This window comes from Streptomyces sp. NPDC087440, from assembly GCF_044744005.1.
In the GTDB taxonomy this organism is placed as follows: Bacteria; Actinomycetota; Actinomycetes; order Streptomycetales; family Streptomycetaceae; genus Streptomyces.
The window spans coordinates 1-104,001 of the sequence record NZ_JBIUXN010000029.1 but is presented as its reverse complement, the minus strand read 5'-3'; the positions used below and the strand labels follow the sequence as shown (position 1 = coordinate 104,001).

At 71.9% G+C, this 104,001-nt stretch carries 86 protein-coding genes and 2 pseudogenes; 50 read left to right on the top strand and 38 right to left on the bottom strand.

Annotation, left to right across the window (positions count from 1 at the left end; translation table 11 throughout):
* Positions 1-390: 390 nt before the first annotated feature.
* On the top strand, positions 391-1,632 hold the full coding sequence (locus tag ACIO3O_RS38505) for an MFS transporter (protein ID WP_401754184.1): 1,242 nt from the start codon (positions 391-393) through the stop codon (positions 1,630-1,632).
* On the opposite strand, the gene ACIO3O_RS38500 is transcribed toward ACIO3O_RS38505, so the two are convergent.
* On the bottom strand, positions 1,575-2,141 hold the full coding sequence (locus tag ACIO3O_RS38500) for a PepSY domain-containing protein (protein ID WP_401754181.1): 567 nt from the start codon (positions 2,139-2,141) through the stop codon (positions 1,575-1,577). The two genes, ACIO3O_RS38505 and ACIO3O_RS38500, sit on opposite strands and share 58 nt — an antisense overlap.
* 126 nt (positions 2,142-2,267) lie before the next feature.
* Between ACIO3O_RS38500 and ACIO3O_RS38495 the strand changes: the two genes are divergently transcribed.
* Both ACIO3O_RS38495 and ACIO3O_RS38490 read left to right on the top strand, forming a co-directional pair.
* Complete coding sequence (locus ACIO3O_RS38495) at positions 2,268-2,948, top strand: response regulator transcription factor (protein ID WP_401754178.1); 681 nt, start codon at positions 2,268-2,270, stop codon at positions 2,946-2,948.
* Positions 2,948-4,366 carry a sensor histidine kinase gene (locus ACIO3O_RS38490; RefSeq protein ID WP_401754205.1) on the top strand — a complete coding sequence of 473 codons (1,419 nt, stop codon included), beginning with the start codon at positions 2,948-2,950 and terminating at the stop codon, positions 4,364-4,366. Before ACIO3O_RS38495 ends, ACIO3O_RS38490 begins: the two co-directional genes overlap by 1 nt.
* A 51-nt stretch (positions 4,367-4,417) precedes the next feature.
* Here the strand turns inward: ACIO3O_RS38490 and ACIO3O_RS38485 are convergent, their stop codons facing one another.
* From ACIO3O_RS38485 to ACIO3O_RS38470, 4 genes are all read right to left on the bottom strand, one after another.
* Positions 4,418-4,906: a MarR family winged helix-turn-helix transcriptional regulator gene (locus ACIO3O_RS38485; protein WP_401754175.1), complete on the bottom strand. Its 489-nt coding sequence runs from the start codon at positions 4,904-4,906 to the stop codon at positions 4,418-4,420.
* 147 nt (positions 4,907-5,053) lie between these two features.
* Positions 5,054-5,848 (bottom strand): AIM24 family protein, encoded by a 795-nt coding sequence (locus ACIO3O_RS38480; RefSeq protein ID WP_401754202.1) that lies wholly within the window; start codon positions 5,846-5,848, stop codon positions 5,054-5,056.
* An 8-nt stretch (positions 5,849-5,856) separates the two neighbouring features.
* A complete protein-coding gene (locus tag ACIO3O_RS38475) occupies positions 5,857-6,507 on the bottom strand; it encodes an AIM24 family protein (RefSeq protein WP_401754172.1) in 651 nt (216 codons plus the stop codon).
* A complete protein-coding gene (locus ACIO3O_RS38470) occupies positions 6,507-7,145 on the bottom strand; it encodes an AIM24 family protein (RefSeq protein ID WP_401754169.1) in 639 nt (212 codons plus the stop codon). The genes ACIO3O_RS38475 and ACIO3O_RS38470 overlap by 1 nt, the downstream gene beginning before the upstream one ends.
* A 218-nt stretch (positions 7,146-7,363) precedes the next feature.
* On the opposite strand from ACIO3O_RS38470, the gene ACIO3O_RS38465 reads away from it, so the two are divergent.
* From ACIO3O_RS38465 to ACIO3O_RS38445, 5 genes and pseudogenes are all read left to right on the top strand, one after another.
* Complete coding sequence (locus ACIO3O_RS38465; RefSeq protein WP_401754166.1) at positions 7,364-7,702, top strand: DUF3817 domain-containing protein; 339 nt, start codon at positions 7,364-7,366, stop codon at positions 7,700-7,702.
* Complete coding sequence (locus ACIO3O_RS38460) at positions 7,699-7,992, top strand: MTH1187 family thiamine-binding protein (RefSeq protein ID WP_401754163.1); 294 nt, start codon at positions 7,699-7,701, stop codon at positions 7,990-7,992. The genes ACIO3O_RS38465 and ACIO3O_RS38460 overlap by 4 nt, the downstream gene beginning before the upstream one ends.
* 94 nt (positions 7,993-8,086) lie before the next feature.
* Positions 8,087-8,674, top strand: a pseudogene (locus ACIO3O_RS38455) (TetR/AcrR family transcriptional regulator); the annotation flags it as partial.
* 247 nt (positions 8,675-8,921) lie between these two features.
* Entirely contained in the window at positions 8,922-10,730 is a 1,809-nt protein-coding gene (locus ACIO3O_RS38450) for a glycosyltransferase family 2 protein (RefSeq protein ID WP_401754160.1), read from the top strand.
* A gap of 1 nt (position 10,731) precedes the next feature.
* Positions 10,732-12,747: a galactose oxidase-like domain-containing protein gene (locus tag ACIO3O_RS38445; RefSeq protein ID WP_401754157.1), complete on the top strand. Its 2,016-nt coding sequence runs from the start codon at positions 10,732-10,734 to the stop codon at positions 12,745-12,747.
* 7 nt (positions 12,748-12,754) lie between these two features.
* Here the strand turns inward: ACIO3O_RS38445 and ACIO3O_RS38440 are convergent, their stop codons facing one another.
* The 5 genes from ACIO3O_RS38440 to ACIO3O_RS38420 form a co-directional block, all read right to left on the bottom strand.
* Entirely contained in the window at positions 12,755-13,783 is a 1,029-nt protein-coding gene (locus ACIO3O_RS38440; RefSeq protein WP_401754154.1) for a glycoside hydrolase family 6 protein, read from the bottom strand.
* Between the two features lie 99 nt (positions 13,784-13,882).
* Positions 13,883-14,884, bottom strand: coding sequence for a DUF5937 family protein (locus ACIO3O_RS38435; protein ID WP_401754199.1), 1,002 nt, complete (start codon positions 14,882-14,884; stop codon positions 13,883-13,885).
* Between the two features lie 518 nt (positions 14,885-15,402).
* Positions 15,403-16,086: a response regulator gene (locus tag ACIO3O_RS38430; RefSeq protein ID WP_401754151.1), complete on the bottom strand. Its 684-nt coding sequence runs from the start codon at positions 16,084-16,086 to the stop codon at positions 15,403-15,405.
* The gene (locus ACIO3O_RS38425) at positions 16,083-17,243 is read right to left on the bottom strand and encodes a sensor histidine kinase (protein WP_401754148.1); all 1,161 of its coding nucleotides are present in this window, start codon (positions 17,241-17,243) and stop codon (positions 16,083-16,085) included. Before ACIO3O_RS38425 ends, ACIO3O_RS38430 begins: the two co-directional genes overlap by 4 nt.
* Positions 17,240-18,076 carry a hypothetical protein gene (locus ACIO3O_RS38420; protein ID WP_401754145.1) on the bottom strand — a complete coding sequence of 279 codons (837 nt, stop codon included), beginning with the start codon at positions 18,074-18,076 and terminating at the stop codon, positions 17,240-17,242. Before ACIO3O_RS38420 ends, ACIO3O_RS38425 begins: the two co-directional genes overlap by 4 nt.
* A 201-nt stretch (positions 18,077-18,277) precedes the next feature.
* Here ACIO3O_RS38420 and ACIO3O_RS38415 point away from each other — a divergent pair, with 201 nt between their 5' ends.
* The 7 genes from ACIO3O_RS38415 (at position 18,278) to ACIO3O_RS38385 (ending at position 26,599) form a co-directional block, all read left to right on the top strand.
* Entirely contained in the window at positions 18,278-19,498 is a 1,221-nt protein-coding gene (locus tag ACIO3O_RS38415) for an MFS transporter (protein WP_401754142.1), read from the top strand.
* A 32-nt stretch (positions 19,499-19,530) separates the two neighbouring features.
* Entirely contained in the window at positions 19,531-20,040 is a 510-nt protein-coding gene (locus ACIO3O_RS38410) for a MarR family winged helix-turn-helix transcriptional regulator (protein WP_401754139.1), read from the top strand.
* A 762-nt stretch (positions 20,041-20,802) separates the two neighbouring features.
* A complete protein-coding gene (locus ACIO3O_RS38405) occupies positions 20,803-21,135 on the top strand; it encodes a DUF3817 domain-containing protein (RefSeq protein WP_401754136.1) in 333 nt (110 codons plus the stop codon).
* An 81-nt stretch (positions 21,136-21,216) separates the two neighbouring features.
* Positions 21,217-22,917, top strand: a complete 1,701-nt coding sequence (locus ACIO3O_RS38400; RefSeq protein ID WP_401754133.1) for a methylmalonyl-CoA mutase — start codon at positions 21,217-21,219, stop codon at positions 22,915-22,917.
* A 75-nt stretch (positions 22,918-22,992) separates the two neighbouring features.
* Positions 22,993-23,493 (top strand): MarR family winged helix-turn-helix transcriptional regulator, encoded by a 501-nt coding sequence (locus ACIO3O_RS38395; protein ID WP_401754130.1) that lies wholly within the window; start codon positions 22,993-22,995, stop codon positions 23,491-23,493.
* Between the two features lie 262 nt (positions 23,494-23,755).
* Complete coding sequence (locus ACIO3O_RS38390; protein ID WP_401754127.1) at positions 23,756-24,883, top strand: alpha/beta fold hydrolase; 1,128 nt, start codon at positions 23,756-23,758, stop codon at positions 24,881-24,883.
* A 117-nt stretch (positions 24,884-25,000) separates the two neighbouring features.
* Positions 25,001-26,599, top strand: a complete 1,599-nt coding sequence (locus ACIO3O_RS38385) for a serine/threonine-protein kinase (protein WP_401754124.1) — start codon at positions 25,001-25,003, stop codon at positions 26,597-26,599.
* 15 nt (positions 26,600-26,614) lie between these two features.
* Here ACIO3O_RS38385 and ACIO3O_RS38380 read toward each other — a convergent pair whose 3' ends face one another.
* Positions 26,615-27,448, bottom strand: coding sequence for an alpha/beta fold hydrolase (locus tag ACIO3O_RS38380; protein ID WP_401754121.1), 834 nt, complete (start codon positions 27,446-27,448; stop codon positions 26,615-26,617).
* Positions 27,449-27,505: 57 nt separating this feature from the next.
* On the opposite strand from ACIO3O_RS38380, the gene ACIO3O_RS38375 reads away from it, so the two are divergent.
* The gene (locus ACIO3O_RS38375; RefSeq protein ID WP_401754119.1) at positions 27,506-27,973 is read left to right on the top strand and encodes a MarR family winged helix-turn-helix transcriptional regulator; all 468 of its coding nucleotides are present in this window, start codon (positions 27,506-27,508) and stop codon (positions 27,971-27,973) included.
* On the opposite strand, the gene ACIO3O_RS38370 is transcribed toward ACIO3O_RS38375, so the two are convergent.
* Entirely contained in the window at positions 27,966-28,412 is a 447-nt protein-coding gene (locus ACIO3O_RS38370) for an ATP-binding protein (RefSeq protein ID WP_401754116.1), read from the bottom strand. The two genes, ACIO3O_RS38375 and ACIO3O_RS38370, sit on opposite strands and share 8 nt — an antisense overlap.
* A gap of 185 nt (positions 28,413-28,597) precedes the next feature.
* Here ACIO3O_RS38370 and ACIO3O_RS38365 point away from each other — a divergent pair, with 185 nt between their 5' ends.
* Positions 28,598-29,536 (top strand): helix-turn-helix domain-containing protein, encoded by a 939-nt coding sequence (locus ACIO3O_RS38365; RefSeq protein WP_401754114.1) that lies wholly within the window; start codon positions 28,598-28,600, stop codon positions 29,534-29,536.
* A gap of 11 nt (positions 29,537-29,547) precedes the next feature.
* Positions 29,548-29,754 (top strand): DUF397 domain-containing protein, encoded by a 207-nt coding sequence (locus ACIO3O_RS38360; protein ID WP_401754111.1) that lies wholly within the window; start codon positions 29,548-29,550, stop codon positions 29,752-29,754.
* Positions 29,755-29,769: 15 nt separating this feature from the next.
* On the opposite strand, the gene ACIO3O_RS38355 is transcribed toward ACIO3O_RS38360, so the two are convergent.
* From ACIO3O_RS38355 to ACIO3O_RS38335, 5 genes are all read right to left on the bottom strand, one after another.
* The gene (locus ACIO3O_RS38355; RefSeq protein ID WP_401754108.1) at positions 29,770-30,681 is read right to left on the bottom strand and encodes an aldo/keto reductase; all 912 of its coding nucleotides are present in this window, start codon (positions 30,679-30,681) and stop codon (positions 29,770-29,772) included.
* 221 nt (positions 30,682-30,902) lie between these two features.
* The gene (locus tag ACIO3O_RS38350; protein WP_401754105.1) at positions 30,903-31,211 is read right to left on the bottom strand and encodes a helix-turn-helix domain-containing protein; all 309 of its coding nucleotides are present in this window, start codon (positions 31,209-31,211) and stop codon (positions 30,903-30,905) included.
* Entirely contained in the window at positions 31,208-31,594 is a 387-nt protein-coding gene (locus ACIO3O_RS38345) for a type II toxin-antitoxin system RelE/ParE family toxin (RefSeq protein ID WP_401754102.1), read from the bottom strand. The genes ACIO3O_RS38350 and ACIO3O_RS38345 overlap by 4 nt, the downstream gene beginning before the upstream one ends.
* An 80-nt stretch (positions 31,595-31,674) precedes the next feature.
* Complete coding sequence (locus ACIO3O_RS38340; RefSeq protein ID WP_401754099.1) at positions 31,675-33,117, bottom strand: sensor histidine kinase; 1,443 nt, start codon at positions 33,115-33,117, stop codon at positions 31,675-31,677.
* Positions 33,118-34,099: 982 nt separating this feature from the next.
* Complete coding sequence (locus ACIO3O_RS38335; RefSeq protein ID WP_401754096.1) at positions 34,100-34,792, bottom strand: response regulator transcription factor; 693 nt, start codon at positions 34,790-34,792, stop codon at positions 34,100-34,102.
* 186 nt (positions 34,793-34,978) lie between these two features.
* Between ACIO3O_RS38335 and ACIO3O_RS38330 the strand changes: the two genes are divergently transcribed.
* Complete coding sequence (locus ACIO3O_RS38330; protein ID WP_401754093.1) at positions 34,979-36,109, top strand: UDP-N-acetylglucosamine--N-acetylmuramyl-(pentapeptide) pyrophosphoryl-undecaprenol N-acetylglucosamine transferase; 1,131 nt, start codon at positions 34,979-34,981, stop codon at positions 36,107-36,109.
* Positions 36,106-37,119, top strand: coding sequence for a GDP-mannose 4,6-dehydratase (locus ACIO3O_RS38325; protein WP_401754090.1), 1,014 nt, complete (start codon positions 36,106-36,108; stop codon positions 37,117-37,119). The genes ACIO3O_RS38330 and ACIO3O_RS38325 overlap by 4 nt, the downstream gene beginning before the upstream one ends.
* A gap of 28 nt (positions 37,120-37,147) precedes the next feature.
* Here ACIO3O_RS38325 and ACIO3O_RS38320 read toward each other — a convergent pair whose 3' ends face one another.
* A complete protein-coding gene (locus ACIO3O_RS38320) occupies positions 37,148-37,786 on the bottom strand; it encodes a TetR/AcrR family transcriptional regulator (RefSeq protein ID WP_401754087.1) in 639 nt (212 codons plus the stop codon).
* Positions 37,787-38,059: 273 nt separating this feature from the next.
* On the opposite strand from ACIO3O_RS38320, the gene ACIO3O_RS38315 reads away from it, so the two are divergent.
* From ACIO3O_RS38315 to ACIO3O_RS38300, 4 genes and pseudogenes are all read left to right on the top strand, one after another.
* Complete coding sequence (locus tag ACIO3O_RS38315; protein ID WP_401754084.1) at positions 38,060-39,022, top strand: co-chaperone YbbN; 963 nt, start codon at positions 38,060-38,062, stop codon at positions 39,020-39,022.
* 692 nt (positions 39,023-39,714) lie between these two features.
* Positions 39,715-40,350: a DUF6230 family protein gene (locus ACIO3O_RS38310; protein WP_401754081.1), complete on the top strand. Its 636-nt coding sequence runs from the start codon at positions 39,715-39,717 to the stop codon at positions 40,348-40,350.
* Between the two features lie 141 nt (positions 40,351-40,491).
* Positions 40,492-41,043 (top strand): annotated as a pseudogene (locus ACIO3O_RS38305) (DUF6114 domain-containing protein); the annotation flags it as partial.
* Between the two features lie 172 nt (positions 41,044-41,215).
* Positions 41,216-42,766 (top strand): hypothetical protein, encoded by a 1,551-nt coding sequence (locus tag ACIO3O_RS38300; protein WP_401754079.1) that lies wholly within the window; start codon positions 41,216-41,218, stop codon positions 42,764-42,766.
* A gap of 69 nt (positions 42,767-42,835) precedes the next feature.
* Here ACIO3O_RS38300 and pyk read toward each other — a convergent pair whose 3' ends face one another.
* From pyk to pta, 3 genes are all read right to left on the bottom strand, one after another.
* Positions 42,836-44,269, bottom strand: a complete 1,434-nt coding sequence (gene pyk / locus ACIO3O_RS38295) for a pyruvate kinase (RefSeq protein WP_401754077.1) — start codon at positions 44,267-44,269, stop codon at positions 42,836-42,838.
* Between the two features lie 101 nt (positions 44,270-44,370).
* Complete coding sequence (locus ACIO3O_RS38290) at positions 44,371-45,588, bottom strand: acetate kinase (protein ID WP_401754075.1); 1,218 nt, start codon at positions 45,586-45,588, stop codon at positions 44,371-44,373.
* Positions 45,589-45,883: 295 nt separating this feature from the next.
* Positions 45,884-47,959, bottom strand: coding sequence for a phosphate acetyltransferase (pta, locus tag ACIO3O_RS38285; RefSeq protein WP_401754072.1), 2,076 nt, complete (start codon positions 47,957-47,959; stop codon positions 45,884-45,886).
* A 261-nt stretch (positions 47,960-48,220) separates the two neighbouring features.
* Here pta and ACIO3O_RS38280 point away from each other — a divergent pair, with 261 nt between their 5' ends.
* Together ACIO3O_RS38280 and ACIO3O_RS38275 are read left to right on the top strand one after the other, a co-directional pair.
* Positions 48,221-49,246 (top strand): ATP-dependent 6-phosphofructokinase, encoded by a 1,026-nt coding sequence (locus tag ACIO3O_RS38280; RefSeq protein WP_401754069.1) that lies wholly within the window; start codon positions 48,221-48,223, stop codon positions 49,244-49,246.
* Positions 49,247-49,462: 216 nt separating this feature from the next.
* Positions 49,463-50,560: a helix-turn-helix domain-containing protein gene (locus tag ACIO3O_RS38275; RefSeq protein WP_401754066.1), complete on the top strand. Its 1,098-nt coding sequence runs from the start codon at positions 49,463-49,465 to the stop codon at positions 50,558-50,560.
* A gap of 3 nt (positions 50,561-50,563) precedes the next feature.
* Here ACIO3O_RS38275 and ACIO3O_RS38270 read toward each other — a convergent pair whose 3' ends face one another.
* Positions 50,564-51,280 carry a helix-turn-helix domain-containing protein gene (locus ACIO3O_RS38270; RefSeq protein ID WP_401754063.1) on the bottom strand — a complete coding sequence of 239 codons (717 nt, stop codon included), beginning with the start codon at positions 51,278-51,280 and terminating at the stop codon, positions 50,564-50,566.
* Between the two features lie 204 nt (positions 51,281-51,484).
* Here ACIO3O_RS38270 and ACIO3O_RS38265 point away from each other — a divergent pair, with 204 nt between their 5' ends.
* Positions 51,485-52,864, top strand: a complete 1,380-nt coding sequence (locus ACIO3O_RS38265) for a cation:dicarboxylate symporter family transporter (protein ID WP_401754061.1) — start codon at positions 51,485-51,487, stop codon at positions 52,862-52,864.
* Positions 52,865-53,434: 570 nt separating this feature from the next.
* Here ACIO3O_RS38265 and ACIO3O_RS38260 read toward each other — a convergent pair.
* Positions 53,435-54,094, bottom strand: a complete 660-nt coding sequence (locus tag ACIO3O_RS38260) for a TetR/AcrR family transcriptional regulator (RefSeq protein ID WP_401754058.1) — start codon at positions 54,092-54,094, stop codon at positions 53,435-53,437.
* Positions 54,095-54,229: 135 nt separating this feature from the next.
* Between ACIO3O_RS38260 and ACIO3O_RS38255 the strand changes: the two genes are divergently transcribed.
* The 5 genes from ACIO3O_RS38255 (at position 54,230) to ACIO3O_RS38235 (ending at position 60,695) form a co-directional block, all read left to right on the top strand.
* Complete coding sequence (locus ACIO3O_RS38255; protein WP_401754196.1) at positions 54,230-55,897, top strand: MFS transporter; 1,668 nt, start codon at positions 54,230-54,232, stop codon at positions 55,895-55,897.
* A 91-nt stretch (positions 55,898-55,988) separates the two neighbouring features.
* Entirely contained in the window at positions 55,989-56,711 is a 723-nt protein-coding gene (locus ACIO3O_RS38250; protein ID WP_401754056.1) for an ANTAR domain-containing protein, read from the top strand.
* A gap of 225 nt (positions 56,712-56,936) precedes the next feature.
* A complete protein-coding gene (locus tag ACIO3O_RS38245) occupies positions 56,937-57,290 on the top strand; it encodes an STAS domain-containing protein (protein WP_401754053.1) in 354 nt (117 codons plus the stop codon).
* A 176-nt stretch (positions 57,291-57,466) separates the two neighbouring features.
* A complete protein-coding gene (locus ACIO3O_RS38240; protein ID WP_401754193.1) occupies positions 57,467-59,764 on the top strand; it encodes a HelD family protein in 2,298 nt (765 codons plus the stop codon).
* Positions 59,745-60,695 carry a hypothetical protein gene (locus ACIO3O_RS38235; RefSeq protein ID WP_401754050.1) on the top strand — a complete coding sequence of 317 codons (951 nt, stop codon included), beginning with the start codon at positions 59,745-59,747 and terminating at the stop codon, positions 60,693-60,695. The genes ACIO3O_RS38240 and ACIO3O_RS38235 overlap by 20 nt, the downstream gene beginning before the upstream one ends.
* 37 nt (positions 60,696-60,732) lie before the next feature.
* Here the strand turns inward: ACIO3O_RS38235 and glgB are convergent, their stop codons facing one another.
* The 5 genes from glgB to ACIO3O_RS38210 form a co-directional block, all read right to left on the bottom strand.
* Positions 60,733-63,360 (bottom strand): 1,4-alpha-glucan branching enzyme, encoded by a 2,628-nt coding sequence (gene glgB, locus ACIO3O_RS38230; protein ID WP_401754047.1) that lies wholly within the window; start codon positions 63,358-63,360, stop codon positions 60,733-60,735.
* A gap of 48 nt (positions 63,361-63,408) precedes the next feature.
* Positions 63,409-64,788 (bottom strand): maltokinase, encoded by a 1,380-nt coding sequence (locus tag ACIO3O_RS38225; RefSeq protein ID WP_401754044.1) that lies wholly within the window; start codon positions 64,786-64,788, stop codon positions 63,409-63,411.
* Between the two features lie 402 nt (positions 64,789-65,190).
* Positions 65,191-66,921 carry a maltose alpha-D-glucosyltransferase gene (treS, locus tag ACIO3O_RS38220; protein WP_401754041.1) on the bottom strand — a complete coding sequence of 577 codons (1,731 nt, stop codon included), beginning with the start codon at positions 66,919-66,921 and terminating at the stop codon, positions 65,191-65,193.
* Positions 66,918-68,954, bottom strand: coding sequence for an alpha-1,4-glucan--maltose-1-phosphate maltosyltransferase (locus tag ACIO3O_RS38215; RefSeq protein ID WP_401754038.1), 2,037 nt, complete (start codon positions 68,952-68,954; stop codon positions 66,918-66,920). Before ACIO3O_RS38215 ends, treS begins: the two co-directional genes overlap by 4 nt.
* A gap of 376 nt (positions 68,955-69,330) precedes the next feature.
* Entirely contained in the window at positions 69,331-70,551 is a 1,221-nt protein-coding gene (locus tag ACIO3O_RS38210; protein ID WP_401754035.1) for a S8 family peptidase, read from the bottom strand.
* A gap of 528 nt (positions 70,552-71,079) precedes the next feature.
* On the opposite strand from ACIO3O_RS38210, the gene glgP reads away from it, so the two are divergent.
* The gene (glgP, locus tag ACIO3O_RS38205; protein WP_401754032.1) at positions 71,080-73,710 is read left to right on the top strand and encodes an alpha-glucan family phosphorylase; all 2,631 of its coding nucleotides are present in this window, start codon (positions 71,080-71,082) and stop codon (positions 73,708-73,710) included.
* On the opposite strand, the gene ACIO3O_RS38200 is transcribed toward glgP, so the two are convergent.
* Positions 73,711-75,288, bottom strand: a complete 1,578-nt coding sequence (locus ACIO3O_RS38200) for a sensor histidine kinase (RefSeq protein ID WP_401754029.1) — start codon at positions 75,286-75,288, stop codon at positions 73,711-73,713.
* Positions 75,289-75,395: 107 nt separating this feature from the next.
* A complete protein-coding gene (locus ACIO3O_RS38195) occupies positions 75,396-77,411 on the bottom strand; it encodes a M4 family metallopeptidase (RefSeq protein ID WP_401754026.1) in 2,016 nt (671 codons plus the stop codon).
* 631 nt (positions 77,412-78,042) lie between these two features.
* On the opposite strand from ACIO3O_RS38195, the gene ACIO3O_RS38190 reads away from it, so the two are divergent.
* Together ACIO3O_RS38190 and ACIO3O_RS38185 are read left to right on the top strand one after the other, a co-directional pair.
* Positions 78,043-78,456, top strand: a complete 414-nt coding sequence (locus ACIO3O_RS38190; protein WP_401754024.1) for a phage holin family protein — start codon at positions 78,043-78,045, stop codon at positions 78,454-78,456.
* Positions 78,453-78,824: a DUF3618 domain-containing protein gene (locus ACIO3O_RS38185; protein ID WP_401754021.1), complete on the top strand. Its 372-nt coding sequence runs from the start codon at positions 78,453-78,455 to the stop codon at positions 78,822-78,824. Before ACIO3O_RS38190 ends, ACIO3O_RS38185 begins: the two co-directional genes overlap by 4 nt.
* 563 nt (positions 78,825-79,387) lie before the next feature.
* Here the strand turns inward: ACIO3O_RS38185 and ACIO3O_RS38180 are convergent.
* The 3 genes from ACIO3O_RS38180 to ACIO3O_RS38170 form a co-directional block, all read right to left on the bottom strand.
* Positions 79,388-79,792 carry a PPOX class F420-dependent oxidoreductase gene (locus tag ACIO3O_RS38180; protein WP_401754019.1) on the bottom strand — a complete coding sequence of 135 codons (405 nt, stop codon included), beginning with the start codon at positions 79,790-79,792 and terminating at the stop codon, positions 79,388-79,390.
* A gap of 4 nt (positions 79,793-79,796) precedes the next feature.
* Complete coding sequence (locus tag ACIO3O_RS38175) at positions 79,797-80,357, bottom strand: NADPH-dependent FMN reductase (RefSeq protein WP_401754016.1); 561 nt, start codon at positions 80,355-80,357, stop codon at positions 79,797-79,799.
* A gap of 64 nt (positions 80,358-80,421) precedes the next feature.
* Positions 80,422-81,036: a YitT family protein gene (locus ACIO3O_RS38170; protein ID WP_401754013.1), complete on the bottom strand. Its 615-nt coding sequence runs from the start codon at positions 81,034-81,036 to the stop codon at positions 80,422-80,424.
* Between the two features lie 91 nt (positions 81,037-81,127).
* Between ACIO3O_RS38170 and ACIO3O_RS38165 the strand changes: the two genes are divergently transcribed.
* Positions 81,128-81,625, top strand: a complete 498-nt coding sequence (locus ACIO3O_RS38165; protein ID WP_401754011.1) for a MarR family winged helix-turn-helix transcriptional regulator — start codon at positions 81,128-81,130, stop codon at positions 81,623-81,625.
* Between the two features lie 48 nt (positions 81,626-81,673).
* On the opposite strand, the gene ACIO3O_RS38160 is transcribed toward ACIO3O_RS38165, so the two are convergent.
* Together ACIO3O_RS38160 and ACIO3O_RS38155 are read right to left on the bottom strand one after the other, a co-directional pair.
* Positions 81,674-81,889, bottom strand: a complete 216-nt coding sequence (locus ACIO3O_RS38160) for a DUF397 domain-containing protein (protein WP_401754009.1) — start codon at positions 81,887-81,889, stop codon at positions 81,674-81,676.
* On the bottom strand, positions 81,882-82,718 hold the full coding sequence (locus ACIO3O_RS38155; RefSeq protein ID WP_401754006.1) for a Scr1 family TA system antitoxin-like transcriptional regulator: 837 nt from the start codon (positions 82,716-82,718) through the stop codon (positions 81,882-81,884). Before ACIO3O_RS38155 ends, ACIO3O_RS38160 begins: the two co-directional genes overlap by 8 nt.
* Positions 82,719-82,921: 203 nt before the next feature.
* Between ACIO3O_RS38155 and ACIO3O_RS38150 the strand changes: the two genes are divergently transcribed.
* The 3 genes from ACIO3O_RS38150 (at position 82,922) to ACIO3O_RS38140 (ending at position 84,945) form a co-directional block, all read left to right on the top strand.
* Positions 82,922-83,362 carry a hypothetical protein gene (locus tag ACIO3O_RS38150; protein ID WP_401754003.1) on the top strand — a complete coding sequence of 147 codons (441 nt, stop codon included), beginning with the start codon at positions 82,922-82,924 and terminating at the stop codon, positions 83,360-83,362.
* Positions 83,359-83,571, top strand: a complete 213-nt coding sequence (locus ACIO3O_RS38145) for a hypothetical protein (protein ID WP_401754001.1) — start codon at positions 83,359-83,361, stop codon at positions 83,569-83,571. Before ACIO3O_RS38150 ends, ACIO3O_RS38145 begins: the two co-directional genes overlap by 4 nt.
* A gap of 213 nt (positions 83,572-83,784) precedes the next feature.
* Positions 83,785-84,945: an NYN domain-containing protein gene (locus tag ACIO3O_RS38140; RefSeq protein WP_401753999.1), complete on the top strand. Its 1,161-nt coding sequence runs from the start codon at positions 83,785-83,787 to the stop codon at positions 84,943-84,945.
* Positions 84,946-85,022: 77 nt separating this feature from the next.
* Here the strand turns inward: ACIO3O_RS38140 and ACIO3O_RS38135 are convergent, their stop codons facing one another.
* Together ACIO3O_RS38135 and ACIO3O_RS38130 are read right to left on the bottom strand one after the other, a co-directional pair.
* Positions 85,023-86,852 carry an ABC transporter ATP-binding protein gene (locus tag ACIO3O_RS38135; protein ID WP_401754190.1) on the bottom strand — a complete coding sequence of 610 codons (1,830 nt, stop codon included), beginning with the start codon at positions 86,850-86,852 and terminating at the stop codon, positions 85,023-85,025.
* 32 nt (positions 86,853-86,884) lie between these two features.
* Positions 86,885-88,678 carry an ABC transporter ATP-binding protein gene (locus ACIO3O_RS38130; RefSeq protein ID WP_401754187.1) on the bottom strand — a complete coding sequence of 598 codons (1,794 nt, stop codon included), beginning with the start codon at positions 88,676-88,678 and terminating at the stop codon, positions 86,885-86,887.
* A gap of 336 nt (positions 88,679-89,014) precedes the next feature.
* Between ACIO3O_RS38130 and ACIO3O_RS38125 the strand changes: the two genes are divergently transcribed.
* From ACIO3O_RS38125 to ACIO3O_RS38105, 5 genes are all read left to right on the top strand, one after another.
* Positions 89,015-90,031 carry an ATP-binding cassette domain-containing protein gene (locus ACIO3O_RS38125; RefSeq protein ID WP_401753996.1) on the top strand — a complete coding sequence of 339 codons (1,017 nt, stop codon included), beginning with the start codon at positions 89,015-89,017 and terminating at the stop codon, positions 90,029-90,031.
* 3 nt (positions 90,032-90,034) lie between these two features.
* On the top strand, positions 90,035-90,820 hold the full coding sequence (locus ACIO3O_RS38120) for an ABC transporter permease (protein ID WP_401753993.1): 786 nt from the start codon (positions 90,035-90,037) through the stop codon (positions 90,818-90,820).
* 25 nt (positions 90,821-90,845) lie between these two features.
* Positions 90,846-92,057 carry a sensor histidine kinase gene (locus tag ACIO3O_RS38115; protein WP_401753991.1) on the top strand — a complete coding sequence of 404 codons (1,212 nt, stop codon included), beginning with the start codon at positions 90,846-90,848 and terminating at the stop codon, positions 92,055-92,057.
* On the top strand, positions 92,050-92,712 hold the full coding sequence (locus ACIO3O_RS38110) for a response regulator (RefSeq protein WP_401753989.1): 663 nt from the start codon (positions 92,050-92,052) through the stop codon (positions 92,710-92,712). Before ACIO3O_RS38115 ends, ACIO3O_RS38110 begins: the two co-directional genes overlap by 8 nt.
* A gap of 201 nt (positions 92,713-92,913) precedes the next feature.
* Entirely contained in the window at positions 92,914-94,197 is a 1,284-nt protein-coding gene (locus ACIO3O_RS38105) for a hypothetical protein (RefSeq protein WP_401753986.1), read from the top strand.
* A gap of 24 nt (positions 94,198-94,221) precedes the next feature.
* Here the strand turns inward: ACIO3O_RS38105 and glgX are convergent, their stop codons facing one another.
* A complete protein-coding gene (glgX, locus tag ACIO3O_RS38100; RefSeq protein WP_401753985.1) occupies positions 94,222-96,510 on the bottom strand; it encodes a glycogen debranching protein GlgX in 2,289 nt (762 codons plus the stop codon).
* Between the two features lie 181 nt (positions 96,511-96,691).
* Here glgX and ACIO3O_RS38095 point away from each other — a divergent pair, with 181 nt between their 5' ends.
* From ACIO3O_RS38095 to ACIO3O_RS38070, 6 genes are all read left to right on the top strand, one after another.
* Positions 96,692-97,921 (top strand): Ig-like domain-containing protein, encoded by a 1,230-nt coding sequence (locus ACIO3O_RS38095; protein ID WP_401753982.1) that lies wholly within the window; start codon positions 96,692-96,694, stop codon positions 97,919-97,921.
* Positions 97,922-98,140: 219 nt separating this feature from the next.
* The gene (locus tag ACIO3O_RS38090; RefSeq protein ID WP_401753979.1) at positions 98,141-99,397 is read left to right on the top strand and encodes an Ig-like domain-containing protein; all 1,257 of its coding nucleotides are present in this window, start codon (positions 98,141-98,143) and stop codon (positions 99,395-99,397) included.
* A 97-nt stretch (positions 99,398-99,494) separates the two neighbouring features.
* The gene (locus ACIO3O_RS38085) at positions 99,495-100,262 is read left to right on the top strand and encodes an enoyl-CoA hydratase/isomerase family protein (protein ID WP_401753976.1); all 768 of its coding nucleotides are present in this window, start codon (positions 99,495-99,497) and stop codon (positions 100,260-100,262) included.
* A 249-nt stretch (positions 100,263-100,511) separates the two neighbouring features.
* Positions 100,512-101,021, top strand: coding sequence for an ATP-binding protein (locus tag ACIO3O_RS38080; RefSeq protein ID WP_401753974.1), 510 nt, complete (start codon positions 100,512-100,514; stop codon positions 101,019-101,021).
* Between the two features lie 530 nt (positions 101,022-101,551).
* Complete coding sequence (locus tag ACIO3O_RS38075) at positions 101,552-102,484, top strand: polysaccharide deacetylase family protein (RefSeq protein ID WP_401753971.1); 933 nt, start codon at positions 101,552-101,554, stop codon at positions 102,482-102,484.
* A complete protein-coding gene (locus ACIO3O_RS38070; RefSeq protein ID WP_401753968.1) occupies positions 102,481-103,665 on the top strand; it encodes a YncE family protein in 1,185 nt (394 codons plus the stop codon). The genes ACIO3O_RS38075 and ACIO3O_RS38070 overlap by 4 nt, the downstream gene beginning before the upstream one ends.
* Positions 103,666-104,001 lie beyond the last annotated feature (336 nt).

Here is a 104,001-nt window from a genome sequence, read left to right as displayed (position 1 = left end):
CGGGGAGCCCCATGTGTGCGCGGGCGATGTGGGGGGGGGGCCGCCCCCCCGCCCCCCCCCGCGCGCCCCCCCGGGGGGGGGGGAGGGGGGGGGCGGGGGGGGGGGGGGGGGGGGGTTGCTGTTCGTGCCGGGGGCGCTGCCCCCGGACCCCCGGTTTGCGCCGGGGCAGCGCCGCAGGCGACCGAGGTGCCGGGTGCGGCACGGAACGGAACGGGGCCTCGGCGCAGCCGGGAAATACCCCTGGGCAGCGCGCCCCGCCCTTGCTAGCGTGGGCGCATGATCTTCCTGCGTGGGTAGCCGGCACCCCTTCCACGACCCCCCTCCGGCAGGAGTCGCGTGCGGTCGTGGTTCGGCGTGTCCACATCCCCGCACACCTTCCGAGGAAGACTCATGTCCGCCAAGCCTTCATACGGTGCTGTCCTGCGCACCCCCCGGGCCACCCGCACCTTCGGCTCCGCCCTGCTCGGGCGGCTCGCCTACGGGGTCCTGCCGCTGCCCCTCGTCCTCACCGTCAAGAACGCCACCGGTTCGTACGCCGCCGCCGGTGTGCTGATGTCCGTGTACGGTGCCTGCTCCGTCCTGCTCAGCCCGTACCGGGCCGGGCTCGTCGACCGGTTCGGGCCGCGGCGGGCCCTGCTGCCGCTGGCCGCCGTGTTCGCCACGTTCCTGGTCACCCTCGCCCTCGTCTGCTGGACGCCCGGTGCTCCCGTACCGCTGATCGGTCTCCTCGTCGCCCTCGTCGGCGTGAGCTGCCCGCCGCTCGGGCCCACGATGCGGGTGCTCTGGGGGCGGCTGGTGCCCGACCGGGCCCTGCTCCAGCGGGCGTACAGCCTGGACGGGGTGGTCGAGGAGCTCCTGTTCGTGACGGGGCCGCTGATCGTCGGCATCCCGGCCGTGTACGCCCGTCCCGCCACCGGCATCCTCGCCGCCGCCGCTCTCGTGGTCGTCGGCACGACCGCCATGGTGACCTCCCCGGTCGCCGCGAAGGCAGAACACGCGGGCAAGGGCTCCCAGGGCCCGAAGGGCGGTCGTGTCCCCGGGCTCGCCCTGCCCGCCGCCGTGGCCGCCGCCACCGGGCTCTCCCTCGGCGGCGTCGGCCTCCTCGGCATCGCCTTCACCGAGGCGCACGGCCACCCCGAGGCCGTCAGCTGGGTGGAGGCCGCGCTCGCGGTCGGCAGCGCGGTCGGCGGACTGGCGTACGGGGCGGTCAACTGGCGTTCCGGCAACCGCCCACGCCTGCTGGCCATCGCCTCCCTGCTGGGCTGCGCCCTCGCGGCGGCCGGGCTGGCACCCGGGGTGTACGTCCTGGTGCCCGCGGTGGCGGTGGTCGGCCTCTTCATCGCACCGGCCATCACCACCGCGTACCTCATCGCCGACGAGGCGGCCGGTCCACACTCCCGCGCCCGGGCCGGAGCCTGGGTCAACACCGCGCTCAATGCCGGCTCCTCGGTCGGCGCCGCCGCCGTCGGGGTGCTGGTGGGACACCTTCCGCCGGCCCTGTCCTACCTCCTGGTCGCCGTGCCGGTGCTGGGTGCGGCGGCGGCCGGGTTCGTGCTGCGCGGCAGGGGGCGGGCTCAGTCGTCGTCGGAGTCCGCGCCCGCGTCCCCGCCGGTCGCCCTGTCGTCGTCCTGACCCTGCGGGAGGACGGCCGCCTTCCCGGTCTTCGCGTCGACGGTCACATCGGTGTGGCGGCCGTCCTTGCCGCGCACCTCGATCTCCCAGTGGCCGCGTTCGAGGTCGGCCTCGGTGACCTGGCCGGGGGCGGCCTTCAGCGCGGCCGCCACGGCCTTCTCGACGGTGACGGCCGCGCCCTTCGGGGCACGGTCGTCGCGGTCGTCGTTCCCGGTGTCGACGCGGTCGTTCCGTACCTTCGCGCCCGACGGGTCCAGCGTCACGTCGTGCCACTTCCCGTCCTGGCCGAACACGTCGACGTCCCACTCCCGGCCGTCGTCCTCCAGGTCCACGCCGGTCACGGTGCCGGGCACGGCGGACGCGGCCTTGGCGACGGCGCGGTCCACGTCGGCGGGGGCGGACCGGGCGGAGGCGGGCCCGCTGTCGGACGGCAGGCTCAGTGCCGTCGCCGTGCCCCCTCCGACCAGTACGACGACGACGGCCGCGGCGATGACGGACTTGCGCTTCATGGGGTCCTCCCGAGTTCCGGACGCATCCGCTGGGTTGGTACGTCGATCAATCTGCGCCCGGCACCCTTAACCCCACCTGAAAGCGCCTGAAGCCCGTTTCAGGTTCGCCCTGCGACCCTTGTCCCCATGCGCCTGTTGATCGTGGAGGACGAGAAGCGGCTCGCGGTGTCGCTCGCCAGGGGACTCACCGCCGAGGGCTTCGCCGTGGACGTCGTGCACGACGGGCGGGAGGGCCTGCACCGGGCCGGCGAGGCCCCGTACGACCTGGTGATCCTCGACATCATGCTGCCCGGCATGAACGGCTACCGGGTCTGCGCCGCCCTGCGCGCCGCCGGGAACGACGTGCCGATCCTGATGCTGACCGCCAAGGACGGCGAGTACGACGAGGCCGAGGGGCTCGACACTGGGGCCGACGACTACCTGACCAAGCCGTTCTCGTACGTCGTGCTCCTCGCCCGCATCCGGGCCCTCCTGCGCCGCCGGGGCAGCGCCGGATCGTCCTCGCCGGTGCTGGCCGTCGGCGGGCTCAGCCTCGACACCGCGAGCCGTCGGGTGCACCGGGACGGGGCGGAGGTCGTCCTCACCGCGAAGGAGTTCGCCGTGCTGGAACAGCTCGCGCTGCGGCCCGACGCGGTCGTCAGCAAGGCGGAGATGCTGGAGCACGTCTGGGACTTCGCGTACGACGGCGACCCGAACATCGTCGAGGTCTACATCTCGACGCTGCGGCGCAAGCTCGGCGCGGAGCGGATCGAGACCGTGCGGGGTGCGGGGTACCGGCTGGTGCCCGGGGGAGAGGGCCCGGCGTGATGCGCTCCGTACGGGCCAGGGCCGCGCTCGGGGCCACCGCCGTCGTCGCCGTCGCGCTGGTCGCGGCCGGGCTCGCGGTGCTGCTCGTGCTCGGCGCGAAGCTGACCGACCAGACCGATCTGCGGGCGGAGGTCGCGGCCCGGGAGGTGGCCTCGCAGGTCGCGCTCGGGGTCGCGTACGAGAAGCTGGAGCTGCCCGACAAGGAGGACAGCCCGGTCCAAGTGGTCACCGGGGAAGGGGAGTTGGTCGCCGCGAGCGAGAAGCTGGAGGCGATCGAGGGGGCGGGGAGCGCACAGGTGAAGCCCGTCGCGTCCGGTGCCGTGCCGCCGGAGGGCGACGATGACGACGACGGGGGCGGGCGCGGCGAGGTCTCGGGCGACGAGCCCCGGATGTCGACCGGCAGCGCCACCGTCGACGGGGATGCGGGGGAGTACCGGTTCGCCGCCGTCGAGGCGACCGGTCCGGCCGGGCCGGGCGTCACCGTGTACGCGGGGGCGCCCCTGTCCGGCGAGCGGGAGGCCGTGGGCACCGTGCGGGACGCCATGCTCGCCGGGCTGCCGGTGCTGCTGGTGGTCGTGGCCGGGGTGACCTGGCTGGTGACCCGGCGGGCGCTGCGGCCCGTGGAGGGCATCCGGCGCGAGATGGCCGCCATCACCGCCTCCGAGGACCTGTCGCGCCGGGTGCCCGCGCCCGGCACCGGCGACGAGGTGGACCGGCTCGCGGTCACCACCAACGAGACCCTCGCCGCCCTGGAGGCCTCCACCGAACGCCAGCGCCGCTTCGTCGCGGACGCCTCGCACGAGCTGCGCAGCCCGATCGCCTCGCTGCGCACCCAGCTCGAAGTGGGCGCCGCGCACCCGGAGTTGCTGGACCTGGAGGGGGCGGTGGAGGACACCGTACGACTCCAGGACCTGGCCGCCGACCTGCTGCTGCTGGCCCGGCTGGACGCGGGCGAGAAGCCGGGGTCCTCGCGGGTGGACCTGTCCGCCCTGGTGCGGGGGGACGTCGCCCAGCGGGTCGGCCGGGACCGGATCGCGGTGGACGTCGACGTCGCGGACGGCGTCGACGTGGCCGGATCGCGCGGCCAGTTGGGGCGGGTGCTGGGCAATCTGCTCGACAACGCGCAGCGTCACGCGACGAGTTCGGTCGCGGTGACGCTGCGCGCCCGGGCGGGGCGGGCCGTCCTGGAGGTGGCCGACGACGGGGCCGGGGTGCCGGAGGCCGAGCGGGAGCGGATCTTCGAGCGGTTCGTACGGCTCGACGACGCCCGCAGCCGGGACGACGGCGGCGCGGGCCTCGGCCTCGCCATCGCCCGGGACGTCGCCCACCGGCACGGCGGGACCCTGACGGTGCGTCAAGCAGTGGGCGGGGGTGCGCGGTTCAGGCTCGTACTGGAGCTGCTGGGCGAGGCGCGGTGAGCGCCGCCGGGGGCTCGTGGCCGGGGTCTGCCGCCGAGGTCTCGCGACCGGTCAGATCTTGCCGCGCTTGCCCCGGAGGTCCTGCGTCACCGGCTTCAGGACGGCGCTCAGCCGGATCAGCTCCTCCGGCTTGATCATGTCGATGAAGTGGCGGCGGACGGACGCGACGTGGTGCGGGGCGACCTTCTGCATCATCGCGCCGCCCTCGTCGGTGAGGACCGCGTAGAGGCCGCGCCGGTCGGACTCGCAGTTCTCGCGGCGGACCAGGCCCGCGTTCTCCATGCGGGTGATCTGGTGCGAGAGGCGGCTCTTGGACTGGAGGGTGGCCGTCGCCAGGTCGCTCATCCGCAGCCGCTTGTCGGCGGACTCGGAGAGGTTGACGAGGATCTCGTAGTCGTTGTTCGTCAGGCCGAACGGCTGGAGGTCCTTCTCCAGCTGGTGCATGAGGAGCTTGCTGGCGTCCAGGTAGGTGCGCCAGGCGCACTGCTCGGCGTCGCTGAGCCAGGGAGTGTCAGTCGATTCGCTGTCAGTGGGGGGCATGGAGGCATCATACCTAAGAAGTTGAATACTGGACGAAAATGGCGGGTCTGCGCGGTGTGACGCCCGGCACGTCCGGACCGGGCGACCTGGGTCACCCGGAACGGACCGCTCCCCTCGAACGGACGATCACACTGCGCAGACTACCGCTCACAGTCCGAAGCGCCGCTGGAGGTCCCCGAGTTGGCCGGGAAGGCGCGGTGCGGACCCCGGCTGGTTGGGCTGTCCACCGCCCGGAACACCGGCGTTCTGCCCCGCCGCACCGCCCACCGCACCCACGGCCTGGTCCGCCATCAGCAGCTCGGTCGACTGGAGCAGCACCGTGCCCGCCCCGACGAACTCGAACTGGTGCTCCTCGCCGGAGGCCCCGCCGATGCCGGTCATGGCGCGAAGTCCCCCCAGCACACCGGCCATGTACCCGTGGTCGTAGTGGTGGCAGGGCGACGGGCAGTCCGCCCAGCCCACCAGCGCCTGCGGGTCCACCCGGATCGGCGGCTCCATGAAGACGACCGGCCCGTTGGAGGCGGCGACGAACTTGCCCGTGCCGATCAGCGTCAGGAAGCCCGGCACGATCGACTGCTTCAGCGCCAGGGTCGGCTGGTACGCGAGGAGGTTCCCGGCCCGGATGGTCAGGTTGCCCTCCTCCAGGTCGAAGGAGTTCACGTCGAAGGCGCGGTCGGCGAGCAGCATCTTGCCGCTGCCCTCGGCCACCACCCAGTCACTGGCGTGCAGGGGCGAGTGGAAGCTCGTACGCAACAGGCGGTCGAAGCGGCCGTGGCCGATGCCGTTGAACTCGATCTGCCCGTAGTAGGCGATCATCTTGCCCTTCTGCAGGAACCACTGGCTCCCCTTGAGCTCCACGCAGAAGGTGTACGGATTGACGTTGTCGTCGCTCGGGAGGGTGTGCGGGTCGAGCACCACGGGGCCGCCCGGCGCTCCTGTCAGGGGGCTGTTCACAGCTTCTCCTCCGAGGCCTGGACGTACACCGCGCCGTTGCCGGACAGCTCCAGCTGGAACGCCTCGCCGGAGCCGCGTCCCACCATGTCGCGCCAGCCGAGCGCGGTCGACAGCTTGTTGCGTACGTCCCCGTGGTGGGCGACGTAGGCCTGCGGATCGACGTGCACCGGCCGCTGCGGGGTGATCGGCAGCTCGATCACGCCGCCGTGCGCCATGACGGCGACCGCGCCGTGGCCCTTGAGGGTCGTGGTGAACAGGCCCTGGCCCGTCACCTGGCCGCGCACCATGCCCATGACGCCGCCCTGCGAACCCATGAACATGGTGCCCTGTTGGAGCGTCCCGTCGAAGGCGAGGAGGCGGTCGGCCTCCACGTACAGGGTGTCGCCGGCCAGGTTGATCACCTGGATGTGGTGGCCGCCGTGGCCGAACATCACCGTGCCGCTGCCCTCGACCGTCATCAGCGGCGTCGCCTCGTTGGCCACCCGCCTGCCGATCATCGACATGACGCCGCCCTGGCCGCCCTGGATGTTCGGCGTGAAGGACACCTCGCCCTTGTACGCGAGCATCGCGCCGCGCTGGCTGTACATCTTCTGGCCGGGCAGCACCTGCGCCTCGACCATCCGGGAGTTGATCTCGCGGAACGGCATCAGACGTCGCCCCCGATGGTGTTGCGCTCGCTGGGCTGCACGTACACGAGCCCCTCGCCCTCGAAGCGGATCTGGAAGGCCTCGCCGGAGCCCTCGCCGATGAAGGTCCGGAAAGTGACCCCCGACTGGAAGGACTGCCGGAGGTTGCCGGTGTGCGCGATGTACGCCCCCGGGTCGACCTGGAGCGGGTACTGGGACGACACCCGCAGGGCGACCGCCTGGCCGTCCGACGTTATCGCCGCCTGGCCGTGCCCCTCCACGGTCGTGGTGAAGAGCCCGTTGCCGGTCGCGCCGCCGCGCAGCCCGGTGAAGGTCGTGCCGGTGCGCAGGCCCGCGTCGGTGCACAGCAGGTTGCTGGACTCCACGTAGAGCTTCTCGCCGGTCAGGTTCACCAGGTTGATCTCGGAGGCGCGGTCGGCGAAGTAACACGTGCCGTGTCCCTTGGCCTCCATCACCGTCATCTGTTCGCCGGTGAGGCGGCGGGTCACCATGCCGCGCACGCCCTCGCCGCCGCCGGTCATCTTCTTGAAGGTGATCTGGCCGTCGTACGCCACCATGGAGCCGTTCTTCGCCTTGACGGCGTCCCCGGTCATGTCGACGGCGAGCACCTTGCTGCCTTGCAGTCGGAACTGAGCCACGGGATCGAAGGTATCCGTCCACCGCGTCCACTACCAGGGTCTTCAGGGGGATATCGGCCCCGATCCGACCCTGAGCCAAGGCTTGGCAAAGCCGGATGCCACAATGGGGAGAGCGCTTGTGCATACGTTCACAAGATCGCTTCCTGCGTGGCTCCGTACAGCCTGTACGGCCCGTACGGCCCGTGTGCCCACACCTCGACGACGAAGGTTGCCCCTCCGTGGATCTCAAGACCGCCTCCGCACTCCGCCGCCTCCGCCTGGTCTCCGCCCCCGAGGCGGTGTCCTTCCTGTTGCTGCTCGTCTGCTCGGTGCTCAAGCGCACCACGGAATTCAACGCGGTCCCGGCGATGGGCATGATCCACGGCGTGCTCTTCGTGCTGTACGTCCTCTTCTGGGCGGACGCCTGGAACCGCACCAAGTGGCCGCTGAAGACCGCCGCCTTCTACTTCGTGATGTCGGTCCTCCCGCTGGGCGGCTTCTTCGCCGAGCGCAAGCTCAAGGCCGAGGCCGAGCGCGCGGTCATCGCCGCCCGCGCCCGCAAGGAGGCCGTCGCGTGATCGTCGCGTTCTCGGTCACGCCGCTGGGTGTCGGCGAGGACGTCGGGGAGTACGTCGCCGACGCGGTGAGGGTGGTCCGGGAGTCCGGGCTGCCGAACCGTACGGATGCCATGTTCACCTCGGTCGAAGGTGAGTGGGACGAGGTCATGGATGTGGTCAAGCGGGCCGTCGCCGCGGTCGAGGCGCGGGCGCCGCGGGTGTCCGTGGTGATGAAGGCGGACATTCGACCGTCGGTCGTGGACGGGCTGACGTCCAAGGTGGAGACGGTGGAGCGGTACCTCTCCGAGTGAGTGCGGGTCCGCTGACCCCTGTTCTTGTGTGAAACCCCTGGCCCTTCGGGTCGGGGGTTTCTTGCTGCCCCGGGGGTGGCTTTGAGCGTGTGCTCAAGAAATCGCCAAGACCTCGGCGCGGTCGGTCGCGGCGACGGCCGGAGTGAACCAGGCGCTGGTCTTCTACCACTTCGGCTCCGTCGACGAACTCCTCGCCGCCGCCTGCCGGTACGGCGCCGAGCAGCGTGTCGCCCACTACCGGCTGCGGCTCGCGGGCATCGAGTCGCTCGCCGAACTGCTGGAGTTCGGCCGGGTCATGCACGAGGAGGAGAAGCGGGGCGGGCACGTCGCCTTCCTCGGGCAGCTCCTCGCCGGGGCGCAGAACCAGCCGGGGCTGGCGCCGGCGACCGCGGCCGGGCTCGACCTGTGGATCGCGGAGATCGAGAAGGTGCTGGCCAGGGTGCTGGCGGGGAGTCCGCTCGGGGAGTTCACCGACCCGGGCGGGCTCGCCCGTGCCGTCGCCGCCTCCTTCGTCGGCCTGGAGCTGTACGAGGGCGTCGACGAGGTCGGTGCGGCGAGCGCCCTGGACGCGCTGGAGCAGCTCGCCGCGCTGGTCGGCGTACTGGAGGAGCTCGGCCCGGTCGCCCAGCGTGCCGTCAGGCACCGGCTGCGGAAGGTGCGGCGGGGGAGCAGCACGCCCTAGCGCGCCGTGCGGCGGGGTGCGGGGTGCGGGGTGCGGGGTGCGCGAGGTGCGTGTGCGGGCGGTGGCTCGGGCGTCCACCCGCCGTCCCTGCTCGGCGCTCACCCGCCGCCCCAGCCCGACGTGGTCCTCCGCTCGCGCTCGGCCTTCGTGGTAGCCCCTTCGGACCTTCCGAGTCGACACGAACTCATATCTGACGTTTCGTGGCTTTCGTGAGGTATGGGCCTCACGCGACCAGCTGGGAGGCAGTGTGTTGCCGGAGGGCTACGACTACGAGAAGCACAGCCGCCTGGCGGGGCCGTTGACGGACCCGGGCAGCGGCCCCTACACGGTCCAGTACACGAGCCTGCTCTCGAAGGAACCCCACCGAATACGAGCCGTCCTCCTCATGACGCTCGCCCCGGTGCTCTCGGCCGTGCTGCTGGCCTACCTGGTGTGGCCGACGCACTGGACCGAGCGGGAGAACGCCGACCCCTGGCTGGTCCGGGCCGACTACACGATGCTCGCGGCCATCGCTTTCATCATGTTCTTCATGCTCATGAACGTGGTGTCCATCGCGCACGCCACGATGGTCGCCCGCGACCCGATCCCGGTGACGCCGCAGCAGGGCACGCGGGTCGCGTTCCTGACGACGTACGTCCCGGGCAAGGAGCCGCTGTCGATGGTCCGCGCCACCCTGGAGGGCGCGGTCAAGGTCCGCCACGACGGGCCGCTGGACGTGTGGCTGCTCGACGAGGGCGACGACCCGGCGGCGAAGGCGCTCTGCGCCGAGCTCGGCGTCAAGCACTTCACCCGCAAGGGCGTCCCGGACTGGAACCGGAAGAAGGGCGCGCACCGGGCCAAGACCAAGCACGGCAACTACAACGCCTGGCTGGCCATGCACGGCAAGGAGTACGAGTACTTCGCCTCGGTGGACACGGATCACATTCCGCTGCCCAACTACCTGGAGCGGATGCTCGGTTACTTCCGCGACCCCGACATCGCCTTCGTCGTCGGACCGCAGGTCTACGGCAACTACACGGCCGTCGTCACCAAGGCCGCCGAGTCGCAGCAGTACCTCTTCCACGCCCTCATCCAGCGGGCGGGCAACCGCTACCGGGCGCCGATGTTCGTCGGTACCAACAACGTCGTACGCATCAGCGCGCTGACCCAGATCGGCGGCCTGTACGACTCCATCACCGAGGACATGGCCACCGGCTTCGAGCTGCACCGCCGCAAGAACCCGGTCACCGGTCACTTCTGGCGCTCCGTGTACACCCCCGACGTGCTCGCGGTGGGCGAGGGCCCGGCCTCCTGGACGGACTTCTTCACCCAGCAGATGCGCTGGTCCCGGGGCACGTACGAGACCGTCTTCAAGCAGTTCTGGAAGGCGCCCTTCCGGGTTCCGCCGGGGCGGCTCCTCAACTACGGCCTGATGCTCGTCTACTACCCCATGACGGCCGTCAACTGGCTCCTCGGCATCCTGAGCTGCGTGCTGTTTCTGTGGTTCGGCGCCTCGGGCACGCAGGTCTCCACATCGGTGTGGCTGATGCTCTACAGCGACGCGGTGGCCCTCCAGATCTGCCTGTACCTGTGGAACCGCCGCCACAACGTCTCCCCGCACGAGCCCGAGGGCTCGGGCGGCCTGGCGGGCATGGCGATGTCCGCGATCTGCGCGCCCATCTATCTGAAGTCGCTGGGTGCGGCCCTGGTCGGGCGGCGCGGGAAGTTCGTCGTCACCCCCAAGGGCGGCGAGGCCAGCCCCGACCGGCTGCTCACCTTCCGCATCCACCTGTTCTGGGCGGCGGTCATCATCGCCTCCCTGTGGGCGTCCGTGCACTACGGGCACACCCATGCGGCGATGCGCACCTGGGCCGTGCTCGCCCTGATCATCACGCTCGCCCCGGTGGCGCTGTGGATCTGGAGCCGGTACGCCGAGCGGGACGTTGCCCGGGCCAGGCCGCGCCGTACCCACGTCGACGTGGGCCCCGAGCTCGCGATCCCGGCGGGCGCGCCCGCCGCGGCCACCGCCAACGCCACCGCCGCAGCCACCGTCAACGCCGCATCCGGAAGGAAGTGACATGGCGCCCCGACCGCCCGAGGACCGGCCCCAGGCCCCCTCGAACACAACCGGTTCCCCGAACAAGGCCGCCAAGCCGCACCGGAAGCTGAAGAACTCCCTGCTCGGCGGCGGCGCGATCATCCTGCTCGTCGGCCTCAACGCCCCCGCGGCGCTGGACTTCGCGCAGGAGAAGTACCACGCGTACAAGATCGCCCAGCCCGATTACCTGGCCGAGAACGGCTCCTGGGACATGCTGGAGGTCCCCGGCGAGTACAAGCTCAACGCCATCCACGCCGCCCTGCTGCGCACCGGCAAGGTGCTGCTCATCGCGGGCTCCGGCAACGACCAGAAGAAGTTCGACTCGGGCACCTTCGAGACCGTGCTGTGGGACCCGAAGAAGAACACCTTCAAGAAGATCCCCACGCCCGAGGACTTCTTCTGCGCCGGGCACGCCCAGCTCCCCGACGGCAAGCTCCTGGTGGCGGGCGGCACCGCCCGCTACGAGGTGCTCGACGGCAAGGTGACCCGGGCCGGCGGCGGCATGCGGGTCAAGAACGAGTCGCCGGACAAGGAGATCACCCTCAAGAAGGGGACGCGGTTCCGCTCCCCGTCCGGGGTGGAGTACGTCTCCAAGTTCGACGTCACGGTCCCCAAGGCCAAGCGCGACTTCAAGATCGGCTACTTCGCGTCCGGCCAGATGAAGCCCTGGGAGACCAAGGTGACCGCCGCCGAGGCGCGCGTCTTCGTCGAGGCCGCCAAGGAGGGCGCCGCCGCGCTCACCACGCAGGCCGCCCAGTACGAGGTCGTCGGCCTGGAGGGAGAGGACGCCGACAACGTCTACGGCCTCGCCCAGAAGATCACCACCGAGAAGCAGGACTTCCAGGGGATCAAGGCGGCGTACGAATTCGACGCCAAGGCCGAGAAGTACGTGCCCGTGGCCCCGATGAAGGACGCCCGCTGGTACCCGACGCTCACCACGCTGGAGGACGGCCGGGTGCTCGCGGCCTCCGGGCTCAACGACGTCGGCGACGTCGTCCCCGGCGACAACGAGATCTACGACCCGGAGACCAAGAAGTGGGGGAAGGGCCCCTTCCGCTACTTCCCGACCTATCCGGCCCTCTTCCTCACCAAGGGCGGCAAGCTGTTCTACACCGGCTCCAACGCCGGGTACGGCCCCGCCGAGAAGGGCCGCGTGCCGGGCCTGTGGGACGTGGACTCCAACACCTTCAGCAAGGTCGGCGGCATGACCGACACCGACCAGCTGGAGACCTCGGCCTCCGTGCTGCTGCCGCCCGCGCAGGACCAGAAGGTGATGGTCCTCGGCGGCGGCGGGGTCGGCGAGTCGGAGAAGGCCACGGCCCGTACCGCGATCGCCGACCTGAAGGCCGACAACCCGGCGTTCAAGACGGGGCCCTCGCTGGCCCAGGGCACCCGCTACCTCTCCTCGGTGCTGATGCCCGACGACACCGTCTTCACCAGCGGCGGGTCCAAGGACTACCGGGGCCGGGGCGCCAGCGACATCCTCAAGGCGCAGTTCTACGACCCCAAGGCCAACGCCTTCCGCGACGCCGCCGAGCCGACGGTGGGCCGCAACTACCACTCCGAGGCCCTGCTGCTGCCCGACGGCCGCGTCGCCACCTTCGGCTCCGACCCGCTCTACGGCGACGAGGACAACACCAAGCTGGGCACCTTCGAGCAGCGTGTGGAGATCTTCACCCCGCCGTACCTGCACCAGGACAAGCCCCGCCCGGTCCTTCAGGGCGCCGCCGACTCCTTCGACACGGAGAACTCGGCGACGTACACGACGAAGGACGCGGACCGGATCGTGAAGGCGCGCCTGATGCGCCCGAGCGCCGTCACGCACACCACCGACGTCGAGCAGCGTTCGATCGAGCTGGGGCTGAAGAAGGGCAAGGGCGAGGTGACGGTCACCGTGCCCCAGGACCCGACGCTGGTGCCCGCGGGCTGGTACATGCTCTTCGTCACCGACAAGGACGGGGTGCCGTCCGAGGCGAAGTGGATTCAGGTCAAGTAGCGCTGTTTCAGCGGGACTTGCGGGCCAGGCCGAGTGCGTAGTCGGGCCACCAGGTGCCTGCGGCGGGGCCGCCCCGGCACTCGCCGTCCGAGTCGCCGGGGCGCTTGACCCACAGGTAGGCGTCGAGCAGCGGCTCGCCGGTCCGATCGGTCGGCGGCTTGCCGAGCGCCCGGCCGGTCGGGTTGCACCAGGCGTCGGCGCGGGCCCCCGGGAGGGGGCCTTCGCCGTTGCGGCTGGAGTCGACGACGAAGTGCGCGCCGCCCAGCAGGGCGGACAGCTGCTTCCCGTACGCCGTGACGGCCTCGTCGCGCTGGAAGTTCGAGACGTTCAGCGAGAAGCCGTCGGCCTTGGCGATTCCGGCGCGCTTCAGGGGGTCGACCAGCTTGCCGGGGTCGGTGATCCACGCCGGGTTCCCGGCGTCGACGTACACCTGGGTCTTCGGCTGCTTCTTCAGTCGTTCCACGGCCTGGGTGAGGAGTTCGCTGCGTTCGCCGTGGTGCACGCCGGGGGTGCAGCCGTCGACGATGTGCGGCACGGCGTCGGGCTCCAGGACGACGGTGGCGGGCGCGTTGCCGATGGCGGTGGCGAAGGCGTCGAGCCAGCCCCGGTAAGCGCCTCCGTCGGCGGCGCCGCCCGCGCTGTGCTGGCCGCAGTCGCGGTGCGGGATGTTGTACGCGACCAGGACGACCGTGCGGCCCTCCTTGGCGGCGCCCGAAGTGACCCGCTGGACGTCCGGGACCGGGTTGTCGCCCGCGGGCCAGTTGGCGATCGGCCGCTCGGAGATCTTCTTGAGCTGGTTCGCGTCGTCGGTACGCCCCTGGCTCGTCCACTCCTTGACCTGCCGGGCGGCGCTGGAGTCGGGGTCCACCCAGAAGGGGGAGGTGTTGGCGGCGGGGCCCTGGGACCGGTCCGGGGTGCCGGTTTCCGCATCGGGGGCGGAACAGGCGGCCGCCGTGCAGATCAGGGCGCCGGCGAGCGCGATCGACGCGGGGGTACGGATCGAGGTGTGCGTACGGAAGGACCTGCGGCCGGACATCCAGCCCCCTCGGGACGACTGCGGGCGGGTGGAACGGGACGCCCAATCGTGACATAACGGGCGGTTTGTACGGTGTTGCGACCCGAAGCGGCGGTGGGCCTAAGCGCCGGTGCCCGTGGCGAGCGCGATGCCGAGCGGGGTGCGTTCGTACAGCACCTGGTGTCCGTAGCGGCGCGACACCAGCAGACCGGCGTCGCGCAGCGCGGACAGGTGCTCCGACACGGACGAGGGGGCGAGGTCCAGGCGCAGGGCGAGGGCGGAGGTCGACGCGGGCTCGCCCAGCGCGTGCAGGACCGCGGCGCGGTTGCGGCCGAGCAGCCGCGCGAGCGGCGCCGGGGTCCCGCGCCCGGTGCCGGTGTCCGAGGCCCACAGGCTGCCGATGCCCCGGGCCGGGTACGCGAGCACGGGCTGCCAGGGGGCCTCCACGCCCGACACCAGGTCCGGCCAGCAGAACAGGCTGGGGATCAGCACCAGCCCCTGCCCGTCCAGCAGCCTGCGCTCCTCCCAGCCCGCCCGGGTGGTGAGGGTGAGGGTGGGCGGTGACCAGGTCAGCCGGGGGTGCAGCTCGCTGAAGAGCGCCTCCAGGCCGCCCTGGGCGAGGCGGCGGGTGTGGAAGAGGACGTCGGCCTCCAGGAGGGTGCGCAGGCGGGGCCAGTACGGCTCGATGAGCAGGTGCCAGGCGGCTTCGAGGAGGTCGCCCAACTGGCGTACGGCAGCGGCCGGTTGGGCGAGGAACCGGCGTCCGGTGGGGGAGTCCGCCGCGCCGGGGGTGCAGGCCAGGGCCTGGGCCAGTTCGGTACGGGCCGTACGCGGATCGGTGGCGCGCAGCGCGGCCAGCTCCTCGGCGAACGGGGCGTCGGGGCCCAGGGGCGGGCGGCCGAGGAAGGTGGGGGTGTAGCCGCGCTCCGGCATCAGGAGCTGGAGCGGGCGCAGGTCCAGCTGCTGCACATCGGCGTCGATGAGGCGGAGCCAGGGGAGGTGGCGGCCGTGCCGGGAGGGCCGGTGCAGGGTGCGGACGGCTTCCTGGGTCTCCCAGAGGGGGGAGAGGGCGAAGCGGCAGCGGGTGAGGTCGGTGTCGGCGAAGTCGAGGTGGTAGGCGATGGCGGGCTCCGGGGGAGGGGGGAGGGGGGGAGGGGACGGGGCTTGGGCGCGGGAGGGCGGCTGCGGCTCGCGCCGCGCTCCGGCGTGGGCGTGCGGCGCGTGGGCGTGGGCGTGGACGTGCGGCGCGTCGGCGTGGGCGTGCGGCGCGTGGGCGTGCGGCGCGTCGGCGTGGGCGTGCGGCGTCCGGTGCGAGGGTCCGGCCGTGCGGCGGGGGGAGTCCCGCCCGGCGTGGTGGGGAAGCCGGGCCCGGGGTGGCTGGGGCTGGTGCGCCGGGGAGGGTCCTGCCCGGTGTGGCTGGGGGAGTTCGGCCCGGTGTGGCGGAGTGGGCCCGGCCCGGGGTGGCTGGAGTTCGTACCCGTATGTGGCTGAGGGAGCCCGGCCCGGTGTGGCGGAGTGGGCCTGGCCCGGGGTGGCTGGAGTCCGGCCCCGTGCGTGGCTGGGGGCCTGCCCGGGGTGGCTGGGGGAGCCCGCCCGGTGGGACAGGGGGAGGGCCGTCCGGTGTGGGGGAGGTGTGGTCGTCACCAACGGGAATCGGTTTCCGGGCCGCCCGCGTCGCGGACCAGGAGGGCTATCTGCACCCGGTTGGACAGGCCGAGTTTGGTGAGGGAGCGGCTCACGTGCACCTTGACGGTGGTCTCCGCCATCCCCAGCTCGCGGGCGACCTCCGCGTTGGCCAGCCCGCGGGCGACTGCGCCGACGACCCTGCGCTCACGGTCCGTCAGGACCGACAGGCGCTGCCGGGCGGCGACGAAGTCGGCGGGGCGCTGCCCGGCGTAGGCGTCGATCAGGCGCCGCGTGACCGTCGGCGCGAGCATCGCGCTGCCCTCGGCGACCGCGCGGACGGCGGCGATGAGGTCGCGCGGCGCGGTGTCCTTCAGCAGGAACCCGGCGGCCCTGGCACGGAGCGCGCCGTGGACGTACTCGTCGCGGTCGAAGGTCGTCAGCATGATCACGGCCGGCGGGTCGGGCAGCCGGTTGATCTCCGTCAGCGCGCCCACGCCGTCCAGGCCGGGCATGCGGACGTCCAGCAGCACGACGTGCGGCCGGTGACGGGCGACCGCGTCGACGGCGGCGGTTCCGGAGTCGGCCTCGGCGACCACCTCGATGTCCCGGGCGGCTTCGAGGATCATGCGCAGGCCGGTCCGTACGAGGGCTTCGTCGTCGACGACCAGGGTGCGGATCGGGTGGGAGGTCCGGGTCATGTCGGCAGTCTCGCAGTGACGGCGAACCCTCCGGCGGGTTCGGGGGCGGCGGCGAACCGGCCGCCGAGGAGTTCGACGCGCTCGCGCAGGCCGACGAGCCCCAGGCCGCTGCCGGGCAGCGGGGGAGCGGGGACGCCCGCGGCGGTGTTCGTGACGGTGACCTCCAGCGCCGAGGGAAGGTGCCGCAGCGTCACGCGGACCGTGGGCCGGACGGCATGCTTGTGGACGTTGGTGAGCGCTTCCTGCACGACCCGGTAGGCCGTGTGCTCGACCATGGCGGGGACCTCGCGCGCGTCCCCCTCGTCCTGCCGCTCGACGGGGACGCCCGCCGACCGCGACTGCTCCAGCAGCCGTTCGAGATCGGCGAGCGTCGGCAGCGGCAGGAAGGAGTCGGGTGTCGCCGAATCGGTCAACACGCCCAGTACGGAACGCAGTTGAGTCAGCGCCTCCTTGCCCGTGGTGCGAATGAGCTCCGCCTCCTGCGCGGTCCGCTCGTCGGTGGCGTTGATCTCCAGGGCCCCGGCGCGCAGCACCATCAGGGAGACGCGGTGGGCCACGACGTCGTGCATGTCGCGGGCGATGCGGGCCCGTTCCTGCGCGCGGGCCTGCTCGGTCCGTACGGTCTGCTCCCGCTCCAGCCGCCGGGCCCGCTCGCGCAGCCCGGCCAGCACCTGGGCCCTGGCGCTCCGCCACAGTCCGCCCACGACGGGCAGCCAGACGAACAGCGCCACACCGCCGAGCGCCGACACCGCCTCGACTCCCGGCCGGGGCACCGCCACCAGCAGACTCGCGGCCGCGGTGAGGAGCGCCAGGTGCCGAGGCCGTCGGCAGGAGGTGGCGGCCACGTAGCAGGCCACCGACACCAGCAGTCCCGGCGATCTGACCACGGCGTCGACGCCCGCGACCAGGAACAGCGGCCACGGGCGGGCAGCCGCGGTCCGCGCCGCCACCGCCGCCAGCAACCCCACCACCGCGGCCGCGAGCGGGCCGGGCACTGGGGCGAGCACCGGCCACGCGGGACCGTACGGACCGGGCAGCGCGGCCGGAAGGAACGCGCCCGCGCACGCGGCGACGGGAAGCGTCCAGGACCGCAGCCGACGGCGGACCGGCCCGTCCGGTTGCGTCAACGGCTCTGCCGCGCTGGGTGGTTGTGTCACCAGCTCAGGATGCGCAACGGCCTGCGTCCGGTCGCGGGTGCCCCCTGACTGCGCGGCTCGGGCACGGTGTCGCGGAGCACGCGGATGCCGAGCGGGACGAACACCGCGCACAGGCCGACGGACAGGACGACGTCGAGCAGCCCGCTCTCCTTGAGCGCACCGGTCCACAGCGAACCCGCGAGGAGGAACAGCACCAGCCGCCCCGTGCCGAAGGTGCCCGACCGGAAGGCCCCGACGGCGAGCACCGCCCAGCCGACGTACAGGGCGAAGGCTGCCGTGATGGGGACCCGCAGCGGCCCGTAGGAGATGTCCGCGTGGTCCGCCATCACCACCTCGGTGGCCCGGTCGAGCCCCAGCTGTCCGATCAGCCGGAAGGCGGTGTGGTCGACCCCGGCCCAGTACAGACGGCAGAACAGGCCGATCACCACCAGCGTGCCGCCGACGCGGGCGAGCCTCGGGGCACGCACGGCGACCATCCCGGCGAAGGCGACGAAGGCGATGCACAGCAGGACGGCGCCCGCGGCCAAGCATCCGTAGCCCGCGGTGGCCAGGCCGGGTTGGGCGTGGAAGGCGGCGAGCTGGCCGTAGGCAGGAAACGGGCGGCTCTCGAACCACGCCAGCTGCTCCGGGCTGAAACCCGCCGTGCGCAGGGCGAGGTAACGCAGGAGCAGCCCGACGCACCAGACGACGGGGGCGAGGACGAGAGCCGCCCCGCCGATGGACCGCCCGGGGAACGAGGCGGTGCGGGGGAGCCGGACCTCTCCTTCTTGAGTCTTTTCCTGAGCTACTGCTTGAGCTTCCTGAGCTGCTTGAGTTTCGTGAGGGAGGGGCATGCCGGAAGCCTCGCCGCCCGCCCCCACCCGCACATCCGCCTATGGAGACACCCGGCCGTCTCTTTCGTACTCCCGGAAGATTCGGGTGAGGGCGAAAGACTTCTCGGGGCGGGTGGAGGGTGCCAGGCTCCCGCCATGTCCGATGTTCCGGCGTCAAGCTCCGTGACGGGCAAGCGACTTGGGTACCTGGATCTTTTCCGGGTGCGTGAGTTCCGGCCCGTGTTCCTCGCTCATCTGCTGTCGCTGCTCGGGGTCGTCGTCAGCGAGATCTCACTGACCGTTCTTGTCTACGAGCTGACCTCCTCGCCCTTCCTGTCCGCCCTCACCTTCGGCCTCGGCCTCCTCCCGTACCTCGTCGGCGGCACCCTGCTGTCCGGCATCGCCGACCGGTATCCGGCCCGGCGGGTCCTCGTCGTCTGCGACCTGGTGTGCGCCGCGTGCGTCGCCGTGATGGTGCTGCCCAGTACGCCCGTCGCCGCGCTGCTCGCCCTGCGGTGCCTGGTGGCCGCCGTCGCGCCCGTGTTCGCCGGGACCCGGATGGCCACCCTCGCCGACATCCTCGGGGGCGGTGACCTGTACGTCCTCGGGCGCTCCCTGCTGCGGATCGTCTCGCAGAGCTCGATCCTCGCCGGGTTCGGCGCGGGCGGGTTGCTGCTGGCCGTCCTCTCGCCGCGCGGGGCCATCACGATCACCGTGGGTACGTTCCTGTGCTCGGCGCTGCTGCTGCGTTTCGGCACGCGGCGCAGGCCCGCCCGGATCGACACCCAGGAGGGCGGCTCCTCGCTGCTGCGGGACTCCCTCGACGGGGCCCGGCTCGTCTTCGGCGACCGGCTGCTGCGCGCCCAGGTGCTGCTGTTCTGGATGCCCGCCTTCTTCGTGGTCGCCCCCGAAGCCCTGTCCGCCGCGTACGCGGACCGGATCGGGGCGGGGCCCGCCGCGCTCGGGCTGATCATGTGCGGGCTGCCGATCGGGCACATCGCCGCCGAACTGTACGTGGGGTCGGCGCTGTCGCCGGGGGCGCGGGCGCGGCTGGTGTTCCCGGCCGTCTCGCTCGGGCTGCTGCCGCTCGTCGCGTACCTCACCGTGCCGGGGCTGGTCTGGACGGTCGTCCTGCAGATCCTCGTCGGCATGAGCGGGGCGTACATCCTCGGCCTCGACCAGTGGTTCGTCGACGCCCTGCCCGAGGAACTGCGCGGGCGGGCCATGACCCTCCAGTCCGCCGGGCTGATGACCGTGCAGGGGGTGGGGATGACGCTGGCCGGGCTGGCCGCGGAGTTCGTCCCGGTGCAGGTGGTGGTGGCGGGGGCCGGGGTGGTGGGCACGCTGTGCACACTGCTGCTCGTCGCGGAACTCCGGCGGGCCACCGCCGAACGCGTACGACGTCGTACGACTTCACAGGACCGAACCGCGAGACAAAGCTGACCAGCATATGACTGACCGGTAGGGTCGGGGGCGTGCCGAAGCCGCTCAGCCTCCCCTTCGATCCCATCTCCCGCGCCGACGAACTCTGGCAGCAGCGCTGGGGTCCCGTGCCGTCGATGGCCGCGATCACCTCGATCATGCGGGCCCAGCAGATCCTCCTCGCGGAGGTGGACGCCGTCGTCAAGCCGTACGGGCTGACCTTCGCGCGGTACGAGGCGCTGGTGCTGCTCACCTTCTCCAAGGCCGGGGAACTGCCGATGTCGAAGATCGGCGAGCGGCTGATGGTGCACCCGACGTCGGTGACGAACACGGTGGACCGGCTGGTGAAGTCCGGCCTCGTCGACAAGCGGCCGAACCCGAACGACGGGCGCGGAACGCTGGCCTCCATCACGGAGAAGGGCCGCGAGGTCGTCGAGGCGGCGACCCGCGACCTGGTGGCGATGGAATTCGGGCTCGGCGCGTACGACGCGGAGGAGTGCGGCGAAATCTTCGCCCTGCTGCGCCCCCTGCGGGTCGCCGCCAACGACTTCACCGACTCCTGACCCTCCCCCTTTGCCACCCCGTCCCCTTGCACGGCGGTGCCGCCCTCACCCTCTTGCCTCTAGCCCCCTTGGGCGGCGGTGCCGCCCTCACCCTCCTCCCGGTAGTCCCCTTGGGCGGCGGTGCCGCCCTCACCCTCTTCCCGGTAGTCCCCTTGGGCGGCGGTGCCGCCCTCACCCTCTTCCCGGTAGTCCCCTTGGGCGGCGGGGCCGCCCTCACCCTCTTCCCGGTAGTCCCCTTGGGCGGCGGGGCCGCCCCCCGGGGGCGGGACGGGCGGGCAAGGGGGCGGCCCCTCCCGCTTCCGGCGGGCCCCGGTTCCCTCCGGCTCAGCCCTGCGCCGGGGGCGCGTCGCCGCAGGGGCCCCGGGCTCGCCTCCCGGTACCGGACAGGCGCAGTTCTGCCCCGCCGGGGCAAGGGGGTCCCCAGCCCCGCCCCTTCACCTAAACCCGCGGGGGCATGCACGGTTCCCGTGCAGGGGGTGGTGGGTCTCGGTCCCGTGCAGCTCAGTCGTGGCTGGTCGCGCAGTTCCCCGCGCCCCTGAAGGGGCACGGATGAGCTGCCCGGCACAGGCAGGTCGCGCCCGCGCGGCGGAGCCGCATATCGGTACAGTCCCGCGCCCCTGACGGGGCACGTCTGAGCAGCCCGGCACAGGCAGGTCGCGCCCGCGCCGCGGAGCCGCACATCGACACAGCCCCCCGCCCCCGGCGGGCCCCGCCCCCGGGCCCGGCGGAAGATCGTCCCGGTCGTCCCGTTACGCTCGATGCATGAAACAGAGCGTGCTGACCCGCTACCGCGTCATGGCCTACGTCACCGCCGTATGGCTCCTCGTCTTCACCGGGGCCATCGTCCTGAAGTACGCCTTCCAGATCGGCGACACCATGCTGATCTCCCAGATCCACGGCGTGCTCTTCATCATCTACGTGATCTTCGCCTTCGACCTCGGCTCCAAGGCGAAGTGGCCCTTCGGCAAGCTCCTGTGGGTGCTCGCCGCCGGCTGCATCCCCGTGGCCTCCTTCTTCGTCGAGCCGAAGATCACCCGCGAGGTCAAGCCCCTCGTCAAGGACCAGGGCCCGGTCAGCAGCACCAGCAAGGCGTAATCCCGCCGCCGTACGGATGTGAGCATCCGTACGGCGGTTGTCCATCGACATTTACTAGGACGTCCTAGTAAATTGGAAGGCATGGACGCCGAAGCGATCGAAGAGGGCCGCCAGCGCTGGCAGGCCCGGTACGACAAGGCCCGCAAGCGCGACGCCGACTTCACCACGCTCTCCGGGGACGAGGTCGAGCCCGTCTACGGCCCCCGCCCCGGCGACACGTACGAAGGCTTCGAACGCATCGGGTGGCCCGGGGAGTACCCCTTCACCCGCGGTCTGCACGCCACCGGCTACCGGGGCCGGACCTGGACCATCCGCCAGTTCGCGGGCTTCGGCAACGCCGAGCAGACCAACGAGCGGTACAAGATGATCCTCGCGGCGGGAGGCGGCGGGCTGAGCGTCGCCTTCGACATGCCGACCCTCATGGGGCGCGACTCCGACGACCCCCGCGCCCTCGGCGAGGTCGGTCACTGCGGTGTCGCCATCGACTCGGCCGCCGACATGGAGATCCTGTTCAAGGACATCCCGCTGGGCGACGTCACGACGTCGATGACGATCAGCGGACCGGCCGTGCCCGCCTTCTGCATGTACCTGGTCGCCGCCGAGCGGCAGGGCGTGGACCCCGCGATCCTCAACGGCACGCTCCAGACGGACATCTTCAAGGAGTACATCGCCCAGAAGGAGTGGCTCTTCCAGCCCGAGCCGCACCTGCGCCTCATCGGCGACCTGATGGAGCACTGCGCCGCGGGCATCCCCGCGTACAAGCCGCTCTCCGTCTCCGGCTACCACATCCGCGAGGCGGGTGCGACGGCCGCGCAGGAGCTGGCGTACACGCTCGCCGACGGATTCGGTTACGTCGAGCTGGGGTTGAGCCGCGGGCTGGACGTCGACGTCTTCGCGCCCGGCCTCTCCTTCTTCTTCGACGCACACCTGGACTTCTTCGAGGAGATCGCCAAGTTCCGTGCCGCGCGCAGGATTTGGGCCCGGTGGATGAAGGAGGTGTACGGCGCGAGGACCGACAAGGCGCAGTGGCTCCGCTTCCACACGCAGACGGCGGGTGTCTCGCTCACCGCCCAGCAGCCGTACAACAACGTGGTGCGGACGGCGGTCGAGGCGCTGTCGGCCGTGCTCGGCGGGACCAACTCCCTCCACACCAACGCCCTCGACGAGACCCTCGCCCTCCCCAGCGAGCAGGCGGCCGAGATCGCCCTGCGCACGCAGCAGGTGCTGATGGAGGAGACCGGCGTTGCCAACGTCGCCGACCCGCTGGGCGGTTCCTGGTACGTCGAGCAGCTCACCGACCGCATCGAGGCCGACGCCGAGAAGATCTTCGAGCAGATCAAGGAGCGCGGGCTGCGCGCCCACCCGGACGGGCAGCACCCGATCGGGCCCATCACCTCGGGCATCCTGCGCGGCATCGAGGACGGCTGGTTCACCGGGGAGATCGCCGAGTCGGCCTTCCAGTACCAGCGTTCGCTGGAGAAGGGTGACAAGAAGGTCGTCGGCGTGAACACCGCGCACGGCTCGGTCACCGGCGACCTGGAGATCCTGCGGGTCAGCCACGAGGTGGAGACCGAGCAGGTACGGGTCCTGGCCGACCGGAAGGCCCGGCGTGACGACGCGAAGGTGCGGGCCTCGCTGGACGCGATGCTGGCCGCCGCGCGCGACGGGTCGAACATGATCGGGCCGATGCTGGAGGCCGTACGGGCGGAGGCGACGCTCGGCGAGATCTGCGGCGTGCTGCGGGACGAGTGGGGCGTGTACGTCGAACCCCCGGGGTTCTGAGCCGAGTTGACGGTGCCGGTGGTGGTGCGGATCACGCTTGACCTCGACTTCGGTTGAGGTCCTAGCGTGATCCGCATGACGACAACGAGCAGTGCCACGACGAGCACCACCCCGCAGCACGCCGCCGACCCGCAGGCCGCCGACGCCGACCTCGCCTCGCAGCCCGTCGCGTACTGGACGGGGGTCGCCAGCAACGCCGTGAAGAACCTGCTGCGGGACTCGATGGCACGCCACGACGTGACGCAGCCGCAGTGGTGGGTCCTGAACCGGGTGGCCGGGGGACCGGCGACCCGGGACGAGGTGGTCTCGGGGCTCGCGGAGGTGGCGGACAATCCGTACGACATCTCGCGCGTCGTCGACCAGCTCCTGCACCGGGGATGGCTGGCCGCCGACGCGGAGGGGCGCCTCTCCCTGACGGACGCGGGTCAGGTCGGGCGGGCGGAGGTCAAGGAGCTGGTGACGTCGCTGCGGGCGCAGGTGCACGAGGGCGTCACGGACGAGGAGTACGTGGCGGCGCTGAAGGTGCTCCGGCGCATGACGGCCAACGCGAGGCAGAGCGCGCAGCCGTGGCAGTAGGGCGGCGCTGAGCGGCGGGCCGGGCGGTGGGTGGGGTGGCGGGCCGGTTCTCCGGCAGCCTTGCGGCGGTCTTCCGGCCGGTCTTCCGGCGGACTCCCGGCAGTCCTCCGGCGGGCTCCCGACAGCCTCCCGGCCGGTCTTCCGGTGATCATGCGGTGATCGTGTGGCGATCCTGGTTACAGGTGTCAATGATGGGCCCCCGGGTAGGGGCGGCGCGACAGCAAGACCCGCCGCCACCCTGCCAGTCGGAGGATCGAACACCGTGGGAATCACCCTCAGGACCGCCCGGAGAGGCACCCTCGCCGGAGCCGTCGCCCTCGCCGCCGCCGTCGGCACGCTCGCCCTGACGGACCGTGTGCCCGCCGACGCGCCGCACCCCGCCGCGTACCCGAAGAGCGACGGGCGGGCGCACAACGCCCCGAAGATCCAGGACTCCTTCGACTCCCTCGGGCCCGAGGTGAGGTCCGCCCGGCTGCCCACCGGCCGCACCGCCCACTACATCGACGACGGGCCCCGCGACGGCACCCCCGTCCTCTTCGTCGGCGGTACGGGCACGAGCGCGCGGGCCGCGCACATGACCGACTTCTTCCGCACCACCCGCGAGAACCTGAACCTCCGCCTGATCTCCGTCGAGCGCAACGGCTTCGGCGACACCGCCTTCGACCAGAAGCTGGGCAAGGCCGACTTCGCCAAGGACGTCCTCGGCGTGCTCGACAAGCTGGGCTTGCGCACGGTGCGCGTGATCGCGATCTCGGGCGGCGGTCCGTACGCGGCCGAGCTGGCCTCCCTCGCGCCCGAACGCATCGACCAGCTCCATCTGGCCGCCGCCCTCCCGCCGTTCGGGGCCGAACCCGCGTACTGCGCGCTCCCCGACGACGTACTCGCGACGTCGCTGAAGGAGTCGATCACCGATCCGCGGAAGTGGTGGGCGTTCGCGGACGACAGCCCGGTGAAGTCGATCCCGGGGTTCGCGGACACGGCGTACGAGGAGGGCGCGCGTACGTACAACCAGCGGGGCCAGCAGGCCGATCCGGCCCCGCAGGTGCACGAGCAGAAGCTGTACTGCCGGCGCCCCGGCCCCGATCTCTCCCGGCTCAAGGCCCCCGTCTACCTCTACGGCGGCACGAAGGACACCACGGTGCCGCCCGCCACGCTGAAGACCTGGCAGGAGCACCTTCCCGGCAAGCCGGTCGTACGGACCTACGCCGACACCGGGCACGACGTCCAGTACCGCCACTGGGACCAGATCCTCGCCGACCTCGCCGGGTACGGAAACCGCACCGTGGTCTGCCACAAGGGGCGCAGCGAGATGCCGCCCGCGCGGGACGCGGCGAAGCTGGTGTCCAACGGGCGGGCGACAGTGGGCAGTTGCGCCTGGCAGGGGAAGTGACGGGGGGCGGCGTGCCCCCGAGCTCTGCGGCGTGACGGCGGTCGGCCATACTGGCGCGCGGCATTCCGACGGGTCCGGCGGGGGCGCGGGCGCATGGGGCAGGACGGGGGTGGACGCGTGAACCTGCCGGATTACGTGGGCAGTTACGCGGTGGAGCGTGAGCTGGGTGCGGGGGGCATGGGCACGGTGTACCTGGCCCGCTCCCGGGGCGGACGCACGGTCGCGGTGAAGGTGGCCCGCCCCGAGCTGGCCGCTGATCCGCACTTCCGGGAGAGGTTCCGCGCGGAGGTCGAGGCGGCGCGCAGGGTGGGCGGGTTCCATACGGCGCAGGTGGTCGACGCGGACCCGGAGGCGGCCGCGCCCTGGCTGGCGACGGCCCATGTCGCCGGGCCGACGCTCTCGGAGCTGGTCGCGGGGCGGGGTCCGATGGGCGAGCCCCAACTGCGGCGGCTCGGGGCGGCGTTGGCGGAGGCGTTGCAGGCTATCCATGCGTGTGGGCTGGTGCACCGTGATCTGAAGCCGGGGAACATCATCATGGCGCAGGACGGGCCGAGGGTGCTCGACTTCGGGATCGCGCGCGCTCTGGAGTCCTCGCGGCTGACATCCACGGGAGTGGCGTTCGGTACGCCCGGGTTCCTGGCTCCGGAGCAGGCGCAGGGGCTGGAGGTCGGGGCGGCGGCGGATGTGTTCGCGCTGGGGGCGGTGCTGGTCGCGGCGGCGGGTGGCAGTGCGTTCGGGGCGGGGACGCCGATGGGTCTGATGTACCGGGCGGTGCACGAGGAGGCGGACCTCTCGGCCGTGCCGGTGTCCATGCGGCCGGTGGTGGGGGCTTGCATGGCCAAGGACCCGGTGCGGCGGCCGACTCCGGAGGGGCTGCTGGACCACTTCGCGCCCGCGACGGTCCCCGTTGCCCGGGAGTCGACGCAGGTGGTGCGCTCGCTGACGCTGCCGAGTGCGGCCGTACCGGCTCCCGGGGCGGCCTCGGCGGCGGGGAGCGGAGGCATCGCCGACGCGCTGACCGTCGGGGCGGCACCGGGAAGCGGACCCACCGGACCCACCGGCCCCTCCAGACCCACCGGCCCCTCCGAACCCACCGGCCCCTCCGGATCGGCCCCCTCGCCCAGCCCGTCCCCCGCCCGGCAGGCGCCCGCCGCACCGACCCCGGCGCAGCGCAAGCGCAAGCAGGCCCTCCTGGCCGCCGCAGCCCTGATCGTGCTCGGTGGCGTGGGCTACGTGGTCTACGAGCTCTCCGCCGCCTCCTTCCCCGAGGTCACCCACGAACTCACCGCGCCCGTCACCCTGTTGGACGGCACGTACCAGCACGACGGCACGTCCCCCCTCGAACCGAACCCCCAGCCGAACAGGATCACCGAGCGGGACGTGAAGCACTACTCGGTCAAGTACGTCGGCACGGCGAAGGCCTCGGTGTTCCAGGGCGTGCACCTCTACGGTTCGACCGGCCGGTTCAAGTCCGCGTCGCCGGACGGCCTGATCGACGCCATGACCGGCAGCGACACGTCCAGCACGATCCGGGTCCCGGGCTCGGACGTGGACTTCCACTGCGTGACGGCGAACTCGGGGACCGTGTGCGGATGGGCCGACGCCAATACGGAGGTCGCGATCGAGTTCACCCCCAGCGCCCCGCTCGACCGGGCGGCGGCGGAGACCAAGAGAATCCGCGACGACATCCGCAAGCCGGTCGCCCGACGCCCCTGACGTCCTCGCGGACCCTCACAGGCCCCGCAGGAACTCCGTGACGTACGCGTTGAAGAGGTCGGGCCGCTCCATGTTCGGGTAGTGCGCGGTGCCTTCGACGTACTCGATCCGCCCGTTGCGGACGGTCCGTACGAGCCGTTCCGCCATGGCGCGGTGGTCGGTCGAGTCGAGTTCGCCGTTGAGAGCGAGCACCGGCACGCCGATGCCGGCGGCACGGGCCCAGGTGTCGGTGACGGGCACCCGGTGGTCGGGCTCGGCCCCGGTGTGCTTGGCGATCGTGTACGACTGCATCTCCCGCAGCAGTTGTACGACGCCGGGGTCGACGGCGTCGAGGGGCCGGTGGGGTCCGGCGGCGAACAGGGTGAACACTTCGACCCACCGTGCGGCGTCCCCGGCCCCGAGCGCCCGCGCCTGCTCGGCCTGCTGCTCCAGCATCCACGGATCACGCCACTCGGGCTCGCTGGTCCCGACACCGCTGACGATCAACGCCCGTACGAGACCGGGGTGTTCCAGTGCCACGTCCACGGCGGTCGCCCCGCCCATGCTCAGCCCGACCAGGACGGCGGGCCCGGCGCCGAGGTGCTTCAGCAGTGCCGCGACGTCGTCGGCGGGCCGGAAGGGGGCCCTCGCCACGGAGGACGCGCCGTGTCCACGGGCGTCGGGGGCGATGACGCGGTGGGTGCGGGCGAGTTCGGGGATCTGGGGGTGCCACATGCGGTGGTCGAGGAAGCCGCCGTGCAGCAGGACGAGGGCGGGGCCGTCGCCGCCGGTGTCGAGGTAGGCGAGGGGGCCGCCTTCGGCATCGTACGAACGGAGTTCCTGCGTCTGAGTCCCGATGGCATCAGTCATGACAACCAAGGTGTCATGAGGGGGGATTGTTGGCAACCAAGGTGTCATCCTGTGGGCATGACCGACACTCCGCTGCCGCCCGACGAACTCGCCCACCGCCTCACCGAGGTCTTCGACCTGGTCGGCCCGCTCTACCGGCGCGTGCAGCGGAAGGTGGAGGAGGCGGCGCCCCTGGAGGGGGTGTCGGTCGGGGTGCGCGCGGTGCTGGACCTGCTGCGGGCGCAGGGTCCGATGACGGTGCCGCAGATGGGCCGGGCCCAGTCTTTGAGCAGGCAGTTCGTGCAGCGGATGGTGAATGACGCGGGGTCCCGTGGCTGGGTGGAGACGGTTCCCAACCCGGCCCACCGGCGCTCGTCCCTGATCCGCCTGACGGACGAGGGGTGCACGGTCATCGCCGCCGTCACCACCCGCGAGCACGCGCTGCTGCGCCAGGTGGGCGGCGACCTGACGGACGCGCAGGTCACGGCGTGCGTGCAGGTGCTGGGGCGGATGGTGGCCCTCTTCGACGACGTGGACGTCAACTGAGGCTTCGGGTGAGGGGGGTCGAGGTGGTGAGCTCGCACCAGACCCCCTTTCCCTCCCGACCGTTGAGGCCGGGAGAGGTGCCGGGCTCCGTCCCCCACCGCCCGTCCGTGAGGACTTCGAGGAGCCACAGCCCGCGCCCGTTCTCGCCGTCGTCGTCCCTGTCGGTCGGCGCGGGCTTGGCGGGGCTGCCGTCGTAGACGGTGAGGCGGATGCGGGTCGGCTCGACGGTGAGGTGGAGGAGGCTGTCGGTGCCGTGGGCGTGGAGGACGGCGTTGGTGACGAGCTCGGAGGTGCACAGGGTGGCGGCGTCGAGGAGTTCGTCCAGCCCGAGCGAGCGGAGCACGGCGGCGACGAACTCGCGGGCCATGCGGGGGGAGGTGGGGAGGGGTGGGCAGGTGAGGGTGTACGGGTGTGGCGGGGCGGGGGCTGCTTCGGGCACGGCTCATCAACTCCACGAGCTGCGAGGTTGGTTGAGGCCAGCGGTGGCGATGCCCGTATGTCGACGTACGAGTGCTCTTCCATCTGGCAAGTGGCGCAGGCGAGTTGGGCGACTGGATGAGGCCGCAACCCACGGTGCCGGGTGCACTTCAGAGCGTAGGGACAACCTTATGGTGGCGCAACCTTATGGTGACTATGGGTCGCCGCCTCCGTGGCCCGTGCGACGCTTACGCGGCACACTCAGTACGCGGATCAGGCGCGAGAGGACGAGGAATGCCGCCGAGGAGCAACCCCACTGTCCGGCAGGCGCGGTTAGGTGTTGAGCTGCGAAAGCTGCGCGAGCAGGCGCAGGTGACCGCCCGGAACGCGGCGGCCCTGCTGGGGTCGAATCCCGTACAGATGAGTCATGTCGAGTCGGGGCGCAGCGGCATCAGCGAGGAGCGCATCCGTCGGCTGGTTGCCCATTACGGGTGTAGCGACGAACGGTTGATCGACGCACTGGTCGACATGGCGGCGGAGCGCGGCAAGGGATGGTGGGAGAAGTTCCGCGGGGTCGTGGACCCGTCGGGACTCGACCTGGCGGAGACCGAAGGCTGTGCGGTGCGCATCCGCACGCTCCAAGTCGTGCACGTTCCGGGGCTGTTCCAGACGGAGGACCACATGCGCGCCGCATTCCGTTACGTGGCTCCCGGCTGGCCGAAGGCCGATTCGGACGCCCACGTGTCGTTCCGGCTGTGTCGGCAGGAGGTGATCACGGGGGAGCCTGCGACACCGTACGACGCGGTGATCCACGAGGCGGCGCTACGGATCAGGGTCGGCGGTCGGAAGGTCGCGGCCGCCCAACTGGAACGCATCCTGGAACTCTCCGAACTGCCGCACGTCACCGTACGGGTGATCCCCTTCGACACCGAGGACTTCGCCGGTGCGGGGCACTCGATGCTCTACTTCCACGGGCCCGTGCCGCAGCTGGACACGGTGCAACTGGACACCGCGCACGGCAGCGTGTTCCTCGATGCCGAACCCCGGTTGCAGCAGTACCAGGAGCGCCTCCGGCGGGTCGACGGCACGGCCCTTAAGGTGGCTGAGTCCCGGAACCTGATCAACCGGATCATGCGGGAACTGTGAAAGGGCTCAGCGTGCAGTCATCGCTTCAGTGGCAGAAGTCGTCGTTCTCCGGAGGCGGCTCGGGCGAAGACTGCGTGGAGCTGGCCGCGTCGGCCGGCACCCCCCGCATCCACCTCCGCGAGAGCGAGACCCCCGCCGCGGTCCTCACCGCCGGCCCCACCGCCCTGCGCGGCCTGCTGGACGCGGTGAAGGGCGGGGTGGGGCGGGCGCGGCGGTGAGCGAACCGGCGGGTCCTAGGCGGGGACGGCGGGAGTCGACAGCAGGGCGACTTCCTCGTCGGTGAGGCGCAGGGACGCCGACGCGACGTTGGCCTCCAGGTGGGCCGGGTCGCCGGTGCCCGGGATGGCCAGGACGTGCGGGCCCTGGTGGAGGGTCCAGGCCAGCCGGACCTCGGCGGGGGAGACGCCGTGCGCGCGGGCGACGGCGAGGACGCGCTCCTCCTCGGCGCCGGTCGTGCCCGCCTCGCGGCCCGCACCCGCGATGGCGTAGAAGGGCACGAACGCGATGCCCTGCTCGCCGCAGGTGCGCAGGAGCGCGGTGGTCTCGGGGGCTTCCCCCAGACCGTAGATGTTCTGGACGCAGACCACGGGCGCGATGGCCCGGGCCTCGGCGAGGTGGACGGCGGTGACGTTGGAGAGGCCGAGGTGGCGGATGAGTCCGGCCTCGCGGAGGTCGGCGAGGGCGCCGAAGTGCTCGGCGATGGAGCCGGTCGCCTTGCTGCGCGGGATACGGAGGTTGACGACGTCGAGCCGGTCGCGGCCGAGCGCGCGGAGGTTGTCCTCGACCTGCTCGCGGAGCTGGTGCGGCTCGGCGTACCACCAGGTGCCGTCCGGCTTGCGGGCCGGCCACACCTTCGTGGTGATGACGAGGTCGTCGGCGTACGGGGAGAAGGCGGCGCGGAGCAGGTCGTTGGAGGAGTGCGCCGAGGAGAAGTAGAAGGCGGCGGTGTCGAAGTGGTTCACGCCCAGGTCGACGGCCCGGCGCAGCAGGGCGACGGCCTCGGCGCGGTCGCGCGGGGCGGAGGCGGTGTTGAGCGCCGGGCCGATCTGGGGCAGGCGCATGGTGCCGTAGCCGAGACGGTTGACGGGGAGGTCACCGCCGAGCTTCCAGGTTCCGGCGGCGGCAGCGGTGGGGCGGAGGGGCATGCAGGTCCTCTGGGTCGGGTTCGCGGGAGGGGATGGGCGGATGCCGACTCGGAGTATGGGGGGAGGAGGGGGCGACGGAGAAGGGGCCGGGGACGGGCAAGAGTCACATCGGAAACGGGAATGCAGGGGTGGGGTGTACGAGTTGACACTGGCGTTGCCGGTTGCGGCGCCGACCCGGCGCGTGTGATGCGTCCGAAGTGTGCCGACCCCTTGCCCGACGTTCAGGCTGCGTGTCCCTCGAACCGGAATTCCGGCGTGGAGCCGGGGTCGATGCGGGCTCCCGCGTCGAGCGCGGAGGCGAGCTGCTCGATGAGTTCCAGGGTGGGATCCACCGAGCTCTCCTCGATGGCCTCGATGTCCGCCTCGGCCATCTGGGCCCGCCGGGCGAGTTCCGCGGTGTCCCAGCCCAGGGCGGAGCGCCGGTCGTACACCGCCTGCGCGAAGTCCATCCGGCGGCCTGCGGCACGGTAGGCGGGGTCTTCGCGGTGCTCGGGCGGGACTTTCCAGCTGGTGTGGTATCCGCTGCTCATGAGTCCTCCTCCGGCCTACTGTAAACGTCATGGGTGCCGGCCGGCGGGTGCTCGGCCTCGCAGTGCTTCCGGGCTCGCTGTGCGCGCAGAACCTGGTCGGACTCGCGCATTCTTGTCTTGCGGAAGACGGTGAGGAGTACGGCCCGACGGCCCGGAGCCAGCCAGTACGTCACCCGGATGGCCCCCACGCGCAGCTCCCGGAGCCCGTCGCCGAGGTGGCTCGCCAGTGGAAAGGGCAGTGCGGGACCGTCGGTGGCCAAGCGGTCGGCGAAGCGTTCGACGGCCCGGTACTCGGCGGGGCCCAGGGTCTCCAGCCAAGTGCGCACCTCGGGCTCGATCTCGATCGTGTACGGCAGGCCGGATGGTCCTGGCGGCTCGGGCATCACCACTCCGCTTCTCTCGGGTGTCGTTGCTGCTCACCGAACCGGCGGTGGGGTCGGGCGGGGGCGGTTTAGGCTGCCCGTCACCCGAAAGATGCTTTCCCGCTTGATCGTTCGTTCGTACGGTCCCCGAACCGCAGCCGGAACAACGCCCCGCCGCCCGGGGCCTGTTCGGCGGTCAGCTCCGCGCCGTGGGCGCGGGCGATCTGGCGGGCCATCGCCAGGCCCAGGCCCGAGCCGGGGAGGGCGCGGGCCGCTTCCGCGCGGTAGAAGCGGTCGAAGACGTACGGGAGGTCCTCGGCGGAGATCCCCGGGCCGTGGTCGCGCACCGTGACGTCCAACTCCTGCCCGCGCGAGGTGAGTTCGACCTCCACGGGTGCGCCGGGCGGGCTGAACTTCGCCGCGTTGTCGAGGAGGTTCGTCAGGAGGCGGGTCAGGCGGGCCGGGATGCCGGGGAGGGTGACGGCGTGGGCCTCGGGGGTGATGGAGAGGGGGAAGGGGGTGGCGGGCCAGTGGGTCTCCGCCGTCGCGACCGCGTGGGAGAGGAGGGAGGCGATGCGGACCTCTTCGAGGAGGGGTTGCGGTTCCTCGTCGCGGGCGAGCTCGATCAGGTCGTTGACCAGGCCGGTCACCTCGCGGAGCTGGCGGCCCAGCGCGCCGGACGCCCGGTCCCGCTGCTCCGGGCTCAACCGGTCGGCGCGGGCCAGGAGTTCGGCGTTGGTGCGCAGCGCGGTGAGGGGGGTGCGGAGTTCGTGGGAGGCGTCGGCGACCAGGCGGCGCTGGGCCGAGACGGACTGCTCCAGCTCGCCGAGCATGGTGTTGAAGCTGGCGGCGAGGCGCGTCACCTCGTCCTCGCGGCCCGGCGGTCCCGGCGGGAGTTCGATGCGGTGGCGGGGGTCGCGGGTGGCGGCGATCCGCTCGGCGGTGGCCGTGAGGCGGGCGACGGGGGCCAGGCCCGTACGGGACACCCAGTAGCCGAGGCCCGCCGCCAGCAGCACGCCCGCCCCGCCCACCGCCGACAGGAGCAGTGCCGCCTGCCGGATGCCGCGCTCCACCGAGTCGGCGCGCAGGGCGAGTTGGAGGGCGCGGCCGCCGCCGATCGGGGTGACGGCCATCCGGGCGGGGTGGCCTTCGAGGGTGAAGTTGGAGAAGTACGGGGCACGGTCGCCGGACGCCACCTCGCGGACCGGGGGCGAGACCGGCAGGACGTAGCGGGCGGCGGAGTCCTTCGCCGGGTCGGCGGGGACGACCTGCGCGCAGGCGGGGGCCGAGAGGTACCGGCACTCACCTGCGAGGACGGCGGTCTCGGGGTTCCGGTCGGCCTGGAGGATGCGGGTCGCCGACTGGGTCAGGTTGAGGTCGAGCTGGTGGTACATCTCGTACCGGATGACGAAGTACGCGGCCGTGCACACCCCGATCGCGACGAGCGCCACGGCTGCGGACGCGGCCACCGCGAGCCGGGTGCGGAGGGGCCGATGCCGCCGCCACCGCGCCCCGAGCGCCCGCCTGCGCCGCCCACCGCTCATGCGGGGTCCTGGGGGAGGTGGGCGTGGGCGGGGCCGGGTCGCGCGGGCCGCCCGGGGCATGGCGTGCCGGTGCGGGCCGTGTGGTGGCGGTGGGCGTGGCAGGGAGTGCCGGGGGCGGGGTGCGCGAGTCGCGCGGGGCGCGCGGGGCATGGCGTGTCGGTGCGGGCCGTGTGGGGGCGGCGGGCGTGGCGGGGAGTGCCGGGGGCGGGGTGCGCGAGTCGCCCAGAGAGCCCGGGAAGCGCGGGGTGCGCGAGTCGCCCAGAGAGCCCGGGAAGCGCGGGGTGCGCGGGGAGCCCAGGGAGCCCGGGGGGTGCGGTACCGGCGGAGGGTGCGGGTCCCTGGGGGAGGTGGGCGTGGGCCGGGCCGGGATGCGCGAGCCGTCCGGGATACGGCGTGCCGGTGCGGGCCGCGTGCGTGCGCTGGCTGTGGCGCGTGGTGCCGGGCGTGGGCGCGCCGCCGGTGGCGGCCCGGCGTGCGTGCCGTCCTCGGGGTGCCGAACCGGCGACGGTCATGGCCGCCGCACGGGCCGCGCGGATCGCGTGCGGGGCCTGCTCGGCGCACGGCACCGCCGTGGCCCACGGCATCACCCCGGCGCGCCGCACCGCTCTGCTGTGCCGGACTGCCCCGGGGCGCGGCTCTGCCCCGGGCCCGGCCGACGCCCGGGGCCGCAACCCTGTCCGGGGCGGCGCTCCTGTGCCGGGTCGCAGTCCCGCCCGGGGCTGTGTTGCTGTGCCGGGCCGCAGCCCTGTCCGGGGCGGCGCTCCTGTGCTGGGTCGCAGTCCCGCCCGGGGCTGTGTCGCTGTGCCGGGTCGCAGTCCCGCCCGGGGCTGTTCCGTCGCTCCGGGGTGCAGTTGTGTGCCGGAGCGTGGCCCTGTCCGGCGCGGCGCTCCTGTGTCCGGTCGCGTCTCCGCCCCGGGGCGCCGGGATGTGCGGCGGCGCAGCCCCGGGTGCGAGGGGGACGGGCTGCGCAGGCCCGGGCCGCTCATGTCGTGTCCAGGCGGTAGCCGACGCCGTGGACCGTGTGGACCAGGCGGGGTTCGCCCGCGGCTTCGAGTTTGCGGCGGAGGTAGCCCACGTACACCGCGAGGGAGTTGGAGTCGGGGCCGAAGTCCCTGCCCCAGACCAGTTCGAGGATCAGCTCGCGGGGGAGCACCTGCCCGGGGTGGCGGAGCAGCAGTTCCAGGAGGGCGAACTCGGTGCGGCTGAATTCCAGCGGGCGGCCGGCGCGGTGGCCGGTGCGGGTGACGGGGTCGACCGTCAGGTCGGCGTACGAGAGGGAGTCGTCCTCCGGGGGGAGCGGCGCGGCGCGGCGCAGCAGGGCGCGGACGCGGGCGACCAGCTCGTCCAGGGCGAAGGGCTTGACCAGGTAGTCGTCCGCCCCCGCGTCCAGCCCGTCGACCCGGTCGCTCACCGAGTCCAGGGCGGTGAGCACCAGGATCGGGGTGCGGTCGCCCGTCGCCCGCAGGCGGCGGCAGACGCCGAGCCCGTCCAGCACCGGCATCATCACGTCCAGGACGAGGGCGTCCGGCTGCCAGGTGGCGAGGGTGGACAGGGCCGCGAGGCCGTCCGGGGCGCCCCTGACCTCGTACCCCTCGATGGAGAGGCCGTCCTCGACGGCGGCCCGCACTTCCGGTTCGTCGTCGACCACCAGGATCTTCGTCATGCCGTGAGCCATGGGGTGAGTGTTCTGGCGTGAGTCGTGCCGTGAGTCGTGCCGTGAGTCATGGGGTGAATCCTGCCAAAGCGGGCTCTTAGAAGCCTCTTAAGGATCTTCGTGAGTGTGGCGGCCATGCGCACACCACTCTCAGCCGAAGTCGAAGCCGGAGCCAGTGCTGTATCCGGACCCGGACCGCTTTCTGTCGTGATCGGGGCGGGCGGCACCGGCGGGCACATCTACCCGGGGCTCGCCCTCGCCGAGGCCCTGCGGCGGGCCGTGCCCGACGCCGTCGTGTCGTTCGTCGGGACGACGCGGGGACTGGAGACGGACCTGATACCCGGGGCCGGGTACCGGCTGCACACCGTCGACATGATTCCGTTCGACTCGTCGCTCGGGGCCAAGCGGTATCTGCTGCCCGCCGCGCTGCTGAAGTCGGGCGCGCAGGCCCGGGCGATCCTCAAGGCGCAGGGGGCGCACGTCGCCGTCGGCATGGGCGGGTATCCCAGTGCTCCGGTGATCGTCGGCGCGAAGATGGCCGGGCTGCCCAGCATCATCCACGAGTCGAACGCCGTCCCCGGGCGGGCCAACCAGTTCGCGGCCCGCCTGACCGGCAACATCGCGATCGCCTTCGACCGCAGCCGGGCCCACCTGGCGGGCGGGCAGAACGCCATGACGGTCGGGATGCCGATCGCCGCCTCGCTGGCCCGGCTCGACCGGGACGCCCTGCGGGCCGAGGCCCGGCGGGCGCTCGGTGTCCCGGCGGGGGCACGGCTCGTGCTCTTCAACGGGGGCAGCCTCGGGGCCGTACGGCTGACGGAGGCCGCGATCGGGCTCGCCGAGCGGTGGCGTGGGCGTGGTGACGTACACCTGCTCATCAAGACCGGTCCGGCGAAGCTTGAGGAGACGCGGACGCGGGTCGGGGACAACCCCGTCGCCACCGTCGTGCCCTACCTCGACCGCATGGACCTCGCGTACGCCGCCGCCGACCTGGTCGTCTGCCGGGCCGGGTCGGCGACCGTCGCCGAGCTGGAGACGGTCGGCGTTCCCGCCGTGCTCGTGCCGTACCCGCACGCCCCCGGCGACCACCAGACGCACAACGCCCGGGTGCTCTCCGACGCCGGGGCCGCCCATCTCGTACCGGACGAGGAGACGACCGCCGAGCGCCTCGCCGCACTCGTGGAGCCGCTGCTCGCCGACCCGGCCCGCCTCGCCGCGATGGCGCGGGCCGCCGGGCCCAGCACGCACGCGCAGGCCGCCGACCTGCTGGCCGCGCAGGTGCTGCGGCTGTCCGGACTTCCCCAATTCACCTACGGAGCAATGGAGTTCACCCGATGATCTTTAACGAGCGCAGCAACCGTATCGACTGGAACGGCCGCAAGGTCCTCGTCACCGGAGCCGAAGGCTTCATCGGCTCCACGCTCGTCGACCTGCTGGTGGACCTCGGGGCCGACGTCCGCGCCTTCGTGCACTACAAGCCGTACGCCGAGAAGGGCTTCCTCAAGCATCACCTGACGAACCCCCAGGTCGAGATGTTCACCGGCGACGTGCGCGACGCGGGCCGGGTGTCCGACGCCGTCGCGGGCTGCGACACCGTCTTCCACCTCGCCGCGCTCATCGGCATCCCGTACAGCTACTCCTCGCCCGGCGCGTACGTCCAGACGAACGTCGTCGGCACGGAGAACATCGCCGAGGCGTGCCGTCGGCACAGCGTGCGCCGTCTCGTCCACACCTCCACCAGCGAGGTGTACGGGACGGCCCTGACCGCGCCCATCAGCGAGGCCCACCCGCTCCAGCCGCAGTCGCCGTACTCCGCGTCCAAGATCGGCGCCGACATGATGGCGCTCAGCTTCCACCACGCCTTCGAGCTGCCGGTGACGGTCGTGCGGCCCTTCAACACCTACGGCCCGAGGCAGTCGGCGCGCGCCGTGATTCCGACGATCCTGGCCCAACTCCACTCCGGGGCACGGGAGATCAAGCTCGGCTCGCTCACGCCGACGCGCGACTTCACGTACGTCACCGACACCGCGCGCGGCTTCCTAGCGATGGCCGACTGCGACCAGGCACTCGGGCAGACCGTCAACCTCGGCACCGGGCGCGAGATCGCCATCGGCGAGCTGGCGCAGGCCCTGATCGCCGCCTCCGGGCGGGACGCCGAGATCGTCGTCGACCCGGCGCGGCTGCGGCCCTCGGGCAGCGAGGTCGAGCGGCTGCTCTCCGACAACACCCGGGCGCGCGAGTGGGCGGGCTGGGAGCCGGAGATGAGCCTGGAGGAGGGGCTCAAGCGGACGAGCGCGTGGGTCGAGGAGAACGTGCACCTCTTCGCACCGGACCGCTACCAGGTCTGAACCACCCCGGACCGCTACCAGGGCCGCATCACCCCGGGGAGACCCCGCCCAGGCCCCCCACCAGCAGCGCCGTGAAATTGCGCGCCCAGGTCGCGTCCACCGGCTCCGCGCTCACCAGCGCCCGGTGGACGACCGCCCCGGCGATCACGTCGAAGATCAGGTCCGCGTTGCGGGCCGCCTGTGCGGGGGACTCCTCGTACGGCAGCTCGCCGCGGGCCTGCGCGCGTTCCCTCCCCAGGAGTACGAGGCGCTTCTGACGGTCCACGATCGCCGAGCGGATCCGCTCGCGCAGTGCCGCGTCCCGGGTGGACTCCGCGACCACCGCCATCAGCGCGGTCTTCGTCTCCGGGCGTTCCAGCAGCGCCGCGAACTGAAGCACCACGCCCTGCACGTCCTCCAGCAGGCTGCCCCGGTCGGGCAGCTCCAGTTCGTCGAAGAGCACCGCGACCGCGTCCACCACCAGCTCGTTCTTGTGCGCCCAGCGCCGGTAGAGCGTCGTCTTGGCGACCCCGGCGCGCTGCGCCACGTCACCCATCGTCAGCTTCGACCAGCCCAGCTCCACCAGCGCGTCCCGCGTCGCACGCAGGATCGCCTCGTCGGCGGCGGCGCTGCGGGGGCGTCCGGTGCGGGGCTGCGCGGGTGTGGCGGGGGTGGCGGGGGTGGACATGCCCGCGACCATACCGGTGAGTAGGTACGGTCCGTCCATGGCTCGTCGGCGGCCCGGTACATGATCGTGAGGGAGATCACGAGGCGCTCGGAGGGGGTGTCGAGTTACGCTACGACCTGTAGCGAAAGCTCTTCCGGCGCCGGGTACGGCACTCCGGGCGGGCCGAGCGACAACCACCGGCGCCAGGTGGGGACCCGGCGCCAGATGTACCACCCGTCGCGGCAGTGCCGCGACGCTTTTTCGAACCGGTCGCCGAGGGGGGAGGATGTACGCATGCAGCCTAGGAACATGTCCATGAGCGGCGTCGTCGACCTCGCCGCGGTGAAAGCGGCCAACGAGGCCAAGCAGAAGGCGGAGCAGGCGCGCGCCGAGGCCGCCCGGCAGGGCGGCGCACCGGCCGTACCCGCCTCGAACCTGGTCTTCGACGTCGACGAGGCCGGATTCGAGACCTCCGTCCTCCAGCTCGCCTCCGAGGTGCCGGTCGTCGTGGCCTTCTGGTCGCGCCGTTCCGAGCAGAGCGAGCAGCTGGTGCAGCAGCTCGCGGGCCTCGCGGCCGAGTACCGGGGGCGCTTCGTCCTCGCCAAGGTCGAGGGCGAGAGTGCCCCGATGCTCCTCCAGCAGTTCGCCGTCCAGGGCGTCCCGGCCGTCTTCGCGGTCGTCGCCGGACAGGCCCTGCCGCTCTTCCAGGGCGTCGCGCCCGAGGAGCAGATCCGGGCCACCCTCGACCAGTTGATCCAGGTCGGCGAGGAGCGCTTCGGGCTCACCGGCATCCAGGTCGCGGACGGTCCGGCCCCCGTCGACGCACCGGCTCCGGTCGGTCCGTACGACGCGCTGCTGGACGCGGCGATGGACGCGCTGAACGCCAACGACTTCGCGGGCGCTGTCCAGGCGTACCGGAACGTACTGGCCGACGACCCGGCGAACCCGGACGCCAAGGCCGGTCTCGCGCAGGCCGAACTGCTCGGCCGCGTCACGCAGTTGGACCCGCAGCAGACCCGCAAGGACGCCGCCGAGCGTCCGGTGGACGTGGCAGCGCAGATCGCCGCCGCCGAACTCGACCTGGCCGGCGGCCACATCGAGGACGCCTTCGGGCGGCTCGTCGACGCGGTGCGCGTGACGGCCGGGGACGACCGGGACGCCGCCCGGGTGCGGCTGCTCGAACTCTTCGAGGTCGTCGGCGCGGACGACCCCCGGGTCGGCAAGGCGCGGACGGCGCTGGCACGGGTGCTGTTCTAGATCCCTTCGCGCCCTCGCGGGCGTAACGAAGCCTTCTTGCGGAAGTGGTCCGTACGGAAGTGCTCAAAGCGACCTCACGGGGTGTCGGTGCTGTGCGCATCGGCACCCCGTTCAGCTCTCCTTGTCGATAAATCTCGGCTCCGCTTTACCAAAACTTGGTAATCGCGGGGGCTGTTACTCGCAGTAAGCCGAACTCGCCCTTCTGTCCGCCTTGTTGCGGCAATCACCCGATTTTCCGCGTCACGCGACGCAGCCGTCGACGACCCTGTGAGACCGGCAGGCCGCGCTTCGGTTATCCGCCCGTTACTAGCCAGTAACGAACCCCCTTGTGCCCGGCCCGTGAATGCACCACGATCGGCCACGCTCGGTCCATTGCCCCAGACCTGACAAGCCAGTCGGGTCCCGCGGGTTCTGGGTCCCCACCGAGTGGGCCGGCAGCAGTGGTGCCGGCTCTGGACAGGGGGGTCTCCGCTTGTGCGGCGGGGCCTGTCCAGCAGGTTGCGCGAACGCGTGGCCAGTGGTTGTCGCTCGGGGGTGATCGCCGGTGATTCGGACGGCACGGACGTGGCTTGCGCCGTGGTTCACGCCTGATGACGCGGGCGCCCGCACTCCGAGGACGTAGCACTTCTCCCATCCCAGGACGGGCCCCTCGCCCGCATCCGGAGATGTACGTCCGAGAAGGAGGAAAGTACATGAGCTCAGCAGTACGCGGTGGGACCAGATGGCGTCGCTTCGCCGTCGTCATGGTGCCGAGCGTCGCCGCGACCGCGGCGATAGGCGTGGCCATGGCCCAGGGCGCGCTGGCGGCTTCGTTCAGCGTCTCCGGTCAGGACTTCAAGGTCACGACCGACAAGCTCGACGGCACGGGCTTCGTGCAGTACGGCTCGATCGCCGAGGGCACCGACCTGAAGGGGAACCCGGCCCTTCACCCGGTCGCGGTCTCCGGCTTCAAGTCGGCCACCATCACGAACATGTGCCAGTCGGTCGTCACGCCCGACGTCCCGATCTTCGGCAGCATCAGCCTGATGCTGAAGGCCGGTACGGACGCGAACAAGCCGGTCGAGGCCAAGAACATCTACCTCGACGTCGCCGACCTCGACGCCGACGCGGAGTTCTCGAACATCGACATCGGCGTTGCCGCGGGCAAGGCCAACAAGGGTCCGGGCATTCAGCCGGGCACGAAGGCCAACCCCTTCGGCTTCGCGCAGCAGGCCGACAAGGCCGTGCTGACCAACGTGAAGCAGCGCGCCTGGGCGACCTCGGCGGGCACCTTCAAGCTCAGCGGTCTGAGCCTGCGCCTGCACAAGGGCGTCAAGGAGTGCTACTAAGCACTCCGTTGCGGGCGGGGTGCTAGCAACTGCCTCGCCCGGCAGCCGTGTTGAGCGGCCGCCGGGCGGGTGCGGGGCGCTCCGCCCGTTCCCCCTCCCTCATCTTCTGCACAGCAACACCGGTTCCAGGGAGCTGTTTTCATGAGCGCCGAGACCTCGGTTCCGAGCGAGAGCCGCGATGGCGAGAGCCGCGATTTCCACTACTGGCGGCTGCGCTTCCGCGCCTGGCGGAGTGTCCGGCCGTTCTGGGCGGGACTCCTCACCCTCCTCGGTGGCATCCCGATCATGTATTTCCCGTACAACGGGCTCAAGATGGGGGCGCTCACGCTCACCATCGCGACGACGGCGGGCGCAGGCTCGCTGATCATCGGCGTGCTGCTGGTCACGCTGGGCCTCACGATGTGGTTCCACTCCATCGTGAGGGTCTTCGCGGGTGTGGCCGCGATCCTGCTGGCCCTGGTCTCCATTCCGGTGTCGAACATCGGCGGCTTCCTCTTCGGCTTCCTGCTCGCCATGGTGGGCGGCGCGATGTCGATCGCGTGGGCCCCGGCGAAGGAAGCGGCGGCTCCGGCCCCGGTCGAGGCCTCCGGCAGGGGCTCGGCCGCTTCCGGCCCGGCCGCTTCGGGCGCGCCGTTCGCGGGCGGGCTCTTCGACGGTACGCAGCCGGGCCCGGCCGGTCCCGAGGCCCCCGCCGAGCAGACGATGGCCCTGACGCAGGTGCCGCCGCAGGCGGAGCCCGTACCGCATGCGCAGCGGCCCGCTCAGCCGTCCGCCCAGCCGTCCGTACAGCCCAAGGCGAACCTCACGAAGTCCCCGGGGGCCGGACCGGACACGACCACGACCGACGCCGATGGCAGGAGGAACAGTGCGGGGTGACGAGGCCCAGGTGACCGCGGGCGGGGGAGCGGGGGCCCGGGGTAGAAGCGGGCCGCGTCACGCGGCCCCCAAGAAGTCGCTGCTGACCAAGTTCCACATGCCGGCCGGAAAGGCGCTCGCCCTCGCGGCGATGCCCACGGCGGTGTTCGTCGGGATGAGCCTCACGCCGAAGCTGGCGATGGCCGCCGAGGAGCCGGGCAACCCGTTCGCGCCCGGGCCGTGCGTGACGCAGCCGGACGAGGCGGGCAAGGACGCCGAGAAGCCCGACAAGGACGGCGACGGCAAGCCGGACGCGGAGAAGGACGACCCCGCGAAGGACGGCTCCGGCAAGGACGACTCCGGCAAGGGCACGGACGGCAAGGACAAGGGCGACAAGGACAAGGACGAGACGGGCAAGCCCGACCCGGCCGGCCCCGACGCCACGAAGCCGGACAAGACCCCCGCCCCGGACGGGACGAAGCCCCCGGCGGAGACCCCTGCGCCGGAGAAGAAGGCCCCCGAGGTCCCCGCGACCACTCCCGCGCCCGCCGAGACGGAGACGAAGAACCCCCTCGACCCGCTCGGCGTGGGCCCCGCCATCAAGGACTTCTTCGAGGGCCTGGGCGGCAAGAAGAAGGAGGAGGCCGCTCCTCCGGCCGCGGACCCGGCGAAGCCGGACGCCCCCGACGCGAAGAACGACGCGAAGAAGCCCGACGCGGACGCGGACAAGGGCACGGCGGACGACACCAAGCCCGCCAAGAAGGCCGACCAGCCGGACCCGAAGGACGACTCCAAGGACTCCAAGGACTCCAAGGACCCCAAGGACTCCAAGGCGGAGAAGGACGCCGACGAGGCCAAGGAAGCCAAGGACGCCAAGGACAAGCTGGACAAGATCGCCAAGGAGGCCAAGGAGAAGGCGGACGCCACCGCGGCCAAGACCGAGAAGGCCATCAAGGCCGCCGCCGAGAAGCTGGGCATCAAGGTCGAGGACTTCGACAAGGACGGCGACGGCAAGCCCGACCTCGTCCCCAACGAAGACGGCCAGATCCCCTTCCCCTGCCCCGTCGCGGACCCGGACGCCCTGGCCAACGCCAAGCTGGAGCCGGGCATCCCGGACCTGCCGGACGACCCCTGGATCCTGGAAACCTCGATGCTCACCCTGCGCGGACTCAACTACGCGGGCGTCGTCGAGGTCCGCACGGCAGGCGGCAAGATCAAGAAGGTCCTGAAGTTCACCGCGAAGGAAACGGACATCAAGGACCTGCACCAGACGACGGTCGGCCCGGGTGGCACCACGGGCCACGTCCAGGCGCGCAAGGGCTCCACCTCCACCCTCCGCCAGGGCACCGTCACGATGTACACGGAGGAGCTGAAGGGCAACCTCTTCGGCCTCATCCCGGTCACCTTCAGCCCGCAGACCCCGCCCCCGCTGAACGTCCCCATCGCGATGTTCACCAAGGTCAAGGTCACCCAGGCCGGCCAGTTCGGCGGCACCCTGACCGTCCCGGGCCTGCACAACTACTTCACCGGCCCGGGCACGGGCAACGCGGCCGCCAACTAGCGGCTGCGACGAGGGCGGGCCCGGGGTTCTCAAGGAACCCCGGGCCCGCCCTCCTGCATGTCCTGCGGCTCAGGCAGTCGCCTCTTCGCCGCCCAGGTGGTGCACCCGGACCATGTTCGTGGTGCCGGGGATGCCGGGGGGCGAACCGGCGGTGATGATCATGGTGTCGCCGTTGTTGTAGCGCTGGAGCTTCAGCAGCTCGGCGTCGACCAGGTCGACCATCGCGTCCGTGTTGTGGACGTGGGGGACCACGAAGGACTCGACGCCCCAGCTGAGGGCCAGCTGGTTGCGGGTGCCCTCGTCGGTGGTGAAGGCGAGGATCGGCTGGGCCGCGCGGTAGCGGGACAGGCGGCGGGCCGTGTCGCCGGACTGGGTGAAGGCGACCAGGGCCTTGCCGTCCAGGAAGTCCGCGATCTCGCACGCGGCGCGGGCGACGGAACCGCCCTGGGTGCGCGGCTTCTTGCCGGGGACCAGGGGCTGGAGGCCCTTGGAGAGCAGCTCCTCCTCGGCCGCGACGACGATCTTCGACATCGTCTTGACGGTCTCGATCGGGTACGCACCGACCGAGGACTCGGCGGACAGCATGACCGCGTCCGCACCGTCGAGGATCGCGTTGGCGACGTCGGACGCCTCGGCGCGGGTCGGGCGGGAGTTGGTGATCATCGACTCCATCATCTGGGTCGCGACGATCACCGGCTTGGCGTTGCGGCGGCACAGCTCCACCAGGCGCTTCTGCACCATCGGGACCTTTTCGAGCGGGTACTCGACGGCCAGGTCACCGCGCGCGACCATCACACCGTCGAACGCCATGACGACGCCCTCCATGTGCTCCACGGCCTGCGGCTTCTCCACCTTGGCGATGACGGGGACCCGGCGGCCCTCCTCGTCCATCACCTTGTGGACGTCCTTGACGTCGTCGGCGTCGCGGACGAAGGAGAGGGCGACCAGGTCGCAGCCCATGCGCAGCGCGAAGCGGAGGTCCTCGACGTCCTTCTCGGAGAGGGCCGGGACGTTCACCGCCGCGCCGGGCAGGTTGATGCCCTTGTGGTCGGAGATGACACCGCCCTCGATGACGATCGTCTTCACGCGGGGGCCCTCGACCGAGACGACCTTCAGCTCGACGTTGCCGTCGTTGATGAGGATCGGGTCGCCCTTCTGGACGTCGCCCGGCAGGCCCTTGTACGTGGTGCCGCAGATGGACTTGTCGCCCGGGACGTCCTCGGCGGTGATGGTGAACTCGTCACCGCGCACCAGCTCGACGGGGCCCTCGGCGAACTTCGCCAGGCGGATCTTCGGACCCTGGAGGTCGGCGAGCACGCCCACCGCGCGGCCGGTCTCGGCGGCGGCCTTGCGGACGCGGTCGTACCGGCCCTGGTGCTCCTCGTGGGTGCCGTGGCTGAAGTTGAATCGGGCCACGCTCATGCCGGCTTCGATCAGAGCGACGAGCTGCTCGTGAGAGTCGACGGCGGGGCCAAGGGTGCAGACGATTTTGGAACGGCGCATAAGACGATCCTATCGGTTTGTTTCGCTGCGGAATATTCCGTCTGGCGGAATGTACAAATGGGCGCGGTCGCGCTCAGACGGGCTGTTCGGTCGGCTCGGGATTACTTGCTGACCAGGTCGTAGACCTGGGTCGCGATTTCCAGTTCTTCGTCGGTCGGTACAACGGCCACGGCGACCCGGGCGTATTCCGGCGAAATCAGCCGCGGTTCGTCGGAACGTACGGAATTGAGGTCCGCGTCCACCGCGAGGCCCAGCTCCTCCAGGCCCGCCACGGCCGCCTCGCGCACCGGGGCGGCGTTCTCGCCGACGCCCGCCGTGAAGGCCACCGCGTCCACCTTGCCGAGCACGGCACTGTAGGCGCCGATGTACTTCTTCAGCCGGTGGATGTAGATCTCGAAGGCGAGTTCGGCCTGCTTGTCGCCCTCGTCGATACGGCGGCGGATTTCCCGCATGTCGTTGTCGCCGCAGAGTCCGACGAGCCCGCTCTTCTTGTTGAGGAGCGTGTCGATTTCGTCCGTCGACATTCCCGCCACCCGCTCCAGGTGGAAGATCACCGCCGGGTCGAGGTCGCCGGAACGGGTGCCCATCACGAGGCCTTCGAGCGGGGTGAGCCCCATCGACGTGTCGACGCAGCGGCCGCCCGCGACGGCGGAGGCGGAGGCGCCGTTGCCGAGGTGCAGGACGATCACGTTGACCTCGGACGGGTCCTTGCCGAGCAGCGCGGCCGTCTTGCGGGAGACGTAGGCGTGCGAGGTGCCGTGGAAGCCGTAGCGGCGGATGCGGTGCGCGTCGGCGGTCTCGACGTCGATCGCGTACCGGGCCGCGTACTCCGGCATCGTCGTGTGGAACGCGGTGTCGAAGACCGCGACCTGGGGGAGGTCGGGGCGCAGCGCCTGGGCGGTCTTGATGCCGGTGATGTTGGCGGGGTTGTGCAGCGGCGCGACCGGGACCAGGCGCTCGATCTCCGCCATGACCTCGTCGGTGATGACGGTCGGCGCGGAGAACTTCAGACCGCCGTGCACGACCCGGTGGCCGATCGCGGCCAGCTCGGGGGAGTCCAGGCCGATGCCGTCGGCGGCCAGCTCCAGGGCGACGGCCTGGAGGGCCTCGGCGTGGTCGGCGAATCGGGTCTCCTGGACGCGCTTCTTACCGGCCCGCTCGCCGAGGAGGGGGGTGTGGGCGAGGGCGGAGGTGTCCTCGCCGATCTTCTCGACGAGGCCGACGGCGAGGCGGGACTGGTCGCGCATGTCGAGGAGCTGGTACTTGACGGAGGAGGAGCCGGAGTTGAGGACGAGGATGCGGGTGGGGGTGGGGGTCACGGGGTGCGCCTTCTTGTACGAGTACGAGTAGGGGGTTCGGCGGTACGGGGCGGCTTGGCGGGGTCGTCGGTGCGGGGCGAGCGGGCGGGGCGGGGGCCACCGGGCGGGGCCGGTGTCGGGCGGGCCGCCCCCTTGCCCGCCCGTCCCGCCCCCGGGGGGCGGCCCCGCCGCCCAAGGGGGCGGGGGAGAGGGAGGGGCGGAGCCCAAGGGGGCTGGGGGAGGGGGAAGGGTGCGGCCCCGTCACCCGGGAGGGCGGCTGCGGAAGGCCGGGCTGGGGGGTGGGACCCCATAAGGCCTAGGAGGGGTGGCCCTGGGCTTGGATGGCGGTGATGGCGACCGTGTTGACGATGTCCTGGACCAGTGCCCCGCGCGAGAGGTCGTTGACCGGCTTGCGGAGGCCCTGGAGGACCGGGCCGACCGCCACGGCGCCCGCCGAGCGCTGGACGGCCTTGTAGGTGTTGTTGCCGGTGTTGAGGTCCGGGAAGATCAGCACGCTGGCCTGGCCCGCGACCTCGGAGCCCGGCAGCTTCGTCGCGGCCACCGAGGGCTCGACGGCCGCGTCGTACTGGATCGGGCCCTCGACGAGCAGGTCCGGGCGCGAGGAGCGCACCAGCTCGGTCGCCTCGCGGACCTTGTCGACGTCCGCGCCCGCGCCCGAGGTGCCGGTCGAGTAGGACAGCATCGCCATCCGCGGCTCGACGCCGAACTGGGCGGCGGTCCCGGCCGACTGGATCGCGATGTCGGCGAGCTGCACGGCGTTCGGGTCCGGGTTCACGGCGCAGTCTCCGTACACCAGGACCTTGTCCGCCAGGCACATGAAGAAGACCGAGGAGACGATCTTCGCGTCCGGCTTGGTCTTGATGATCTCGAAGGCCGGGCGGATGGTGGCGGCCGTGGAGTGCACCGAGCCGGACACCATGCCGTCGGCCAGGCCCTCCTGGACCATCAGGGTGCCGAAGTAGTTCACGTCGGCGACCACGTCGTGGGCCAGCTCCACGGTGACGCCCTTGTGGGCGCGCATCTGGGCGTAGCGCTCGGCGAAGCGCTGGCGCAGCTCGGAGGTGGTGGGGTCGATGAGCTGGGTGGCGGCCAGGTCGATGCCCAGGTCGGCGGCCTTCTTGCGGATGGTGTCGACGTCGCCCAGCAGGGTCAGGTCGCACACGTCGCGGCGCAGGAGGACGTCTGCGGCGCGCAGCACGCGCTCCTCGGTGCCCTCGGGGAGGACCACGCGGCGGCGGTCGGCGCGGGCCTGCTCCAGCAGCTCGTGCTCGAACATCATCGGGGTGACCCGGCCGCTGCGGGCCACCGAGACCCGGGCCAGCAGATCGGCGGTGTCGACGTGCCGCTCGAACAGGCCGAGCGCGGTCTCCGCCTTGCGCGGGGTGGCCGCGTTCAGCTTGCCCTCCAGCGCGAAGAGCTCACCGGCGGTCGGGAAGGACCCGCCGTCCACCGAGATCACCGGGGTGCCGGGCGCCAGCCGCGAGGCCAGCGTGAGGACCTCAGGACCCGGCCGCTCGCCCAGCGTCAGCAGCACGCCCGCGATCGGCGGCGTACCGGCACTGTGCGCGGCCAGCGAGCCGACGACCAGGTCGGAGCGGTCGCCGGGGGCCACGACCAGGCAGCCGGGGGTGAGGGCGTTCAGGAAGTTCGGCAGCATCGCGCCGCCGAAGACGAAGTCCAGGGCGTCACGGGCGAGGCCCGCGTCGTCGCCCAGGAGAACCGTTCCGCCGAGCGCCTGGGTGATCTGCGCGACCGTCGGCGCGGCCAGCGCGGGCTCGTCGGGCAGGACGTACGCGGGCACCGGCAGGCGGCTGCCGAGGCGCTCGGCGATCTCGGCGCGGTCCGCCGGGACCACCCGGTTGACGACCATCGCCAGGACGTCGCAGCCCAGGCCGTCGTACGCCCGGTAGGCGTTGCGGGCCTCCGCGCGCACCGACTCGGCGGTCTGCTTGCGGCCGCCGACCACGGGTATGACCGAGGCCCCGAACTCGTTCGCCAGGCGCGCGTTCAGCGCCAGCTCGTCCGGGAGCTGGGTGTCGGCGAAGTCCGTACCGAGGACGAGCACGACCTCGTACCCGCGAGCGGCCTTGTGGAAGCGGTCCACCAGCTGGGAGACCAGTTCGTCGGTGCCCTTCTCGGCCTGCAGCGCGGACGCCTCGCGGTAGTCCATGCCGTACACCGTCGCCGGGTCCTGGGACAGCCGGTAACGGGCACGCAGCAGGTCGAAGAGTCGGTCGGGGCCGTCGTGCACCAGCGGGCGGAAAACGCCCACCCGGTCCACCTGGCGGGTCAGGAGTTCCATGACTCCCAGCTCGACGACCTGGCGGCCGTCCCCCCGGTCGATGCCGGTCACGTACACGCTGCGCGTCACGCGTGCTCTCCGTCTCGTCGTCGGTCAGGCGCTGTCGCCAGGCAACTTTGCCTATTTTGTGCGGTTAGGGTGGCCTTGCACCCTTGACAATACCTTTGGGGCTGGATAGGGCGCCCGCCGGAAGAAGTACCCGCCGGACAGGGGACGAAGGCCCCTCTGTCCCGCTTGTACCGGAGTATCCGAAAGCGCGCGGCCTGTTCCGGCCGTGGAACAATCGGAACCTGGCTCACAAGTACCACCAAGAGCAGGAGACACAGCACGATGCGTATCGGAGTTCTCACCGCAGGCGGCGACTGTCCCGGGCTGAACGCAGTGATCCGGTCGGTCGTGCACCGTGCCGTCGCCGGTCACAACGACGAGGTCATCGGGTTCGAGGACGGCTTCAAGGGCCTCCTCGACGGTCACTACCGCCCCCTCGACCTCAACGCGGTCAGCGGCATCCTCCCGCGCGGCGGCACCATCCTCGGCTCGGCCCGCCTGGAGCGCGACCGCCTGCGCGAGGCCGCCGAGAACTGCGCCGAGCTCACCGCCAAGTACGGCATCGACGCACTCATCCCGATCGGCGGCGAGGGCACCCTGACCGCCGCCCGGATGCTCTCCGACGCCGGAATGCCGGTCGTGGGCGTGCCCAAGACCATCGACAACGACATCAACGGCACCGACCGCACCTTCGGCTTCGACACCGCCGTGGGCGTGGCCACCGAGGCCATAGACCGCCTCAAGACCACCGCCGAGTCGCACCAGCGCGTCATGGTCGTCGAGGTCATGGGCCGCCACGCGGGCTGGATCGCCCTGGAGTCCGGCATGGCCGGCGGCGCGCACGGCATCTGCCTGCCCGAGCGCCCCTTCGAGGTCGACTCGCTGGTCAAGATGGTCGAGGAGCGCTTCGCGCGCGGCAAGAAGTTCGCCGTCATCTGCGTCGCGGAGGGCGCGCGTCCGGCCGAGGGCACCATGCCGTACGAGAAGGGCATCATCGACCAGTTCGGTCACGAGCGCTTCACCGGCATCGGCACCCGTCTGGCCGTCGAGCTGGAGGCCCGGCTCGGCAAGGAGGCGCGACCGGTCATTCTCGGCCACGTCCAGCGCGGCGGCACGCCCACCGCGTACGACCGCGTCCTCGCGACCCGCTTCGGCTGGCACGCGGTCGAGGCGGCGCACGCCGGGCACTTCGGCAAGATGACCGCGCTGCGTGGCACGAGCATCCAGATGGTTCCGCTGGCCGAGGGCGTGTCCGAGCTGAAGACGGTCCCCGAGGACCGCATGTTCGAGGCCGAGTCGGTCTTCTAGCCCCTGCCGGTACGCCTGGCGCCAACCGCGCGAAACGGCCCCCGTCGTCTCCCCTGTGGACGACCGGGGCCGTTCCGCGCTCCCCCGGAGTTGGCGCTACCCACTCTTGAGTTGTGCGGGCGGATCAACAAGGCTTCAGCCTGTCCGGGACATGTCCCAACTCCCTTTCCACGGCCCTCCGGACGCAGGTCAGGCGAGGGGACAGGAGTTTTCCGGATGCCGGAGCCCGATCCGCGCGGCGCGCTCACCCCCGCGGAGTTCGTCTCGCTGCTGCACGCGCTGAAGGAGTGGTCGGGTCTCACCTACCGCGAACTCACCGCCCGCGCCGAGGCCGAGGGCGACGTCCTGCCCCGCTCCACGGTCGCCAACATGCTGTCCCGCGCGACGGTCCCGCGCGAGGAACTGGTGGCGGCGTACGCCCGGGCGTGCGGGTGCCCTCCCGCGTCCGTCGCGGAATGGCTTTCGGTACGGAAGGAACTGGCGGTACGGGGGAGGCGCGCGCCGGAAGCCGGCCTGCCGGCGGAAGCGGGTCCTCCGGCGGAGTCGAGCCCCCGGGCAGACTCCCCGGCAGCATCGAGTCCGCCGACGGAAGCGGAAGCTCCGGAAGGCGCGCGGAATGTGACGGAATCAGAAGTTCCGGCGCCCTCGCCGGTGGCCGGTTCGGGCCCTGTGGCACTGCCGGACCCACCCCCGACGGCCCTGCCGCACCCGGCCGTTCAGCCTCCCGCCGACGGGCCGGAAGCCACCGGTTCGCGACGCATGTCGAGGGCCAAGGTCCTGGTGTTCGGCCTCGCCCTCGCGGTGGTCGCGGCGACGGTCGCCTGGGTGGTGCGGGGCCCGGCCGAGGCCCCCGGCGGTGTGCCCGCCGCCCCCTCGCCCGGCGAACGCACCCTGCGCGCCGCGCACTCCGGGCTGTGTCTGGGGGAGCGCCCGGAGACCAGGACCGGCAAGGTCTACCAACGCCCCTGCGAAGACAGGCTGCCGCAGTATTCCCTGGTCAGGATGGGTGAACGGGACTGGCGCGTGGCCTCCTGGCACCCGGAGTTCGAGGACGGGTGCATGGGCGTGCACTGGGCCTGGAAGAAGAAGGGCGCCTGGCTGGAGGACGACTCCTGCCAGAACCGCGATCCGGGCGCCGAGACGTTCCGCTTCGAGCCGGTGGGCACGCCGGTCGAGGGCTACCGGATGCGGGTGATGCACACCGAGATGTGCATCACGGTGCCGGGAGCCTCGCGGGCGGAGTGGACCGCCCTCCAGCAGCAGCCGTGCACGGAGGACGCGGCGGGCCAGCTCTTCCGCTTCGACGCCGTCTAGGGGTCAGGACCGCTGGACCCGCTCCCAGAAGTGCGCCACGATCCCCTCCAGGAACTCCCGCCCGGCGGCGCCGTCGCCCGCGTCGCCCACGCCGCCGCCCCAGCCCAGGGTCGCGACCATGCGGGACTGGTAGTCGGCGTGCAGGCGCGGCAGGGCGTCCTCGATCGTGGCGCGCTCCACCGGCAGCAGTTTGGCCAGTGGTTTGACGTACGCCTGCCAGCGCGTGGTGACCGCGCTGCGCAGCAGGTCCGCCAGCTCCCCGTCGCGCCCGGCGGCCGTGACGAACTGGGCGGGGGAGAGGCCGAGGGCGGCGACGAGCGCGGCGGACTGCCGCTCGGTGCCGCGCCACCGCCCGCTCTCCTCCATCTTCAGATACGCGTCCATGCCGAGCCCGACCCTGCGCGCCAGGTCGGCGGGGGCGACACCGCGCACGGTGCGGTGCTCGCGCAGGGTGCGGGCGGCGTAGAGGAGTTCGGCGGGATCGCACCACAACACCCCGGCCAGCGCGGCCACTTCACGGCTGTCGGGGGCCCGCAGCCCCCGCTCCCAGGCGGTGACCAAATCCGGCCCCACGTCCAGCCCGTACTGCGCGCGCAGCCCGTACGCGACATGCCCGGGCAGCATCCCGAGTGCCTCCCTCAGCCGCCGGGCGGCCGCGGTGTCGAACGGGGGGACGTCGGAGGGCGGGACGTCTGACGGCGGGGTGGGGTGCACGGGCACACGGTAAGGAGGGGAGGCGGGAGTTGGCTACGGTGCGTTCGGCCAACGTCACGGCTCGTAGGAACATCCAGGGTGGTCCCGGGGTGTACGAAATCGTCAATCTGTGAACTCTACGACCGTAAGGGTGTGTTGGCGCCTCCGGTGGTGCATAGTCGCGGGACCCACCCCCACGTGGGCGAAACCGGTGAGGACGAGGAGGGCCCTGTGGCCGCAGCGGAGACGGGAGCGGGGCAGCCGACGCCCGCGCCGAAGAGGCCGGACCGGTCGCACTACCTCTACCTGGCGGTGATCGTCGCGGTCGCCCTCGGCATCACGGTCGGATTCCTGGCCCCGGGCGTGGCCAAGGACCTGAAGCCGATCGGCACCGGGTTCGTGAACCTGATCAAGATGCTGATCTCGCCGATCATCTTCTGCACGATCGTGCTGGGCATCGGTTCGGTGCGCAAGGCCGCCAAGGTCGGTGCGGTGGGCGGGCTCGCGCTCGGCTACTTCATGGTGATGTCGACCGTCGCGCTCGCCATCGGCCTGCTCGTCGGCAACCTGATCCATCCGGGTACGGACCTGGACCTGGACGCGCACAAGGGCGAGGGCGCGAAGCAGGCGCAGGGGGCGAGCGAGGGGACGGCCGACTTCCTGCTGGGGATCATCCCGAAGACGCTGGTGTCCGCCTTCACCGAGGGCTCCGTGCTCCAGACCCTCTTCGTCGCGCTGCTGGTGGGCTTCGCGCTCCAGGCGATGGGGCGGGCGGGCGAGCCGGTGCTGCGCGGCATCGGGCACATCCAGCGGCTCGTGTTCCGCATCCTCGCGATGGTGATGTGGGCGGCTCCGGTGGGGGCGTTCGGGGCCATCGCGGCGGTGGTCGGCGAGACCGGCGGCAAGGCGCTGACCGCGCTCGCGACCATCATGATCGCCTTCTACATCACGTGCGTGCTCTTTGTGTTCGTCGTGCTCGGCGCGATCCTGAAGCTCTTCACCGGGATGAACATCTTCCGGCTGCTGCGCTACCTCGGCCGGGAGTTCCTGCTGATCCTCTCGACGTCGTCCTCGGAGACGGCGCTGCCGAGGCTCATCGCGAAGATGGAGCATCTGGGGGTCAGCAAGCCGGTCGTGGGCATCACCGTCCCGACGGGGTACTCCTTCAACCTGGACGGCACGGCCATCTACCTGACCATGGCCTCGCTCTTCATCGCGAACGCGCTCGGGGACCCGCTGAACATCGGCGAACAGATCGCCCTCCTCGGCTTCATGATCATCGCCTCGAAGGGGGCGGCGGGGGTGACGGGGGCGGGAATCGCGACGCTGGCGGGCGGCCTGCAGTCCCACCGTCCCGAACTGGTCGACGGGGTCGGGCTGATCGTCGGCATCGACCGCTTCATGAGCGAGGCGCGGGCGCTGACGAACTTCGCGGGGAACGCGGTGGCGACGGTGCTGGTGGGGACGTGGACGAAGGAGATCGACCGGGAGCGGGTGGAGCAGGTGCTGGCGGGGCGGGTGCCCTTCGACGAGCAGACGCTGCTGGACGACGGTCACGGGGCTGCGCCGGAGGCCGAACCCTCCGAGGCGGGCCCTTCCTTGACCAAGTAGGTACGTCGCCGGGGGCGTGGTGCGGTGCTCCGGTGCCGGTGCTGGGGGCGTGGTGTGGTGCTCCGGTGTCGGGGGTGGTGGCTGCGCCGGGACCCTGCTTGTGCCGCGCCCGGCACCGGGGCTGTTTTCGCCCCGGTCCCGCCCCTTCACCTAAAGCGCTCGGCCGCGCGGCTTGTGGTGGGTTGCTCGCGCAGTTCCCCGCGCCCCTTTCAGGGGCGCGGGGAACTGCGCAAAACCCCAGCCACGACGGCCCCGCAGGGTTACGGGAAGGGGCGGGTAGGGGAGAAACCCGCCCCGACACCGGGTGCCGCCCCGGCCCGGGCCCCGCGCAGCGATCGACCCGGGCGCCGGGTGCCGATCCGACCCCGGCTCCGCGCAGCGGCCGACCTGGGCGCCGGGTGCCGATCCGACCCCGGCTCCGCGCAGCGGCCGACCTGGGCGCCGGGTGCCGATCCGACTCGGGCCCCGCGCAGCGGCCGACCCGGGCACCGGGTGCCGCCCCGACTCGGGCCCCGCGCAGCGGCCGACCCCCGTGCCGGGTGCCGTCGCGACTCCGCCCCGCCCCGCGCCCTAGCGGCCCGCGCCCAAGCGGCCCAGCAGCCGCTCCGCCTCCCCCACCCCCACCCCCGCCGACAGCAACGCCGTCCGCGCCGCCGCCGGCCCCGCCTCCGAAGCCGCCAGCGCGCCCTCGTTCACCGCCTCCATCAGCCCGAACAGCGTCTGCTCGTGCACATACGCCAGCGCCCCCGCCGGCACCGGCGACCGGAAGACGCCCGACTCCTGGCCCCGCCGCAGCAGCGCCACGCAGTCCTCCCGGACCGGCGTCAGTCGCTGCTTGATGCCCTCCATCGTCACGCTCCGCTGCGCCAGCGCCACCAGCAGCCGGTAGCGGTCCGCGATGTGCCACACCGCGAGCATCGCCCGCGCCAGGGCCTCCGCCGGGTCGTCCACCCCGGCCCTGCCCGCCGCGTGCGCCTCGATGACGGCCTGTGCCGCGCCGTCGACCAGGGCGGCGACCAGGGCCTCCCGGTTGGGGAAGTGGCCGTACACCGTGCGCCGTACGACCCCCGCCGCCCGCGCGATCTGGTCCATGCTCGCGTCCGGGTCCCGCAACAGCTCCGCCAGTGCGACGTCCATGATCCGTCGCCGGTTCGCGTCGGCCCTGCTGCTGGAGGCGGAGGAGGCGGAGGAGGCGGAGGAACTGGAACTGCTTGAGCTGCCCGTGGTCATGCCCCCCATTTTGCACACCACTGTGCATTGACGTAACTTGCACACGGCTGTGTAATTGCACAGCCGTGTGCAATCCAGAACGTGCAGTGAGAGGTGACCCCCGTGCCCCTGGTCGCGAACCAGCCGGTCGACGCAATGGACAAGCCCTATCCCCGGCGCTGGTGGGCCCTCCTCGTCCTCTGTCTCAGCCTCCTGATCATCGTGATGGCCAATACCGCCCTCACCGTCGCCGCCCCCGACATGACCCGGGACCTCGGCCTGAACAGCGCCGACCTCCAGTGGGTCGTCGACGGCTACACCGTTCCGTACGCCGCGCTGATGCTGCTGCTCGGCGCCATCGGCGACAAGTACAGCCGCCGCGGCGCCCTCGTGCTGGGCCTCCTCGTCTTCGGCGGCGGCTCGATCGCGGGCTCCCTCGTCGACAGCGGCGACGGCGTCATCGCCGCCCGCGCCGTCATGGGCGTCGGCGCGGCGATGATCATGCCCGCGACCCTCTCCCTCCTCGCCGCGACCTTCCCCCGCGCCGAGCGTGCCAAGGCGATCGTGATCTGGACCGCCACCGCCGGACTGGCCATCGCCGCGGGCCCCCTCGTCGCCGGAGCGCTGCTCGAACAGCACGGCTGGGCGTCGACCTTCCTCATCAACGTGCCCGTCGCCGCCCTCGCGATCATCGGCGCGTTCACCCTCGTACCGCCGTCCAGGGCGAGCAAGCACGGCCGGATCGACTACGTCGGCGGGCTGCTGTCCGTCGTCTGGGTCGCCGCGCTCATCTTCGCGATCATCGAAGGGCCGCACTTCGGCTGGGACACAAAGGCCGTCGGCGCGGCGGTCGTCGCCGGGGTCGGGCTGCTCCTGTTCGTCGTCTGGGAACTGCGCCACCCGCGCCCCGTCCTCGACGTCCGCCGCTTCCTCGACCGCGCCTTCGCCGGGTCCAACCTCGCCGTCGCGCTGTTCTTCCTCGCCGTCTTCGGCGCGTTCTACTTCCTCACCCAGCACCTGCAGTTCGTGCTCGGCTTCAACGCCCTGGAGACCGGTGTACGGATGCTGCCGCTCGCCGGTGCCGTCTTCGTCGGGTCCGCGCTGACCGGGTTCCTCACCCCGCGCCTGGGCATGCGGGTCACCGTCACGGCCGGCATGGTCGGCGGCACCGTCGCGCTCGCCCTGCTCACCCGGGTCGACGCGGCCTCGGCGTACGGAGACCTCGTCCTGCCCCTCGTCATCCTCGGCCTCGCCATCGGGCTCGCCCTCTCGCCCTGCACCGACGCCATCATGGGCGCCTTCCCGGAGAGCGAGCTCGGCGTCGGCGGCGCGGTCAACGACACCTCGCTGGAGCTCGGCGGCTCCCTCGGCATCGCCGTCCTCGGGTCGGTGCTCGCCGGTTCGTACTCCTCGCACCTCGCCGACGGAGTCAGCGGTACGAAGCTGCCCGCCGCCGCACTCGACACCGCCCAGGACTCCGTCGGCGCCGGGTACGCCGTCGCCCAGGGCATCGGCGAGAAGGCCAGGGAGCTCGCCGGACAGGCCGCCCACGCGGGCAGCCCCGAACAGGCCGCCCAGCTCAAGGGACAGGCCGAACAACTCGCCCAGGGCGCACAGGACATGGCGCACGCCGTCGGGTCCGCCTTCTCCGACGCGGTCGCCCACACCAGCCTGGTCGGCGCCGTCGTCCTGGGCGCGGGGACGCTGCTCGTCGCCCTGCTGCTGCCCCGCCGCACGGCGGCCCCGACGGCTCCGGCCGACGCGACACCCCCGCAGGCGCGGGAGGGCGCACCGGGGCGCGAGGCGGCGGACGCGCACGCCTGACGGCGGCAGAGCAGCGCGGTGCCGCGCCGCGTCCCGGGTACACGCCCCCCGAGGCGCGACCCCGCATGCGCCTCATCGTGAGGTGAAGGACATGAACCGGGAACGCCGCTGGCTGGACGCGTCCGTCCGACTCGCCGAGCTGATGCGGCCCCATGCGGAGCCGGGAGCGGAAGTCACCCTGCTCCTCCGCGAGTTCTGCCACCAGGGCGTCTCGCTGCTCGACGTCCCCGCGGTGGGCACCATGCTCGCCGAGGGGGACGGCGCGCTGCGGGTCGCCGCCGCGTCGGACAAGAACGCCGAACTCCTCGAACTCCTCGCCGCCCAGCGGCAGGAGGGCCCCTGCGTCGAGGGCTTCCGCAGGGGCGAACCCCTGCTCGCCTTCGACCTGCGGGCGCACGCCGACCGCTGGCCCGCCTTCTGCGCCCGCGCGCTGGAGTACGGCATCGACCGCACCGCCGTCCTGCCGCTGCGCCACCGGGACGCGCGGATCGGCACCTGGCAGGTCTACGGCCACGACGACCTGCCCGGGCGCGAGGAGCTGGAGATGGGCCAGCGGCTGGCGGACATCGCCGTGCTCTCCCTGGTCCAGTGCCGGCGCCTGTCCCATCTGGCCCGCTCGGCCGAGGAACTGCGCGGTGCGCTGACCAGCCGGATCGCCATCGAGCAGGCCAAGGGAATGCTGGCGGCCCAGTGGGGCGTGACCCCGGACGCCGCCTTCCAGCCGATGCGGGCCTACGCACGGGCCCGCCAGCGCACGCTGCGCGAGGTGGCCCGGGACGTCATCGAGGGCCGTCTCCGGCTGCCGCGCGGCTGACACCGGCAGCCGTGAGGGCCCGGCGGCTGACACCGGCCGCCGGGCCCCCGACCCCGCCCCGGATCGGTCAAGGAGTTTCCGGAATCTCCACTCGTACGAGTCAGATTTGGATGGGTAACCGATTCTGCTCGGGGGTCTCGCGCTTACGTTGCGTCGAGGCCATCCCAGACCCCGGTGAGTCCACAAGACGCCACCGATCGTTCTTCAAGGCACCTGGGGTGGAACATGCCCGAATCAGTCGTGGAACAGCCCGTGGAAGTGCGCCGTGCCGGCGGCGCGCTCGTCCTCGGGCTCTCCGGGGAGCTGGATCTCTACGCGGGGCTGCGCGTCGGCCCCCTCGTCGACCGGGCGCTGCGCGGGCACCCCTCCCACGTCGTCGTGGACCTGACCCGCGTCACCTTCATGGACTGCGGCGGCCTCTCCCTGCTGCTGCGGGTGCGCGGTCAAGTGGCCCGCTGGGGAGGCGAGTTCGCGGTGCACTGCCCCGAGCGGCGGGTGCTCAGGATTCTGCGGTACGTGGACCTGGAGGAGCCGCTGCGCATCATCGAGGCCCTCCCGCCGGACGGCCGCCCCCGCTGACGCGGCCCCCTCGTGGGGCAAAAGAAATACCCCGGCGCGTTGACAGCCGGGGTATTTCTCTGCGTATATTGGGCGTTTCCATGCCTGCATTTGCAAGAGGGCATGGGGAAGCGCCATGTGGACACGATAACCCAGTGGGGGAAGACTTGTCAACCGAGGAATTGTCAACCCGTGAACTGCGGCAGGAGCAGCAGTTCGTGGAGGGGCTCTACGCCCGCCTCGACGCACTCCGCGACGAGGCCGAGACCGCCGTGCGCGGCTCCTTCGCCGCGACCGGCAACGGCCGCCAGGCCCGCGTCGAGCGCGACGTCGCCGTCGTCGAGCGGTCCGCCACCCTCGCCGCCCTCAACGCCGCCGACTCCGGACTCTGCTTCGGCCGCCTCGACTTCACGCCGGAGGCCGACGGCGAGCCCGGCGCCACCCACCACATCGGCCGCATGGGCATCCGCCGCGACGACGCCGAACGCACCCCGCTGCTGGTCGACTGGCGCGCCCCCGTCGCCCGCCCCTTCTACCTGGCCACCGGCCACACCCCGATGGGCCTGCGCCGCCGCAGGCACCTCACCACCCGGGGCCGCACCGTCACCGGCCTGCACGACGAGATCCTCGACCTCGGCGACACCACGCGCACCGGACACGAGGACCCCAACGGCGACGCCGTCCTCCTCGCCGCGCTCAACGGGGCCCGCACCGGCCGCATGGCCGACATCGTGCAGACCATCCAGGCCGAGCAGGACCGCATCATCCGTGCCCCGCACCGAGGCGTCCTCGTCGTCGAGGGCGGCCCCGGCACCGGCAAGACCGCCGTCGCCCTGCACCGCGCCGCGTACCTCCTCTACGCCCACCGCGAGCAGCTCGCCCGGCGCGCCGTCCTCATCGTCGGCCCCAACCCCGCCTTCCTCTCCTACATCGGCGACGTGCTGCCCTCCCTCGGCGAGACCGGCGTCCTGCTCGCCACCCCCGCCGAGCTGTTCCCCGGCATCACCGCCACCGGCACGGACACCCCCGCGGCCGCCGCCGTCAAGGGCGGTGCCGCCATGGCGGACGTCCTGGCCCAGGTCGTACGGGACCGGCAGACCGTGCCCGACGACGTGGACGAGATCGACCACGAGCAGTGGACGCTCTCCCTGGAGCGCGCCATCGCCGAGGACGCCCGCCACCACGCCCGCGCCACCAAGCTCCCGCACAACCTCGCCCGCGCGCACTTCGGCCGGTACGTCCTGGACGCGCTCACCGAGCAGCTCGCCGACCGCATCGGCCGCGAACCCTACGAGGCCATCGCGGAGGAACTCGGCGAGGAGATCCCCGACGGCAACCTGCTCACCGCCGCCGACGTCGAGCAGCTCGGCAAGGAGGTCGCGGGCAACCCCGACGTCGTCGCCGCGATCGACGCCCTGTGGCCGGAGCTCACCCCGCAGCAGCTGATCACCGACTTCCTCCAGGACCCCGCCCACCTCCCGGACGCCGACGCCGACACGATCCGCCGCGCCCCCGGCGGCGCGTGGACCGCCGCCGACGTGGCCCTCCTCGACGAGGCCGCCGAACTCCTCGGCCAGGACGACCACGCGGCCCGCGCCGCCGCCGCCCGCGCCTACGAGGAGCGGGTCGCGTACGCCAAGGGCGTCCTCGACGTGTCGTACGGCTCGCGGACCTACGAGTTCGAGGACCTGGACGACGAGGAGTCGGAGGTGCTCGGCGCCCACGACCTGATCGACGCCGAGCGCTTCGCCGAGCGCCACGACGAGGCCGACCACCGCAGCGCCGCCGCCCGCGCCGCCGCCGACCGCACCTGGGCGTTCGGCCACATCATCGTGGACGAGGCGCAGGAGCTGTCCGCGATGACCTGGCGGCTGCTGATGCGCCGCTGTCCCACCCGCTCGATGACCCTGGTCGGCGACCCGGCGCAGGTCGGCGACGCGGCGGGCTGCGACTCCTGGAAGCAGATCCTCGACCCGTACGTCGGCGACCGCTACGAGCACACCCGCCTGGGCGTCAACTACCGCACCCCGGCCGAGATCATGGAGCTGGCCGGCTCCGTCATGCGCGGCGCGATCCCGGGCTTCCAGCCGCCCGGCTCCGTACGGTCCACGGGCCACGAACCCACCCTGGTGAGCGTCGACATCGGGGACCACCGGGCACTGGCCGAAGCCGTGGCCGAGTCCGTCGCCCGCGAACGCGCCGACGACCGGCGGCTCGCCGTCATCGCTCCGGCGGCCCTGCACGGCCTGTTCGCCGAGCACGGACAGCCCGCGGACGAGCCCCTCGACCTGACCCGCCCGGTCGTCCTGCTCGACCCCCGGCAGGCGAAGGGCCTCGAATTCGACACGGTGGTCGTCGTCGCACCGGAGCGCATCCGCACGTCCGGACCGCGCGGCGTCAACGACGTGTACGTCGCCTTCACCCGCCCCACCCGCACCCTTTGTATTGTCAGCGGCGTCAAGAACCTCAAGGAGCTTGGCACACAGCAGCATTGAGAACAGCGGCATCGGGCACAGCGGGGGCGAGCACGACATGTACGGAAACAACGGGAACGGCGGCCACAACCCCTATGCGGCACCGCCGAGCTCCCCCCGGCCCCCGTACCCGCAGCAGCCGTACCAACCCCCCTACCCGCACCCCACGATCCCGTCGCCGAACCGGACCGGTGCCGGAGCCCCGGACGCCCCCGCCGTCCTGCGCCCCCACACGGGTGCGGGCTTCGGCTGGTGGCTGAAGTGGCTGCTGCCGCCGGTGGCGGCGCACCGCTTGTGCCGGCCGTCCCGGCGCGGCCGGGTCGTGGACCCCACCACCCGCTCCGTGCAGCGGATGCGGTCCTTCGCCGGGTTCGTCGTGGTCGCCGGAATCGCTCTGGCGTACAACCTGACGTCCGTGACCGAGCGGGTCCTCCAGCCCTGGATCGTCTTCCTCCAGAACTGCGGCCTGCTGATCGTCCTGGTCCCCCTGGTGACGGGCGTCTTCATCCGCTGCGCCCGCCCCCACCTGCGGCGCCGCTACCTCAGCCGCACCCGGGGTCCGGCCGCCGCGCTGGGCGGACTGGTGGGCGGTGCACTGCTGCTGGTGCTGTGCCTCCAGCTCCAGTCGAACGTCGGGACACACCACCTGCCGCTGCTCCTGATCACCCTCTGGTGCATGATCTTCGCGTTCACGGCGCTCGCGAACTCCGTCACCAACGTCTTCCGTACCGCCGACGTCCACGACACCCTGCCGCCGCTGGTGTCCGTGGTGCTGGTCTGGTCGAACATGCTGATCGACCTGTTCACCGACACGTACGCGGACGCTCCCGAGGGCGTGGTGACGGTGCTGCTCTACGGTGGCCCCGCCACCGTCACCCTGCTCGCCCTCTGGGAACTCCGCCGTCTGCGCGTGTACTACGGGCACACCCTGCGCCGCGCCCTCGGCCGCTGAACGACCGCTCCCGTCGCGGAAGCCGCGGGCCGGCAGGTCACGCCGGCCTGAACCACACGGTCGCCAGCGGTGGCAGCGTCAGGCCGATGCTGGCCGGGCGGCCGTGGCTCGGGTGCGACTCCGGCTTCAGCGGCTCCGCGTTGTGGACGCCGCTGCCGCCGTACCCGGTCGCGTCCGTGTTCAGGACCTCCGTCCACGCCGGTACGTCGTCGGGGACGCCGATCGCGTACGCGTGCCGTACGACGGGGGAGAAGTGGGAGACCGCGAGGAGCGGGTTCCCGGCGGCGTCGTGGCGCAGGAACGCGAAGACGTTGTCCTCGGCGGCGTCGCCCGCCACCCAGGCGAAGCCCTCGGGCACGGTGTCCCGCTCCCACAGGGCCGGGGTGGCGTTGTAGACGGTGTTCAGGTCGCGCACCAGGTCGCGCACGCCCCGGTGGTCGCCCTCCGCACCGTACGACGGATCGAGCAGCCACCAGTCCGGGCCGTGCGCCTCCGACCACTCCGCGCCCTGCGCGAACTCCTGGCCCATGAAGAGGAGTTGCTTGCCGGGATGGGCCCACATGAAGCCCAGGTAGGCGCGGTGGGTGGCGCGCTGCTGCCACCAGTCGCCGGGCATCTTGCTCACCAGCGAGCGCTTGCCGTGCACGACCTCGTCGTGGGAGATGGGCAGGACGTAGTTCTCGCTGTACGCGTAGACCATCGAGAAGGTCATCTCGTGGTGGTGGTACTTGCGGTGCACCGGCTCCTTGGACGCGTAGCCCAGCGAGTCGTGCATCCAGCCCATGTTCCACTTCAGCCCGAAGCCGAGACCGCCGAAGCCGCCGGGGCCGATGTGGTGGGTGGCGCGGGTGACGCCGTCCCAGGCGGTGGACTCCTCGGCGATGGTGACCACGCCGGGGTTGCGGCGGTAGACGGTCGCGTTCATCTCCTGCAGGAAGGCGACCGCGTCGAGGTTCTCGCGGCCCCCGTGCTGGTTGGGCACCCACTGGCCCTCTTCGCGCGAGTAGTCCAGGTAGAGCATCGAGGCCACCGCGTCGACCCGTAGGCCGTCGATGTGGAACTCCTCGCACCAGTACGTGGCGTTCGCGACCAGGAAGTTGCGCACCTCGGTGCGGCCGAAGTCGAATTCGAGCGTCCCCCAGTCGGGGTGCGCGGACTTCAGCGGGTCCTCGTGCTCGTACAGCGGACGCCCGTCGAACTCGGCGAGCGCCCAGTCGTCGCGCGGGAAGTGCGCGGGCACCCAGTCCATGATCACGCCGATCCCGGCCCGGTGCAGGGCGTCCACCAGGAAGCGGAAGTCGTCCGGCGTGCCCATCCGGGAGGTCGGCGCGTAGAAACCGGTGACCTGGTAGCCCCAGGACCCGCCGAAGGGATGCTCCGCCACCGGCATCAGCTCGACATGCGTGAATCCCAAGTCGGAGACGTACGTCGGGAGTTGTTCCGCCAGCTGCCGGTACGTCAGCCCGGGCCGCCAGGACGGCAGGTGCACCTCGTACACCGACAGCGGGGCCTCGTGCACCGGGCGGGCGGCCCGGGTGGCCATCCAGGCGGAGTCCTGCCAGACGTGCCGCGAGGCGGTCACGATCGACGCGTTCGCCGGGGGCACCTCCGCGTGCCGGGCCATCGGGTCCGCGCGCATCGTGTGCGAGCCGTCGGGCCGGGTGATCTGGAACTTGTACACCGCGCCCTCGCCGACGGCGGGCAGGAACAGCTCCCACACCCCCGTCCCGCCGAGCGAACGCATCGGATACCCGGTGCCGTCCCAGTAGTTGAAGTCACCGACCACGCGCACACCGCGCGCGTTGGGCGCCCAGACGGTGAAGCGGGTGCCGGTGACGTCCTGGTGGGTCATCGGCTGCGCGCCGAGCGCCGTCCACAGCTCCTCGTGGCGGCCCTCGCCGATCAGGTGCAGGTCGAGGTCGCCGAGCGCGGGCAGGAAACGGTACGGGTCCTCCACCTCGATCTCGTTGTCGTCGTACGTCACCAGGAGCCGGTACGCGGGAACCTCCGGCACCGGCAGCACCCCGGAGAACAGCCCGTCGCCCTCGTCCAGCAGCGGGACGCGCAGCCCGGGCGCGACGACGGCGACCGCCCGCGCGTACGGACGCAGCGCCCGGAAGGCGACCCCGCCCGGAACGGGGTGCGCGCCGAGCAGCTCGTGCGGGGCGTGGTGCGCACCGGACAGCAGACGGCTGCGGTCGTCCTGGGAGAGGGGGAGGGCAGGCCGGACGGCCCCCGGGGGTGCGGTCTCGGGAAGTACGGGGGCGGGCGCCGCGGTGCCGGACGGGTCCGGCAGTACGGGTGCCTCGGGCTGCGGGGTCACCGGCTTCGCGGCCTTCTTGGCGGGGGCCTTCCCGGCGGCCTTCGGGGTCTTCGGGACCTTCGCGGCCTTGGCGGACTTCTCGGCCTTCGCGGCCTTCTCGGGCCCGGCGGCCTTGGCCGTCGTTGCGGGCTTCGCCTTCTTCGCCGTGCCGCTGGCCGGGCGCTTGCGGGGGGCGGGCGGTGCGGTGGTCTCCGCGAGCGATTCCGTCACCGGGTCCGGCACGGGTTCCGACCCGGGCGCGGGCAGGCGCGCGGGCGGGGCCGGGGCCTCGGTCGGGGACGAGGTGCGGCGGGGCGGCCGGGGGGTGTCCCCGCCGGAAGCGGGGGTGGGACGGGGGGTCACGGGAGTGTCCTCCTCGAAGGGGTCAACGGGGCGAAGGGGTGCGGGAGTTCAGGAGGGGTGGGCGAGTCGGCGGACGGCCGCCATCGGCACCGGCAGCCAGTCCGGCCGGTGCCGGGCCTCGTACAGGACCTCGTACACGGCCTTGTCCGTCTCGTACGCCCGCAGCAGTACGGCCTGGTCGCGCGGGTCGATGCCGGAGGCGGCGGTGTAGCCGTCCAGGTAGGCGGTGCGGCAGCGGGCGGCCCAGTCGGGGGACCAGGGTTGGTGGGAGCGGGCCGCGTAGTCGAAGGAGCGGAGCATTCCGGCGACGTCGCGGACCACCGGCTGCGGGCGTCGGCGCTCGGTGAGGGGCTTCGCGGGCTCGCCCTCGAAGTCGATCACCGTCCACGCGCCGTCCCCGGAGCGCAGCACCTGCCCGAGGTGCAGGTCCCCGTGCACCCGCTGGGCGGTGACGACGGGCCCCGCCGCACCCAACTCCCGTACGGCGTCGAAGGCTTCGCGCAGCCCGGCGGCGTACGGAAGCAGCGCGGGAACCGCCTGCACCGTCGCCTCCAGCCGCTCCGCCATCTGCGCGGTGAGCAGCTCGGCCTGCGGGCGGCCCAGGGTGAGCGTGGGCAGCGAGGCGGCGAGGGCGAGATGGACCTCGGCGGTGGCCCGGCCCAGGGCGTGCGCCTCGCCGGTGAAGTCCCGGCCCACGGCGAGTGACTTCAGGGCGAGCTGCCAGCCGTCCTCGGCGTCGGCCAGGAAGGGCTGGAGCAGGCCGAGGGTGAACGGCTCGAAGGGGTCCTCGGGGTTCGCCCCCTCGAACCAGGCGACCGGCGCGGGCACCCGCGCACTGCCCTCCCCGGCGAGCGCGAGCGGCAGCTCCAGGTCGGGGTTGGCCCCGGCGTGGACCCGCCGGAACACCTTCAGGATGAGCGAATCGCCGTACACGAGCGAGGAGTTGGACTGCTCGGCGCCGAGCGCGCGGGGAGTCAGCCCGGCCCCCAGCTCCGCCTTGGGGGCCTTGTCGAACCGCAGCGAGCCGATCGTCCCCGGCAGCCGCAGGCGCTCCAGGAGCAGCCCGGCCAGCTTCGGGTCGGACAGGCCCTCGTACACCGTGTGCCCGGCGAGCGGCCCCTCGGCGACATGGCCGACGAGGGCGGAGGCCAGCGCGGGCGGCAGTGACCTGCGCACCCCGAGGAGCAGTTGGTAGCAGTCGGCGGGCGGCGGCGACACGGTCCCCTGCGCGGGAACGGTCGGCTGCTGGGCCCTCACGAGCAGGTGGAGCAGCCCGGGGGAGCCGGTCAGCGGCAGCAGTTCGGTCGCCGAGACCAGGGTGAAGCCCACGACGGGGCGGCCCTTGCCGGCGAACCAGCGCTGGCGGGGCAGCCAGTCGTGCAGCAGCGGGCTCAGCGAGGCGAGCAGGGCGGCCGAGGCGTGCGCCACGGGCGGTGCGACGAGTGGTGCGGAGAGCGGTGCGGTGGTGCCGTAGGTATCAGTGGTGCCGTGCGTGGCGGAAGTGCCGTGTGGAGCAGAAGAACCGTGCGAAGCAGAAGCAGAACCGGGCGTACCGGGTGTTGCTGACGAGGCGGGAGCAGCCTCCGACATGGCATCGCGTCCTTTCCCCGGGCACACCTCAGAATGCGCAGAGTGTCCCGGATTGCGGCAAAGCTGTCCGGCTGTACGGGACGTGTCGGGAGAGGAAGATCCAATGGGCGAACCGCGGCTGATCCATTCGCCGATCGGGCCGGTGGATGAACCGTGAATCGCATACGCGTATGAGAGTCAGAGTGCCCCGGGCGGGGCGGGGAAAACCGTGATCCGGCTCCCCGCCCCGGCCCGCGGGCCTCAGCGCGGCGGCTTCGGCGGGCGGACCAGCGAGGGCGTGTCCTTCCGCAGCCGGAACCAGTAGAAGCCGTGTCCCGCCAGGGTCAGCAGGTACGGCAGCTCGCCGATGGCAGGGAAGCGCACCCCGCCGATCAGCTCGACCGGGTGGCGGCCGTTGAACACCTGGAGGTCCAGCTCGGTGGGCTGGGCGAACCGCGAGAAGTTGTGCACGCACAGGACGAGGTCGTCCTTGTACTCGCGGAGGAAGGCGAGAACGGCGGGGTTGGAGGAGGGCAGCTCCGTGTAGGACCCCAGTCCGAAGGCAGGATTCTGCTTGCGGATCTCGATCATGCGCCGGGTCCAGTGCAGGAGCGACGACGGCGAGGTCATGGAGGCCTCGACGTTGGTCACCTGGTAACCGTAGACCGGGTCCATGATCGTCGGGAGGGAGAGCCGTCCGGGGTCGCAGGAGGAGAATCCCGCGTTCCGGTCGGGCGTCCACTGCATCGGCGTGCGGACCGCGTCGCGGTCGCCGAGCCAGATGTTGTCGCCCATGCCGATCTCGTCACCGTAATAGAGGATCGGCGAGCCGGGCAGCGACAGCAGCAGCGCGGTGAACAGCTCGATCTGGTTGCGGTCGTTGTCCAGGAGGGGGGCCAGGCGGCGGCGGATGCCGATGTTGGCGCGCATCCGCGGGTCCTTGGCGTACTCCGCGTACATGTAGTCGCGCTCTTCGTCCGTGACCATTTCGAGGGTCAGCTCGTCGTGGTTGCGCAGGAAGATGCCCCACTGGGCGCTGGAGGGGATCGCCGGGGTCTTGGCGAGGATCTCCGAGACCGGGTAGCGGGACTCGCGGCGCACGGCCATGAAGATGCGCGGCATGACGGGGAAGTGGAACGCCATGTGGCACTCGTCCCCGCCCTTCTCGAAGTCGCCGAAGTAGTCGACGACGTCCTCCGGCCACTGGTTGGCCTCCGCGAGGAGCACCGTGTCCGGGTAGGACGCGTCGATCTCCTCCCGCACCCGCTTCAGGAAGTCGTGGGTGCGCGGGAGGTTCTCGCAGTTGGTGCCCTCCTCCTGGTAGAGGTACGGGACCGCGTCGAGGCGGAAGCCGTCGATGCCCAGGTCCAGCCAGAACCGCAGCGCGGAGATGATCTCCTCCTGCACGGCCGGGTTCTCGTAGTTGAGGTCCGGCTGGTGGGAGAAGAACCGGTGCCAGTAGTACTGCTTGCGCACCGGGTCGAAGGTCCAGTTGGAGGTCTCGGTGTCGACGAAGATGATCCGGGCGTCCTGGTACTGCTTGTCGTCGTCGGCCCAGACGTAGTAGTCGCCGTACGGTCCCTCCGGATCGCTCCTGGACTGCTGGAACCACTCGTGCTGGTCGCTCGTGTGGTTCATGACGAAGTCGATGATCACGCGCATGCCGCGCTGGTGCGTGGCGTCCACGAATTCCACGAAGTCGGCGAGGTCGCCGAACTCGGGGAGCACGGCGGTGTAGTTGGAGACGTCGTAGCCGCCGTCGCGCAGTGGCGACATGAAGAACGGCGGCAGCCAGAGGCAGTCGACGCCCAGCCACTGGAGGTAGTCCAGTTTGGCGGTGATGCCCTTGAGGTCTCCTACGCCGTCGCCGTTGCTGTCCTGGAAGGAGCGGACGAGGACTTCGTAGAAGACGGCCCGCTTGAACCACTCGGGGTCGCGGTCCTTGGCGGGGGTGTCCTCGAAGGTGTCGTGGACGGGCTCGTTGAAGATCATGTGGGTGACCCTCCGGTCAGCGGGGACGGTCGCAGGGTCACGATGTGCGCGGGCAGGACGCCCGGCTCGAGGCGCACGTATGCGTCCCTGCCCCAGTGGTAGGTCTCGCCGGTGAGCTCGTCGCGCACCGGGACGACGCTGGGCCAATCGAGGCCGAGTGCCGGCATGTCCAACGAGACCGTGGCCTCCTGGGTGTGGTGAGGGTCGAGGTTCACGACCACCAGAACGGTGTTCGAGCCTCCATCACCCTCGGGTGTGTCCGTGACGGTGCTGCTGTGCGGGGAACTGCCGCGCTTCGAGTACGCGATCACCGCGTCGTTGTTCGTGGGGTGGAAGGTGATGTCCCGCAGCTGCTGGAGCGCGCGGTGGCGGCGGCGCAGCCGGTTCAGGGTGGTGATCAGGGGGGCGATCGACCGCCCTTCGCGCTCCGCGGACTCCCAGTCCCTCGGGCGCAGTTGGTACTTCTCGGAGTTCAGGTACTCCTCGCTGCCGTCCCGGATCGGGGTGTTCTCGCAGAGCTCGTAGCCCGCGTAGACACCCCAGGACGGGGACATGGTCGCCGCGAGGACGGCCCGCACCTCGAAGGCGGGGCGGCCGCCGTGCTGGAGGTAGGCGTGCAGGATGTCGGGGGTGTTCACAAAGAAGTTGGGCCGCATGTACGAGGCCGTCTCGTGCGCCAACTCCAACGCGTACTCGGTGAGTTCCTGCTTGGTGTTGCGCCAGGTGAAGTAGGTGTACGACTGCTGGAAGCCGACCGCGCCCAGGGTGCGCATCATCGCGGGGCGGGTGAACGCCTCGGCCAGGAAGATCACGTCGGGGTCGGACTCCCGGATCTCGCCGAGCACCCGCTCCCAGAAGACGACCGGCTTGGTGTGCGGGTTGTCGACGCGGAAGATCCGCACCCCGTGCGCCATCCACAGCCGCAGAATGCGCAGGGTCTCCGCGACCAGCCCGTCCATGTCCGCGTCGAAGGCGATCGGATAGATGTCCTGGTACTTCTTCGGCGGATTCTCCGCGTACGCGATCGTCCCGTCGAGGCGGTGGTGGAACCACTCCGGATGCTCGGTGACCCACGGGTGGTCCGGCGAACACTGGAGGGCGAAGTCCAGGGCCACCTCCAGGCGCAGGTCGCGGGCGGTGGCGACGAAGTGGTCGAAGTCCGCGAAGGTGCCGAGGTCCGGATGGATCGCGTCGTGCCCGCCCTCGGCCGACCCGATCGCCCAGGGGACACCGACGTCCTTCTCGGTGGCGGAGAGCGTGTTGTTGGGGCCCTTGCGGTAGGTGGTGCCGATGGGATGGACCGGCGGGAGGTAGACGACGTCGAAGCCCATCGCGGCGACGGCGGGCAGCCGCTCGGCGGCGGTGCGGAAGGTGCCGCTGACCGCCGGAACGCCACCTTCGGGTGCACGGGCGCCCTCGGAGCGCGGAAAGAGCTCGTACCAGGAACCGAAGAGCGCGCGGGGCCGTTCCACCAGCAACGGCAGCGGATCGGAAGCGGAAAGGGGCTCACGCAAGGGGAAGCGGGAGAGAGCGGTGTCGACGTCCGGGGTGAGGGCGGCGGCGAGCCGGGCGGCGGCGGGCCGCCGGGTGTCGCGCAGCGCGTCCACGGCGCTCAGGACCGCCTCGCGCCCGTCCTGCTTGGGCACGCCCCCGGCGGCCCGCTCGTACAGCTCGGCGCCCTCGGCCAGGACGAGTTCGGTGTCCTGCCCGGCCGGGATCTTGATCCCGGCGTGGTGCCGCCAGGTCGCCACCGGGTCCCCCCACGCCTCGACGACGTACGACCACAGGCCCTCGGAGCCCGGGGTCACGTCCGCGCCCCACCGGTCGGTGCCGGGGGCGAGTTCGCGCATCGGCGTCCAGGGTCCCGGCCGGCCGCTCGGATCGAGCAGGACCACATTGGCTGCCACGGCGTCATGGCCTTCGCGGAAGACGGTGGCGGAGACCTGGAACGTTTCTCCGGACACCGCCTTCGCGGGCCTGCGGCCGCGGTCGACCGCGGGGGAGACGTCGAGGACGGGGATACGACCGATCATGGGCTCACCTGGGGAGGACGGGTCTCGGAGCGGATGCTCTCGATGCGTGCGGGGGCGCGCTCTTTGTAGCCGTTCCTTGCTCGGGGTGCTCGTCTTGCGGGCTGCGGGCATGACCGCTCCTGTCAGCGTTCACTCGGCTGGCGGGGGTGCGAGGCGATCCGGGGGTCCCGGAGCGAGGCGTTCTGGTGTTCTCTTCATCGGGTACCGGGGGAGGCTTCCCTTACACGGGTGGGCGTCAATCCGGCCGTTTGTTAACTACTGGCGCGTAATGGCGCACGGTGGGTGTGACGTGGCGAAAAGCAAAGGGGCCCCGCCGTTCGCGACGGGACCCGTTTGCCCAACCTTCAGTCACATATGGCCAGTTGTTGACGCTCGCCTACGGGTTGTTCACCTGGAGGAGCCGGTTCGGGGTGCCCGGCCCCGGGTCCTTCACCTTCCCCTTCACGGCGCGGTCCGTGAGCGCCCTGCCGACCTCGGCGGGGGAGGCCCCCGGGTGGTCGGCGAGGTAGAGCGCCGCCGCGCCCGTGGCGTGCGGGGCGGCCATCGACGTACCGGAGGAGACACCCGTGGCGGTGTCGCTGCCGCTCAGGGCGGAGACGATGTCGACGCCGGGGGCGAACAGGTCCACCCTCGGCCCCCAGTTGGAGAACTCGGCCCGCCGGTCCCCGGCGTCGGTGGCTCCCACCGTGATGCCCTCGGCGACCCGTCCCGGGGAGAACAGACCCGCGGGCAGGCTGTCGTTCCCCGCCGCGAGGACAAAGGTCACCCCGGACCTGATCGCGTTGCGGACGGCCGCGTCGAGCTGGAGGTTGGCCACGCCGCCCAGGCTCATGTTGGCCACGGCGGGCTTCTTGGCGTTCTTGGCCACCCAGTCGATACCGGCGATCACCGACGCGGTGGTCCCGCCCCCCTCCCCGTCCAGCACCCGTACGCCCACCACTTCCGCCTTCTTCGCCACGCCGTACGTCTCACCGACGGCGGTCCCGGCGACGTGCGTGCCGTGGCCGTTGGCGTCCTGGGCGACGGGGTCGTTCTCCACGAAGTCCCACCCGCTGGAGGCCCGGCCGCCGAAGTCCTGGTGGGTGGTGCGCAGCCCGGAGTCGATGACGTACACATGGACGCCCGCACCGGCACTCTCGGGCCAGGTGTACGACCTGTCGAGCGGAAGGTTGTCCTGGTCGATCCGGTCCAGCCCCCAGGACGGCGGATTCTTCTGGGTGTGCTGGAGCGAGACAGTGGTGTCCTGGGCGACCGACGCCACCTTCGGATCGGCCGCAAGCCGCTTCGCCTGCGCCGAACTCGCCCTCACCGCATACCCATTGAGTGCACGACTGTACGTATGGCGGATTTTCGCCCCGTACTTCGCGGCGATCTCCCGCCCGGCGTCGGACGGGGCCGCGACGCCCCCCGCCCCCGACGTGAGCGTGACGATGTAGCTGTTCCCCACGGAACCGGCGGCCCCGGCCCCGAGTATGCGCCCCTCCGCCGCAGGGGCGGCGGCCTGGGCGGGCAGCGTGATGGCCGAAAGTCCCGCCGCCAGGGTGACGGCGGTACAGGCTCCGGCCAGCCGCATGCGGTACTGACGAATACGAGTCATGTGCGAGGCTCCCCCTCCTCAACCGGGCGCTCCGGAGACGGCATCCACCCCGAGCGCACTTGTCAGCCTCTCGTGCGGTGTGAACCGGTACAAGGGTCCCGGAGCAGGCGGAATCGGCCATACCTCGCATGCGTATGGGTGCCTGCTGTCGCCGCTCCAGGAGGCGCCCCTTCAGGGGCGCGGGGCTGTGCCGATGTGCGGCTCCGCCGCGCGGGCGCGACGACCTGCATCAGCGCCCCGTCAGGGGCGCGGGGAACTGCGCGAGCAACCCCCCACCCACCCGCACGGACCCACCCATCAGCCCCGCGGGTTTAGGTGAAGGGGCGGGGCTGGGGCGAAACCCGGGGGTCCGGGGGCAGCGCCCCCGGCAGGAACAGCAACCACGAACCGGCCCGCACCCAAACACTCCTGCCCGCCCCGAGTGCCCCGTGGAGCCCACCACCCCACGGGGCTTACCGTCGAAGGGAAAGGCGGACGCGCATCGTGGCGCGCCCGCCCGGAAACCGCACCCCCTGCGAAGGTGGTCCCGTGAAGGCAATCCGTCGGTTCACCGTGCGTCCCGTCCTCCCCGATTCCCTCCGCCCCCTCAGCGATCTCGCCCGCAATCTCCGCTGGTCCTGGCATACCGAGACCCGGGAGCTGTTCCAGTCCATCGACCCGGACGGCTGGCACGCCTGTGGCGAGGACCCGGTACGGCTGCTGGGGACCGTCTCCGCCGAGCGCCTCGCCGCCCTCGCCCAGGACCGCCGCTTCCTGCGTCGACTCCAGGCCGTCGCCGACGACCTCTCCGACTACCTGAACGGCCGCCGCTGGTACCAAAGCCAGGAAGGGGCCGAACTCCCCGCCGCCATCGCCTACTTCTCCCCGGAGTTCGGCGTCACCGCCGCCCTCCCGCAGTACTCCGGCGGCCTCGGCATCCTCGCCGGCGACCACCTCAAGGCGGCCAGCGACCTCGGCGTACCGCTCATCGGCGTCGGCCTCCTCTACCGGCACGGTTACTTCCGCCAGTCGCTCTCCCGCGACGGCTGGCAGCAGGAGCACTACCCGGTCCTCGACCCCAACGAGCTCCCCGTCGCCCTCCTCCGCGAGGCCGACGGCACCCCCTGCCGGATCTCCCTCGCCCTCCCCGGCGGCCGCTCCCTGCACGCCAACATCTGGCAGGCCCACGTCGGCCGCGTCCCCCTCCTCATGCTCGACTCCGACGTCGAGGAGAACGGCCCCGGCGAGCGCGACGTCACCGACCGCCTCTACGGCGGCGGCAGCGAACACCGCCTGCTCCAGGAGATGCTGCTCGGCATCGGCGGAGTCCGCGCGGTCCGCTCGTACTGTCGCCTGACCGCCCACCCCACCCCCGAGGTCTTCCACACCAACGAGGGCCACGCGGGCTTCCTCGGCCTGGAACGCATCCGTGAACTCGGCAACCAGGGGCTGGACTTCGACTCCGCCCTGGAATCCGTCCGCGCGGGCACCCTCTTCACCACCCACACCCCCGTCCCCGCCGGAATCGACCGCTTCGACCGCGAACTCGTCGCCCGCCACTTCGGCCACGACGGCGAACTCCCCGGCGTCGACGTCGAACGCATCCTCCACCTCGGCATGGAGACCTACCCCGGCGGCGAACCCAATCTCTTCAACATGGCCGTGATGGGCCTGCGCCTGGCCCAGCGCGCCAACGGCGTCTCCACCCTGCACGGCTCGGTCAGCCGGGGCATGTTCGCCGGGCTCTGGCCGGGCTTCGACCCCGACGAGGTCCCGATCACCTCCGTCACCAACGGCGTGCACGCCCCCACCTGGGTCGCCCCCGAAGTCGTCCGCCTCGGCGCCCAGCAGATCGGCGCGGGCCGCACCGAGGACGCCCTGTCCGTCGGCGGCTCCCCGCGCTGGGACGCCGTCGCGGAGATCGGTGACGCCGAAATCTGGGACCTGCGCCGCACCCTGCGCGAGAACCTGGTCCACGAGGTACGCAACCGGCTGCGCGCCTCCTGGCTCCAGCGCGGCGCCGTCGACGCCGAACTGGGCTGGATCGACGGGGTGCTGGACCCCGACGTCCTCACCATCGGATTCGCCCGCCGCGTCCCCTCGTACAAGCGCCTCACCCTCATGCTGCGCGACCGCGACCGGCTGATGGAACTGCTCCTGCACCCCGAGCGCCCCATCCAGATCGTCGTCGCGGGCAAGGCGCACCCCGCCGACGACGGCGGCAAACGCCTGGTCCAGGAGCTGGTGCGGTTCGCCGACGACCCCCGGGTGCGGCACCGCATCGTCTTCCTCCCCGACTACGGCATGCGCATGGCGCAGAAGCTCTACCCGGGCTGCGACGTCTGGCTCAACAACCCGCTGCGCCCCCTGGAGGCCTGCGGGACCAGCGGTATGAAGGCCGCCCTCAACGGCTGTCTCAACCTCTCCGTCCTGGACGGCTGGTGGGACGAGTGGTTCGAGCCGGACTTCGGCTGGGCGATCCCCACCGCCGACGGCGCGGCCGCCGACGAGGACCGCCGCGACGACCTGGAAGCCAACGCCCTGTACGAGCTGATCGAGCAGCGCGTCGCCCCCCGCTTCTACGAGAAGGGGCGCGGCCAGCTCCCCGACCGCTGGATCCAGATGGTCCGCCAGACCCTCGTCACCCTCGGCCCGAAGGTGCTCGCCGGGCGGATGGTGCGGGAGTACGTGGAGCGGCTGTACGCACCGGCCGCGCTCGCCCACCGGGCCCTCGACCCCACCGCCGCACGGGAGTTGGCGGCGTGGAAGTCGCGGGTGCGGGCGGCCTGGCCGTCGGTCGCCGTCGACCATGTGGAGGCGGTCGCCGCCACCGCCGTCAACGGCACGGCCGAGCTGGGCTCCACCCTCTCCCTGCGGGTACGCACCGGGCTCGGCGATCTCGGGCCCGAGGACGTCGAGGTGCAGGCGGTCGCGGGCCGGGTCGACTCCGAGGACCGGATCACCGGCGCACAGACCTTCCCGCTGAAGCCCGCCTCCGGGCCGGACCTGGAGGGCCGGTGGACCTACGAGGGCCCGCTCGCCCTCGACCGGACGGGCCCGTACGGCTACACGGTCCGGGTCCTGCCCGCCCACCGGCTGCTGGCGAGCGGGGCGGACCTGGGGCTGGTGGCACTGCCGACGGAGGCGACGGGGGAGGGGGCCGGGGTGCTCATGCGGTAGCTAGCGCCGCTCCTCGTTAGGCACGTCGTCGACCAGTGCCTTCGACGTCAGGACGGCGTTCGTGAAGCACAGCCGGTAGACGGGAGTCATCTCGAACCGGTCCGTGCGGAAGTACGTGCAGGCGTCGGTCCCGGCGGGCTCGGGGCCGATGCCTGCGGGCGGGCCGTCCAGCGGGTGGTCCGGGAGGCGTTCCGCCAGGGCCGCCCGCCGCTCGCCGAGGTGGACGCCGTCGAACTGGTCCCGGGTGAGGACCGACCGCGACGCCCCGTACTCCTGGTACGCCAGCATCAGCGTCCCGATGACGCAGACCACCGCCGCCGGAGCCACGATCGCCTGCACGAGCCCCCGCCGCACCTTGAGCCGCGCCCGGTTCAACTCCCGCGCCGCGACAGGTGCTTGCGGCGGGCGCGGCACCGGGGTCCCGGCCAGCGGCAGCCGGGCGGCGACCGTGAAGCCGCTGTCGGGGGTGGGGCCGTGGGTGAGGGTGCCGCCCGCGAGGCGCACGCGTTCGTCCAGGCCGACCAGACCGGTGCCGCCGGACGCGAGGCCGGGGGAGGGGGCGCCGCCGGGCGGGGCGGGGTGAGTGACGGTCACCGACAGGGCCCGCGCCCGGGGATCCCGTACGATCCGCATCCGTACCGGAGCACCCGGCGCGTGCTTGGTGGCGTTCGTCAGGGCCTCCTGGGCGACCCGGTGGACGGCCCGCGCGACCATGTCGGGGACCTCCAACTCCGGCCCCTCCTCAGCGAGTTCCACCGTGATCCCGGACGCCCGCGCCCGCTCGGCCAGTTCGGCGGGGGTCTCGTCGGCCGGTGTCGTCGGCGCGCCCTCGCCGTCCTCGCGCAGGACGCCCACGATGTCGCGCAGCCGGGCGGTGGCGTCGGCGGCGGCCAGGCGCAGTTCACCGGCGGCGCGCTGCTCGGCGGGCGGGAGGCTGCGGTTGACCTCCAGGGCGGCGGCCCGTACCGCGATGAGGGAGAGGTCGTGGCCGAGCGAGTCGTGCATGTCCCCGGCGATGCGGGAGCGCTCGCGCAGCCGCTCCCGGTCGGCGACCGCCCGCTGCTCGCGTTCCATCCGGTCGGCCAACTCCCAGCCGTTGGCCACCAGTTGGGCGTAGCGGCGAACGTACCGGCCGATCAGCCACGGCACCACCACCTGGAGCAGCAGTGAGGTCAGCTGGGCGAACCAGATCCACAGCTTGTCGTCGTACGTCAGGCTCAGCGCGAGCCCCGCCACCGCGTACCCGGCGAAGAGCAGCACCGCGGGCCGCGCCCGGGCGTCGCGGCGGCCCGCGAGGAAGGCGAACCCGCACATCGCGACGGTGTACGCCTGGGTGAACAGCTCCGGACTGTCGAAGGCGCTGCACACCACCGCCACCGTCAGCGAGACCAGCGGCGCGACGCGGCACACCAGGACGGCGACGGCGAGCGCGACCAGGCCCGCGGCCAGTCCGGGCCAGGAGTCGCCGTCGTTCGGGTCCGACTTCATCGTGGCGAAGAAGCCGAGACCGGCCCACAGGGCGAGGTCGAGGAGCAGGTCGCGGCGGGTGGCCCGGCGCAGGGCGGCTGTGACACGCATACGGGGAAACGTATGCGGGGCCGCCGGGGGAGACGCAAGTGGTGCCCGGGACCGCCGACGGTCCCGGGCACCACTCAGAGCTCGTTCGTCTGCCGGACGTCAGCCGGTCAGAAGGTGAGCTTCCAGCTGTTGATGTAGCCGACGTCCGCGCCCGCCTTGTCCTGGACGCGGAGCTTCCAGGTGCCGTTGGCGACCTCGGAGGAGGCGTTCACCGTGTAGGACTTCACGATGTTGTCCGCACTGCCGCCCGCACGGTTGTGCAGGTTGTACACCGAGCCGTCGGGGGCGACCAGGTCGACCACGAGGTCACCGATGTAGGTGTGGACGATGTTCACGTCGACCTTGAGGGCCGCCGGGGCGTTGCCGGTGACACCGGTGACAGTGATCGGGGAGGTCACCGCGGCGCCGTTGTCCGGGACGGACACGTCGGCGGTGTTCTCGAAGACCTTGCCGCCCGGGGTGCCGCCGCCCGGACGGGGACCGACGTTGATGCCGGCCCAGGCGTTCTCGACGCCCTTGACCTCGGGGCTGTCGGCTCCGTAGAGCTCGGTCGCCGCGGCCACCGTGCCGACGCGGGCGTTGGCGTAGTTGGTGTTCGCGGTGAACTTGGTGGTCAGCGCGCGGAACCAGATCTTCTCGGCCTTGTCGCGGCCGATGCCGACGACCGGCAGACCGTCGGAGGTCGGCGAGTCGTACGAGGTCCCGTTGACGACCTTCGCGCCGCTGCCCTCGGACAGCAGGTAGAAGAAGTGGTTCGCCGGACCCGACGAGTAGTGGACGTCGATGTTGCCGATGCCCGAGTACCAGGCGTCCTTCGACGCCCCGTCCTTGGACGGCTTGTCCATGTAGCGCAGCGGCGTGCCGTTGCCGTTGATGTCGATCTTCTCGCCGACCAGGTAGTCGCCCTTGTCCTGGGCGTTGTTGGCGTTGAACTCGACGGCCGCCGCGAAGATGTCGGAGGTCGCCTCGTTCAGGCCGCCGGACTCGCCGGAGTAGACCAGCTTGGCGGTCACGGAGGTGACGCCGTGCGTCATCTCGTGCGCGGCCACGTCGATCGAGGTCAGCGGCTTGTTGTTGCCCTGGCCGTCGCCGTACGTCATGCAGAAGCAGGAGTCCTGCCAGAAGGCGTTGACGTACGCGTTGCCGTAGTGGACGCGGGAGTACGCGCCGACGCCGTCACCGCGGATGCCGGTGCGGCCGTGCACGTTCTTGTAGTAGTCCCACGTGAGCTGCGCGCCGTACGCGGCGTCCGCGCCCGCGGTCTCGCGGTTCGACGGCAGGCCGTTGCCCCACGTGTCGTCCGGACCCGAGAAGAGGGTGCCGGTGCCCGACGAACCACCGTTGAGGTCGTACGTCTTGTGGTTGCCGCGCCCGGCGTCGGTCAGGTTGTACGTCGAGCCCGACTGCACGGAACCGACGGTGACCTGGCCGCTGTACTGGGTGTTGCCGACGCCGTTCTCGACGGCCTGCCACTCGTGCAGCTTCGCACCCGTGGCGGCGTCGGTGACGACGTGCAGCTCGTTGGGGGTGCCGTCGTGCTGGAAGCCGCCGACGACGGTCTCGAACGCGAGGACCGGCGCGCCGGAGCCCATCCACACCACCTGGCGCGGGGCGATCGACGCCTTCGTCTTGTCGGAGCCCTCCGCCTTCGCGAGGCCGAGTGCCTGCTTCTCGGCGGACGCGGCGGCGATCTTCGGGGTCGCGGCGATGCCCTGGAGCTTCGCCGTGGTGGAGCGGGAGACGCCCTGGGTGGCGGCCGCCTTGTCCTTCTTGACGACCAGGTCGCCGCCGAGGACGGGGAGCCCGTCGTAGGTGCGCTCGTAGCGGGTGTGCGTCGTGCCGTCCAGGTCCTGGAGCACGTCGCGGACGACGAGCGCCTCCTTGGCGCCGAGGCCGAGCTCCTTGGCGGTGGCCGCCTTGGTCTCGTTGGCCTTGGCGATCAGGGCAGCGCGCTGCGCCGGGGTGAGCTTGGCGAGCTGGGCCCCGGGGTTGGGCTTGGCGGCGGCGGGGGCGGCCTGCGCGTTGTCGGCGCTGGCGGAACCCGTCTGCATGCCGACGAGGAGGGCTGCGGCGGCGAGCAGTGCGCCAGTGGCCGTGGCGCGCTTGCGGTGCGTGGATCTCACGCGGACTCCTTCTGCGAGGGGGGTACCGGACGGCTGGGTGAGGCCGGCCGGGCAGTGCGTGCAGAGCAGGCAGAGCAGTGGTGCGCGTGGAGCTCGAAGTGTGGTGCGTGGTGCGGCAGCGCCGTGTGGTGCAGCGGGGCTGCGTGGTCCACCGGTGCTGCGTGGAACGTCGGAAGAGTGGCAGCCGGATCGGGTCCGTGTCAGGACCGCGTCAACAACTTGGCCGGAAGCGGTCCGTTGCCCGCAAGGTCATGTTCGGTATCCGGATCGTTTGCCTGTGCGTAAGGAACGCGTGAGGACGCGTGTGTACGGAAGGGCTTCGCGCGCCCGGTGCGCTGCCATCGCAAACGGTGCGGAGGCGCGGTGCGGAATCCGGCTCGCGGAAGGGGTGCCTCCACGCGGCGGTCGCTAATCCCCCGCATGGCCGAAAACTTGTGCCCAGTGAGGCCAAATATGTTGCAGGGGTGTGAAGTTGAACGTGCGTCACGACCATACCCGGGGTGTTGTGAGGGTTGTGCGCAGGGGTGCTCCCGCCGGAGTCCGCAGTGGTGCGCCCCCGTTGGCTCAGGCGCATAGCGGGTACCCGGAGCGAGCCGCCCTCGCTGGGGCCCTCGCTAAGGAGTGACGTGTGATGGACGAACAACCCCGTACGGGTACCGGGGGAGAGGCCCCGGTCGGTGAACTGGTGCAGCGTGCCTCGCAGCAGCTGACCGAACTGGTGCGGGCCGAGATGCGGCTGGCGCAGGCGGAGATGAAGGCCAAGGGCAGGCGGTACGGCAAGGGCGGAGGCCTCTTCGGGGGCGCCGGACTGGTCGGCTTCCTGACCCTCCAGGCCCTGTTCGCCACCGCGATCGCGGGCCTCGCCGTGCCCCTGCCGGTCTGGGCCGCGGCCCTGATCGTCACCGCCGTGCTCGGCGTGATCGCCGCGGTGCTGGCGATGCGGGGGAAGAAGGAGGTCGGCCGGGCGGGCTCCCCGACACCGGAGCAGGCCATCGACAGCGTGAAGGCCGATGTGGCCGAGATCAAGGAGAGTGCCAAGCGATGACGCAGCCACCCCACGACGAGCCCACCGCGGAGACCCCCGAGGAACTCCGCGCACAGATCGAACAGACCCGCCACGAACTGGGCGACACGGTGCAGGCCCTGGCCGACAAGGCGGACGTGAAGTCCCGCGCGCAGGACAAGGCGCATGAGCTGCGGGAGCAGGGGGCGGCGAAGGCTGCCGAGCTGAAGGGGCAGGGCGCGGCGAAGGCCGCCGAGTTGGCGGAGCAGGTCAAGGTCACGGCCTCCCATGCGGAGGAGGTCTGGCAGGCCAAGGCTCCCGCGCCGGTGCGCGACTACCGGATCGCGCTGGCGGCGGTGGGGGCGGGCCTGGTGACGGTGGCCCTCCTCCTGCGCCGGAGGCGCCGCTGAGTCGCCTGGCGGCTGGCTGTGCGGGGTGAGGGGGCTTGCGCCTGCGGCCGTGCTGCGGGGCTCTGCGGGTCCCGACCCTCCCCAGCCTCCTTGGGCTGCGGGGCCGCCCTGCCTCCTCTCCCTAGCCCCCTTGGGCGGCGGGGCCGCCCCCCGGGGGCGGGACGGGCGGGCAAGGGGGCGGCCCCTCCCGCTTCCGGCGGGCCCCGGTTCCTTCCGGCCCAGCCTGGTGCTGGACGCGCGTCCAAAGGGGCCCCGGCCCGCCTCCCGGTGCCGGGCATGCGCAGCTCTGCCCCGCCGGGGCGAGGAGGTCCCCAGCCCCGCCCCTTCACCTAAACCCGCGGGGCAATTGCACGGTTCCGTGCGGGTGAGTGGGTGGCTGGTCGCGCAGTTCCCCGCGCCCCTGAAGGGGCGCGGATGAGGAGCCCGGTATGGGCAGGTCGCGCCCGCGCGGCGGAGCAGGACACGGCCCCGCGCCCCGGAAGGGGCACGCCCGAGCAGCCCGGTACGGGCAGTCGCACCCGCGCCGCGGAGCCGCACATCGACACAGCCCCCGCCCCGCAGGGTCAGAAGCGGCCCGTCACCCTCCCCACCCCCACCCGCACCACCACAAACTCCGACTCCGCCGACCCCGGATTGAACTCCGCCAGCGACTTCCCCGTATGCGCCCGGCACAGCGCATCCGCCACCACCCGCCCCGGATCCGGCTCCAGCCGCGCCCTGCCCCGCACCTCCGCGTACGCATACGGATTCCCCGGCGCCTCGATCAGCAGCGTCACCCGCGGATCGCGCTCCGCGTTCCTCCCCTGCAACCGGTCCAGTGCCGTCGCGAAGATCAGGTCCTCCCCGTCCCGCGTCACCCACACCTTCGTCAGATGCGGCACCCCGCTCGGCAGCAGCGTCGCCACGACGGCGAACGCGGGGGACGTGTCGAGGTACTCCCGCAGGGCAAGGGAGAGTTGGTCACCCACGGCCTCAGACCCCCGCCCGCACCCGGACCAGCTCCGCCACCCCGTCGAGCACCGCCCCCGCCCCCGTCTCGAACTCCGGCGCGGCACGGAAGGCACCGCCCTCCACCAGACCCTCGATGCCCGGTACGGACAGGGTCGGCGCGGCCGGGCGCAGGCCCACCCGCTCCAGGACCGGGCGGAGCATCTCGATCGCCGGCGCACCCCCGGAGGGCCCCGCGCTGTAGCTGATCAGGCCGACCGGCTTGTCCTGCCATTCCGCGTAGAGGGAGTCGATGGCGTTCTTCAGGGGTGCGGTGAAGCCGCCGTTGTACATCGGCATGACGAAGACGAAGGCGTCGGCGGGGGAGATCGTCTCGCTCCAGGCCCGCGTGTGCGGATGCGCGTAACGGCCCGTCGACGGGTACTCCGGTTCGTCCAGGAGCGGCAGCGCGACCTCGCCGAGGTCGACCGTCGTCACCTCGAACTCCGGCCGCGCGGCAGCCAGTTCCGCGATCCAGCGGGCCAGCGGACGTCCGGACGAGGTGGGCCGGGTGCTGGCGGACAGGACGTACAGACGAGAAGACATGAGAAAGGAGTCCTTTGTGAGTGCGGAGAAGGTAAGGAAAGAAAGAAGGAGAGGGAGGGAGGGATCAGGCGGGCAGCGTGAAGCGCTTCAGCGCCGGTTGGGTCAGCGGGCCTATCGCCACCGCGAACAGCACCGTCCCCACCCCCACCGTCCCGCCGAGCAGCCAGCCCGCCACCAGCACCGTGATCTCGATGCCCGTGCGGGCCACCCGGATCGACACGCCCCGGCGGGCCAGGCCCGTCATCAGGCCGTCGCGGGGGCCCGGGCCGAGGCCCGCCCCCACGTACAGCCCGGTCGCCACCGCGTTGAGCGCAATTCCGGTCAGCAGCAGCACCGTTCGTACGGTCAGGGACTCGAAGGAGTCCGGCAGCACGCTCAGTGCCGCGTCCGCCACCAGGCCCACGACCAGGATGTTGCATACGGTGCCCACGCCCGGCCGCACCCTCAGCGGTATCCACGCCAGCAGCACCAGCACGCCGATCCCGTTCACGACGAGCCCGAACGAGATACCCGTGCTGCGGGACAGGCCCTGGTGCAGGACGTCCCAGGACGCGACGCCCAGGCTCGCGACGACCATCAGCGCCATGCTGATCCCGAAGAGGACTAGTCCGAGGGCGAGTTGGGTCGCCCTGCGGCCGCGTGAGGCGGGGTGCGGTTGCTCTTGCTCGGTGTCGGTCACCGCACCCCGCTCCCTGATTGGTTGACGTGTCATCGATAACGTAGGCGCGAGATCGGTGACGTGTCAATCATTTCTCGGTAGGCTCGTACCCGTGACTTCCGAACCCCGCTGGCTGACCGACGCCGAACAGCGCACCTGGCAGGCCTACCGCCGCATGCAGCTCCTGCTCGGCGCGCAGGTCTCCCGCGACCTGGCCGCCGACAGCGGTCTCTCCGACGCCGACTACGACGTCCTCTCCCACCTGAGCTTCGCCGCCGAGAACCGTTGCCGGATCAGCGAGTTGGCGGAGCGCATGCTCTGGTCGCGCAGTCGCCTCTCGCACCATCTGACGCGTATGCAGCAGCGGGGGCTCGTCGTGCGCGAGGGCTGCGCGAGCGACGCCCGGTGTGCCGAGGTTGTCCTCACGGCGGACGGACTGCGCACCCTGGAGGAAGCCGCGCCGCTGCACGTCGCGTCCGTACGCCGCAACTTCATCGACCTCCTCACCCCCGAGCAGCAGGCCGCCTTCGCGGAGATCGGCGAGGTCGTCGTACGTCACCTCTCCGACGGCGCCGAGCCGCGCGCGAGGAAGACGCGGGGCGCGGCATAGGAAGGGGCCCGGCACCCTCACGCGAGGATGCCGGGCCCCTGGCCGCCTTCACCGCCCGAGCGGATCGCTTCCCTTGAGCGCGTCGACGAACGAGGTCCACGCGGGGGCGGGCACGGCGAGTACGGGGCCGTCGGGCGACTTGCTGTCACGGACGGGCACGGGGCCGTGCCCTGCGGTGGCGGCGCTGGGCATCCATTCGACGCAACTGCCGCCGTCGGTGTTGCTGTAGGACGACTTGACCCACAGGGACCGGAGTTCACTCATTGGGTAGGGCCTCCATCAAGGTTCGGAGCATCTCGCGCGAGTCGCGCGCGGACAGCGCGTCGCCGCGTAGGCAATCGTAGGCATGTCTGTGCCGTCGAACCGATTCCGATTCCTCGTCGAGGCTGGCAGTGGTGATGCCCTCCTCGTACGCGGCCTGCTTGCCGTCCGGCAGGGTGAACAGGATCAGCGATCCACCCAGTAGGCCGTGCTCGCCGTGGGAGAACTCCGCCACTTGCACGTTGATGTGGGGGAGTTGTCCGACCCGAAGGAGCGCGGCGAGTTGGCCGCGCATGACGGCCGGTCCGCCGACGGGGCGACGTACGACCGCCTCGTCCAGAATCACGGACAGGTCCGGCGGGTTGGGCGCGGTGAGGATCGACTGACGGCGTACGCGAGCCGTGGCCGCACGCCGCAGTTCCGCTTCGGGGGCACGTGGGCTGCCTGCCCGCAGCAGGGCGAGCGCGTACTCGGAGGTCTGGCACAGGCCGGGGACCATGTGACCCGCGTACTCATCGATCACCACCGCCTTCGCCTCCAGCTCCATCGCCCTGCGATACCTCGCCGGAAAGCTGTCGGCCCGGTTCTCGTCGTACAGCCGCTGGAACAGGCCGTCCGTGCCGAAGAGTTGATCGAACACGGCGGGCAGGTGGGGCGGGATGGGCGGCACGTTGTTCTCCAGCCGCGAGATCGTCGACTTCGACGTGCGCGCGGCGCGGGCCAGTTGGGCCTGCGTCCACTTGTCCGGCAGGTGCAGCTCGCGCGCGTCCCGCAGTGCTTCGCCGAAGGTGAGCTTCGGCTTGGGCTCGTCGCTGGCAGGGGTGTCGCTCATCGCGGCCTCACCGGCTCTCCGGGTCTCGGACCAGGCGGCTGGTCCTGGGGGGATCGGGGGAGTCTCCGCAGGTGAGGTGCTTGCGCATATGCCGTTGCGCCCGGCGGAGAGGTTGGTCCCCGGATTCCTTCCACGGTAGGGCCAACTCGGCCACGCTGGAGGGGAATTGGAGAAACTCCGCGTATTGGTACAAAGGATCGAATATGCCGCAAAACTCCAAGGGGAGTCGGGAAGCGACTCCGGCCGAGGACGCCACCCGCATCGCAGCCCAACTCGCCGACGAACTCCACCTCTCGCTCCTCGCCCGGGGCTTCTACCTGCCGATGCGGGCCGGTGTGCCGGTCGGTGGCCGCGCGTACGTCGACATCGACCCCGTGCGGGCCGACGCTGCCGCCGCGATGATCGACGCCTTCGGCCCGCCGCCCGCCGTCGCGGCCCCGCACGGCGTCGACCCGCTCCGGGACGCCGAGGAGTCCGTACGAAGCCTGCGCCGCGCCCTCGACGCCGCCGCCCTGGGGCTGCGTGCGCTCGGGGTCAGGCGGCCGGGCGAACCCGACGGGCCCGTCCTGGTCGACCTGGGCGTCGTACCCCCGGCTGCCGCCCGCCGGCTCGCGACCGTGCTGGCCCGGGGCGCGTCCCGGTGACGCGGAGCGAGGCCCGTGCCCGGCTGGCGGAGCTGATCGCCGCGTACGGCACGGACGGGGCGCTGCTCCTCGACCGGCAGGGTCGGCCCGTGCCGTTGGTGCGTGAGCCGAAACCGCGTGCGGGTGATGAAGTCGGTTCGTCCTTGGGGGAGTTGAGTGAGCGCGTCGCGGAGTGCAACCGGTGGCGCAGGCTGTTCGACCGGTGGTGAACCGGCTCGGCGGCACCCGGGAGTGGCACGCCACGACCGCCCGGTACGGCAATCAGGGCCCGGTGGGGTGAGGGCGCGTACCCGCCCCGGCCTCTGCCGACCGGCAGAGGCCGGGGCGGGCCGGATCTGCTGAACGGCGGATGTCCTGCGGACACCGTGCTTGACAGCCTTGTCGGGTCGGAGCGGTGGAGCTCCACGAGGAGGCTGTCGATCATGGTCAGTAGTACGACGAGGCGCAGGCTGCACGTGACCAGCCCGGCTCCGGCGCCGGCCCGGAGGACCCCCGCCCGGGCCACGGGTCCCGGCCGGTTCCGGCGGTTGTGGTCCCGGTGGCCGCGTTGGTCGCTGCCCGCCGCGATGGTCTGGTCCGTGCTGTACGGGGCCGCTCACGTGTACTGGGCGCTCGGCGGGGCCGGGTACCCCTTCGCCCGGGTGCACGAGGACCGGGCCTCGGCCTCGGTGCTGGACCCGAGTCCGGTCGGGGTCGTCTCACCGGCCCTGGCCGCCTTCTGCGCGGTGGCGGTGGGCGTCGGCGTCCTGATGTGGCGTCAGCAGCGGTCGGGGCGGGCGGTGTCCCGGAGGGTGCGGGCCGCGCTGGTGGGCTTCGGGTGGGTGGCGGCCGGACTCCTGGCCCTCGCGATCCCGGACTACACGCTGATCATGCTGGTGGCGTTCGGACCGCTCCTCGTGGTGTTCGCGTTCACCGGACTCCCCGGGCCGCAGGGCGGGCTCGAAGACCTCCTGTACTGGCACCGGGACCACCTCGTCCTGGTCTTCGTCGGCGGACTCCTCTGGGCCCTGGCCACCCTCGCCCACCAGCGCCGTACCGCCGACCGCTGCACCAGCTGCGGACGCGGCGAACGGGCCGCCGCCGCGTGGACCCGGCCGGACCGGGCCCTGAGCTGGGGGCGCAAGGCCGTGTGGGTGGCGGTGCTCGCCACGATTCCGTACGACCTCACCCGGCTCGCCTGGTACTTCGGCCTGCCGCTGGGCATCACGGACGCGTTCCTGAAGGAGATGCAGGACACCCCGGGGATGCTCACCATCGGGCTGGGGCTCGGCATCCTGTCCACGGTGGGCAGCCTGCTCACCCACGGACTCGTCAGCCGGTGGGGCGAGGTGTGGCCCCGGTGGGTGTGGTTCAGGGCGGGCAGGCCGGTGGACCCCCGCACCGCGATCGTGCCCGCGTCGCTCGTGGCGCTGGTGCTGGTGCCCGGCGGGCTGATGAACCTCCGCAGCGGCATGGACGCGCAGATGTGGGGCACGAACGGGCCGATGCTGTTCTGGGTGGTGTGGGGCCTGGGCCTCGGCGCGGCGACGTACTCCTACCACCTGCGGCGGCGCACGACGTGCGGCACCTGCCGACGGGGGTGAACACCGCGGACGGGGGTGAACCCCGCAGGCGGGCGGGGTCCCGGTGCGACAGCACGCCGGGACCCCGCCCGTTCTGCCTAGACCAGACTGTCCCGCCACGCCCGGTGCAGATCCGCGAAGCGGCCCTCGCCGCCGATCAACTCGGCCGGAGAGCCGTCCTCGACCACCCGGCCCCGCTCCATCACCAGCACCCGGTCCGCGACCTCCACCGTCGAGAGGCGGTGCGCGATGACCACGGCGGTACGGCCCTTCAGCACCGTGTGCATCGCATGCTGCACCGCCCGCTCGCCGGGCACGTCCAGCGAGCTGGTCGCCTCGTCGAGGATGAGGACGGCCGGGTCGGCCAGGAGGGCGCGGGCGAAGGCCACCAACTGGCGCTGGCCCGCCGAGATCCGGCCGCCCCGCTTGCGGACGTCCGTGTCGTAGCCGTCCGGCAGGCCCGCGATGAACTCGTGCGCCCCGATCGCCTTCGCCGCCTGCTCGATGTCCTCGCGGGTCGCCTCCGGGCGGCCGATCGCGATGTTCTCCGCGACCGTGCCCGAGAAGAGGAAGGCCTCCTGGGTGACCATGACCACGCCCCGCCGCAGTTCCGGGATCGGCAGCGAGCGCAGGTCGACCCCGTCCAGCAGGACCCGGCCGTCCGTCGGGTCGTAGAAGCGGGCCAGCAGCTTCGCGAGAGTGGACTTGCCCGCTCCGGTGGAGCCGACCACCGCCACCGTCTGCCCGGCGGGCAGCGTCAGGTCGAAGCGGGGCAGCACCTCGCCACCGGTGCGGTAGGCGAAGCGGACGTCCTCGAAGACGACCTCCCGGCCGGGGTACGTCGACGAGCCGTTCTCCGGCAGCTCCTGCGGCGCGGCAGGCTCCGGCACCGTCGGCGTCTGGGCCAGCAGGCCCGCGATCTTCTCCAGCGACGCCGCCGCCGACTGGTAGGAGTTCAGGAACATGCCCAGGCGGTCGATGGGGTCGTAGAGACGGCGGAGGTAGAGGACCGCCGCCGCCAGGACGCCCAGCGCGAGCGTGTCCGAGGCCACCCGGTACGCACCCCACAGCACGATGCCCGCCACCGCCGTGTTCGCGACCAGACGCGAGCAGGTGACGTACCGGGCCATCTCCAACAGGCTGTCCCCGTTGGTGAGTTCGTGGGTGCGGTTGAGCGCGGCGAAGGTCTCGTCGTTCGCCTTCTCGCGGCGGAAGGCCCGCACCGGCCGGATCCCGTTCAGCGTCTCCGCGAACTTCACGATCACCGCCGCCACGGCCGTCGACCGCGCCCCGAACACCACCCCGACCCGGCGCCGGTACATCCGTATCAGCAGATACAGCGGGACGAACGACGCCACCGCCACCCCGCCCAGACCCAGGTCCAGCCACAGCAGCATGATCGAGATGGAGACGAAGGACAGGACCACGCCGATGAGTTCTTGCAGGCCCTCCGACAGCAGTTCGCGCAGGGACTCGACGTCCGTGGTCGAGCGGGAGATCAGCCGCCCCGAGGTGTAGCGCTCGTGGAAGTCCACGCTCAGCGCCTGCGCATGGCGGAAGATGCGCCCGCGCAGGTCGAGCAGGACGTCCTGGTTGAGGCGGGCCGACACCATCAGGAACGCGTACTGGAGGACCCCGGCCGCCGCCGAGCAGACCAGGTAGCCGACCGCGACCGCGATCAGCGGCCCGTAGTTCTCCTGCCGGAACGCGGGCACGCCCCGGTCGATCGCGTACGCCACGAGCAGCGGGCCCGCCTGCACGGCCACCTGCTGGAGCAGCAGCAGGAACACCCCGAGCGCCACCCGGCCCCGGCCCGCGCGCAGCAGGGAGCGCAGCAGGCGGCCGGTCGCGCCGGGCGGGGAGGGGAGGTCGTCCTTGTCGAAGGGGTCGTCGGCGGCCTGGGTCCGTATCTCCTCGGCGTCGTCCACGACCCTCGTGGGCTTCTCCTGGTCGATGGTGGTCACGCGTCCGCCCCCTCGTGGATCGTTGCGTCGGCCTCCCCGGCCGCCCGCTCGCCCGACATCAGCCAGGCGTACTCCGCGCTGTCCCGCAGCAGTTCCTGGTGCGTGCCGACCGCGGTGATCCGCCCGCCGGACAGCAGCGCCACCCGGTCCGCCAGCAGCACCGTCGACGGCCGGTGCGCGACGACCAGCGCCGTCGTGTCCTCCAGCACCCGCCGCAGCGCCGCCTCCACCAGGGCCTCCGTGTGCACGTCCAGCGCCGACAGCGGATCGTCCAGGACGAGGAACCTCGGCTCCCCGACCACCGCCCGCGCCAGCGCCAGCCGCTGCCGCTGACCACCGGACAGACTGAGCCCCTGCTCACCGACCTGCGTGTCCGCACCGTGCGGCAGCCGGTGTACGAAGTCGGCCTGGGCGACGGCGAGCGCGCGCCGCAGCTCCGCGTCCCCGGCGTCCGGGCCCGCGCCCATCAGCACGTTCTCGCCGACCGACGCCGAGAACAGCGTCGGCTCCTCGAACGCCACCGACACCAGCCGCCGCAGCTCCTCGCGCGGCATCGCGGTGACGTCCCGCCCGTCGAGCGTGATCCGCCCACCGGTCGCCTCGTGCAGCCGGGGCACGAGCGCCGTCAGCGTCGTCTTGCCGGAACCCGTCGCGCCGACCAGCGCCAGGGTCTCGCCGGGGCGGATGTGCAGGTCGATGCGTTGCAGCAGGGGTACGGAACCGGGCTCGGCGTCCGGGTAGCGGAACTCCACCCCCGCGAAGCGGAGGCCGTCGCGGACGGCCGGTACGGACGAGGCGTCTGCGGCCGGGGCCCCCTCGGGAGCGGAATCCTCCGTCTCCTCCTCGGCGTCCATCACCTCGAAGAACCGCTCCGTCGCCGTCGCCGCCTCCTGCGTCATGGCCAGCAGGAAGCCGATCGATTCCACCGGCCACCGCAGCGCCAGCGCCGTCGACAAGAACGCCACCAGGGTTCCGGCGGACAGACCCCCGTCCGCCACCTGGATCGTGCCCAGCACCAGCGCCGCCCCGATCGCCGCCTCCGGGATGAACGTGATCATCGCCCAGATGCCCGCGAGCAGCCGCGCCTTGAGCAGCTCCGTGCCCCGCAGCTCCTGCGAGAGCTCGCGGAACGCCCGCGACTGCGCCTGGTGCCGCCCGAAGCCCTTGATGATCCGGATGCCGAGGACGCTCTCCTCGACCACCGTCGTCAGATCGCCGACCTGGTCCTGCGCCTTCCGCGCCACCAGCGCGTACTTCGCCTCGAACACCGAGAGCAGAACCATCAGCGGAACCACCGGCACCAGCAGCACCAGCCCGAGCGTCCACTCCTGCACCAGCAGGATCACGAACCCGGCCAGGATCGTCGTCCCGTTCACGATCAGGAAGGTGAGCGGGAACGCCAGGAACATCCGGATCAGCATCAGATCCGTCGTCCCGCGCGACAGCACCTGCCCGGACGCCCACGTGTCGTGGAACGCCACCGGCAGCCGCTGCACATGCCGGTACAGATCCGCCCGCAGCCGGGCCTCCACCCCCGCCAGCGGCCGGGCCACCAGCCACCGCCGGAAGCCGAACAGCACCGCCTCCACGATGCCCAGCACCAGCAGCGCCGCCGCGCCCAGCCACACCCCGCCCGGGTCCCGGTCGGCGACCGGACCGTCGACGATCCACTTCAGTACGAGCGGGAACACCAGACTCAGACAGGACGCCACAATCGCGACAACTGCCGCACTGCCCCAGCGTATTCGCACCGGCCGGACGTACGGCCAGAGCCGCAGCAGGACCCGCAGGGAGGATCGCTGCCGGGCTTCGGGTCTCTCGTCGGCGGACCCGGAAGCATCCGATCCCGGGTCGGCCACTGGCTCTGGGGCGGTGCGTGTATCGCTCATCGGACACGAGGGTACGAGGAGGGGACGCCGTCGCCCAGTGAGTATTCGGGGGCGCAGAGCAGCACGTCCCTCCCCCGGCGGGCGGGAGGCCGTACGAGATCCCTGCGACCCCTTGACCCCCTCCGGGTCGTACGGGACGGATCAGCCGACCGGCGTCGGCATCAACCGATCGGTTGATGCCCCCGGGGAGCGCGTTGGCCGATACCGGCGCGCCCCGCGCACGGCGATGCTCGTGCCATGCCTCAGAACACACCGCTCGTCGAGGTCACGGACCTCCGCAAGAGCTACACCGGCCGCACGGTCGTCGACGGTGTCTCCTTCACCGTCGAGGAGGGCGAGATCTTCGGCATCCTCGGCCCCAACGGCGCGGGCAAGACCACCACCGTCGAGTGCGTCTCCGGACTGCGCGCCCCCGACTCCGGCACCGTCCGGGTCGCCGGGCTCGACCCCGTCGCCGACCACGAGAAGGTCACCCGCCTCCTGGGCGCCCAGCTCCAGGAGAGCGAACTCCAGCCCAAGATCCTGGTCCGCGAGGCGCTGGAGCTGTACTCCTCCTTCTACCCCCACCCCGCCGACTGGCACGCCCTCGCCGAACGCCTGGGCCTGGTAACGAAGTTGACCACCCGCTTCGCCAAGCTGTCCGGCGGCCAGAAGCAGCGCCTGTCCATCGCGCTCGCCCTGATCGGCAACCCCCGCGTCGTCGTCCTGGACGAGCTGACCACCGGGCTGGACCCGCGGGCCCGCCGCGACACCTGGCAGCTCATCGAGGACGTACGCAACCAGGGCGTCACCGTCCTGCTGGTCACCCACTTCATGGAGGAGGCCCAGCGCCTCTGCGACCGCATCGCGGTGATCGACAAGGGCCGGGTCGCGGCCCTGGACTCACCGTCCGGCCTGATCCGCCGCTCTGCCGGCTCCACCGTCATCACCTTCACCCCGTCCCGCCCGCTGGACCCGGCGGACCTGGCCGCCCTGCCCGAGGTCGCCACCGTCGAGAACCGGAGCGAGCAGCTCACCATCACCGGCACCGACGCCACGGTGAACGCCGTCATCACCCTGCTCGCCCGGCACCGCGTCACCGCCCGCCACCTGCGTGTCACCGACGCCACGTTGGACGACGCCTTCCTCGACCTGACCGAAGAGCGCGAGACCAACGCCGCGACCGCCGCCGCGACCGCCGCAACGACCGCCGCCACGACCACCGTCACGTCCACCGCCACGACTACCGTCACGACCACCGGAAAGGGCGCCTGAACCATGACGACCGCAGCCCCCGCCCCCGCACCCGCCCGTGTCCTCGGCGGACCCGCCCTCGCCGCCGTCCTCAAGGCGGAGGGGCGGCTCTTCCTCCGCGAGCCCGGCTCGCTGTTCTGGATCCTGGGCTTCCCGACGATCCTCCTGGTGATCCTCGGCCTCATCCCGTCCTTCCGGGAGGCCAGCCCGGAGCTCGGCGGCCGCCGCGTCATCGACCTCTACGTCCCCGTCGCCGTACTCCTCGGCATGATCATGGCCTCCCTCCAGGCCATGCCGCCGGTCCTCACCAGCTACCGCGAACGCGGCATCCTGCGCCGCCTGTCCACCACCCCGGTGCGGCCCCTGGCCATCCTGGGCGCCCAGTTCGCCCTGCACGGGGCGGCGATGATCACCTCCGCGCTGCTCGCGATCACCGTGGGCAGGCTGGCCTTCGGGGTGCCGCTGCCGTTCTCGCAGCCCGGCTACCTCCTGGCCGTGCTCCTGATGATCGCCTGCGCGCTCGCCCTCGGCTCGACCCTCTCCGCCGTCGCGGCCACCACCAAGGCGGCCACCGCGATTGGTTCCGTCGTCTTCATCCTGATGATGTTCACCTCCGGCGTCTGGCTGCCGGTGCAGACGATGCCGGACCTGCTCCAGACCATCGTCGGCCTCACCCCATTCGGTGCGGCGTCCCAAGCGATGAACCGGGCGATGCTCGGAAGCTGGCCCGAATGGCAGCACCTGGGAATCATGGCCCTGTGGGCGGCGGGCCTCACCGGTGCGGCGACGCGCTGGTTCCGCTGGGAGTAGGCGCATGGGACCGGGGGAGCGGGCGATGCACATCGAGGACGAGCTGCGGGAGAGGATCTTCCGCTGGGGGCCGTACGGCATGCTGGCCCTCGCGCTGACGATCGCCCTGTGCACGATCGACGACCTGGGCATGACGGACGGCGAGGTGTACGCCCTGGGCCCCGTGGTCGGCGCGGCACTGGTCCTGCACACCTGGGCCGGTCGCGCCGGTGTCTTCCGGCCCGGCGAAGCCACCACGAGTTCGGCCGTCTACTACGCCCTCCGTACGGTCCTCGCCTTCGCCCTCACCTTCCTCAACCCCTTCTTCTCCATCTACGCGGTGCTCGGCTACTTCGACTCCCACGACATGCTGGGCATCCGACGGGGCCGGATCGGCCTGCTGGCCACGGCGATCACCATGGCGTACGGGCAGTCCGTCGGCACCCCGCTGCTGTTCGCCGCGCTGTTCGTCCTGCACATCTCCCTCGCGCTGACCTTCGAACGCTTCGGCCACAAGGCCGAGATGGACCGGCAGAAGAAGGCCGACACCATCGCGGCCCTCGAAGAGGCCAACACCCGTCTGGAGGCGGCCCTCGCCGAGAACGCCGCCCTGCACGACCAACTCGTCGTCCAGGCCCGGGAAGCCGGGGTCTCCGACGAGCGCCGCCGCCTCGCCGCCGAGATCCACGACACCATCGCGCAGGCCCTCACCGGCATCGTCACCCAGCTCCAGGCCGCCACCGACAGCCCCGACCGCAGCACCGCCCAGACCCACCTGGACCGCGCCACCACCCTCGCCCGCACCGGCCTCGGCGAGGCCCGCCGCTCGGTGCGCAACCTGAGCCCCGCGGCCCTGGCCCACGACGATCTCCCCGGGGCCCTGAAGAAGACTGTCGCCGACTGGTCCCAATCGGCCGCCGTACCCGCCGAGTTCACGGTCACCGGCACGGCCGACCCCCTGCACGACGAGATCCAGGCGACCCTGCTCCGTATCGCCCAGGAAGCCCTCACCAACACCGCCAAGCACGCCCACGCCACCCGGGTCGGCGTCACCCTCTCCTACCTGGGGGACGAGATCGCCCTCGACGTCCGCGACGACGGCCGGGGCTTCGACCTCGCCGCCGACACCGCCATCGGCTTCGGCCTCACCGGCATGCGCGCCCGCGCCGAACGCCTCGCGGGCACCGTCGACATCGAGTCCGAACCCGGCTACGGCACGGCGATATCGGCCCGCGTACCGTTGGTCGACCATGCCTGAGCACACCGACGCCCCCGTGATCACCCTCCTCCTCGTGGACGACCACCCCGTCGTACGGGACGGCCTGCGCGGCATGTTCGCCGCCGCCCCCGGCTTCGAGGTCCTCGGCGAGGCCGAAAGCGGCCCCGAGGGCGTCGAGCTGGCCGCACGCCTGGCCCCCGACGTGATCCTCATGGACCTCCGCATGCCGGGCGGCGGGGGAGTGGCCGCCATCACCGAACTCACCCGCCGCCGCATCCCCTCCAAGGTCCTGGTCCTCACCACGTACGACACGGACACCGACACCCTCCCCGCGATCGAGGCGGGCGCGACCGGCTACCTCCTCAAGGACGCCCCCCGCGACGAACTCTTCACCGCCGTCCGCGCCGCCGCCGCGGGCCGCACGGTCCTCTCCCCGGCGGTCGCCACCCGCCTGGTCACCCAGGTCCGCAACCCCCGCCCCGCCTCCCCGGCCTCCGACTCCCCGCTCTCCACCCGCGAACTGGACGTCCTGCGCCTGGTCGCCAAGGGCACCTCGAACCGCGAGATCGCCCGCATCCTCTTCATCAGCGAGGCCACGGTGAAGACCCACCTCACCCACCTCTACGCGAAGCTGTCCGTCAACGACCGGGCAGCAGCGGTCGCCACGGGCTACGAACGCGGAATCCTGGGCTGACCCCCGACCGAACACCGGGCTCCGACAGTGCTGTTCACCCCTACGCCTGGGCAGCCGCTCTCCCTGAGCCCAACTGCCGTGCCTTCAGACCGATGTGGCCCGAATGTCCACGGGGATGCGGCACCCCGGGCGCCGACGTAAGATCCCCGGCCGATCCCTCGCCACCCTGGCGGCGGTCGCGACCGGACGGAGCGGGGACCGATGAAGAAGCCGTACGCGCGCAGGCCCGCGACCTCAGCCGCAGCCGTGGCGCTCGGCGTCACCCTGCTGGCCGCGACCGCCTGCGGCGCGACCGGCGAGGGCGGGGAGCGTGCCCCGCACCCGGTCTACTCCCTGCGCCCGGCCGACCAACTGGTCGCGGCGGGCAGGGCCACCAAGGCCGCCGGTTCCGCCCGCTTCACCTCCACCCTCACCTGGCGCTCCCGTACCGCCGAACTCGTCGACCGGACGACGGGCGACCAGTCCTTCGCCCGTACCGTCGCCCACGCCAACCGCACCGTCACCGTCCCCGACGCGTTCCCCGCAGCCGTCGCCGACCTCTACGGCAGCCGGCCCGGCCGCAAGCGCCACGGGTACGCCGTCCAGGGCAGCGACGTCTTCTACCGCACCCTGCACGGCACCTGGCTGCGCTACCGCTCCGGCGCTCCCCAGGAGTTCGCCCGGGCCACCGGGGGCTTCAACGAGCGCGCCGGCTCGGTCACCCCGTACGGAGGCACCCTCGCCGACACAGTCTTCGGCTCGTTCCCGACGGCCCCGCCCCGCACCCTCCCCGACGGCGCCCGCCGCTACACGCTGAGCGCCGACGGCGGCGTCGCCGCGTCACTCCTGCCGAAGGGCCTCACCCTCCGGGACTCGCCCGAACCCGCGGTGGCGAAGACCCGCCCCCTGAACATCCCGCTCACCGTCGACCTCGACCCGAACGGCCGCCTGACCAGGGCCACCGCCGACCTCACCCCCCTGCTCGCCGAGCGCGAGGGCACCACCGGCGAGGAGCTCTCCCTCCACGCCGAACTGCGCTTCACGCACTACGGCACCACCACCGGCCCACCGGTCCCCCCGGGCGAGCGCACCGAGGACGCCACCCGCGCCCTGACCCTCCTGACCGGCCTGAAGCCCGGCGCCTGCGCCACCACCGACACCGGCCTGGACAGCCTCGCCCTGGTGCGCCGGGCCGACTGCGCCCGTGGCCCGCACGACCTGCGCGTCCTCGGCCAGATCAAGGTCAGGAAGTCCACCCGGGAACGCATCACCACCGACGACGGACACGCCATCGCGGCCGACCGCTGCACCGCCCTCTTCACCTCCGCCGCCCCCCGCTGGCGTGCCGAGGCACGCCCCGCGGGCAACCACACGACGCACGGCTGGAGCCAGTGGTCCACCCACATGGGCGGCCCCGACGGCGGCCTCAACACCATCGAGGGCGAGTACACCTGCTACCTCATCACCTCCACCCCGGTCGACCCCGACTCCGTCCAGGAGGTCTGAGCCCCCGTCGTCAGCGCCCCGCCGTCACCGCCCCACCCGCATCAGCACCACCGACCGCCCCGCCACCGAAACCACCGCACCACCCGCGTGCCGTACCCCCGCCAACGCCCCCTGCTCCTCCGCCGACGTGTCCACGACCACCTCGTACGACGCCGCCCACGGCTCCCCCGGCAGGGTGAACTCCACCGGGTCCGCGCCCGCGTGCAGCACCGCGAGGAAGCTGTCGTCCTCTATCGGCAGGCCCCGCGCGTCCCGCCCCGGGATGTCCGTCCCGGAGAGGTACATGCCCAGGGTGGACGTCGGCGCGTACCAGTCGTCCTGCGTCATCTCCTCGCCCCGCACCGTGAACCACGCCAAGTCCCGCAGCCCGTCCGCCCCTTGGGGCCGCCCCGAGAAGAAGGCGCGGCGGCGCAGCACCGGGTGGGCGTGGCGCAGGGCCAGGAGGCGGGAGGTGAGGTCGAAGAGGGCGCGCCACTGCGGCTGGTCCAGCAGTGACCAGTCCAGCCAGCTGGTCTCGTTGTCCTGGCAGTAGGCGTTGTTGTTGCCGCCCTGCGTGCGCCCCATCTCGTCGCCCGCGACCAGCATCGGGACGCCGGTGGACAGGAGCAGGGTGGTGACGAGGTTACGCAGTTGCCGCCGCCGCAGGGACAGGACGGAGGCGTCGTCGGTCTCGCCCTCCTCGCCGCAGTTCCAGGAGCGGTTGTCGTGGGTGCCGTCGCGGTTGCCCTCGCCGTTGGCCGCGTTGTGCTTCTGCTCGTACGAGACCAGGTCCCGCAGGGTGTAACCGTCGTGCGCCGTCACGAAGTTGACCGAGGCGTAGGGCCTGCGGCCGCCCCACGCGTACAGGTCGCTCGACCCCGACAGCCGATAGCCCAGGTCCCGTACGTCCGGCAGCGCACCCCGCCAGAAGTCCCGCACCGCGTCCCGGTAGCGGTCGTTCCACTCCGTCCACAGGGGCGGGAAGGCGCCCACCTGGTAGCCGCCGCTGCCCACGTCCCACGGCTCGGCGATCAGCTTCACCCGGCGCAGGGTGGGGTCCTGCGCGATCACCGCGAGGAACGGGGAGAGCATGTCCACGTCGTGCATCGAGCGGGCCAGCGCCGCCGCCAGGTCGAAGCGGAAGCCGTCCACCCCCATCTCGTTGACCCAGTAGCGGAGGGAATCCGTGATGAGGCGCAGCACGTGCGGCTGGACGACGTGCAAGGTGTTGCCGCAGCCCGTGTAGTCCGCGTAGCGGCGCGCGTCGTCCTGGAGCCGGTAGTAGCCCCGGTTGTCGATGCCCCGCATCGAGAGCATCGGACCCAGCTCGCCCGCCTCCGCCGTGTGGTTGTAGACCACGTCGAGGATGACCTCGATCCCGGCCGCGTGCAGCGCCTGCACCATCCGCTTGAACTCGCCGACCTGCTGCCCGGCCGTGCCCGAGGCCGCGTACGCCGCGTGCGGGGCGAAGTAGCCGATGGAGTTGTAGCCCCAGTAGTTCTTCAGGCCCCGGCGCAGCAGGTGGTCCTCGTGGGCGAACTGGTGCACCGGGAGGAGTTCGACGGCCGTCACTCCGAGGCGTACGAGATGGTCGATCGCGGCCGGATGCGCCAGACCCGCGTACGTACCCCGCAGCTCCTCCGGAATCCCCGGGTGGCGCATGGTGAAGCCGCGCACGTGCAGTTCGTAGATGACGGAGTCCGCCCAGGGGGTCTTCGGCCGCCGGTCGTCCACCCAGTCGTCGTCGTCATGGACGACCACTCCCTTGGGGACGTACGGCGCGGAGTCCCGCTCGTCGCGCACGGTGTCCGCGACATGCTGCTGCGGCCAGTCCCGGACGTGCGCGTACACCTGCGGGGGGAGCCCGAAGTCCCCGTCGACGGCCCTCGCGTACGGATCGAGGAGCAGCTTCGCCGGATTCCACCGGGCACCCGTCCACGGGTCCCAGCGGCCGTGCACCCGGAACCCGTACCGCTGCCCCGGCCGCACTCCCGGCACGAAGCCGTGCCACACTTCGTGCGTCAGCTCGCTCAGCGGGCACCGCGTCTCCGCTCCCGCCGCGTCGAACAGGCACAGCTCGACGGCCTCCGCACCCCCCGCCCACAGCGCGAAGTTGGTGCCCGCCACCCCGTCCGGGCCGACCCGGAACCGGGCCCCCAGGGGGTTCGGAGCCCCCGGCCACACGGGTGGCCGGGGGCTCTCGCCGGGCTGCCTGCGGCCGCCGTTCTCGTGCACGGCCCTGGTGGCAGCCCCGTCAGGGGGGCCGTGGAGCGCCTCACCTGCACGTACCACCTGCACGTCTCGCTCGGGTGCGCTCTCGGGTGCGCTCGACACCTGTCAGCCTCCTGCGGCTCGTCGGGGACCGGCGAGTCGAGAGGCACAGCGGCGTCCCGGCCGCCAGGCTCTCCACATGAGGTCCTTCCTGCTGTCATGCCCAGAGTGGCGCTCGCACTCACGTTTCCCCCGCAGGCCGCTGGTCGTTGGCCCGAACGTGAGACACACAGCCCCGGCAAGCGTGAGACACCCGGCCCCGAAAGCCGGACGCCCGGTGAAGCACGTCCTGCGGACCGGACTCGCCGCCCTCCTGCTCCTCTCCCTCACCGGCTGCTCCGGCGGCATCGGCTCCTGGTTCGACGGCGCACCCCTGACGCCGGAGGAGGCCATCCGGGTCCTCCCCGAGGACAACGCCCGCGACGTGAAGGCCGGCTCGCCGCTGGAGGTGAGCGTCCCCGAGGGCCGCCTGGAGCGGGTGAAGGTGCTGCGCGTCGAGGACTCCGAACGGCAGGAGGTACGGGGACGGATCAGCGCCGACGGCACCTCCTGGCAGCCGGACGCCACCGACCCCTCGGCGCGGCTCGTGCTGGCCGCCAAGTACACCGTGCACGCGGTCGCCGTCGACGAGGACGGCAAGCGGCAGGCCCGTACCACCTCCTTCACCACGTTCGTCCCCGAGGAACGCTTCATCGGGTACTTCAAGCCCGAGAACCGCTCCACCGTCGGCACCGGAATGATCGTCTCCTTCTCCTTCAACCGGCCCATCCGCGACCGGGCGGCCGTCGAGCGCGCCATCCGCGTCACCGCCCAGCCCGCCGTGCCGGTCGTCGGGCACTGGTTCGGCAAGGAGAGGCTCGACTTCCGGCCGCGTACGTACTGGAAGCCGGGCACCCGCGTCACCACCGACATCCGGCTGCGCGACGTCCAGGCCGCCCCCGGCGTCTACGGCATCCAGAACAAGACGGTCGGCTTCACCGTCGGCCGCCACCAGACCTCCCTCGTGGACGCCGACGCGCACACCATGACCGTCACCCGCGACGGCGAGGTCCTCAGCGAGGTCCCGATCAGCGCGGGCGACGCCAAGAACCCCACGTACAACGGAAAGATGGTGGTCACCGAGATGCAGGACGTGACCCGGATGAACGGCCGCACCGTCGGCTTCGGCGGCGAGTACGACATCGCGGACGTCCCGCACGCCATCCGCCTCACCTCCTCGGGCACCTTCCTGCACGGCAACTACTGGGCGCGCGGCGTCTTCGGCTCCAGCAACACCAGTCACGGCTGCATCGGCCTGCGGGACGTGAAGGGCGGCAGCCAGTCCACCCCGGCGGGCTGGTTCTTCGACCGGACGCTGATCGGCGACGTGGTCGAAGTGGTGAACTCGACCGACCGAAATGTCGCTCCCGACAACGGCCTCGGCGGCTGGAACATGGGATGGGACCAGTGGACGGCGGGCTCCGCCCTGCGCTGATCCCTCAGCCGACGCTCGCGGGCCACGGCGCACCACCGTCGTGGCCCGCGACGTATCCGCAGGCCACCCGCCTGACACCGGCCCGTCACTTGGAACGGAACGGTGACATTTCCGGGGAGTCCCCACCGTACCCGGTGTGATTATCTAGCGCAGTGTGCGCGGTAGTTGCGTACGGGGGTGCGGGCCTGGTCAGGCCGTGCGCGAGGGGAGAATTCCACATTGAACAGCCAGCCGGTCCAGACCTTCGAGGTCCGGGCATCCACAGGACGCCGGGCGATACGGGGGAACGGCGGCCGGGCGCTGCTCGCGCTCGTGCTCGGTGCCCTGCTGCTCCTCGTCACCGCGTGCGGCGGCGGGGACAAGGGCCCCGCCGAGAAGGAGAAGCAGCAGCCGGGCAAGGCGGACACCAAGGCCTCCCAGGCCGTCGTGACCGTCGCCCCGAAGAACGGCGCCAAGGACGTCGCCACCAGCGGCACCCTGAAGGTCACCGCCGACAAGGGCAAGCTGGCCGAGGTCAAGGTCACCGACACCAAGGGCAATGAGATCGCGGGCAAGATCTCCGCCGACGGCGCGGGCTGGGAGCCGACCCACCACCTCGCGGCCAGCACCACGTACAAGGTGCACGCGCTCGCGAAGGACACCGAGGGCCGCGCCTCCGCGCAGGACACCAGCTTCACCACGCTCGTCCCGAAGAACACCTTCATCGGCGACTTCCGCCCGGAGAACGGCTCCACGGTCGGCGTCGGCATGCCGGTGTCCTTCCGCTTCAGCCGGGGCATCACCTCGCCCGACGCGGTCAAGAACGCGATCAAGGTGACGGCCGAGCCGTCCGTGCCGATCGAGGGCCACTGGTTCGGCAACGACCGCCTGGACTTCCGCCCGGAGAAGTACTGGGAGCCCGGCACCAAGGTCACCGTCAAGATCAACCTGGACGGCGTCGAGGGCCGCAAGGGTGTCTACGGCAAGCAGACCCGCACCGTGAAGTTCACCGTCGGCCGCAGCCAGGTCTCCACCGTCGACGCCAAGAACCACACCATGAAGGTCGTCCGCGACGGCAAGACGATCCGCACGATCCCGATCACCGCGGGCGCGCCGTCCACGACGACGTACAACGGCGAGATGGTCATCTCCGAGAAGCTCAAGGTGACCCGCATGAACGGCGCCACCGTCGGCTTCGGCGGCGAGTACGACATCAAGGACGTCCCCAACGCGATGCGCCTGTCGGACTCCGGCACCTTCATCCACGGCAACTACTGGGCGGGCTCCGGCACCTTCGGCACCGCCAACGTCAGCCACGGCTGCGTCGGTCTGCGCGACGTGCGCGGCGCGGGCGACAGCGGCACCCCGGCGGGCTGGTTCTGGGAGCGCTCGATGATCGGCGACGTCGTGATCGTCAAGAACTCGCGCGACAAGCAGATCGCCCCGGAGAACGGCCTCAACGGCTGGAACATGTCCTGGGCGGACTGGACGAAGTAGTTCCACCGGCGGTACGTGTACGGGCCCGGCGCACTGTGACCAAGTGCACCGGGCCCGCACCCGTTTCCGTGTCGTGAACGGCCGCTAACCTCCCCGTATGACAGTCACCCTCGAAGTCACCTCCGGCGTCGGCACCATCCGCCTCGACCGCCCCCCGATGAACGCCCTCGACGTCGCCACCCAGGACCGGCTGCGCGAACTCGCCGACGAGGCGACCCGCCGCGAGGACGTCCGCGCCGTCGTGATCCACGGCGGCGAGAAGGTGTTCGCGGCGGGCGCGGACATCAAGGAGATGCAGGCGATGGACCACACCGCGATGGTGGTCCGCTCCCGCGCCCTCCAGGAGTCCTTCACCGCCGTCGCCCGCATCCCCAAGCCCGTCGTCGCCGCCGTCACCGGCTACGCGCTCGGCGGCGGCTGCGAGTTGGCCCTGTGCGCGGACTTCCGCATCGCCGCCGACAACGCCAAGCTCGGCCAGCCCGAGATCCTGCTCGGCCTGATCCCGGGAGCGGGCGGCACCCAGCGCCTGTCCCGCCTGGTCGGCCCGTCCAAGGCCAAGGACCTCATCTTCACCGGCCGCATGGTCAAGGCGGACGAGGCCCTGAGCCTCGGCCTGGTCGACCGCGTCGTCCCCGCCGCCGAGGTGTACGAGCAGGCGCACGCCTGGGCCGCGAAGCTGGCCCAGGGCCCGGCGCTCGCGCTGCGCGCCGCGAAGGAGTCCATCGACACGGGCCTGGAGACGGACCTGGAGACCGGCCTCGCGATCGAACGCACGTGGTTCGCGGGCCTGTTCGCCACCGAGGACCGCGAGCGCGGCATGCGCTCCTTCGTGGAGGAGGGGCCCGGAAAGGCCAAGTTCCTCTGAGGAATGGCCAATTGACGACGGGTCACGCGCCGGTGAGGGTTAGCGCAGCCTTAAGAGGGGCTTAAGGTGCGCGCGGCCCGCACTCCGGGTGATCACTTGCGTGCGGCAAGTCATCGCAGGTCAGAGCCGCCTTCGGAGGCCGCCATTGCCTCCGGCACATGTCAGGAGCCGCCCCGGGGGAGGGGTGTTCCGGGGGATTGTTTCTCCCGGAACACCCCGTGGCGTCCCGGCGGCGGCCATGATGGGGGCATGGCGGGCCTGGAGGGTATGGAGGAGCCGCGGCAGCAGGGGCAGGCGACCGCTGCGCGCTGGCTGCCGGCCGTCGAGTGCGAACGTACGCGCGGGGAGCGGGAGACGTTCGGGGATCCGACGGAGGGCGAGGTGAGGCTGCCCTCGCTGGGCGAGTCGGCGGGCACCGCGCGCCGGCTCACGCTGTGGGTGGTGCAGCACAAGTGGGGGCTGTCCGCGCAGGTCTCGGAGTTCGCCGTCCTGCTCGTCTCGGAGCTGGTCGGCAACGCGGTGCGGCACACGGGCGCGCGCGTCTTCGGGCTGAAGATGCTGCGCCGCAGGGGCTGGATCCGTATCGAGGTGCGCGACCCCTCGCGCGGGCTGCCGTGTCTGATGCCGGTGGGCGAGCTGGATGTGAGCGGCCGGGGCCTGTTCCTCGTGGACAAGCTCTCCGACCGGTGGGGCGTGGACCTGCTGCCGCGCGGCAAGACGACCTGGTTCGAGATGCGGGTCGTGGACCGCGAGCGCTGAGTTCCTGTCGTACTCAAAGCCTCACGTTCAGCCATGTGTCATCGATGATTCACTCATCGAATCCCATACTTATGCAACAAAACCCAGGTCAGTGGTCCAACTCACCAACGATTCACCTCTAAACTGTACGCTTTTGTGCGCTTTGTCCGAGTAAGGACTTTTGGCTTGAAGCCACCTGTCTGCCATAGTCGGAGACACGAACCCCATTGACCCGGGCGAGTTCGTCACTCAGGCCCTGGAGCACACCCCTTCCGCTCCTCGGCCCCCTCGGAAGCCCCCGCAGAGCGCCTCACCCCGGCGCCTGGGGGCTTCTGGCGTTTCCGGGGTCAGGCGCCGCCTCGCGCACGGCCCGCCGACGATTCGCGTCGCTGCCCCGCTGCCCTGCTGCCCCGCCGCCCTGGTGATCCGGCGGCCCGATGGCCCCGAAACGCCCTCATCGGACTAATCGTCAGATTCTGTGCTTGTCACACTTATGGTGCTCACCCGGGGCGCGCCCGCCCCCGCCCGTCGCCCCACCCGACACCGGCGAGGTGAGCCCCATCGCACCACCGACCGACCGCCGCACCCTGTTGCGCGCCGGAACAGGTGCCGCCCTGACCGCAGCCCTGGCCACGGCCTGCACCTCGCGCCCGGCCTCCGCGCCGCCCCTCACCCGCACCGACGGCACGGGCACGACCACCCCCACCCACCCGGCCGCCCCCTCCGGCCCGGACGGCATGACGGGCACGGGCGGCCCGACCGGCACAGGGAGTACAGCGGGCACAGGGAGTACAGCAGGCACAGGGAGCACAGCGGGCCCCGGAGCCCCCGGCGGCCGCACCCGCCCCCGGGCCGCCCCCGCCCCCCGCCGCTTCCCCGGCCACCCCGCCCAGATCGACCACGGCCCCCGCGACCGCCCCGCCGTCGCCCTCACCTTCCACGGCCAGGGCGACCCCGCCATCGCGCGCACCCTCCTCACCCAGGCGGAACGTGCCGGGGCCCACGTCACCGTCCTCGCCGTCGGCAGCTGGCTCGACGAGCACCCGGAGATGGCCCGCCGGATCCTCGACGGCGGCCATGACCTGGGCAACCACACCCAACGCCACCTCACGATCACGGACATGTCCGAGGCCGAGGCCCTGCGCGAGATCACCGACTGCGCCCGCCGCCTGCGCCGCCTCACCGGCTCCATCGGCACCTGGTTCCGCCCGTCCCGCACGCAGTACGCGACCCCGCGCATCCAGCGCCTCGCCGCCCGCGCGGGCTACCCCCATGTCCTCTCCTACGACGTGGACTCCCTCGACTTCACCTCGCCCGGCGCGACGGCCGTCACCCGCAAGGTCGCCGGGGAGATCCGCAACGGATCCGTGGTGAGCCTGCACTTCGGCTACGCGGACACGGTCGCCGCGCTGCCCGCCCTCCTCGACGACCTCCACCGCCGCGGTCTGCGCGCGGTCACCACCACGGAGCTGCTGACCCCATGACCCGCCCTCCCCGCACCCGCACCCTCGTCCTCACGGGAATCCTCCTCTCCACCCTGGCGGCCTGCGCCGACCCCGGCGGCAAGGACAACGTGGAAGCCCTCGGCACGAAGGCGGCCGCCCCGCCGGCCCACCCCAAGAAGGCGATCCCGGCGGGCCTCCCCGGCATGCCCCCGGTCCAGAACCCGAACGACATCTACGCGGCCAACCGCCCCGGCAACATCGCCCCGGTCGCCCGCAACTTCCCGGCCCGCGTCTACGTCCCCAACACCAACTCCAACACGGTCTCGGTCATCGACCCCAAGACCTACAAGGTCATCGAGACGATCCCCGTCGGCATCCAGCCCCAGCACGTGGTCCCCTCCTGGGACATGAAAACCCTCTGGGTGAACAACAACCGCGGCCACTCCCTCACCCCCATCAACCCCGCCAACGGCAAGGCAGGAAACCCCGTCGAGGTCCACGACCCGTACAACCTCTACTTCACCCCGAACGGCAAGCACGCCATCGTCATGGCCTCCATGGACCGCGAACTGGTCTTCCGCGACCCCCACACCATGAACCGCGTCAAGACGGAACCCGTCACCTGCGCGGGCGTCAACCACGCCGACTTCTCCGCCGACGGCCGCTACTTCGTCGTCTCCTGCGAGTTCTCCGGCGAACTCCTCAAGGTCGACACCGAGAAGATGAAGGTCATCGGGCAACAGAAACTCCCCTTCGAGGGAGCCATGCCCCAGGACGTCAAAATCTCCCCCGACGGCAAGACCTTCTACATCGCCGACATGATGGCCCACGGCATGTGGGTCCTCGACGGGGAGAAGTTCACCACCCCCAAGCTCCTCCCCACCGGCAAGGGCTGCCACGGCCTCTACATCTCCCGCGACTCCCAGGAGATGTACGTCCCGAACCGAGGCGAAGGCTCCATCTCCGTCTTCAACTTCGCCCAGAACAAACTCACCAAGAAGTGGCACCTCCCCGACGGCGGCAGCCCCGACATGGGCGGTGTCTCCGCCGACGGCAAGGTCCTCTGGCTGGCCGGCCGCTACGACTCCGAGGTCTACGCCATCGACACCACCACCGGCCGCCAACTCGCCCGCATCCCGGTCGGCGACGGCCCCCACGGCCTCGCCGTCTACCCCCAACCGGGCCGCTACTCCCTCGGCCACACCGGAATCTTCCGCTAACACCAGCGCCCCGTCAGGGGCGCGGGGCTGTGCCGATTTGCGGCTCCGCCGCGTGCGCGCGATCTCCTGGCGCCCTGCCGCCTGTCCGTGCCCCTTCAGGGGCGCGGGGAACTGCGCGATCAGCCACCCACTCACCCGCACGGATCCCCCAATTGCCCCGCGGGTTTAGGTGAAGGGGCGGGGCCGGGGCGAAAACCGGGGGCCCGGGGGCAGCGCCCCCGGCACGAACCCCCGGGGGGGGCGCCCCCCCCCCCCCCCCCCCCCCCCCCCCCCCCCCCCCCCCCCCCCCCCCCCCCCCCCCCCCCCCCCCCCCCCCCCCCCCCCCCCCCCCCCCCC

Coding starts and splice junctions, on each gene's coding strand:
- ACIO3O_RS38490 (WP_401754205.1), top strand. CDS start 2,948: ATGCGCTCCGTACGGGCCAGGGCCGCGCTCGGGGCCACCGCCGTCGTC.
- ACIO3O_RS38495 (WP_401754178.1), top strand. CDS start 2,268: ATGCGCCTGTTGATCGTGGAGGACGAGAAGCGGCTCGCGGTGTCGCTC.
- ACIO3O_RS38315 (WP_401754084.1), top strand. CDS start 38,060: ATGCAGCCTAGGAACATGTCCATGAGCGGCGTCGTCGACCTCGCCGCG.
- ACIO3O_RS38085 (WP_401753976.1), top strand. CDS start 99,495: ATGACAGTCACCCTCGAAGTCACCTCCGGCGTCGGCACCATCCGCCTC.
- ACIO3O_RS38320 (WP_401754087.1), bottom strand. CDS start 37,786: ATGTCCACCCCCGCCACCCCCGCCACACCCGCGCAGCCCCGCACCGGA.
- ACIO3O_RS38155 (WP_401754006.1), bottom strand. CDS start 82,718: ATGAGCGACACCCCTGCCAGCGACGAGCCCAAGCCGAAGCTCACCTTC.
- ACIO3O_RS38105 (WP_401753986.1), top strand. CDS start 92,914: ATGAAGAAGCCGTACGCGCGCAGGCCCGCGACCTCAGCCGCAGCCGTG.
- ACIO3O_RS38325 (WP_401754090.1), top strand. CDS start 36,106: ATGATCTTTAACGAGCGCAGCAACCGTATCGACTGGAACGGCCGCAAG.
- ACIO3O_RS38350 (WP_401754105.1), bottom strand. CDS start 31,211: ATGAGCAGCGGATACCACACCAGCTGGAAAGTCCCGCCCGAGCACCGC.
- ACIO3O_RS38420 (WP_401754145.1), bottom strand. CDS start 18,076: ATGCCCCTCCCTCACGAAACTCAAGCAGCTCAGGAAGCTCAAGCAGTA.
- ACIO3O_RS38505 (WP_401754184.1), top strand. CDS start 391: ATGTCCGCCAAGCCTTCATACGGTGCTGTCCTGCGCACCCCCCGGGCC.
- ACIO3O_RS38070 (WP_401753968.1), top strand. CDS start 102,481: ATGACCCGCCCTCCCCGCACCCGCACCCTCGTCCTCACGGGAATCCTC.
- ACIO3O_RS38140 (WP_401753999.1), top strand. CDS start 83,785: ATGGTCAGTAGTACGACGAGGCGCAGGCTGCACGTGACCAGCCCGGCT.
- ACIO3O_RS38160 (WP_401754009.1), bottom strand. CDS start 81,889: ATGAGTGAACTCCGGTCCCTGTGGGTCAAGTCGTCCTACAGCAACACC.
- ACIO3O_RS38150 (WP_401754003.1), top strand. CDS start 82,922: ATGCCGCAAAACTCCAAGGGGAGTCGGGAAGCGACTCCGGCCGAGGAC.
- treS (WP_401754041.1), bottom strand. CDS start 66,921: ATGATCTTCAACGAGCCCGTCCACGACACCTTCGAGGACACCCCCGCC.
- ACIO3O_RS38395 (WP_401754130.1), top strand. CDS start 22,993: ATGACGACAACGAGCAGTGCCACGACGAGCACCACCCCGCAGCACGCC.
- ACIO3O_RS38280 (WP_401754069.1), top strand. CDS start 48,221: ATGCGTATCGGAGTTCTCACCGCAGGCGGCGACTGTCCCGGGCTGAAC.
- pyk (WP_401754077.1), bottom strand. CDS start 44,269: ATGCGCCGTTCCAAAATCGTCTGCACCCTTGGCCCCGCCGTCGACTCT.
- ACIO3O_RS38250 (WP_401754056.1), top strand. CDS start 55,989: ATGAACCGGGAACGCCGCTGGCTGGACGCGTCCGTCCGACTCGCCGAG.
- ACIO3O_RS38345 (WP_401754102.1), bottom strand. CDS start 31,594: ATGCCCGAGCCGCCAGGACCATCCGGCCTGCCGTACACGATCGAGATC.
- ACIO3O_RS38355 (WP_401754108.1), bottom strand. CDS start 30,681: ATGCCCCTCCGCCCCACCGCTGCCGCCGCCGGAACCTGGAAGCTCGGC.
- ACIO3O_RS38125 (WP_401753996.1), top strand. CDS start 89,015: ATGCCTCAGAACACACCGCTCGTCGAGGTCACGGACCTCCGCAAGAGC.
- ACIO3O_RS38200 (WP_401754029.1), bottom strand. CDS start 75,288: ATGCGTGTCACAGCCGCCCTGCGCCGGGCCACCCGCCGCGACCTGCTC.
- ACIO3O_RS38210 (WP_401754035.1), bottom strand. CDS start 70,551: ATGACTCGTATTCGTCAGTACCGCATGCGGCTGGCCGGAGCCTGTACC.
- ACIO3O_RS38215 (WP_401754038.1), bottom strand. CDS start 68,954: ATGATCGGTCGTATCCCCGTCCTCGACGTCTCCCCCGCGGTCGACCGC.
- ACIO3O_RS38485 (WP_401754175.1), bottom strand. CDS start 4,906: ATGCCCCCCACTGACAGCGAATCGACTGACACTCCCTGGCTCAGCGAC.
- ACIO3O_RS38275 (WP_401754066.1), top strand. CDS start 49,463: ATGCCGGAGCCCGATCCGCGCGGCGCGCTCACCCCCGCGGAGTTCGTC.
- ACIO3O_RS38375 (WP_401754119.1), top strand. CDS start 27,506: ATGACCGACACTCCGCTGCCGCCCGACGAACTCGCCCACCGCCTCACC.
- ACIO3O_RS38365 (WP_401754114.1), top strand. CDS start 28,598: ATGGTGACTATGGGTCGCCGCCTCCGTGGCCCGTGCGACGCTTACGCG.
- ACIO3O_RS38445 (WP_401754157.1), top strand. CDS start 10,732: ATGGCGCCCCGACCGCCCGAGGACCGGCCCCAGGCCCCCTCGAACACA.
- ACIO3O_RS38120 (WP_401753993.1), top strand. CDS start 90,035: ATGACGACCGCAGCCCCCGCCCCCGCACCCGCCCGTGTCCTCGGCGGA.
- ACIO3O_RS38245 (WP_401754053.1), top strand. CDS start 56,937: ATGCCCGAATCAGTCGTGGAACAGCCCGTGGAAGTGCGCCGTGCCGGC.
- ACIO3O_RS38430 (WP_401754151.1), bottom strand. CDS start 16,086: ATGACCCGGACCTCCCACCCGATCCGCACCCTGGTCGTCGACGACGAA.
- ACIO3O_RS38335 (WP_401754096.1), bottom strand. CDS start 34,792: ATGGCTCACGGCATGACGAAGATCCTGGTGGTCGACGACGAACCGGAA.
- ACIO3O_RS38400 (WP_401754133.1), top strand. CDS start 21,217: ATGGACGCCGAAGCGATCGAAGAGGGCCGCCAGCGCTGGCAGGCCCGG.
- ACIO3O_RS38255 (WP_401754196.1), top strand. CDS start 54,230: ATGGACAAGCCCTATCCCCGGCGCTGGTGGGCCCTCCTCGTCCTCTGT.
- ACIO3O_RS38110 (WP_401753989.1), top strand. CDS start 92,050: ATGCCTGAGCACACCGACGCCCCCGTGATCACCCTCCTCCTCGTGGAC.
- ACIO3O_RS38440 (WP_401754154.1), bottom strand. CDS start 13,783: ATGTCCGGCCGCAGGTCCTTCCGTACGCACACCTCGATCCGTACCCCC.
- ACIO3O_RS38080 (WP_401753974.1), top strand. CDS start 100,512: ATGGCGGGCCTGGAGGGTATGGAGGAGCCGCGGCAGCAGGGGCAGGCG.
- ACIO3O_RS38310 (WP_401754081.1), top strand. CDS start 39,715: ATGAGCTCAGCAGTACGCGGTGGGACCAGATGGCGTCGCTTCGCCGTC.
- ACIO3O_RS38190 (WP_401754024.1), top strand. CDS start 78,043: ATGGACGAACAACCCCGTACGGGTACCGGGGGAGAGGCCCCGGTCGGT.
- ACIO3O_RS38340 (WP_401754099.1), bottom strand. CDS start 33,117: ATGAGCGGTGGGCGGCGCAGGCGGGCGCTCGGGGCGCGGTGGCGGCGG.
- ACIO3O_RS38115 (WP_401753991.1), top strand. CDS start 90,846: ATGCACATCGAGGACGAGCTGCGGGAGAGGATCTTCCGCTGGGGGCCG.
- ACIO3O_RS38185 (WP_401754021.1), top strand. CDS start 78,453: ATGACGCAGCCACCCCACGACGAGCCCACCGCGGAGACCCCCGAGGAA.
- ACIO3O_RS38405 (WP_401754136.1), top strand. CDS start 20,803: ATGAAACAGAGCGTGCTGACCCGCTACCGCGTCATGGCCTACGTCACC.
- ACIO3O_RS38475 (WP_401754172.1), bottom strand. CDS start 6,507: ATGCCGTTCCGCGAGATCAACTCCCGGATGGTCGAGGCGCAGGTGCTG.
- ACIO3O_RS38500 (WP_401754181.1), bottom strand. CDS start 2,141: ATGAAGCGCAAGTCCGTCATCGCCGCGGCCGTCGTCGTCGTACTGGTC.
- ACIO3O_RS38260 (WP_401754058.1), bottom strand. CDS start 54,094: ATGACCACGGGCAGCTCAAGCAGTTCCAGTTCCTCCGCCTCCTCCGCC.
- ACIO3O_RS38380 (WP_401754121.1), bottom strand. CDS start 27,448: ATGACTGATGCCATCGGGACTCAGACGCAGGAACTCCGTTCGTACGAT.
- ACIO3O_RS38175 (WP_401754016.1), bottom strand. CDS start 80,357: ATGTCTTCTCGTCTGTACGTCCTGTCCGCCAGCACCCGGCCCACCTCG.